General features: G+C 42.2%; 105 protein-coding genes, 4 tRNA genes, 3 rRNA genes, 1 other RNA gene and 2 pseudogenes (2 of these 115 cut by a window edge). 23 read left to right on the forward strand and 92 right to left on the reverse strand.

Annotated features, from left to right (window positions below):
* From ACHLI0_RS04520 to ACHLI0_RS04640, 25 genes are all read right to left on the reverse strand, one after another.
* Window positions 1-610: the beginning of a glycogen/starch synthase gene (locus tag ACHLI0_RS04520; protein ID WP_016267245.1), read on the reverse strand. 1,052 nt of this gene lie to the left of the window's left edge; only the first 610 of its 1,662 coding nucleotides appear in the window; the start codon lies at window positions 608-610; the stop codon falls past the left edge of the window.
* A 205-nt stretch (window positions 611-815) separates the two neighbouring features.
* A complete protein-coding gene (locus ACHLI0_RS04525) occupies window positions 816-1,277 on the reverse strand; it encodes a V-type ATP synthase subunit K (RefSeq protein ID WP_005675599.1) in 462 nt (153 codons plus the stop codon).
* Between the two features lie 52 nt (window positions 1,278-1,329).
* Window positions 1,330-3,153, reverse strand: a complete 1,824-nt coding sequence (locus ACHLI0_RS04530) for a V-type ATP synthase subunit I (protein ID WP_490748551.1) — start codon at window positions 3,151-3,153, stop codon at window positions 1,330-1,332.
* Window positions 3,150-3,755 carry a V-type ATP synthase subunit D gene (locus ACHLI0_RS04535; protein WP_008762992.1) on the reverse strand — a complete coding sequence of 202 codons (606 nt, stop codon included), beginning with the start codon at window positions 3,753-3,755 and terminating at the stop codon, window positions 3,150-3,152. The genes ACHLI0_RS04530 and ACHLI0_RS04535 overlap by 4 nt, the downstream gene beginning before the upstream one ends.
* Window positions 3,756-3,795: 40 nt before the next feature.
* Window positions 3,796-5,121, reverse strand: coding sequence for a V-type ATP synthase subunit B (locus ACHLI0_RS04540; protein ID WP_008762991.1), 1,326 nt, complete (start codon window positions 5,119-5,121; stop codon window positions 3,796-3,798).
* Between the two features lie 33 nt (window positions 5,122-5,154).
* Window positions 5,155-6,912: a V-type ATP synthase subunit A gene (locus tag ACHLI0_RS04545; protein WP_008764971.1), complete on the reverse strand. Its 1,758-nt coding sequence runs from the start codon at window positions 6,910-6,912 to the stop codon at window positions 5,155-5,157.
* 17 nt (window positions 6,913-6,929) lie between these two features.
* On the reverse strand, window positions 6,930-7,772 hold the full coding sequence (locus ACHLI0_RS04550) for a DUF2764 domain-containing protein (protein WP_490748552.1): 843 nt from the start codon (window positions 7,770-7,772) through the stop codon (window positions 6,930-6,932).
* An 11-nt stretch (window positions 7,773-7,783) separates the two neighbouring features.
* Window positions 7,784-8,374 (reverse strand): hypothetical protein, encoded by a 591-nt coding sequence (locus ACHLI0_RS04555; protein ID WP_008762988.1) that lies wholly within the window; start codon window positions 8,372-8,374, stop codon window positions 7,784-7,786.
* A gap of 227 nt (window positions 8,375-8,601) precedes the next feature.
* On the reverse strand, window positions 8,602-9,048 hold the full coding sequence (locus ACHLI0_RS04560) for a hypothetical protein (RefSeq protein WP_008764969.1): 447 nt from the start codon (window positions 9,046-9,048) through the stop codon (window positions 8,602-8,604).
* Window positions 9,049-9,065: 17 nt separating this feature from the next.
* A complete protein-coding gene (locus ACHLI0_RS04565; RefSeq protein WP_008764968.1) occupies window positions 9,066-9,866 on the reverse strand; it encodes a hypothetical protein in 801 nt (266 codons plus the stop codon).
* Between the two features lie 13 nt (window positions 9,867-9,879).
* A complete protein-coding gene (locus ACHLI0_RS04570; RefSeq protein WP_008764967.1) occupies window positions 9,880-10,251 on the reverse strand; it encodes a GntR family transcriptional regulator in 372 nt (123 codons plus the stop codon).
* A gap of 15 nt (window positions 10,252-10,266) precedes the next feature.
* Window positions 10,267-11,082, reverse strand: coding sequence for a hypothetical protein (locus ACHLI0_RS04575; RefSeq protein ID WP_008764966.1), 816 nt, complete (start codon window positions 11,080-11,082; stop codon window positions 10,267-10,269).
* Between the two features lie 3 nt (window positions 11,083-11,085).
* Entirely contained in the window at window positions 11,086-11,934 is an 849-nt protein-coding gene (locus ACHLI0_RS04580; RefSeq protein ID WP_008764965.1) for an ABC transporter ATP-binding protein, read from the reverse strand.
* Window positions 11,935-12,153: 219 nt separating this feature from the next.
* Window positions 12,154-12,264 (reverse strand): 5S ribosomal RNA (gene rrf, locus ACHLI0_RS04585).
* 117 nt (window positions 12,265-12,381) lie between these two features.
* A 23S ribosomal RNA gene (locus tag ACHLI0_RS04590) occupies window positions 12,382-15,260 on the reverse strand.
* A 166-nt stretch (window positions 15,261-15,426) separates the two neighbouring features.
* A tRNA-Ala gene (locus ACHLI0_RS04595) sits at window positions 15,427-15,503 on the reverse strand.
* A gap of 54 nt (window positions 15,504-15,557) precedes the next feature.
* Window positions 15,558-15,631: transfer RNA gene (locus tag ACHLI0_RS04600), tRNA-Ile, on the reverse strand.
* Window positions 15,632-15,862: 231 nt separating this feature from the next.
* Window positions 15,863-17,391, reverse strand: a 16S ribosomal RNA gene (locus ACHLI0_RS04605).
* Together the 16S, 23S and 5S rRNA genes with 2 tRNA genes alongside form the textbook arrangement of a ribosomal RNA operon.
* Before the next feature lie 1,033 nt (window positions 17,392-18,424).
* Window positions 18,425-19,639 carry a clostripain-related cysteine peptidase gene (locus ACHLI0_RS04610; RefSeq protein ID WP_490748553.1) on the reverse strand — a complete coding sequence of 405 codons (1,215 nt, stop codon included), beginning with the start codon at window positions 19,637-19,639 and terminating at the stop codon, window positions 18,425-18,427.
* A gap of 84 nt (window positions 19,640-19,723) precedes the next feature.
* Window positions 19,724-20,125, reverse strand: coding sequence for a hypothetical protein (locus tag ACHLI0_RS04615; RefSeq protein WP_008762460.1), 402 nt, complete (start codon window positions 20,123-20,125; stop codon window positions 19,724-19,726).
* A 76-nt stretch (window positions 20,126-20,201) separates the two neighbouring features.
* Window positions 20,202-20,783, reverse strand: coding sequence for a murein L,D-transpeptidase catalytic domain-containing protein (locus ACHLI0_RS04620; protein WP_490748554.1), 582 nt, complete (start codon window positions 20,781-20,783; stop codon window positions 20,202-20,204).
* 134 nt (window positions 20,784-20,917) lie between these two features.
* Window positions 20,918-21,778: a sigma-70 family RNA polymerase sigma factor gene (locus ACHLI0_RS04625; protein WP_008766632.1), complete on the reverse strand. Its 861-nt coding sequence runs from the start codon at window positions 21,776-21,778 to the stop codon at window positions 20,918-20,920.
* A 182-nt stretch (window positions 21,779-21,960) separates the two neighbouring features.
* Entirely contained in the window at window positions 21,961-23,499 is a 1,539-nt protein-coding gene (locus tag ACHLI0_RS04630) for a trypsin-like peptidase domain-containing protein (RefSeq protein WP_008762458.1), read from the reverse strand.
* Between the two features lie 219 nt (window positions 23,500-23,718).
* Window positions 23,719-24,870: a dipeptide epimerase gene (locus ACHLI0_RS04635; RefSeq protein ID WP_490748555.1), complete on the reverse strand. Its 1,152-nt coding sequence runs from the start codon at window positions 24,868-24,870 to the stop codon at window positions 23,719-23,721.
* Between the two features lie 39 nt (window positions 24,871-24,909).
* Window positions 24,910-25,896, reverse strand: coding sequence for a C40 family peptidase (locus tag ACHLI0_RS04640; RefSeq protein ID WP_195365089.1), 987 nt, complete (start codon window positions 25,894-25,896; stop codon window positions 24,910-24,912).
* Window positions 25,897-25,994: 98 nt separating this feature from the next.
* Here ACHLI0_RS04640 and rnpB point away from each other — a divergent pair.
* Both rnpB and ACHLI0_RS04650 read left to right on the forward strand, forming a co-directional pair.
* Window positions 25,995-26,356: RNase P RNA component class A (gene rnpB / locus ACHLI0_RS04645), an RNA gene on the forward strand.
* 36 nt (window positions 26,357-26,392) lie between these two features.
* Window positions 26,393-27,712, forward strand: a complete 1,320-nt coding sequence (locus tag ACHLI0_RS04650; protein WP_048694157.1) for a YihY/virulence factor BrkB family protein — start codon at window positions 26,393-26,395, stop codon at window positions 27,710-27,712.
* A gap of 235 nt (window positions 27,713-27,947) precedes the next feature.
* Here ACHLI0_RS04650 and ACHLI0_RS04655 read toward each other — a convergent pair whose 3' ends face one another.
* Both ACHLI0_RS04655 and ACHLI0_RS04660 read right to left on the reverse strand, forming a co-directional pair.
* On the reverse strand, window positions 27,948-28,484 hold the full coding sequence (locus tag ACHLI0_RS04655) for a nitroreductase family protein (protein WP_490748556.1): 537 nt from the start codon (window positions 28,482-28,484) through the stop codon (window positions 27,948-27,950).
* 18 nt (window positions 28,485-28,502) lie between these two features.
* Window positions 28,503-29,105 carry a riboflavin synthase gene (locus ACHLI0_RS04660; RefSeq protein WP_008766638.1) on the reverse strand — a complete coding sequence of 201 codons (603 nt, stop codon included), beginning with the start codon at window positions 29,103-29,105 and terminating at the stop codon, window positions 28,503-28,505.
* A gap of 216 nt (window positions 29,106-29,321) precedes the next feature.
* On the opposite strand from ACHLI0_RS04660, the gene ACHLI0_RS04665 reads away from it, so the two are divergent.
* Together ACHLI0_RS04665 and ACHLI0_RS04670 are read left to right on the forward strand one after the other, a co-directional pair.
* Window positions 29,322-30,323 carry a sensor histidine kinase gene (locus tag ACHLI0_RS04665; protein WP_490748557.1) on the forward strand — a complete coding sequence of 334 codons (1,002 nt, stop codon included), beginning with the start codon at window positions 29,322-29,324 and terminating at the stop codon, window positions 30,321-30,323.
* A complete protein-coding gene (locus ACHLI0_RS04670) occupies window positions 30,320-31,006 on the forward strand; it encodes a LytR/AlgR family response regulator transcription factor (RefSeq protein WP_008762451.1) in 687 nt (228 codons plus the stop codon). The genes ACHLI0_RS04665 and ACHLI0_RS04670 overlap by 4 nt, the downstream gene beginning before the upstream one ends.
* Before the next feature lie 396 nt (window positions 31,007-31,402).
* Here ACHLI0_RS04670 and phoU read toward each other — a convergent pair whose 3' ends face one another.
* From phoU to pstC, 4 genes are read right to left on the reverse strand one after another with little or no spacing between them, the layout of a single operon-like run.
* Window positions 31,403-32,092, reverse strand: a complete 690-nt coding sequence (gene phoU, locus ACHLI0_RS04675; RefSeq protein ID WP_008762450.1) for a phosphate signaling complex protein PhoU — start codon at window positions 32,090-32,092, stop codon at window positions 31,403-31,405.
* A 58-nt stretch (window positions 32,093-32,150) separates the two neighbouring features.
* Window positions 32,151-32,909, reverse strand: a complete 759-nt coding sequence (pstB, locus tag ACHLI0_RS04680) for a phosphate ABC transporter ATP-binding protein PstB (protein ID WP_490748558.1) — start codon at window positions 32,907-32,909, stop codon at window positions 32,151-32,153.
* A gap of 7 nt (window positions 32,910-32,916) precedes the next feature.
* Complete coding sequence (pstA, locus tag ACHLI0_RS04685; RefSeq protein ID WP_490748559.1) at window positions 32,917-33,792, reverse strand: phosphate ABC transporter permease PstA; 876 nt, start codon at window positions 33,790-33,792, stop codon at window positions 32,917-32,919.
* A 1-nt stretch (window position 33,793) separates the two neighbouring features.
* A complete protein-coding gene (gene pstC / locus ACHLI0_RS04690; RefSeq protein ID WP_490748560.1) occupies window positions 33,794-34,990 on the reverse strand; it encodes a phosphate ABC transporter permease subunit PstC in 1,197 nt (398 codons plus the stop codon).
* A gap of 176 nt (window positions 34,991-35,166) precedes the next feature.
* Here pstC and ACHLI0_RS04695 point away from each other — a divergent pair, with 176 nt between their 5' ends.
* The 4 genes from ACHLI0_RS04695 to ACHLI0_RS04710 all read left to right on the forward strand — a co-directional run bounded on the left by ACHLI0_RS04695 (window position 35,167) and on the right by ACHLI0_RS04710 (window position 40,083).
* Entirely contained in the window at window positions 35,167-35,979 is an 813-nt protein-coding gene (locus ACHLI0_RS04695; RefSeq protein WP_490748561.1) for a PstS family phosphate ABC transporter substrate-binding protein, read from the forward strand.
* A 51-nt stretch (window positions 35,980-36,030) separates the two neighbouring features.
* Window positions 36,031-37,770: a glutamine--tRNA ligase/YqeY domain fusion protein gene (locus ACHLI0_RS04700; RefSeq protein WP_490748562.1), complete on the forward strand. Its 1,740-nt coding sequence runs from the start codon at window positions 36,031-36,033 to the stop codon at window positions 37,768-37,770.
* Between the two features lie 204 nt (window positions 37,771-37,974).
* Entirely contained in the window at window positions 37,975-39,411 is a 1,437-nt protein-coding gene (locus ACHLI0_RS04705; RefSeq protein WP_008764957.1) for a tetratricopeptide repeat protein, read from the forward strand.
* A 30-nt stretch (window positions 39,412-39,441) separates the two neighbouring features.
* Entirely contained in the window at window positions 39,442-40,083 is a 642-nt protein-coding gene (locus ACHLI0_RS04710) for a DedA family protein (protein WP_008764956.1), read from the forward strand.
* A 108-nt stretch (window positions 40,084-40,191) separates the two neighbouring features.
* Here ACHLI0_RS04710 and ACHLI0_RS04715 read toward each other — a convergent pair whose 3' ends face one another.
* Together ACHLI0_RS04715 and tpx are read right to left on the reverse strand one after the other, a co-directional pair.
* Window positions 40,192-41,076: a DUF3078 domain-containing protein gene (locus ACHLI0_RS04715; protein WP_008762443.1), complete on the reverse strand. Its 885-nt coding sequence runs from the start codon at window positions 41,074-41,076 to the stop codon at window positions 40,192-40,194.
* A 138-nt stretch (window positions 41,077-41,214) separates the two neighbouring features.
* On the reverse strand, window positions 41,215-41,718 hold the full coding sequence (tpx, locus tag ACHLI0_RS04720; protein WP_008762442.1) for a thiol peroxidase: 504 nt from the start codon (window positions 41,716-41,718) through the stop codon (window positions 41,215-41,217).
* A 137-nt stretch (window positions 41,719-41,855) separates the two neighbouring features.
* Between tpx and ACHLI0_RS04725 the strand changes: the two genes are divergently transcribed.
* The 4 genes from ACHLI0_RS04725 (at window position 41,856) to ACHLI0_RS04740 (ending at window position 44,670) form a co-directional block, all read left to right on the forward strand.
* Window positions 41,856-42,419: an HdeD family acid-resistance protein gene (locus ACHLI0_RS04725; RefSeq protein WP_055222015.1), complete on the forward strand. Its 564-nt coding sequence runs from the start codon at window positions 41,856-41,858 to the stop codon at window positions 42,417-42,419.
* Between the two features lie 83 nt (window positions 42,420-42,502).
* Complete coding sequence (locus ACHLI0_RS04730; protein ID WP_008762440.1) at window positions 42,503-42,982, forward strand: DUF4494 domain-containing protein; 480 nt, start codon at window positions 42,503-42,505, stop codon at window positions 42,980-42,982.
* Between the two features lie 6 nt (window positions 42,983-42,988).
* Window positions 42,989-43,657, forward strand: coding sequence for a YggS family pyridoxal phosphate-dependent enzyme (locus ACHLI0_RS04735; protein ID WP_022470897.1), 669 nt, complete (start codon window positions 42,989-42,991; stop codon window positions 43,655-43,657).
* 32 nt (window positions 43,658-43,689) lie between these two features.
* Window positions 43,690-44,670, forward strand: a complete 981-nt coding sequence (locus tag ACHLI0_RS04740; RefSeq protein ID WP_048694137.1) for a dihydroorotate dehydrogenase-like protein — start codon at window positions 43,690-43,692, stop codon at window positions 44,668-44,670.
* Window positions 44,671-44,776: 106 nt separating this feature from the next.
* Here the strand turns inward: ACHLI0_RS04740 and ACHLI0_RS04745 are convergent, their stop codons facing one another.
* Window positions 44,777-46,102: a PhoH family protein gene (locus tag ACHLI0_RS04745; protein ID WP_008764954.1), complete on the reverse strand. Its 1,326-nt coding sequence runs from the start codon at window positions 46,100-46,102 to the stop codon at window positions 44,777-44,779.
* Between the two features lie 131 nt (window positions 46,103-46,233).
* On the opposite strand from ACHLI0_RS04745, the gene ACHLI0_RS04750 reads away from it, so the two are divergent.
* A complete protein-coding gene (locus tag ACHLI0_RS04750; RefSeq protein WP_195577657.1) occupies window positions 46,234-47,709 on the forward strand; it encodes a bifunctional folylpolyglutamate synthase/dihydrofolate synthase in 1,476 nt (491 codons plus the stop codon).
* Here the strand turns inward: ACHLI0_RS04750 and ACHLI0_RS04755 are convergent.
* From ACHLI0_RS04755 to dnaN, 24 genes are all read right to left on the reverse strand, one after another.
* Window positions 47,677-48,051, reverse strand: a complete 375-nt coding sequence (locus ACHLI0_RS04755) for a RidA family protein (protein WP_048694130.1) — start codon at window positions 48,049-48,051, stop codon at window positions 47,677-47,679. The genes ACHLI0_RS04750 and ACHLI0_RS04755 overlap by 33 nt on opposite strands.
* Before the next feature lie 103 nt (window positions 48,052-48,154).
* Complete coding sequence (locus ACHLI0_RS04760) at window positions 48,155-48,628, reverse strand: DUF805 domain-containing protein (protein WP_008762435.1); 474 nt, start codon at window positions 48,626-48,628, stop codon at window positions 48,155-48,157.
* A 982-nt stretch (window positions 48,629-49,610) separates the two neighbouring features.
* Window positions 49,611-50,159, reverse strand: a complete 549-nt coding sequence (rfbC, locus tag ACHLI0_RS04765) for a dTDP-4-dehydrorhamnose 3,5-epimerase (RefSeq protein ID WP_113748380.1) — start codon at window positions 50,157-50,159, stop codon at window positions 49,611-49,613.
* An 89-nt stretch (window positions 50,160-50,248) separates the two neighbouring features.
* The gene (locus ACHLI0_RS04770) at window positions 50,249-51,340 is read right to left on the reverse strand and encodes an MraY family glycosyltransferase (RefSeq protein WP_373252523.1); all 1,092 of its coding nucleotides are present in this window, start codon (window positions 51,338-51,340) and stop codon (window positions 50,249-50,251) included.
* A 28-nt stretch (window positions 51,341-51,368) separates the two neighbouring features.
* The gene (locus ACHLI0_RS04775) at window positions 51,369-52,178 is read right to left on the reverse strand and encodes a glycosyltransferase (protein WP_117978585.1); all 810 of its coding nucleotides are present in this window, start codon (window positions 52,176-52,178) and stop codon (window positions 51,369-51,371) included.
* Between the two features lie 161 nt (window positions 52,179-52,339).
* On the reverse strand, window positions 52,340-52,933 hold the full coding sequence (locus tag ACHLI0_RS04780) for an LbetaH domain-containing protein (RefSeq protein ID WP_117978586.1): 594 nt from the start codon (window positions 52,931-52,933) through the stop codon (window positions 52,340-52,342).
* Window positions 52,934-52,956: 23 nt separating this feature from the next.
* Window positions 52,957-53,928, reverse strand: coding sequence for a glycosyltransferase family 2 protein (locus ACHLI0_RS04785; protein WP_490748563.1), 972 nt, complete (start codon window positions 53,926-53,928; stop codon window positions 52,957-52,959).
* A gap of 4 nt (window positions 53,929-53,932) precedes the next feature.
* A complete protein-coding gene (locus ACHLI0_RS04790) occupies window positions 53,933-55,165 on the reverse strand; it encodes a hypothetical protein (RefSeq protein WP_490748564.1) in 1,233 nt (410 codons plus the stop codon).
* Window positions 55,166-55,169: 4 nt separating this feature from the next.
* A complete protein-coding gene (locus tag ACHLI0_RS04795) occupies window positions 55,170-56,165 on the reverse strand; it encodes a glycosyltransferase family 2 protein (protein WP_113748375.1) in 996 nt (331 codons plus the stop codon).
* A 6-nt stretch (window positions 56,166-56,171) separates the two neighbouring features.
* Window positions 56,172-56,903, reverse strand: coding sequence for a glycosyltransferase family 25 protein (locus tag ACHLI0_RS04800; protein WP_113748374.1), 732 nt, complete (start codon window positions 56,901-56,903; stop codon window positions 56,172-56,174).
* A gap of 9 nt (window positions 56,904-56,912) precedes the next feature.
* On the reverse strand, window positions 56,913-57,881 hold the full coding sequence (locus tag ACHLI0_RS04805) for a polysaccharide pyruvyl transferase family protein (protein ID WP_229036438.1): 969 nt from the start codon (window positions 57,879-57,881) through the stop codon (window positions 56,913-56,915).
* Window positions 57,881-59,032 carry a CapA family protein gene (locus ACHLI0_RS04810; RefSeq protein WP_113748373.1) on the reverse strand — a complete coding sequence of 384 codons (1,152 nt, stop codon included), beginning with the start codon at window positions 59,030-59,032 and terminating at the stop codon, window positions 57,881-57,883. Before ACHLI0_RS04810 ends, ACHLI0_RS04805 begins: the two co-directional genes overlap by 1 nt.
* Window positions 59,029-60,288, reverse strand: a complete 1,260-nt coding sequence (locus ACHLI0_RS04815; protein ID WP_113748372.1) for a hypothetical protein — start codon at window positions 60,286-60,288, stop codon at window positions 59,029-59,031. The genes ACHLI0_RS04810 and ACHLI0_RS04815 overlap by 4 nt, the downstream gene beginning before the upstream one ends.
* Complete coding sequence (locus tag ACHLI0_RS04820) at window positions 60,278-61,846, reverse strand: lipopolysaccharide biosynthesis protein (protein WP_490748565.1); 1,569 nt, start codon at window positions 61,844-61,846, stop codon at window positions 60,278-60,280. Before ACHLI0_RS04820 ends, ACHLI0_RS04815 begins: the two co-directional genes overlap by 11 nt.
* Window positions 61,847-61,851: 5 nt before the next feature.
* On the reverse strand, window positions 61,852-62,940 hold the full coding sequence (locus tag ACHLI0_RS04825; RefSeq protein ID WP_113748371.1) for a chain-length determining protein: 1,089 nt from the start codon (window positions 62,938-62,940) through the stop codon (window positions 61,852-61,854).
* A gap of 4 nt (window positions 62,941-62,944) precedes the next feature.
* Window positions 62,945-65,356 (reverse strand): SLBB domain-containing protein, encoded by a 2,412-nt coding sequence (locus tag ACHLI0_RS04830; protein WP_490748566.1) that lies wholly within the window; start codon window positions 65,354-65,356, stop codon window positions 62,945-62,947.
* 15 nt (window positions 65,357-65,371) lie between these two features.
* Window positions 65,372-65,740: a UpxZ family transcription anti-terminator antagonist gene (locus tag ACHLI0_RS04835; RefSeq protein ID WP_054960696.1), complete on the reverse strand. Its 369-nt coding sequence runs from the start codon at window positions 65,738-65,740 to the stop codon at window positions 65,372-65,374.
* Window positions 65,741-65,785: 45 nt separating this feature from the next.
* Complete coding sequence (locus ACHLI0_RS04840) at window positions 65,786-66,358, reverse strand: UpxY family transcription antiterminator (protein WP_225720939.1); 573 nt, start codon at window positions 66,356-66,358, stop codon at window positions 65,786-65,788.
* A 553-nt stretch (window positions 66,359-66,911) separates the two neighbouring features.
* On the reverse strand, window positions 66,912-68,618 hold the full coding sequence (locus tag ACHLI0_RS04845) for a trypsin-like peptidase domain-containing protein (RefSeq protein WP_490748567.1): 1,707 nt from the start codon (window positions 68,616-68,618) through the stop codon (window positions 66,912-66,914).
* Window position 68,619: 1 nt separating this feature from the next.
* A complete protein-coding gene (rlmB, locus tag ACHLI0_RS04850) occupies window positions 68,620-69,363 on the reverse strand; it encodes a 23S rRNA (guanosine(2251)-2'-O)-methyltransferase RlmB (protein ID WP_008762416.1) in 744 nt (247 codons plus the stop codon).
* A gap of 33 nt (window positions 69,364-69,396) precedes the next feature.
* The gene (recN, locus tag ACHLI0_RS04855) at window positions 69,397-71,064 is read right to left on the reverse strand and encodes a DNA repair protein RecN (protein ID WP_195365130.1); all 1,668 of its coding nucleotides are present in this window, start codon (window positions 71,062-71,064) and stop codon (window positions 69,397-69,399) included.
* Window positions 71,065-71,101: 37 nt separating this feature from the next.
* Complete coding sequence (gene coaBC, locus ACHLI0_RS04860; protein ID WP_055220916.1) at window positions 71,102-72,304, reverse strand: bifunctional phosphopantothenoylcysteine decarboxylase/phosphopantothenate--cysteine ligase CoaBC; 1,203 nt, start codon at window positions 72,302-72,304, stop codon at window positions 71,102-71,104.
* The gene (locus tag ACHLI0_RS04865) at window positions 72,304-73,083 is read right to left on the reverse strand and encodes a 3'-5' exonuclease (RefSeq protein WP_008762413.1); all 780 of its coding nucleotides are present in this window, start codon (window positions 73,081-73,083) and stop codon (window positions 72,304-72,306) included. Before ACHLI0_RS04865 ends, coaBC begins: the two co-directional genes overlap by 1 nt.
* A 133-nt stretch (window positions 73,084-73,216) precedes the next feature.
* Window positions 73,217-74,341, reverse strand: coding sequence for a DNA polymerase III subunit beta (gene dnaN / locus ACHLI0_RS04870; protein WP_008762412.1), 1,125 nt, complete (start codon window positions 74,339-74,341; stop codon window positions 73,217-73,219).
* Window positions 74,342-74,493: 152 nt separating this feature from the next.
* Here dnaN and ACHLI0_RS04875 point away from each other — a divergent pair, with 152 nt between their 5' ends.
* Window positions 74,494-74,868, forward strand: a complete 375-nt coding sequence (locus tag ACHLI0_RS04875; RefSeq protein WP_008764919.1) for a DUF3127 domain-containing protein — start codon at window positions 74,494-74,496, stop codon at window positions 74,866-74,868.
* A 666-nt stretch (window positions 74,869-75,534) separates the two neighbouring features.
* Here the strand turns inward: ACHLI0_RS04875 and ACHLI0_RS04880 are convergent.
* The 5 genes from ACHLI0_RS04880 to ACHLI0_RS04900 all read right to left on the reverse strand — a co-directional run bounded on the left by ACHLI0_RS04880 (window position 75,535) and on the right by ACHLI0_RS04900 (window position 80,767).
* The gene (locus tag ACHLI0_RS04880; protein ID WP_011107741.1) at window positions 75,535-77,112 is read right to left on the reverse strand and encodes a DUF3352 domain-containing protein; all 1,578 of its coding nucleotides are present in this window, start codon (window positions 77,110-77,112) and stop codon (window positions 75,535-75,537) included.
* Between the two features lie 83 nt (window positions 77,113-77,195).
* Window positions 77,196-77,954: an MBL fold metallo-hydrolase gene (locus ACHLI0_RS04885; protein ID WP_011107742.1), complete on the reverse strand. Its 759-nt coding sequence runs from the start codon at window positions 77,952-77,954 to the stop codon at window positions 77,196-77,198.
* A complete protein-coding gene (gene murB / locus ACHLI0_RS04890) occupies window positions 77,951-78,946 on the reverse strand; it encodes a UDP-N-acetylmuramate dehydrogenase (protein ID WP_008762408.1) in 996 nt (331 codons plus the stop codon). The genes ACHLI0_RS04885 and murB overlap by 4 nt, the downstream gene beginning before the upstream one ends.
* A 19-nt stretch (window positions 78,947-78,965) precedes the next feature.
* Window positions 78,966-79,814, reverse strand: coding sequence for a DUF4348 domain-containing protein (locus ACHLI0_RS04895; protein ID WP_008762407.1), 849 nt, complete (start codon window positions 79,812-79,814; stop codon window positions 78,966-78,968).
* Window positions 79,811-80,767 (reverse strand): NAD-dependent epimerase/dehydratase family protein, encoded by a 957-nt coding sequence (locus ACHLI0_RS04900; RefSeq protein WP_008762406.1) that lies wholly within the window; start codon window positions 80,765-80,767, stop codon window positions 79,811-79,813. The genes ACHLI0_RS04895 and ACHLI0_RS04900 overlap by 4 nt, the downstream gene beginning before the upstream one ends.
* Before the next feature lie 137 nt (window positions 80,768-80,904).
* Between ACHLI0_RS04900 and kbl the strand changes: the two genes are divergently transcribed.
* On the forward strand, window positions 80,905-82,092 hold the full coding sequence (gene kbl / locus ACHLI0_RS04905) for a glycine C-acetyltransferase (RefSeq protein WP_490748568.1): 1,188 nt from the start codon (window positions 80,905-80,907) through the stop codon (window positions 82,090-82,092).
* 128 nt (window positions 82,093-82,220) lie between these two features.
* Window positions 82,221-82,628, forward strand: coding sequence for a DUF2721 domain-containing protein (locus ACHLI0_RS04910; RefSeq protein WP_008762404.1), 408 nt, complete (start codon window positions 82,221-82,223; stop codon window positions 82,626-82,628).
* Between the two features lie 98 nt (window positions 82,629-82,726).
* Here the strand turns inward: ACHLI0_RS04910 and ACHLI0_RS04915 are convergent, their stop codons facing one another.
* From ACHLI0_RS04915 to purU, 9 genes are all read right to left on the reverse strand, one after another.
* Entirely contained in the window at window positions 82,727-83,206 is a 480-nt protein-coding gene (locus ACHLI0_RS04915; protein WP_008762403.1) for a ferritin, read from the reverse strand.
* 121 nt (window positions 83,207-83,327) lie between these two features.
* Window positions 83,328-84,488: a diaminopimelate decarboxylase gene (lysA, locus tag ACHLI0_RS04920; RefSeq protein ID WP_008762402.1), complete on the reverse strand. Its 1,161-nt coding sequence runs from the start codon at window positions 84,486-84,488 to the stop codon at window positions 83,328-83,330.
* 78 nt (window positions 84,489-84,566) lie between these two features.
* Entirely contained in the window at window positions 84,567-85,886 is a 1,320-nt protein-coding gene (locus ACHLI0_RS04925) for an aspartate kinase (RefSeq protein ID WP_008764912.1), read from the reverse strand.
* A gap of 13 nt (window positions 85,887-85,899) precedes the next feature.
* Window positions 85,900-86,625, reverse strand: coding sequence for a cell division ATP-binding protein FtsE (locus ACHLI0_RS04930; protein WP_008762400.1), 726 nt, complete (start codon window positions 86,623-86,625; stop codon window positions 85,900-85,902).
* Window positions 86,610-87,221 carry a bifunctional phosphoribosyl-AMP cyclohydrolase/phosphoribosyl-ATP diphosphatase HisIE gene (gene hisIE / locus ACHLI0_RS04935; RefSeq protein ID WP_008762399.1) on the reverse strand — a complete coding sequence of 204 codons (612 nt, stop codon included), beginning with the start codon at window positions 87,219-87,221 and terminating at the stop codon, window positions 86,610-86,612. The genes ACHLI0_RS04930 and hisIE overlap by 16 nt, the downstream gene beginning before the upstream one ends.
* A 62-nt stretch (window positions 87,222-87,283) precedes the next feature.
* Complete coding sequence (hisF, locus tag ACHLI0_RS04940; RefSeq protein ID WP_008762398.1) at window positions 87,284-88,039, reverse strand: imidazole glycerol phosphate synthase subunit HisF; 756 nt, start codon at window positions 88,037-88,039, stop codon at window positions 87,284-87,286.
* Between the two features lie 107 nt (window positions 88,040-88,146).
* On the reverse strand, window positions 88,147-88,866 hold the full coding sequence (gene hisA / locus ACHLI0_RS04945; protein WP_055299432.1) for a 1-(5-phosphoribosyl)-5-[(5-phosphoribosylamino)methylideneamino]imidazole-4-carboxamide isomerase: 720 nt from the start codon (window positions 88,864-88,866) through the stop codon (window positions 88,147-88,149).
* Window positions 88,867-89,037: 171 nt separating this feature from the next.
* Window positions 89,038-89,628, reverse strand: a complete 591-nt coding sequence (hisH, locus tag ACHLI0_RS04950) for an imidazole glycerol phosphate synthase subunit HisH (RefSeq protein ID WP_016267206.1) — start codon at window positions 89,626-89,628, stop codon at window positions 89,038-89,040.
* Entirely contained in the window at window positions 89,628-90,485 is an 858-nt protein-coding gene (purU, locus tag ACHLI0_RS04955; protein WP_008762395.1) for a formyltetrahydrofolate deformylase, read from the reverse strand. The genes hisH and purU overlap by 1 nt, the downstream gene beginning before the upstream one ends.
* A 443-nt stretch (window positions 90,486-90,928) precedes the next feature.
* On the opposite strand from purU, the gene ACHLI0_RS04960 reads away from it, so the two are divergent.
* From ACHLI0_RS04960 to ACHLI0_RS04975, 4 genes are all read left to right on the forward strand, one after another.
* Window positions 90,929-91,002: transfer RNA gene (locus tag ACHLI0_RS04960), tRNA-Asp, on the forward strand.
* A 54-nt stretch (window positions 91,003-91,056) separates the two neighbouring features.
* Window positions 91,057-91,130, forward strand: a tRNA-Asp gene (locus ACHLI0_RS04965).
* Between the two features lie 260 nt (window positions 91,131-91,390).
* Window positions 91,391-91,984 carry a type 1 glutamine amidotransferase family protein gene (locus tag ACHLI0_RS04970; protein ID WP_270300949.1) on the forward strand — a complete coding sequence of 198 codons (594 nt, stop codon included), beginning with the start codon at window positions 91,391-91,393 and terminating at the stop codon, window positions 91,982-91,984.
* Between the two features lie 72 nt (window positions 91,985-92,056).
* The gene (locus ACHLI0_RS04975) at window positions 92,057-92,515 is read left to right on the forward strand and encodes a hypothetical protein (RefSeq protein WP_151210452.1); all 459 of its coding nucleotides are present in this window, start codon (window positions 92,057-92,059) and stop codon (window positions 92,513-92,515) included.
* A gap of 145 nt (window positions 92,516-92,660) precedes the next feature.
* On the opposite strand, the gene ACHLI0_RS04980 is transcribed toward ACHLI0_RS04975, so the two are convergent.
* From ACHLI0_RS04980 to ACHLI0_RS05035, 12 genes and pseudogenes are all read right to left on the reverse strand, one after another.
* Complete coding sequence (locus ACHLI0_RS04980) at window positions 92,661-93,080, reverse strand: pyridoxamine 5'-phosphate oxidase family protein (RefSeq protein ID WP_048697730.1); 420 nt, start codon at window positions 93,078-93,080, stop codon at window positions 92,661-92,663.
* 93 nt (window positions 93,081-93,173) lie between these two features.
* Complete coding sequence (locus ACHLI0_RS04985; protein ID WP_008764904.1) at window positions 93,174-94,052, reverse strand: helix-turn-helix domain-containing protein; 879 nt, start codon at window positions 94,050-94,052, stop codon at window positions 93,174-93,176.
* A 123-nt stretch (window positions 94,053-94,175) separates the two neighbouring features.
* Window positions 94,176-94,724, reverse strand: coding sequence for a Crp/Fnr family transcriptional regulator (locus ACHLI0_RS04990; RefSeq protein WP_008764903.1), 549 nt, complete (start codon window positions 94,722-94,724; stop codon window positions 94,176-94,178).
* A gap of 37 nt (window positions 94,725-94,761) precedes the next feature.
* Window positions 94,762-96,126 (reverse strand): MATE family efflux transporter, encoded by a 1,365-nt coding sequence (locus tag ACHLI0_RS04995; protein WP_062694849.1) that lies wholly within the window; start codon window positions 96,124-96,126, stop codon window positions 94,762-94,764.
* 230 nt (window positions 96,127-96,356) lie between these two features.
* On the reverse strand, window positions 96,357-96,683 hold the full coding sequence (locus ACHLI0_RS05000) for a DMT family transporter (protein WP_008764901.1): 327 nt from the start codon (window positions 96,681-96,683) through the stop codon (window positions 96,357-96,359).
* A gap of 91 nt (window positions 96,684-96,774) precedes the next feature.
* Window positions 96,775-97,338 carry a Crp/Fnr family transcriptional regulator gene (locus ACHLI0_RS05005; RefSeq protein WP_008764900.1) on the reverse strand — a complete coding sequence of 188 codons (564 nt, stop codon included), beginning with the start codon at window positions 97,336-97,338 and terminating at the stop codon, window positions 96,775-96,777.
* Window positions 97,339-97,346: 8 nt separating this feature from the next.
* Window positions 97,347-97,808: a DUF2867 domain-containing protein gene (locus ACHLI0_RS05010; RefSeq protein ID WP_008764899.1), complete on the reverse strand. Its 462-nt coding sequence runs from the start codon at window positions 97,806-97,808 to the stop codon at window positions 97,347-97,349.
* A 211-nt stretch (window positions 97,809-98,019) separates the two neighbouring features.
* Window positions 98,020-99,153: an OmpA family protein gene (locus ACHLI0_RS05015; protein ID WP_172461650.1), complete on the reverse strand. Its 1,134-nt coding sequence runs from the start codon at window positions 99,151-99,153 to the stop codon at window positions 98,020-98,022.
* A gap of 815 nt (window positions 99,154-99,968) precedes the next feature.
* Window positions 99,969-100,316 (reverse strand): annotated as a pseudogene (locus tag ACHLI0_RS05020) (AAA family ATPase); the annotation flags it as partial.
* 605 nt (window positions 100,317-100,921) lie between these two features.
* Window positions 100,922-102,127, reverse strand: a pseudogene (locus ACHLI0_RS05025) (cupin domain-containing carboxymuconolactone decarboxylase family protein).
* A gap of 131 nt (window positions 102,128-102,258) precedes the next feature.
* Complete coding sequence (locus tag ACHLI0_RS05030; RefSeq protein WP_490748569.1) at window positions 102,259-102,654, reverse strand: putative quinol monooxygenase; 396 nt, start codon at window positions 102,652-102,654, stop codon at window positions 102,259-102,261.
* Window positions 102,655-102,663: 9 nt separating this feature from the next.
* On the reverse strand, window positions 102,664-103,707 hold the full coding sequence (locus tag ACHLI0_RS05035; RefSeq protein ID WP_490748570.1) for a cyclophilin-like fold protein: 1,044 nt from the start codon (window positions 103,705-103,707) through the stop codon (window positions 102,664-102,666).
* 175 nt (window positions 103,708-103,882) lie between these two features.
* Between ACHLI0_RS05035 and ACHLI0_RS05040 the strand changes: the two genes are divergently transcribed.
* Window positions 103,883-104,800, forward strand: coding sequence for a helix-turn-helix domain-containing protein (locus ACHLI0_RS05040; RefSeq protein ID WP_490748571.1), 918 nt, complete (start codon window positions 103,883-103,885; stop codon window positions 104,798-104,800).
* Here the strand turns inward: ACHLI0_RS05040 and ACHLI0_RS05045 are convergent.
* The 6 genes from ACHLI0_RS05045 to ACHLI0_RS05070 form a co-directional block, all read right to left on the reverse strand.
* On the reverse strand, window positions 104,780-105,727 hold the full coding sequence (locus ACHLI0_RS05045) for an EamA family transporter (RefSeq protein WP_490748572.1): 948 nt from the start codon (window positions 105,725-105,727) through the stop codon (window positions 104,780-104,782). The two genes, ACHLI0_RS05040 and ACHLI0_RS05045, sit on opposite strands and share 21 nt — an antisense overlap.
* Before the next feature lie 70 nt (window positions 105,728-105,797).
* Window positions 105,798-106,955: a MalY/PatB family protein gene (locus ACHLI0_RS05050; protein ID WP_490748573.1), complete on the reverse strand. Its 1,158-nt coding sequence runs from the start codon at window positions 106,953-106,955 to the stop codon at window positions 105,798-105,800.
* Between the two features lie 5 nt (window positions 106,956-106,960).
* Window positions 106,961-107,824 (reverse strand): DUF3737 family protein, encoded by an 864-nt coding sequence (locus ACHLI0_RS05055; RefSeq protein WP_016267191.1) that lies wholly within the window; start codon window positions 107,822-107,824, stop codon window positions 106,961-106,963.
* Between the two features lie 49 nt (window positions 107,825-107,873).
* Entirely contained in the window at window positions 107,874-108,905 is a 1,032-nt protein-coding gene (locus ACHLI0_RS05060; protein ID WP_490748574.1) for an alpha/beta hydrolase, read from the reverse strand.
* 130 nt (window positions 108,906-109,035) lie between these two features.
* A complete protein-coding gene (locus ACHLI0_RS05065) occupies window positions 109,036-110,241 on the reverse strand; it encodes an MFS transporter (protein ID WP_490748575.1) in 1,206 nt (401 codons plus the stop codon).
* A gap of 14 nt (window positions 110,242-110,255) precedes the next feature.
* A complete protein-coding gene (locus tag ACHLI0_RS05070) occupies window positions 110,256-110,951 on the reverse strand; it encodes a flavodoxin family protein (RefSeq protein WP_490748576.1) in 696 nt (231 codons plus the stop codon).
* A gap of 422 nt (window positions 110,952-111,373) precedes the next feature.
* Here ACHLI0_RS05070 and ACHLI0_RS05075 point away from each other — a divergent pair, with 422 nt between their 5' ends.
* Window positions 111,374-113,131, forward strand: coding sequence for a 1-deoxy-D-xylulose-5-phosphate synthase (locus ACHLI0_RS05075; RefSeq protein WP_490748577.1), 1,758 nt, complete (start codon window positions 111,374-111,376; stop codon window positions 113,129-113,131).
* Window positions 113,132-113,217: 86 nt separating this feature from the next.
* Here ACHLI0_RS05075 and ACHLI0_RS05080 read toward each other — a convergent pair whose 3' ends face one another.
* Window positions 113,218-114,108, reverse strand: coding sequence for a helix-turn-helix domain-containing protein (locus ACHLI0_RS05080; protein ID WP_008764885.1), 891 nt, complete (start codon window positions 114,106-114,108; stop codon window positions 113,218-113,220).
* Window positions 114,109-114,264: 156 nt separating this feature from the next.
* Between ACHLI0_RS05080 and ACHLI0_RS05085 the strand changes: the two genes are divergently transcribed.
* Window positions 114,265-114,936 (forward strand): YczE/YyaS/YitT family protein, encoded by a 672-nt coding sequence (locus ACHLI0_RS05085; RefSeq protein WP_413549793.1) that lies wholly within the window; start codon window positions 114,265-114,267, stop codon window positions 114,934-114,936.
* Between the two features lie 7 nt (window positions 114,937-114,943).
* On the opposite strand, the gene ACHLI0_RS05090 is transcribed toward ACHLI0_RS05085, so the two are convergent.
* Window positions 114,944-115,343: the 3' portion of a TetR/AcrR family transcriptional regulator gene (locus tag ACHLI0_RS05090; RefSeq protein WP_054959585.1), read on the reverse strand. The gene runs 224 nt beyond the window's last position; only the last 400 of its 624 coding nucleotides appear in the window; its start codon lies beyond the right edge, outside the window; the stop codon is at window positions 114,944-114,946.

The following is a 115,343-nucleotide window of genomic DNA, read 5'->3' on the forward strand; positions in this document are numbered from 1 at the left end:
CATACAGCGGCTTATGATTGCCGGCTATCGAACGTCCGATGGAAGTAGCGTGGGTTGTAAAAATAGTAGCAACTTCGGGGACAGCTTCCTGTACATAAAGTGCTCCCATTCCGGTCATCCATTCATGTGCCTGATATACCACCTTATCCGTTTCTGTCAGGTTGTAGCGGTAGAAACTTTCTACTACTCTTCCAGCAGCGTACGAAAACATAGAAGCCTCGTCGTAATCGCCATAAGCGTGCAACGAGTCTACTTGAAAACGATTCCACATTTCTGTGTATATATCGTTCTTCTTTTCAAAAAAAGGTTGGAAATCAACAAGAATGACAATGGGTTCACCGGGTATATTCCATCGTCCTATACGGACGGAAAGATGATCGTTTTCAAGTGCATGCGTTTTCCAGGCAGCGCACAGATTATCCGACTCGATGAATAGAGGGTTCTCTTTTCCTTGCCACACATCAGGACCTATGAAAAAAATTCTGTCGCGGAATTTTTCCTGCAATGTATTCGCCCGTGTCGACAATACGGTGTATATCCCTCCCACTTTATTACATACTTCCCAGCTGGACTCGAAGATATAATCGGGGGTTAATAAATCTTTTACCATATAATATATTAAAACTCTTTTTAGTATGCGAGTGCAAAAGTACGCATTATTCTTTGAAAAATAATACTTTATGCGAAAAATATGAGTTAATAAGAGGAAAGAAAGGTTAGCCCGCCATGAAAAAAGAATATCCCCTTGCGAACGCAAAGCTGCATTCACAAGGGGATTGAAAGATCTTTATTAAAAAATTTTTTCCTTGAAAAATTTACGCAAGTGCACTACCGATCAAGAAAGTGGCAGCCAAAGCAACGATAGCGTAAAGTTCCGGGAATACGGCAAGAATCAATGTATTACTAAACACGTTGTGTCCCTGGCCGATAGCAGCGATACCGTTTGCACAAACCTGTCCCTGACGGATAGCCGAGAACAAGGCTACCAATCCCAAAGCGATACCTGCACCGAGAACTGCCGATGCCTGGATAGCAGTGATTTCAGGAGTTAGGATACCGAAGATAGTCTGGAACATAAAGTAACCGGCAAAACCGTACAGACCCTGTGTACCCGGAAGCGCAGTCAATACCAGGAAGTTACCGAATGCACTATCATTCTTTTTCAATGCGCCGATAGCAGCGTTACCTGCAATAGTTACTCCGTAAGCACTACCAATGCCTGACAAACCAACCATAACTGCGATGCCAATGTAGGCAATAAACAAATTCATTTCCATAATCTTATTCTATTTTTATTGTTTAATTCTTAGTTTATTATTTCTCAATGTTTTATTCTAAATTTCTAAAAGGCTTGTACTCCTTGCCGCCTCCTTCATAACCGGAGTTCTTGAAGAACTCTACAAATGTCAGACGCATCGGGTGAACCATTGCACCGAGCACATTCATAAAGATATTGATTGCATGACCGATCACAAAGATCAGCACCATTACGATAGGACCGGCAATCACGTTATCCGGACTCATACCTACTGCCAGACTGTTGAACACTCCCGCCAGAATACCTCCGGAAAGTCCGAGGGCAAACAGACGAACGTAGGACAAAACATCTCCCAGCAGACCGGTAGCCATGTTATATGAATCCCACAAACCAAGTCCGATATTCATGAATATGTTCTTTCCCGGACTGTTATAGAGGAATATCATCGCACCGGAGATACCCAGAATAACCAGATGCACTGTACCTCCCATCGGCAGTACGTTCGGCAATAAAGCCGAAACAGCCATTGAAACCAACAGGATAATCCATCCGATCGTTGCCACTGCATATTTGAAACCAAACTGAATCGTCTGATTCACTGCTTTTAGCACCATACCGAACAAAATCTGAATAGCACCCAAAATCAATGATAACTGGAACATATCGTTGTTATCCATCAGCACCGCGTGTTTCAGACGTTGCACGATAGGCCAGTCCAGATCATAGATATTCGCTCCGAAAAATGTACCCGTCAGCAAACCGCAGAAGAAAGTTGAAACAGCCAATACTTGTATCAGCGAAAGGATCGACTTCATCGACGGAGTCACCTTCTTTGCCAGTAAGCGATATGCCGTAGCTCCGAGGAACAGGAAGAGTCCATATCCGGAATCTCCCAGACAGAGTCCGAAAAAGATCATAAAGAACGGGGCAAAGAACGGTGTCAGGTCCAGTTCATTATACTTCGGAAGCATATACAGTTTACAGATCGGTTCAAACCAGGCAAAGAATCCCTTATTATTCAATCGGATAGGGACATTATCACCCGGCATCGGATCGGTAATCTCATAATATACATGTGCGTCATTCAAATAGGCTTCTATCTCCACCTTACTATAGGCAGGAGCCCATCCTTCAATCAACATCAGTTTATCACCGGCAGCCTGTTCAGAACTCAATACTACTTTCGAGAATTCAATCTGTCCCTGCAACTCCTTCAAAGCGACCTTCAAGGAAGGTACATCCGTTTCAGAAAGTGCTACCAGTTTCTTTTCGTTCTCTTCGATAGCCTGCTCCGTTGTATTATACAACGTTTCGAGATGTGCCAGCGAATAGGCGGGAAGTTTCGCCTGCTCAACGTCCAGATCCACTTCCTGACCGGCTTTGGTGACGGTCACAAAGAATACTTTGGAAGAAATACGATTAATGATCATCGCATTGTATTCCGTCTCCCATTCTTGCTGGTAGTTTCCTTCCGAACAGCTATAGAAACCGATTACATAGCCGGCATCTCTCAATTTCCGGACACTTGCCGGATCGAAATTGCCCCATGCCTGCAATGCTTCCTTTTCTTTGGCATAGCCCTGCAATTGCTGAGACAATTTGCCGTGTTCAGTCTGCAAGGTATCTACTTCGTCCAATACCTGCAAACCACGAGCAGCTGTCCCTCCTTCCGTTGCGATCACAGCATCTTTCTCATGCTTCTGATTCTGAAGCAGTTTCAGAGTAGCTGTCAGGCGGTTGGAAAGACGGATATTCTCTTGCAGTTCCGTATTGTCGGCAGCACCTTGCTGTTTCTCCACGATGTGGACTACACCAAGTTCGCGCAGGCTGTTCAGGAATTCTTCGTATTCCTTATGATAAACCAGGAATGTGAGTTTCTTCATTTTTGTAATCATGCCTCTTCCTCCTTCCTTTTTTCCTGATGGGACTTCATGATCTTTTGCGATGATTTCGACAAGTTCTCTTCATCTTCCATAAATCTCTTGATCTTTCGCAATGCATCCTGATAGCCCGGTATCTGTACCTTCTCAAAAAGATTCACTTTCTGAGTGGTCTTTTTCCTCGCATGTTCTAGCAGATTCAGCTTGGCGAGCATAAACTCACGTTCAATTGCCGTATGCGCAAGTTCCTCCAGCAAATGGATACCGTCGGCATACCATTTGGGAGCGTTAAACATACTGTACGGACGTATCTCGAAATCGATATTTTCGAGAAGCGGTACACGTACACCCGCAATCTTTTTCACGCCAAGATGAACGTCATTCACCTTTATCAATGAAGCGTCAAACTCATTCCAAAGGGCGAACATGGCTTCATAGGCTTGAATTTGTTGTTCGAGCCTATCCTCCAGATCGGCAGCTTCCGTTTTACAGCGCTTCACTTCCATGCGGAGGGCGCTTTCCTTATTCTTGATGATAGGAAGCGTACGCACCCGCACTTTCAGTTGCTTTTCGAGCTGCTGAAGAGAGGTTTTGTTATATTGAAACTTTATAGCCACGTTGTTTTTGCTAATTATTGGTTATAAATTTAGTTGCTGATTATTCTCCTTTCGGCCAGTACTGGTCAACAAGCTCCTTCTTGATATTTACTTCTTCCGGACGGAAGTATTCGCCGAACAAGCCCCAGGCCACATCCAGCATTTCAGTAGTATCAAGGTTAACATCAATAGCCAGCAACTGGTTAGAATAGTCCTTCGCAAAAGCCAACGTACGTTCGTCGTAATTTGTCAGGTCGAAACCGTTTTCCATCTTAGTCTTCGCATTTGCAGCATCGGCATACAGACGTACAGCGGCATTCATCACCTGCGGATGGTCTTTACGTGTCTTCTTACCGGTTACCAGCTGTTTCAGACGAGACAATGAACGGAACGGGTCAACAATAACCTTACCGATATCACTGTCACGACGCAAGAACAACTGTCCTTCTGTGATATAACCCGTATTATCAGGCACAGCATGTGTGATATCTCCACCGGACAACGTTGTCACCGCAATAATCGTAATAGAGCCACCGGAAGGGAACTGCACCGCCTTTTCGTAAATCTTCGCCAAATCCGAATAGAGCGAACCCGGCATAGAGTCTTTGGACGGAATCTGATCCATACGGTTGGATACGATAGCCAACGCATCGGCGTAGCTGGTCATATCGGTCAACAGTACCAATACTTTCTCGTTATTGTTTACGGCGAAGTATTCGGCAGCAGTCAGTGCCATATCCGGAATCAGCAGACGTTCTACCGGAGGATTTTCCGTCGTATTCATGAAGCTCACAATACGGTCGAGAGCACCAGCGTTGGAGAATACATTCTTAAAGTAGAGGTAGTCATCGTTCGTCATACCCATACCGCCCAGAATGATCTTATCTGTTTCAGCACGCAATGCCACGTTTGCCATCACCTGATTGAAAGGCTGGTCGGGGTCGGCGAAGAACGGAATCTTCTGACCGGATACCAGTGTGTTATTCAAGTCGATACCGGCAATACCCGTTGCAATCAGTTCCGACGGCTGTTTACGGCGCACCGGATTCACTGACGGACCACCGATTTCCACTTCCTGTCCTTCAATTTCCGGACCTCCGTCAATCGGATCACCGAAAGCATTGAAGAAACGTCCTGCCAACTGCTCACTCACTTTCAACGTAGGCGATTTGCCGAGGAACACCACTTCGGCGTTGGTAGGAATACCTTCCGTACCTTCAAATACCTGCAGAGTGACATCGTCACCGGCAATCTTAACCACCTGTGCCAGTTTACCGTTCACAGTGGCAAGCTCGTCATACCCTACTCCTGTCGCTTTCAGCGAACAAGTAGCCTTGGTAATCTGAGTAATCTTGGTATATATCTTTTGAAAAGCTTTTGTTGCCATCTATATATTTACAATTTAGCTATTTACAATTTACTATTTAACGCTTCTTTCGGCAATCAATTCTTTTAATTGCTGCTGGAATCCTTCGTACTGCTCAGATTTGAACTTCGAGTAGTTCATCTGCTTGCATACATTGATCATCCTTTTGAAGTAATCCATTACTTCATTGAAATTGTCAAATTCAAATTCTGTATGGCAGATGTCGATTATCATATTCAGAATTGCTTCCTGACGTTCCATCGGAGTCACCGAGTCAACCTCATCAAAGGCATCCTGTTGCAGGATTACGAAGTCGATCAATTCGGATTTCCAGAAAATCACGTGGTATTCCACAGGTACACCGTCATCACCCAGAATGTTAATCTGCTCGGCAATTTCCTTACCACGCTGCAAGCGGGTTTTAAGTTCATTCACCTTGCCGATCCATTCGTCATTGATATGTTCCTTGATATATTCTTCAAATTCCGGATATTCGATATATTTGGAATAAGAGTCAATCGGGTTCACGGCCGGATAGCGTTTCTTATCGGCACGATCCTGTTCCAATGCGTAGAAACAGCGGGCTACCTTCTTTGTATTTTCCGTTACAGGCTCTTTCAAGTTACCACCGGCAGGTGACACCGTACCAATGAAAGTAATTGAACCGGTTTCGTCGTTACCCAGTTTCACATAACCTGCACGACCGTAGAAGTTAGAAATAATAGCAGAAATATCCATCGGGAACGCATCCGGTCCGGGCAATTCTTCCATACGGTTGGACATTTCGCGCAACGCCTGCGCCCAACGGGAAGTAGAGTCAGCCATCAGCAATACCTTCAGTCCCATCGAACGGTAATACTCAGCCAAAGACATTGCTGTATATACAGATGCTTCACGGGCGGCTACCGGCATGTTGGAAGTATTTGCAATAATAATGGTACGCTCCATCAATTTGCGTCCTGTATGCGGGTCCACCAATTCCGGGAATTCTGTAAAGATTTCCACTACCTCGTTGGCACGTTCACCACAAGCCGCAATAATTACGATATCCGCTTCCGCCTGTTTGGAGATAGCGTGCTGAAGCACTGTCTTACCTGTACCGAACGGGCCGGGGATAAATCCTGTACCGCCTTCCACAATCGGATTCAGCGTATCGATTACACGTACACCGGTTTCCAGCAATTTGAAAGGACGCGGCTTTTCTTTGTAATTCGTCATAGCCCGTTTTACCGGCCATTTCTGAATCATCGTTACCGGAATGTCATTTCCTTCCTCATCTGTCAGGATCGCAATGGTATCTTCTATTTTATAATCTCCTTCGGGCATAATGGTCTTTACGGTAGCCGTTCCGTTCATAGTAAACGGAGCCATAATTTTCAGCGGCTGGAAGTTTTCGTCCACCTGTCCCAGCCATGCGGAAGCTACGACTTTATCGCCGGCTTTCACCATCGGAACAAAATGCCATATACGTTCTTTATCCAATGGATATGTATATTGTCCTCTTTTCAGGAAAACACCGTCCATCTTGTCAAGGTCGTTTTGCAGACCATCGTAGTTCTTCGATAACATACCCGGACCTAAGGTCACTTCAAGCATGTGTCCTGTAAATTCAGCTTCGGCACCTACCTTCAGTCCACGGGTGCTTTCGAACACCTGGACATATACGTTTGCACCTACCACCTTAATCACCTCCGCCATCAACTTATCGCCACCGGTAGAGATATAACAAATCTCATTCTGAGCTACCGGTCCGTCAACGACGAGGGTCACCATGTTGGCAATAACGCCACTAACAGTTCCTTTTGTTGCCATATATTTTTTAAAATTTATTATCTGAATTCTGCGGGAATCTGTACTTCATTCTTCAGCGATTCAATGATGCTTCGGAACAATTGATTTCCTCTTTCCTTATCCAATGAAATCCAACGCTCAATCATTTCCAGTTTCAGCAAGAAAGCGAAAATACGTTCAACGGTGAAATAGTCGAAGAAAATAGCATCTTCCATCCAGTTCCACCGCAGAGCATCCAGTTTCTTCTCACGTTCCACCAGTTCCGTGATCTCACTGATCTTCACCAACGATTCAAAAACATCCACCTCACCGGACAATCCGAAATCGCGGGCGCTGGATGTACGCAAGGCTTCGCATACTTCCGTGTTTCCTACGATATGGGCAGCAATATCCCATTTGAATTTACGAGCGGTAAATGCAACAAGAATATTATTAATGTTCAGATTGAATTCAAACCAAGAAGAGACGAACTTATTTCCACATTTCATGGCATACTCATAATATAAAGCAGCCAAATGATCTTCCTGCAACACCATGCTTTCGGCAGGCGTATTCAGATAATCGGAAATAAAAACAGACAGATAAGAAGGAAATTCTTTGGGGCTGATTTCCCCGCCTTCTCTCAGAATAGAAATATATTCGGTGAGTTCCGCGGCAGAGTAGTTTCCACGTTTGTCTATTTCCGCCTCTTTGTCTTTGAGGAGTTTCAACACGTTGGCATTATCAAACTTCAGATAGAACAAGTCGATCAACTTTTGGTCTGAAGCAGACAATCCGCTATAGATTTCTGTTTTAAAATCAGCTACTGTATAGCACAGTTTACTGTCCTCCAAAGTGAGTTCCGGCAAACCGGCTACCAAGTAATAGTATTTACTACTCATAGTCGCTCCTTTTAAAATAGCATTTCTACTAACTGAGGACGCAAGAACGCTTTGAAGTAATTCATGAATTCTTCTTCTCCGAAGTTCACCTTATACGAACCGTCCGCCGGAGAAACCGTAAATAAAGTCTTGATACCGTTCACTTGTTCGATCTTCACACCTTTATCCAACAAAGCTTTCGCATGGGCTGCAAAATACTTTTTCAGTGATTCAGCGTCGGCCGTAGAGATGACGATAGGTTCATCTACACTCCATTTGGATGCCAGCGCAACGATAAACGCATTCAGATAATCCTTATCCTGAGCGAAATCCTTCACAGAAGCGGTTATCAACTTGTCAGTGACCATCGTGGCAATCTCAGATTTGAGTGCGTTGACAGCCTGACCGGAAAATAGTTTTAACTCTGATTTTGTATTATCTGCCAGTTCATCAGCAGATTTACGAGAGGCAGCGACAATTGATTCCGCTTCTTTACGAGCATCCTCAATGATCTTCTTTGCTTCATCCTGAGCATTCGCGATAAGTCTCTGCGCTTCTTCGTTTCCTTTTTCCACGCCTTCACGATAAATCTTATCGGTCAACTCTTGAATTTTGTTTTCCATATTAACAGGAGTATTTAGTATTATTACTGTATTAATTATGTTCCTTCAATAGATTCTCGCCAAATTTACAAAAATCAATTTGATAAAAAAGAGAAAGATGCAAAGAAATCGACTCTCTTCTTATAAAATCACACTTTTACACCAATTTTATTCCGCTTTTCTCACGGTAATATTACTAAATGACACCTGTCTTAAAATATTATAACGAATAAAGCACCAACAATGAATTATTTCTGCCTTGATTTGATATATTCTTCTTCTTTTCCTGTAATCATACCAAGCCCGATACCTTTAATTACAGTTTTTCTCCGTTGATAGATACCCAGGTATCTGGATTCAACTTCATACGTAATTTGTGGATAAAAGACAAAGTCCCACAGCCTCTCCCTATAGATCGGTTTTATCGTGTCGGGCATATTCAAAGACTCTTTCCATTCCTTCAGTTGAGCCGGACTACTTTCCGACGAACTACCGGCTGTACCCAATACCAGACAACCCAATAAATAAGTTTTTTCGATCGTTTCTTTATAATTATTCAATCTGTTTTCCGGTATAGTATCCAGCATATTATTACTTATCTCTACTTCCCGGAATCCGTCTAAGTCCGGTTTTGAGTTACAGCCGGACAAACCAACCAACAGACTTAAAACAGCAAAATACTTTATAGTTTTCATTTCCTTTCCGTTTATATTCAACGATTCAATATAATCTCACCCTTCTGTCTCAAAGTAAGCTCAAGTTCCGCATCTTTAGCTAAGGGATTCCAAAAGATACGCTTGCAGTTGATACCTGTCCGATATCTATGCGAATCTTTTCCTGACAGATACAAATTATCAACACTGAATCCGGAAATCTCACTACTCCTGATAGTCCCTAATTCTTCATAATAATTTATTGCCTTCACTTGATTAGCCTTCAAGCTCAGCTTCTTCCCTCTTATATCCAACGAACGAAAACTACAAGATTCTAGTGAGATGTCCTGCCATTCGTCATTAAAGAGATATAAAGAGTCCAAATTCATCTTCTTTACATTAATATTCACCCTACTCACACGATTTTCAATAGAAAGTAATGTCGAATCCGTTTTTAATTCCATATTCAAACCACCTAAAACTAATCTAGCTCCTTTTTCTATCTCTCCAGTTATTTGAGAAAGACCTTTATCGTCCAGATTTATTTCAACCAACAGGCAATCCCCTTCTTGGCTCACATTCAGATATTTGCTCTTCGGATACACCAATATACTCTTATCCGAAAAGGATGAAGCCTGTACATCCAACTTACCCAATACTCCTATATCATCTTTATCAATTTCCCCTAGCTTTTCAACTATCTTCACATGACGAATCCCTGCCATTTCTATTTCAGTACGTTCCCCTTCCATTGATAAACGATGAGCTGTTTTCTCGGCCGCAGGTGTCCTCAGAAGGATAGGTATCAGTAATAAACCCAGTACAAAAAGTCCTATGATTATATATGTTGTGCGTTTCATATCTTATTTATTTTTATTGATTTTGTCTTTGTATAAATTCATAATACATCTTCTCTATTTCTTTGATAGAGATGCCGAGTGTATAAAGTTGTCGGAAAAAGCCATCAACCTCTTCTTTCAGGAACTGTTCTTTTCGCAACGAATGAATCAGTGCCTTTGCTCCGGAAGCTACAAAAAAGCCAATGCCTCGTTTATTGTAAATCACTTCCTGAGACTGAAGATACTCGTACGAGCGCATCACTGTATTTGCATTCACTTCTACAATAGATGCATATTCCCTGACTGAAGAAATACGCCCCTCTTCTTCATATTGTCCCAACAAGATGTCATCACAAATGCGATCGGCTATCTGTAAATATATTGCTCTGCTTTCTTTAAAATTCATACATACCCTCCTTTTTTACATCCGATGAATTACTTCTGACTCTTTTAAGCGGAAATAAGTCAAGACCCAATTTATAATAGTTAATACAGGGAATAGTATATGTCCCCACTTAAAGATAAATGAATTCAAATTTATAATATCACAATCTTTAAATAGATGAACAGCAACTACTCCACTCCAATAATACACAAAGCCAATGACAACCAGGATTATAAGTGTTTTAATAAAAGCATTCCTAGACCAGAAAATACTGCCCAACAAAAATAAAGATTGAATATACAGATTAAGCAAAATCAATAAAGTTCCCTCCGACCAGTTGTGACATAACGAATATTTACCATCTCCCTGATCAACGAAATACTTAAATTGCGTCGCTTCTATAGAAGGGACTTCCGAATATATCATTGCACAAACAAATACACGGGTATAGTCCGCCAATATTATAAAGAAATAGATAAGCAATGGAAGAATAAGTACATAGATCAGCCAATGAAGAAAGTACTTTTCAAAAGTAGTAGCAGGCACCATTAAATTTGTAATACGTCTTGTTTTAGACTTCATTGATTCAAATGCAAACGAAGCACCAAGACATGTAAATCCCCACCAAACCCACATCCAGGTGATCAGAGTAGTTACATGTACATTCGCGTCGTCAAACGAAAAAAGCGGATTATAGCTTTTGTATTCGAAATAGCCGGCCCATATCAATGCGATTGTCAAAACTCCATATATCATTAATGTACGAAGCATATACAACTTCCAATTTTCCGAAACCTCTTTATGGAGTAATTTTCCGAAACGGGAAAAACTAAAAAATGTATCCTTTATCATAATCTATTCATATTGAGCGTGAAACAATTTAGTGATCTTTTGTGGTTGTGCCAGTGTTGCATTAAATAGCAGTTCCAGGTTGATATCCGAATCTTCGCCATACTCATTCAGTAAAAGCAAACTATTCCCCTGCAGAGAAGGGACAGCAAAAAGCGCTTTATCCATCAGGCTACGGTCATCACTTTCCTTGAAGCACAATTTCTCGCAAATACGCACTATTGATTCGTTCAGCAACACCCGGCTTTCATCCATGATCATGACTGAATCCAGCATTTTGTCTATATCACGTATCTGATGAGTTGAAATTACAATAGTTTTATTCTCTGTCATCCCCGATGCCATAAATTTACGGAACTGGCTCTTTCCCGGAATATCCAGTCCATTGGTCGGTTCGTCCATCAGCAGAAGAGAAGTATTGGTAGCCAAAGCAAAACTCATAAACACTTTCTTTTTTTGTCCCATAGAGAGTGCTCCTAAATTCACATCCATATCCATTTCAAAACAATGAAGATACTTGTGCATATCCTCTTTGCTAAAGTTCGGATAAAAAGGAGCATTCAATTCAATATACTTTTTCAATGGAATAGAAGGCAATTCAAATTCCTCCGGAACCAAGAACATATCCTGCAACGTCATTGGCAGACGAGAACGGACATTTATATCATGGAACACTATTTTCCCTTTTTTCGGAGTCAATAACCCGGCTATCAAATAAAGGAGAGTAGATTTCCCCGCCCCATTGCGTCCTAACAGTCCATAAACCCGACCAGCCTCTAAAGAGAAAGAAAAGTCGTGTAATACCATGCGCTTTGATTTGGGATAGATAAAAGACAAATTTTCAGCTTTAATCATAATATTAATTTTTAAGTTCTTATAGTTAATACACGACGTCTAGTGTATTAGTTTAATAGTACACTATAAAAGTATATATTCATTCCGAAATAACAAAAGAAAAAGAATATAAATTTGGCTGAATCATAGAAAATAAGCAGGAGAACCCAAAAATCGGACAAGAAAGTGTATAAACAAGAAATCCCCGCCAGTCAAAGATGACTGGCGGGGACTTTCTAAAAATGGCGGCTACCTACTCTCCCACTGTTACGCAGTACCATCGGCGTGACGAGGCTTAACTTCTCTGTTCGGAATGGGAAGAGGTGGAACCCTCGTGCTATAACCACCTGAATAAATTCAATAAGGTTATGACATGATGAAAAGTAAAACTTAAGTAAGATATCAGAGTCAAATGAATGAACTTACTGATACGCTCGCTAAACGTATATATCGCGATCCGCACCGTCCGAAAGAAAGTGAACGGGCAATTAGTAATGCTCGGCTTTGATGTTACCACCTTTACACCTGCATCCTATCAACGTCATCGTCTTTAACGACCCTAAGAAATCTAATCTTGTGGCTGGCTTCGTACTTAGATGCTTTCAGCACTTATCCAATCCCGACTTAGATACCCAGCAATGCACCTGGCGGCACAACTGGTAAACCAGCGGTCAGTCCAACACGGTCCTCTCGTACTAGTGTCAGAGCCACGCAAATTTCATACGCCCACGATAGATAGAGACCGAACTGTCTCACGACGTTCTGAACCCAGCTCGCGTGCCACTTTAATGGGCGAACAGCCCAACCCTTGGGACCTTCTCCAGCCCCAGGATGTGACGAGCCGACATCGAGGTGCCAAACCCCTCCGTCGATATGAGCTCTTGGGAGGGATCAGCCTGTTATCCCCGGAGTACCTTTTATCCTTTGAGCGATGTCCCTTCCATACGGAAACACCGGATCACTATGCTCTAGTTTCCTACCTGATCGACTTGTAAGTCTCCCAGTCAAGCGCCCTTATGCCATTACACTCTGCGGACGGTTACCAATCGTCCTGAGGGCACCTTTAGAAGCCTCCGTTACTATTTTGGAGGCGACCACCCCAGTCAAACTACCCACCAAACAGTGTCCTCGTACCACGAGTTAGAACTCAAATAATCAAAGGGCCGTATTTCAACAGCGACTCCACAAATACTGGCGTACCTGCTTCGAAGTCTCCGGCCTATCCTACACATCAATTACCCAAATTCAATGTTAAGCTATAGTAAAGGTTCACGGGGTCTTTTCGTCCCATCGCGGGTAATCGGCATCTTCACCGATACTACAATTTCACTGAGCTCACGGTTGAGACAGTGTCCAGATCATTACACCATTCGTGCAGGTCGGAACTTACCCGACAAGGAATTTCGCTACCTTAGGACCGTTATAGTTACGGCCGCCGTTTACTGGGGCTTCAATTCAATGCTTCTCTTGCGATGACATCTCCTCTTAACCTTCCAGCACCGGGCAGGTGTCAGGCTGTATACGTAATCTTTCAATTTGGCACAGCCCTGTGTTTTTGTTAAACAGTTGCCTGGACCTATTCTCTGCGCCCAACTCTCGTTGGGACCCTTTATCCCGAAGTTACAGGGTCAATTTGCCTAGTTCCTTAACCGTGAATCACTCAAGCGCCTTAGTATATTCAACCCGACTACGTGTGTCCGTTTGCGGTACGGGTACCTCAAGGATTAAGTTTAGCGGATTTTCTTGGGAGTATGATTACACGCACTATTGGATTGTTCCGAAGAACGCTCCATACTATCAGGTTCGACTCTTATCCTGGATTTGCCTGGGATAATCAACATCTACACCCTTCAACGGACTATTCCGTCAGTCCGCGGCGCTGTCACTGCTCCGTCTCCACGTCACTCCTTAAGGTAGTACAGGAATATTAACCTGTTCTGCCATCGGCCTCACCGTTCGGCTGAGCCTTAGGACCCGACTAACCCTGATCCGATTAGCGTTGATCAGGAAACCTTAGTCTTTCGGCGAGGGGGTTTCTCACCCCCTTTATCGTTACTTATACCTACATTTGCTTTTCCACACGCTCCAGCAAAGCTCACGCTTCACCTTCGACGCAGAGTGGAATGCTCCCCTACCGATCATTACTGATCCCATAGCTTCGGTAAAACACTTAATGCCCGATTATTATCCACGCCAAACTCCTCGACTAGTGAGCTGTTACGCACTCTTTAAATGAATGGCTGCTTCCAAGCCAACATCCTAGCTGTCTTAGCAATCTGACTTCGTTAGTTCAACTTAGTGTTTATTTGGGGACCTTAGCTGATGGTCTGGATTCTTCTCCTTTAGGACATGGACCTTAGCACCCATGCCCTCACTCCTGTGATAGAACTAATGCGCATTCGGAGTTTATCAAGACTTGATAGGCGGTGAAGCCCTCGCATCTTATCAGTCGCTCTACCTCACATTAGTAACTCACAAGGCTGCACCTAAATGCATTTCGGGGAGTACGAGCTATCTCCAAGTTTGATTAGCCTTTCACCCCCACCCTCAGTTCATCCGGAAGCTTTTCAACGCTTATCGGTTCGGTCCTCCAGTTAGTGTTACCTAACCTTCAACCTGACCAAGGGTAGATCACTTGGTTTCGCGTCTACTCCTTCCGACTCGACGCCCTGTTCAGACTCGCTTTCGCTTCGGCTGCACATCTCAAGATGCTTAACCTTGCCGGAAAAAGTAACTCGTAGGTTCATTATGCAAAAGGCACGCCGTCACTGCTTACGCAGCTCCGACCGCTTGTAGGCGCACGGTTTCAGGGACTATTTCACTCTTCTATTCGAAGTGCTTTTCACCTTTCCTTCACAGTACTGGTTCGCTATCGGTCTCTCGGGAGTATTTAGCCTTACCGGATGGTCCCGGCAGATTCACGCAAGATTTCTCGTGTCCCGCGCTACTCAGGATACCACTACGCTTAATTTGACTTCATGTACCGGACTATCACCGTCTATGGTCCCACTTTCCAGAGGATTCTATTCATCAAATGTCTTGCGATATCGTGGTCCTACAACCCCACACATGCCGTAACATGGGTGGTTTGGGCTATTCCCCGTTCGCTCGCCACTACTAGGGGAATCATTATTATTTTCTTTTCCTACAGGTACTAAGATGTTTCAGTTCCCTGCGTTAGCTTCCATCAAAGATGGATGACATTCCTTCAGAATGCCGGGTTGTCCCATTCGGAAATCTCTGGATCAAAGGTTATTTGCACCTACCCAGAGCTTATCGCAGCTTATCACGTCCTTCATCGCCTCCGAGAGCCAAGGCATCCGCCATGCGCCCTTGCTTACTTTCTTTCAAACTTACTTAATGGATAATGGAGAATGGAAAATGGATAATGCAGAAGCTTTATCAATCGCCATGTACCATATCTATTACGTACGGTTCGATATATACTTTTAGCTCTTTACTAAATTTTACTTTTTGTACATCATGTCAAAGATCGTTTCTCTTTTTCAGAGATGGTGGAGAATAACGGATTCGAACCGTTGACCCTCTGCGTGCAAGGCAGATGCTCTAGCCAGCTGAGCTAATCCCCCAAGAGTAATTGAACATTCCAACACTGTATTGGCAACGACAATTTTTGTTCGGAGTAGTCCCAGGCAGAGTTGAACTGCCGACCTCTACATTATCAGTGTAGCGCTCTAACCAACTGAGCTATAGGACTATGTTCTACGCATTATCGGCTGCTTTCGGCATAATCGATGCAAGCATCGCTTCTGCTCTCTCTTGCTCGATAATTCAACCTTGTCTACCTGATGTTAGACTCGGCTTCTTTCTTTCTCTTGTTTATCTCTATCTATACTTCTATAGATGGTTGATCTATATGTTATAAATAAACAAGTACCAGTAGTACAATAATAGAACCAATGAAATCGTTGCAACGACATCGCTCCAGAAAGGAGGTGTTCCAGCCGCACCTTCCGGTACGGCTACCTTGTTACGACTTAGCCCCAATTACCAGTTTTACCCTAGGACGCTCCTTGCGGTTACGTACTTCAGGTACCCCCGGCTTTCATGGCTTGACGGGCGGTGTGTACAAGGCCCGGGAACGTATTCACCGCGCCATGGCTGATGCGCGATTACTAGCGAATCCAGCTTCACGAAGTCGGGTTGCAGACTTCGATCCGAACTGAGAGAGGCTTTTGGGATTAGCATCCTGTCACCAGGTAGCTGCCTTCTGTACCCCCCATTGTAACACGTGTGTAGCCCCGGACGTAAGGGCCGTGCTGATTTGACGTCATCCCCACCTTCCTCACATCTTACGACGGCAGTCTCTCTAGAGTCCTCAGCATGACCTGTTAGTAACTAAAGATAAGGGTTGCGCTCGTTATGGCACTTAAGCCGACACCTCACGGCACGAGCTGACGACAACCATGCAGCACCTTCACATTTGCCTTGCGGCTAACCTGTTTCCAGATTATTCAAATGCAATTTAAGCCCGGGTAAGGTTCCTCGCGTATCATCGAATTAAACCACATGTTCCTCCGCTTGTGCGGGCCCCCGTCAATTCCTTTGAGTTTCACCGTTGCCGGCGTACTCCCCAGGTGGAATACTTAATGCTTTCGCTTGGCCGCTTACTGTATATCGCAAACAGCGAGTATTCATCGTTTACTGTGTGGACTACCAGGGTATCTAATCCTGTTTGATACCCACACTTTCGAGCATCAGTGTCAGTTGCAGTCCAGTGAGCTGCCTTCGCAATCGGAGTTCTTCGTGATATCTAAGCATTTCACCGCTACACCACGAATTCCGCCCACCTCTACTGTACTCAAGACAGCCAGTATCAACTGCAATTTTACGGTTGAGCCGCAAACTTTCACAACTGACTTAACTGTCCACCTACGCTCCCTTTAAACCCAATAAATCCGGATAACGCTCGGATCCTCCGTATTACCGCGGCTGCTGGCACGGAGTTAGCCGATCCTTATTCATATGGTACATACAAAATTCCACACGTGGAAAACTTTATTCCCATATAAAAGAAGTTTACAACCCATAGGGCAGTCATCCTTCACGCTACTTGGCTGGTTCAGACTCCCGTCCATTGACCAATATTCCTCACTGCTGCCTCCCGTAGGAGTTTGGACCGTGTCTCAGTTCCAATGTGGGGGACCTTCCTCTCAGAACCCCTATCCATCGAAGGTTTGGTGAGCCGTTACCTCACCAACTGCCTAATGGAACGCATCCCCATCGATAACCGAAATTCTTTAATAATCAAACCATGCGGTCTGATTATACTATCGGGTATTAATCTTTCTTTCGAAAGGCTATCCCCGAGTTATCGGCAGGTTGGATACGTGTTACTCACCCGTGCGCCGGTCGCCATCTCCAGTTTGCAAGCAAACTGAAATGCTGCCCCTCGACTTGCATGTGTTAAGCCTGTAGCTAGCGTTCATCCTGAGCCAGGATCAAACTCTTCATTGTAAAAGTTATTTTAATCAGCATTGCTGCTGGTTCTTGCTCTGTTCAGGATGCCGTACAATTTATTGACTTCATTAATACCTTAAGTCTCATGCATATTACTATATATAAGACAAGTATTGACGGTTCTATTTTTTTCTTGTACTACTTGTATTGTTTATCAATATTTCAAAGAACTAACGTGACTTCTGTCGCGCTGCTTTCTTAGCGAAAGCGGATGCAAAGATAAGAACTTTTTCAGATAACCTCCAAACTTTTTTCGAAGTTTTTTTGTTTTTATTTTCTGAAGCCTTAAACTTTAGCAGAATGTCAATTGTTAGGCTGTCCCTCTCTTGGAAAGCGGGTGCAAAAGTACGAGGTTTTGCTATACAATCCAAATATATCTGACTATTTTCTACCACTTTTTTGAAACTTTTCTGTAACCACCTGATTGACAATGATATTGTAGAGTATCTTTTTCTACTGTAATTGTAAAAGCTATTTTCTTTATACATTAATATATATTCACGTGTAAGTAAAGGATTGAATAGATAAAAATCACGACTACATAATTAATATCCATGAACTAGTGAACGTGAATAATACACAAACCTACGAAAGAAAGCCTGCTATTTACAAACGTATGGAATAAAAAGACAATAAAAGGAATGGAAAAATCTGCTTAAGTTTTATTATATCGTAATTCTGTTGAATAAATTGATGCAATGAGGTATATGGATACATAAGTAGTTTACTTATTACGAAACAATACGAACGGATGGAGAAAAGATGCTATCATCATACTTAAATAAGCAGGCAAAGGTTTACAAATGCAGGCGAAACAGTGCGACAAAACAAAGGTTCCACCACCTTTCTTGCCAAGAAAAGCGATGGAAGCTTGTTATCATTTGAATTACTGAATTTTATGAATGGAGTAAATCTTTTGTTATTTCTTTAAAATAGAAATTCCAACTACTGCTACTGTATGTTACAATCGCAGCCTCCGTATCAATACTTGCCAATGCTCTGCAATTAGTGAAAGCTGCATAACCGATAGTTACCATCCGGTTCCATCCCATCCGGCAGCAGTGTACCATGACAAAGTGCGATAGAAAGTATTCATAGTAGAATTACTTTCGCCAGTAGGTATATATGTAGAAAGTCCTTCCGAACCTTCCATAGTAAACATTCTACGAATGATACCGGAATAGTTTTTGAGAGTTGTTTTCCTATATACAACAGCTGCTTCAAAGGCTGTATACCAAGACCGATAATCCGCATTATCCACTCCACCTGTCAAATTTCGGATCAAATTTTCAAAATCATAATTAGCGTCATCGTTAAAATCATAAGCTAATATATCGCTACGGTCTACTTCCCTCTTCTCTTGAATATAATTAGGAATAATTGTCTTGGTTGCCGCTGCCAAATTATCCAAAGCCGCACTCTTTATCACAGAAGTAGCAACTCCTCCCGTCCAATTCTCATTACTAACAGGAGCAACCCCTGTATAAGATTTTTCATAATATCCATAATACGCCTCTGCTATATTTGTCGCCAAATTTGTTTCAGTAAACATTTCCGGTACTACTGCCTTATAAGGTGCCCCCGGCCCCGGAATCTCCGTAGGAGAACCTATAAAATATTCGGCACAGTCACGAAGTTCATAGGCGACTTCCACAGATTGCATATTACATGAGTCAAACAATATGAATTTTAATGGTTTTGGAAAAGCAGAGGACAATGCTTCACGGAAATCCGGTATATTCATCTGAGTCCTACGATAATATCCGATGGAGCGAGAGTTCGCATTATTACTGGCCGGCACCCATGAAGAGCTATGAGACAAGAATACAAAACCATAACTATCTGCAGGGAAATAACTGACCGTTTGGGAAATAACACTGGTCATCACTTCCTTATCCAGCGGATTTTGTTCATCATAAGTAAAAAGAGTATCAGCCACTACTTTACCATTCTTCTGTTTCAATGAAATAAGATGAGGAACGTCATTTACCATCTCACTATAAACAACCAAATTACACTTGGAATAATCAACCTCTTCCATACCCGCCTTCATATCGCTAAAGTTGACTTTAAAAAGGCTCGATAACTCACTAACTCCATTATCCCCTACGATATAGACCAATACCGTACGTCCTACCTGCTCACGTGGTTCAGGTCCTTCAGGACCTTCGTTTTCATTATTCTCACAAGCTGCAAACAGCGCAGCCAAACCCATGAGAAGGGATAATATTTTAATCTTTTTCATTAGATTTCCAATTAGTTACGGCCACAAAGATAAAAAAATAAGAGATGCAAACCTGCATCTCTTATCATATTAACAATTAATCTTTTACTCTTCCGGTTTTATAAAGTGGAATTTATCAGTATCAATCCGTGTTACTGTGGTATTCCTATTCCTTTTATATTTACTCAGAATCTTCGTTGCTTCTTTCTCCAGCTTTTTTCTGTTTTCTGAGAAATAGATCATACAGGTACTATTCTGCTGCAGTCCGTTATCTTCCACATAATTCTTCAGCTGATAGCTATACAGATCACGATGAGTCAGAAAACCTTCCTTGCTAACCTTTGCGCTATCCAATATTTGAATATCCGTAAAATACACGACTGTATCCGTAAAGGAAGCGGCAATTCCGAAGGCATAAACTGTTTTTGAGTGGTCTTTCTTTAAAGAGAAAGCCGAGCACATTGTCAACACAAGTGCCATTGCAAATAGTATTTTTACGTATTTCATATCATAAATTTTTAATTGTGGCAAAGGTAACAAAAAAGAGGAAATATCATCTATTTATCATTAAGATTTAGTATTTCTATTCATATATCCATAGCAACACGGGCTTCTTCTCGGCTTTCAGCAGCGCATCGACCTTCCGCATCACGTCATCACAGATCACAGGACATCCCTGGCTGATCCCCAATGGAAGATGCATGGGGTATATCTCCAAAGTCGGTACCGGAGTGTACGAATGAAGCACAATGTAACGCTTGAAAGCATTGCTGTTAGTCGATTCCAATCCATGCAGTTTATAATGTACATTAATCCCCCATTTACTATACGAACGGATTCCGACCTTATACTTCCCCAAAGAAGAACAATAGCTGCCTTCCACATTACTATATACCGGTTTCTTCGGTGTGCTCTCCTTGCCATATCCATGAGCACACAGACTTGAATATTTGATGGAATCGCCTTTGAAATCCCAGACAAAGAAACGCTTCTTGCCGGAAGGAATGCTGAAATCTACCAGAAAGCAATAATTCGTATTAAACCCTTTCTCTACGCAATAGGTTTTCGCCGCAAGGGCCTTTTCCCGCAAGGGTCGTTCGGCTTTGGCTACAAAGCCAATGCCCAGACCAACAAGTGTGAATAATATCAGAGCAGACTTCTTCATAAAATTGTGCATAGTATAGCATTGACGAATAACGGCTGAATAAAAAGTCGCATAAGTACATTCTTCAGATGATTACTCCAAGAAGTGCAACTTATGCGACCCTAATTTTTTTTTCAGAAACTGATATTCCTCACTTATCCCAAGTAGGATTTGAGCAATTTACTACGATTACTTTGTCTTAGTCTTCTAATTGCTTTTTCTTTAATCTGACGAACGCGCTCACGTGTGAGGCCAAACTTATCGCCGATTTCTTCCAATGTCATTTCTTGTTGTCCGATACCGAAAAACATCTGTATGATTTCTTTTTCGCGTTCGGTTAACGTAGAAAGAGCTCTATCAATTTCCCTCGCAAGAGACTCATTAACCAGAGAGCGGTCCGCCATAGGCGAATCGTCGTTTACCAACACATCCAGCAGGCTGTTGTCTTCTCCTTCCACGAAAGGCGCATCCACCGAAATATGACGGCCGGATACCTTCAGCGTATCAGAGATCTTGTCAACCGGAATTTCCAGTTCATCTGCCAACTCTTCGGGAGATGGACGCCGCTCGTTTTCCTGTTCGAACTTTGAGAAGGCTTTGCTGATCTTATTCAGCGAACCTACCTGATTCAACGGGAGACGAACAATACGCGACTGCTCTGCCAATGCTTGCAGAATAGACTGGCGAATCCACCATACGGCGTAGCTGATAAACTTGAATCCACGTGTTTCATCAAACTTTTCGGCGGCCTTGATCAGTCCTAAATTGCCTTCATTAATCAAGTCAGGCAAACTCAAACCCTGGTTCTGGTACTGCTTGGCCACAGACACGACGAAACGAAGATTGGCACGTGTCAATTTTTCCAATGCTACACGGTCACCCTTACGAATGCGCTGAGCGAGTTCCACTTCTTCCTCGACTGTAATCAGGTCCTCACGGCCGATTTCCTGCAAATACTTGTCAAGAGAAGCGCTCTCTCTGTTAGTGATACTTTTGGTAATCTTTAGTTGTCTCATTCTTTAAAAACAGATTTGGAGTGCAAAGTTACGACAAATAATTTGTTAACATACATATTTAGGCAACTTTTTCACTATATTTTCAACTAATAAAACAAAAAAGAATGCCGACAAGTTGTGTGACGGCATCCTTTTTCTATTTCATTAGCTTATCCTACAATCTTCTTACCTTAATTTATAACTTATTCCTGAGTCAGGTCTACTGCAAAGTATCCGCGCTTGCCGGACGGGAATACGCCGGTCAGGAACAATACCTGATTCGGAGACTTTACAGCGGCTTTCATCACTTCTTCCAGATCGCTTACTTTGCGCATCGGCTGGTCATTAGCTTTCAGGATGATGAAACCTTTGCGAACTCCTGCATCTGACATCTTACCTGAAGAAACGCCTGTCACTTGCAGACCATAGCCGAGGTTTAGCTGTTTCTTCAAGTCATCCGGCAACTCTTTGAATGCAGCACCCAGAATTTCCATGCCTGCTTCCTTCACAATCTTGGTAGTACCCTGTTCGTTCTTCAGCGTCACTTCTACTGACTTTTCTTTCTTGTCACGAACCAGTTTCACAGTTACCTTATCGCCCGGACGGTGTTTAGCCAATGCTTCCTGCAGGTCGGCAAAATTATGTACTTTCTTGTTATCTAAACCGACAATTACGTCATCCACCTTGATATCAGCACCGGCAGCCGAACCGTTATCAACGATTTCACGTACCCATACGCCGTCTACCACGCCAAATTCTTTTGCTTTATCACGCAGTGTAGTACCAGACTTATCGATAGGACTCTGGTCTTCCATGATGCTGCTGCCCAAAGAAGCTCCCTTGATGCCAAGGAGGGCACGCTGTACCGTTCCGTATTGTTTCAGGTCAGCAACTACCTTAGTCATGATGCTGGTAGGAATAGCGAAGCCGTATCCTGCGTATGCTCCCGTAGGTGAAGACAACACGGAGTTGATACCTACCAGTTCGCCTTTCGCATTCACCAGTGCACCACCACTATTCCCTTGGTTGATAGCGGCATCTGTCTGGATGAAAGATTCAATACCACCATTGTATACTCCCAGAGTACGGGCTTTGGCACTTACGATACCTGCTGTCACTGTAGAGTTCAGATTGAAGGGATTTCCTACGGCGAGTACCCACTCTCCTACTTTCAGTGTTTCGGAATCTCCAACCGGAATAGTAGGCAGATCATCATCAGACTCAATCTTGATCAGAGCAAGGTCTGTGCTCGGGTCAGTACCGATCACACGTCCTCTGAACTCACGGTTGTCATTCAGCTTCACACTGATCTCATCGGCACCTTCAATTACGTGATTGTTGGTCACGATATATCCGTCTTTTGAAATGATGACTCCGGAGCCAAAGCCAACGCGAGGCTGGGATTGTACCTGACGCTGCTGTCCGCGTCCGTCTCCAAAGAAGAAGTCAAAAATATCCGGCGCTTGCTGAACGGTTCTTGTTTTAGCTTCCTGAGTAGACTTTATATGTACGACAGCATGAAGCGAATTCTCCGCAGCTTGTGTCAAGTCAACCGGTTGAGCGTTTACCGCGTCAAAAGCAGCCAATTTGACATTGGGATTCTGCTGGAACATCTCATTAAAAGATGTCTCCTTGGCAGCATCATTGGATTGCAACAATTTGTAAGTTGTCAATCCTGCAACTCCTGAGCTAAGAAGAATAATAGCTCCTACTCCCAGAATGTTCTTTGTTGTCTGTTTCATGATTTATAATTCTTTAAAATGTTAATATTCGACATTGTTTTAACTTTTACGACGTTAAAATAATAACAAATATCGTTCACTTATTCTACTTGTCACTCTTTTTTGTCCTCTTTTAACAGAGAATATTTGAGGCTTAACAGCGCTTAACGACAGCAACTGACAAATTTACATTCGTTGTATGTCAGATGGCTTTAACAGTCTGACATTCATTCAGTAAGATCAGATTTTCATGACACCGATTCCGGGTAAGTCATTCAAGGTGATTTTCCCCTTCACCACTTCTACTCCTTTGAAGCGATCGTTGGAGATAAGCAGGTTACCATCGAGGTCGGCAAAATCGACCGCCGGAGAAAATTGCGAGGCGGCAGATATCGCACACGAAGTCTCCGTCATACAGCCCACCATCACGCGCATTCCCAAAGCGTGCGCCAGCGTCACCATCTTCCATGCTTCACGCATACCGGTACATTTCATCAGTTTGATATTGATTCCCGTAAATGCGCCTTTCAAAGCGGCCACATCCTTTAAACGCTGTAACGACTCATCGGCAAACACCGGCAGAGGGCTTTGCTGCGTCACCCAGGCTATGTCATCCAGTTGCTCCTTCGGCATGGGCTGCTCTATCATTACAATCTCCTTCTCTTTCAGCCAATGGATCATATCGAGCGCGTATTGGCGGTCTTTCCATCCCTGGTTGGCATCTATGGCAATCGGAAGGTCTGTCACCGAACGGATCGTCTCTATCATTTCCTTATCGTTGTCTCTTCCCAGCTTTACCTTTAATATATTAAACCGGTCTGCACACTCTTTTGTTTTGACACGAACCACATCGGGCGTATCGATACCGATCGTAAAGGTGGTGGAAGGGGTCTTTTCCTTATTCAATCCCCATATCTTATGCCACGGAGCTCCCAGTAGCTTTCCCACCAAATCATGAAGGGCAATATCTACCGCTGCCTTTGCCGCTGTGTCTTTCGGCGACAGACTGTCAACGTATGACAAAATGTCCTCTAACTGAAAAGGATCACTGAATTGCTCCAGATTTACTTTTTTAAGGAAGTTCATCACCGACTCCACCGTCTCCCCAAGATAAGGGGGCATTGACGCCTCTCCATATCCGGTCACTCCCTCATACTCGATTTCTACCTGCACATCGGGTGTGGTGGTGCGCGAATAAGTGGCTACCGTAAAGACGTGCCTCAACTTTAACTCATAAGGGAAAAAAGTCATTTTCATCTTTCCTCCCATACCCTGTTTGTTTATATGAATGGTGGAAGTTATAGATTCTCCCGCCAATGCCTGACTGACAGCTATTCCGGAGCCTAAAGTTGCAAAGGCGGCCGTTTTCAGGAAATCTCTTCTATTTGGCATTTGTTGAATGGATAATGGATAATTGATAATGGATAATGATTAGTCATATAAATAATAGGGGTTATGGTCGGTGGTATTCATGCCTTTCTCCTTATTTATATAAGGCAGGAAGCGGGTGGCAAAAAGCAGACGGCCGGTGTTGAACTCGTCGTAGTACTCGTCTTCGGGATCAAAGCTGCTGATATGTACGTCTCCCAAGGCATGGATGAAGCGTTTGTTGCCCAGGTAGATGCCGACGTGTGAGATGCCTTCTTTGCGGTCGGCTGTGGCTTTGCGACCGAAAAAGACGAGATCTCCGCGTTGCACGTTGGAGAAATCAGGAGCGATTTCAATGCGTTCGCCTACATAAGCCTGTTGCGACGCATCTCTCGGGATGATTATATCGTGCATAAAAAGCACTGTCCGGACCAGACCGCTGCAATCGACTCCTTTCGAAGAAGTTCCCGCCCACAGATAGGGGATTCCGATCATTGTATAGGCAGTTTGAATAATGCTTTCGACATCCTGTTTCAATGAAGCTCTCCACTTCGTTTCGGGTTGTGAAATATGTTTGGAGATATATGCCTGGCGACCGTCGGGATAAGACACTTTGTAAAAGCGCCCTTTGCTCCCCTCCCACTTCAGACGGTTGCCTGCAACGACATCCGATACGGTCTGAGAGTCATCATCCGGTTTTTCGTACGTAAATCCATAATGGGAAGTCACTACGATCTTCTCAGCACGGTTCCATTCATCGTATTGCTCTTTCGACATCGGAGTAATCACCATCCGGTGTACCCATCCCGTATAGTCATCCGGAGTCTGAATCTCATACCAGCCGGTATATTGTAATACCTTAACCGGCATTCCGAGCAGCGCCTGCGTACTCATCCCGGATGTAAACTTACCTTCATCGCGCATATTACAAACAGAAATGTGCACTACCCCATAAGCCGAATCAGCAGGCATGGGGCGTATTTCCTGAGCTTTCAGACTAACTACCGCTACTACCAGCAAGCAATAGAAAAAAAGGATATTTTTCTTCATTGAATCATGATTTAATGATAGCAAAGGTAGAAATTATTTCTATTTGTGACACTTTCTTTGGCTAAAACAAAATAAATGACGTACTTTTGCAGTCTAAAGCAGTTGGCCGGTCTGTCGCGTGCGCGTTTCGCGCAGGAGGAAAGTCCGGGCAACACAGAGCATCCTACTTCCTAACAGAAAGCTGTCCGCGAGGGTAGAGTAACGTAGAAGAAAATAACCGCCGCTCCTTTCGGGGAGAGGTAAGGGTGAGAAGGTAGGGTAAGAGCCTACCAGTCGTATGGTGACATACGGGCTGTACGTCTTAGGAGTTGTAAGGTCATGTAAACCGGCGTTATGAGAGCTGCTCGCTCCATGTCGGAGGGTAGACCGCTAAAGTGTCGTGGTGACACGCCACTCAGATAAATGACAGGCACCTTATATCTATAAGGTACAGAACTCGGCTTACAGGCTGACTGCTTTTTTTCTTTTTTAAACTGCTTTTTTAAAATTCTGAGCCATGAAGAAGAAAATCACCGATATATGGAAATTCATCACGTATGACATCTGGCGCATCACGGAAGATGAAGTGACTAGAACGAAATTTTCGCTCTACAATATTATCAAAACCATCTATCTCTGCATCAACCGATTTACTAAAGACCGGATGGCAAACAAGGCCTCAGCACTGACATACAGCACACTGCTTGCTATTGTGCCTATACTCGCCATCCTATTCGCCGTGGCCCGCGGATTCGGATTTGATAATTTGATGGAGCACCAGTTTCGGAGCGGCTTCGGGGGAAATATAGAAACGACGGAAGCTATTCTTTCTTTCGTCAACTCCTACCTCTCGCAAACCAAAGGCGGTATTTTCATCGGAGTAGGTCTGGTGATGTTGTTATGGACCGTGATCAATCTGGTGAGCAATATCGAAATCACTTTCAACCGCATTTGGGAAGTTAAGAAGGCGCGTTCCATGTACCGGAAGATTACGGACTATTTCTCCATGTTCCTGCTCATGCCGATTCTGATTGTGGTATCGGGCGGTCTTTCCCTGTTTGTGAGCACCGTGCTGAAGCAGATGGACGATTTCGTTTTATTGGCTCCCGTCATGAAGTTCATGATCCGCCTTATCCCATTTGTATTAACTTGGCTGATGTTTACGGGCTTGTATATCTTCATGCCCAACACGAAAGTGAAATTCAAGCACGCTCTGATTGCAGGTATCCTGGCAGGTTCCGCTTATCAGGCCTTCCAGTTCCTGTATATCAACAGCCAGTTATGGGTATCAAAATACAATGCTATCTACGGTAGCTTCGCCGCCCTCCCCTTGTTTCTGCTCTGGTTGCAAATCTCATGGACCATCTGTCTGTTCGGAGCTGAATTGACGTATGCCGGACAAAATATCCGTAGCTTTAGCTTCGATCAGGATACCCGCAACATCAGCAGACGTTATCGTGACTTTATCTCTATCCTGATCATGTCGCTTATCGCCAAACGTTTCGAAAAGAATGAGCCGCCTTATACAGCAGCAGAGATATCGGAAGAGCATCAAATCCCCATCCGGCTGACTAATCAGGTACTCTATCAATTACAAGAAATAGACTTGATCCACGAGGTAGTGACCGACCAAAAGAGTGAAGATATCGGTTACCAACCCTCTATGGATATTAACCAGCTGAATGTAGCCATCTTGCTCGACCGACTGGATACTTATGGGTCCGAAAACTTCAAGATCGACAAGGATGAGGAGTTTAATGACGAATGGAAAGTACTGACTGAATCCAGAGAAGAATACTATAAGAAGGCAAGTAAAGTACTGCTAAAAGACCTATAAAAACTCCTTTAAACGTCTTTGTTTTTTACCAATCCTCAATTTTGAAAATTGTATTTAGACAACTATCTTATAATCAATAGATTAAAGACTACAACTTTTTCCTTTAAAAGAAACAGGCCGTTGGTTTTAAAGGAAAGCCTCGTTGGTTTTAAAGGAACGACCTCTTCCTTTTAAACCAACGAGGCTTTTTACTGTATATCTACTCCGGCAAGTCCAAGGAGTAATCTTTTTTCAATTAGTATTGATTATAAGAAATGACCTTTTCTTTCGGCTTCCTCATCTTCTTTCGTTTCTCTTTCACCGGATACCCGATTGCAATATCCAGCAATAAACGTTTGGAAGCAGGAATACCTGTCAATTGCTTGATCTCTTTTTCATCAAACCAGCCCAGGATGCAGGAACCCAGTCCTTCATTCTCTGCAGCCAATGTGATATGAGCAGCAGCGATTCCAATATCAATCAGCGGGAAATGCTTGCCTTTTACTTTTCCTCCAAGCAAGGATGTAATATTGGCAGACTCTTCTACAACCAGAATATGTACAGGGGCATCTTTGGCGAACTTATTCATGCCTAGTCCGGCTGCCGCCTTCCCCACTTTTGAAGCCAGCTCATGGTCCGTCACGACCACAAACTTCCATGGCTGCGCATTGCAGGCAGAAGGAGCCAGACGAGCAGCTTCCAGAATGCGCTCCAGCTTCTCCGCTTCTACCGGACGCTTTTTATCATACGCCCGGTCACTCTGACGAGACAGTACCAATTGCAGAAAATCCATCAGACATCTATTTTTTAATTATCTATACTGAATCATCCGGCTGATATACTTACCGATGATATCAAATTCGATATTCACTACGCTACCGATTTCAAATGTATGAAAGTTGGTATATTCGTAAGTATAAGGTATGATAGCTACCTGGAAAGTATCATCCGTCGGATTGCATACCGTCAGACTGACACCATTAACAGTCACCGAACCCTTGTCTACCGTGATATAGCCACGTTTCGCCATTTCCTTATCAAATGCATATTTAAATGTAAAATACCAGCTTCCTTCCGCATCCTTGATTTCCACACAAGTAGCAGTCTGGTCTACGTGTCCCTGCACGATATGTCCGTCCAGTCGGCCATTCATCATCATGCTGCGCTCTACATTCACCTTATCGCCCACTTTCAGCAAACCAAGATTCGAACGGTCCAGCGTTTCTTTCATGGCAGTTACCGTATACGTATCATCGGTCAGACTCACTACCGTCAGGCATACTCCGTTGTGAGAAATACTCTGATCGATCTTCAGCTCATTTACAAACGAACACTTAAATGTAAAGTGTATATTCTCCTGGTCTTTCACCAGTGCTACCAAAGTAGCGTACTCTTCTACGATTCCAGAAAACATAATATGAATTTTAAATTTTGAATTCAACTGAAGAGATACCTCTTCAATACGTCGTCAAAGATACGAATAAGGAAGGAAGTTGGAAAACTTTCTGTTTTTTTTCATATCTTGCAAAGGTTAACTTGTGAATAAATTCCGTCTGTTCGTTCATTTAATTTTTTAAAGAGGAAAAATAAACGGAGTTTTGTGATAGGTTTTACTAAATAAGAAGAAAATATGAAAATCAAAACATCACAAATCAGCATCCGGAAGATAGGACTTATTGTTCCTGTTCTCGCTTATTTCCTTATTAATGGAGTATTTACTATGTTAACGACTCTAAGCGCCAGAATCTTTTCTCTCCAATCATTTGCTAGTTCTGTGGGGCAGACTATCCCTTATCTTTCCATATTCACAGTGACTTGTTCATATCTTAGCTGTCACTTATACACCAAAAAGAAAGCTTGGGGGTATTATGGCTTTATTTTATCTTTCGCCTTCATTAGTCTCTTTTATTATCTGAAAAGTGACAACGATTATGGTATTATGCTATGGGTCATCAGTTATTTCCTGTATTCATCTGTAACAGGTATTCTATTGTATATACTATACGATTGGTTTCAAAAGAAGGAAAAACAGAAAGAATTAAAAAGGCAAAATCTTCAAAGTGAACTGAATCTCCTGAAAAATCAACTGAATCCGCATTTTCTATTCAACACTCTGAATAATATTGATAGTCTGATTTGTTCCTATCCGGAGAAAGCTTCAAAATCACTGGTACAAATGTCGGAAATGATGCGATATATGATCTATGAGACCAATACTCCCGAAGTTGATCTCGCACAAGAGCTTAAATACATCCACAATTACCTTGACCTGCAACAATTACAATATGATAATCCGAATTTGGTATCATATAGGCTGGAAGGATCACCAGATAATATTCGTGTCGCTCCTATGCTGTTCATCGCATTTATTGAAAATGCCTTCAAGCATTGTACGGATAAGAAAGCTCCTGAAGCTATCCGCCTGTTTTTTCAGATTCAGAAATCCGAGATACATTTTGAAATATTCAATATGTTCGATCCGGCAAAGCAAATCAACAAAGATTCCTCCAGCGGTATTGGGTTGAATATTATAAGGCGACGACTGGATATCTTGTATCGGCGCAGATATGATTTGCAAATCAATCAGAAAAACGGTTACTTTGATGTTTCATTAACGATTAAGCTCACATGATCCATTGTATTATAGTAGAAGACGCGCCGCTAGCAGTAGACAAACTAAAGAACTTTATCAGCAAAGTGCCTTTACTGGATTTGGTAGGCACCTTTGATAATGGGCTGGATGCTTTTGATTTCCTTCAATCCAATACGATAGACTTACTGTTCCTTGATATACAGATGGAACAGTTCACCGGTATTCAGTTGCTGAAAGCTCTCCATACGCGCCCGCATATCATCATCACATCCGCTTATGGAGAGTATGCCGTAGAAGGATTCGAATATGACGTCACCGACTATCTACTGAAGCCTTACTCCTTTGAACGCTTTCTAAAAGCAGTGAACAAGGTGCAGACGGAAATGGCATCCAATCCCCCAGCCCAGCCACTTCCCAAAGATTATATTTTTCTTAAAACAGAATACCGGATGGTACGCATCAACCTATGCGACATCTTATATATAGAAGGAAAAGGAGCCTATCTTCATGTGATCACTGACACTACAAGAATCATGACTTTACTCAGTTTCAAAGAGATTGAGTCGCTATTACCTGCCAAGCAGTTTATACGTATTCACAAGTCATATCTGATAGCTATTAATAAAATAGATAACATAGAACGCAATGTCGTAAAAATCGGAAATATGCGCATACCGATTGGGAAAAGTTATATGAAAGACTTTTATCAGCGATTACAATAATGGTTCTTAAACTCGTTCTTCAAATCGGTTCTTTCAAGGCAAAAAAGCAATAGATGTGAAGAAGAATCCCCCTCTCAAACACCGAATAACACGGCTTCGTGACCTTCAATATAAAGCAAAAAAAATGGGGCTTTTCACAAAGCTCCATTTTTCAGTTTTCAATAGGTATTAGTTTTTTTTTAAGGTAAAAAGATTGTTTTCAGGATAACGGTGCAAATATAGTCGCTTTTACTGATACTCTCCAAATTATAAAACATGTCATATAACATCTTTTTGAAATTTCTTTGGATTTATTATCATTTGACGCAAAACCGCCCATAACTTGTCCGTTACAAGGGACAAATATAGGATTATTTTCTAAGTAGCCCTAATTTTTGTTTAAAAACATGCAAAAAATTACGATTTCGGGTAGTTTTCGTCCACTTTTCCGCTATGTTTTAAGACTTTCGCATCAATAAAGAAGACTATTTCTTCGGCTATATTAGTAATATGGTCGCCCGAACGCTCCAGTTTGCGGAACACACCAACCAAGTCAACACATGTATGCGCCGTCTCCGGATGTTCGCGGATGTAATCTGCCAGGATGCCTGTGGCTTCCGCATTGATATCATCCAGCAGGTTATCTTTGCCGAATACCGCTGTCGCCATTTCAATGTTCTCTTCATTCAAGGCACGTTTTGCCAGTTCCAACATGGACAATACCTCCGCCTGCATCTCTCCCAAACGCAGACGAGTCAGCAAATCGGCATCCAGCACCGGTTCTTTACAGCGAATAACGAAACGGGCTATCCCTTCTGCAAAGTCTCCCAGACGTTCCAGATTTGTATTGATTTTCAGCATTGCCAGCACAAATCGGAGATCAATCGCCACCGGATTATACAATGCAATGATATCCTCTATATCACTGTCGATCTTCAGTTCAAAGGCATTCACCCGACGTTCGCGAACCATTACCTGTTGTGCCAGTTCCTTGTCAAGTGTCATGACTGCTTCCCCTGCACGGTCAAGCTGATTGTACACCAGTGTCCACATTTCATCCACTTCTTTCTTCAATAGAATGAGTTCCGATTCTATAAACTTTACCATAGTCTATTTATATATAAATGATTAATATTCTCGTTTTTCACAAACACTCCGGTGGCACTTAGCCGAAACGTCCTGTGATATAATTCTGGGTAGCCTCTTTCTCAGGGTTGGTGAATATCCTTTTCGTATCACCATACTCTACCATCTCTCCCAAATAGAAGAAAGCCGTCTTGTCACTGACACGTGCCGCCTGCTGCATATTGTGAGTTACGATCACGATTGTATAGTCCTTCTTCAGTTCATGAATCAGTTCCTCTACTTTGGCCGTAGAAATAGGATCGAGCGCAGAAGCCGGTTCATCCATCAACAGTACCGAAGGAGATACCGCCATGGCACGGGCAATGCAGAGACGCTGCTGCTGTCCGCCGGATAAAGCATAGGCAGACTCTTTCAGTTTATCTTTCACCTCATCCCAAAGCGCAGCCCCTTTCAGCGTCTCTTCTACCCGCTGGCGGATGAAAGCGTTATCTTTCACTCCATTGACGCGAAGCCCGTAAGCGACATTCTCGAATATGCTTTTCGGGAAAGGGTTAGGGCGCTGGAAAACCATGCCCACATTCTTGCGAAGCTCGTCCACTTCCACCCCTTTGGCATAAATATTATGCCCGTCAATCCGGATTTCACCTTCCAGACGGGTAGCGGGAATCAAGTCGTTCATCCGGTTGAAAAGACGAAGGAAAGTCGATTTGCCACATCCCGACGGTCCGATAAAGGCAACTACAGACTTTTCTTCAATCTCTATGCTGATCCCCTTCAAAGCGTGAAAATCACCATACCAGAAGTTTACATCACGCGCATCTATTTTTTTTGTATCCATATACTTATCAATTCGTTTTTACTCTTTTCTCGAAATATTTTCTCAATGCATTTGCCAGCAGATTAACCAGAAGGATAATCACAATCAGTACCAAAGCCGTACCATAAGCCAACGGCAACTGCGCTTCCATATCCGTTCCGCTGGTCGAAATCACATACAGGTGATACGGCAGCGCCATACACTGGTCTAGAATGCTCGTCGGCAACTGTGGCAGGAAGTAAGTGGCACAGGTAAACAGAATCGGCGCCGTCTCGCCTGAAACACGTCCCAAAGCAAGGATTAATCCCGTAATGATATTCGGCATCCCCATCGGAAGAATCACATGCCAGATCGTCTGCAATCTGGTAGCTCCCAATGCCCGGCTTCCTTCACGCATACTGTCGGGAATCGCTTTCAACGCCTCCTCCGTAGTACGAATAACCAAAGGTACGCAAAGTAAGCCTAACGTCAAAGAACCCGCCAGAATACTGTCACCGAAGCCCATATAATTGACAAACAGCGCCATACCGAACAGACCGAAAACGATAGAAGGAATACCGCTCAGATTGTTCGTCATCACTCGTATAAAACGTACCAGCTTCCCTTTCGGAGCATATTCATTCATATAGATTCCACTCATCACTCCCACCGGGAAAGCGAAAAGCGCACTGCCAACCATCAGATAGAAAGTACCGACAATAGCCGGCCAGATACCTCCGCCGGTCATCCCGTCCGTAGGTGCCGAAGTAATGAACTCCCAACTGATAGCGCCCGCTCCCTTATATATAATGAAACCGAGAATCGCAAACAAAATCAACACTATGCAGAGACTCAACAACCGGAAGATTCCGAAAGCCAGCCTCTGAGAACGGTGTTTCGCTTTATTATTACTTCGTATTTCCATATCACTTGCTACGTTTTATTCCTTTAGAAGAGATATACTCCACGCTAAAGTTGATGATTAATGTTATAAAGAACAGTACGACACCCAACAGGAACAATGCTTCGTAGTGTGGTCCGCCTGCCGGAGCTTCTCCCAGTTCCGCCGCAATCGTTGCCGGAATCGTGCGGAGCGGTTCGAGAATCGTTGTCGGTATCACTGCGGCATTACCCGTTACCATCAATACTGCCATCGTCTCTCCGATAGCACGTCCGATGCCCAGCACCACGCCGGAAGTGATTCCGGAGATCGAATAGGGAATCACGACCTTATATATAGTCTGCCACTGCGAAGCTCCCAGCGCCAGACTTGCTTCCCGCATCGAACGGGGGCAATTGCGCATGGCATCTTCGGTAACCGTTATGATAGTAGGCAGCGCCATGATAGCCAGGATGATACTTCCTGCCAAACCGCTCTCCCCTACCGGCAGATCAAAAAATTTCTGAATCAGCGGAACAATGACGATCAGGCCGAAAAAGCCATAAACCACCGAAGGAATACCACTCAGTAGCTCAATAATCGGTTTCAGCCAGTTACGCACCTTCGGATTGGCGACCTCAGACATATAGATAGATACCGAAAGCCCGAACGGAAGCGCAAAAAGTATAGCGAACAGACTCACCCACAAAGTACCCGCTATCAACGGCAGAAACCCGAATAAGGCGGCAGGAGTAGCTGTAGGGAACCATTCGGCACCCGCAAAGACATCTTTTACCGAAATGGTATTATCCTTGATAAAATGCACCGCATCGGGCTGTACTATAAATTTCTGCGGAACAAAAGCCACGATACCGGGCGTCTTTTCCACCAACTGCGTGATTCTTTCACCGGCATACTCGTAAGCCGGACCCAGTTCTTCCTCCGTATAATACTCCGTGATATCTTCCAAACGAAAAACCCGGATAGGGAGATCCTCCCCACCGAGTTCTTTCCAGTTCGTTATCTCCTCGTCGAAAACGTCCTTTATCTGAGCAGGGCTCAGCGTATTTACCTTATTGCCTTTGTTCAGAGCCAACACGTACCCTTCTTCAATCACCTTGCTATTGAACAGCCCGAAAGCCTCCGTAAACAGGAAAAGCACGATCAGCAGGATTGTAATACTTGTTACGAAACCGCTACAAGTCAGAATTCCTTCTATTATTTTCTCAAAAATATTCTTCATACCTATTGGTTTTCTGATGCAAAGAAAGCAACTCCTTATTAAGGAGGTGTGACTAACGTTTGAAGGAAGTATTTCAATGCTGTTACATTTGTGTTACAAACATTATTTCTCCCTTATCTGAAACAAAAATGTAATATGTGATTGTTTTATTTGCACCAACAATAAAAAGAATAATTATGAAAGTGAGAAGAAATTTATTAATCGCCCTTTCCCTTCTGTCTCTCAGCGCCAACGCACAGCGCATCAAAGGCAGCGACACCGTATTGCCTGTTGCCCAACAAACAGCAGAGCGATTTATGAATCAGCATCCGGATGCGCGGGTCACTGTCACCGGAGGAGGCACCGGGGTCGGCATCTCTGCACTGATGGATAATACGACGGATATTGCCATGGCTTCCCGTCCGATCAAATTCAGCGAAAAGATGAAAACCAAAGAAGCGGGACAAGAGGTGGACGAAGTAATCGTAGCCTACGACGCCCTTGCCGTAGTGGTGCACCCTTCCAATCCGGTGAAACAGCTCACCCGCCAGCAGCTGGAAGACATCTTCCGCGGAAAGATCACCAACTGGAAGCAAGTAGGTGGAGACGACCGCAAAATAGTTGTCTACTCCCGCGAAACCTCTTCGGGAACTTACGAATTCTTCAAGGAAAACGTGCTGAAAAACAAGAACTATATGGCAGGCAGCCTTTCCATGCCCGCCACGGGTGCTATCATCCAGTCCGTCAGCCAGACGAAAGGAGCCATCGGATACGTCGGGCTGGCATACGTATCTCCCCGCACCAAAACGCTTTCCGTTTCGTATGACGGAAGCCACTACACCGCGCCCACAGTAGAGAACGCAACGAACAAGACTTATCCTATTGTGCGCCCCCTTTATTACTATTATAATGTGAAGAACAAAGAGCAGGTAGCTCCTCTGATCAACTTCATTCTTTCGCCCGAAGGACAGGAGATTATAAAAAAGAGTGGTTATATTCCAGTAAAATAAAAAAAATGTCCTACTTTTGTAGCCTATAAATAGAGTTAACATTTTAACGTTATGACAGATATTAAAAACGAAGACACAGGCGATAAGAAAAGCCTGAACTTTATTGAACAGGCAGTAGAGAAGGATTTGAAGGAAGGTAAAAATGGTGGAAAAGTGCAGACCCGCTTCCCGCCCGAGCCGAACGGATACCTTCACATCGGTCATGCCAAAGCTATTTGCCTTGATTTCGGCATCGCTGCCAGACATGGCGGTGTATGTAACCTTCGTTTCGACGACACAAACCCGACCAAAGAGGACGTGGAATACGTAGAAGCCATCAAAGAAGATATTCAATGGCTTGGCTACCAATGGGGAAACGAATACTACGCTTCCGACTATTTTCAGCAATTATGGGACTTCGCCATCCGCCTCATCGAGGAAGGAAAAGCATATATCGACGAGCAAACTGCCGAACAGATTGCCCAGCAAAAAGGTACTCCCACGCAAGCAGGTGTGAACAGCCCGTACCGTGACCGCCCAATCGAAGAAAGCCTGGAACTCTTCAAGAAGATGAACAGCGGTGAGATAGAAGAAGGCGCTATGGTGCTCCGTGCCAAAATCGACATGGCCAATCCTAATATGCACTTCCGCGACCCGATCATCTATCGTGTCGTGAAGCATCCGCACCACCGCACAGGTACTACCTGGAAGGCTTATCCGATGTACGACTTCGCCCACGGACAGAGTGACTTCTTCGAAGGAGTAACCCACTCTCTGTGTACGCTCGAATTTGTGGTACACCGTCCGCTCTATGATCTCTTCATCGACTGGCTGAAAGAAGGTAAGGATCTGAACGACAACCGTCCCCGTCAGACTGAGTTCAACAAGCTGAACCTGAGCTACACGCTGATGAGCAAACGCAACCTGCTGACGCTAGTAAAAGAAGGATTGGTGAACGGATGGGACGATCCCCGTATGCCGACCATCTGCGGCTTCCGCCGTCGTGGTTATTCTCCGGAATCTATTCATAAATTTATCGATAAAATTGGTTATACGACTTACGATGCCCTGAACGATATCGCATTGCTGGAAAGCTCCGTACGTGACGATCTGAACAGCCGTGCTACCCGCGTATCTGCTGTCATCAACCCGGTGAAACTCATCATCACCAACTATCCGGAAGGACAAGTGGAGGAACTGGAAGCTATCAACAATCCGGAAGATCCGGAAGCAGGAAGCCACATGATCGAGTTCAGCCGTGAATTATGGATGGAACGCGAAGACTTTATGGAAGACGCGCCCAAGAAATATTTCCGCATGACTCCGGGACAGGAAGTACGCCTCAAAAACGCTTACATCGTAAAATGTACCGGATGCAAGAAGGATGAGAACGACATAATCACAGAAGTATATTGTGAATATGACGCGAACACCCGCAGCGGTATGCCGGATGCCAACCGCAAGGTGAAAGGTACGCTCCACTGGGTAAGCTGTAACCACTGCCTGCAAGCAGAAGTACGCCTCTACGACCGCCTGTGGAAAGTAGAAAACCCACGCGACGAACTGGCTGCCATCCGTGAAGCCAAGAACTGCGAAGCTCTGGAAGCAATGAAGGAAATCATCAATCCGGATTCTTTGAAAGTTCTGCCGAATTGCTATATCGAGAAGTTTGCGGCAACCTTGCCTGTGCTCTCATACCTGCAATTCCAACGCATCGGTTATTTCAATATCGACAAAGACTCGACTCCGGAGAAACTTGTATTCAACCGCACGGTAGGATTAAAGGATACCTGGGGCAAAATCAATAAATAAAATTCAGCCTTCACAGGCTACTTAAACATAAAAAGACAGTGCCAAAAGCCGAATAAGGAATAAATCTATGATATTATTCAGGCACGGATTACACGGATTGCACGGATTTAAAGAGTTCACGTAACTTACAAGCCGCGTCAATCTGTGTAATCCGTGCCTAAACATCTTTTTAGCGCTGCTTTATTCAAATCAAAATAAATCAGAATGGGGAGAAAAAATTCACCGTCCGCAAATAAAGAACTAAACGAGTTAATCGCTCAATATGAAACGGCAAAAGCAGAAAACCGACAACTCTATCTGGACGGAGACCAACTAGCCGACATTGCTGACCGATATGCTGCCGAACGGAAATTCGACGAAGCGCAAGAGGTCATAACTTACGGCCTCCACCTGCATCCCGACAGCACAGATCTACTGGTAGAGCAGGCCTATCTTTATCTTGATACCGGTAAAATACCTCTGGCGAAAAAAGTTGCAGAAAGCATCACAGATGATTATATTACTGATGTAAAAATGCTGAAAGCGGAACTTCTGCTGAACGAAGGACAACTGGAAGCAGCCCGAAGCACATTAGATACCATAGAAGATACGGATGAACTGGAAACAATTATTAACATCATCTATCTCTATATGGATATGGGATACCCCGAAGCCGCCAAGGAATGGTTGGATAAAGGTACCCCCCGATTCGGTAAAAAAGAAGATTTCATAGCTGTCATGGCAGACTATCTCGCAGGCACCAATGAACTCGAAGCCGCATCGACCTATTACAATCAACTGATTGATATGGATCCCTACAATGCCAGTTACTGGGTGGGACTTGCCAAATGCCGCTTTGCAGCTGAAGACAGTGAAAAAGCAATCGAAGCCTGTGACTTTGCACTGGCTGCCGACGAGACGTTTGGAGAAGCCTACGCTTACCGCGGACATTGCTATTTCTATCTGAACAATTCGGATGCCGCCATTGAGAATTATACAAAGGCGATAGAATACAAAGCCTTTCCTCCCGAAATGGGTTACATGTTTTTGGGGATGGCATATTCCAACAAAGGAGCATGGCAAGAAGCAGACGATTGCTACCAACGTGTCATCGACCGTTTTGTAGCAGACGGAGCCGGCAACTCTCCTCTATTGATAGATACTTATACCAACAAAGCTGTAGCCGCCTCCCAACTAGGCAAGCATGAGGAAGCGCATCTGTTATGTAAAAAAGCCAAAAAGATCCAGCCGGATGATCCCGGTATCCATCTGACAGAAGGTAAACTCTACATGAAGGAAGGTCAGAAAAAAAAGGCAGTCAAGGCTTTTGACAAAGCACTGGTGATGGAACCGAGTGCAGAAATGTGGTATTTGGTAGCTTCGGCCTATTCGGACGCAGAGTACTTATATCAAGCCAAACTCTGTTTTGAAGAGTCATACCGGATTGATCCCAACTATGCAGACGTCACAGAGAAACTGAGTATTCTCAGTCTGATGCATAACGAGATAGACGACTTCTTCAAGTACAACAGTGAAAGTGCCCATCCGATCAGCGAGGACATCATTCTGGATCTGCTATCCAGGCCTAACCAGACGGAGGAAGGCGAACAAATGCTCAAAGAAGTCTGGAAGCGCATGAAGAAAGAGAAAGGAAATAAATAATCATATTAATAAACTTTAGCCCAAAAACACATGGAATCAGTAGCTTTTATCCAGTGGTGTCTCGAACATCTGAATTATTGGACAATCACTTTATTAATGACTATAGAAAGCTCCTTCATCCCTTTCCCATCGGAAGTGATCATCCCACCGGCAGCATACAAAGCAGCTGTCAATGACGAGCTTAATATTTACTTGGTAGTCTTATTTGCCACCATCGGTGCAGATATCGGTGCATTAATCAACTATTATCTGGCCAAATGGCTGGGACGTCCCATCATTTATAAATTTGCCAACAGCCGTATCGGTCATATGTGTCTGATCGACGAAGCCAAAGTACAACATGCCGAATCTTATTTCGACAAGCATGGCGCACTTTCCACCTTCATCGGCCGATTGATTCCGGCAGTTCGCCAGCTGATTTCCATACCGGCAGGACTTGCCCGCATGAAAATGCACACCTTCCTGTTGTATACCACTATCGGAGCCGGATTATGGAATACAATCCTCGCCGTAATCGGGTATTACCTCTCGACAGTGCCCGGCATCGAAAGCGAAGAACAACTGATTGCCAAAGTAACAGAATACAGCCACGAAATCGGCTATTGCTTCATCGCAATCGGAATATTCATCGTGGGCTTCCTGGTTTATAAAGGAATGAAGAGAAATAAATAATAAGTAATAGGTAATAAGTATTAGGTATTAACCGAAGTTGCTGTGTTATTAGCTTATCCGCACGGTTTAATACTTAATACTTATTACCTAATACCTATTACTTATTACTTAAAAATTAAACTGCACTCCTACCCCCAGCACTTCTTTGAATTGCAGGCGTGATCCTTTGCTGCCGTCTTTCTGAACTATTTTGATATCATCGTCATAGACCATATTGGTGGTCAGCGTAGTGGAGAACCATTTGTTGATTGCCATATTAATCTGCACTTCCCAGTTCACATCAATATTCTGAGGTTTATGCAAGTAGTCAGAATACAAGTCCAGACGGGAATATACAGTCATGTTCTTTAAGAATTCATATTTCACCTCTCCTTTCAGATTAGCACCGAAGCTTGACAAAAGATGTTTGCCGGGATCGACGCCAAATGCGCCTTCATCAGACAAACGGTCATTCAGCACAAAGGTGCCGCGCCAGGAGGCAGGAGACAATACAACCGTGAAAATCTTTCCCGGATCATACGTGAATCCCAAACCGGTAGTCAGATATGCCGGAGACATAAATTCGGAGATAGCGACATCCTTATTGACTGAATAATCGTATCCGGGCGAGAATTGTGTCTGGAAAGTGGTAAATGCACTTGCATACCAGTTTTTGGCGATAGAATACCCATAGTTGGTATTCATATATATTTTATCATTGGCCTTTCTCATGCCGTCCTCCCCTGTCTTATTCAAGCCATAAGCCAGTTCAAGACGGTTGTTCCATATATGCTTTCCTTTTTTATAGTTAGCCTGATAAGTACCTTGTAAGTCAAAAGCGACAGAATTGTCACCTCCGGCAGACCAGTTGGTCAAACTAACCTGCGTCAGTTTGAGTCCGGCAAAACCTTCCGTTGTCCAGGGAGAAGTTTGTGTACTATCGGCCGTTTGAGCCGACAAGTGTGCAGCGCCCATACCTAACAGGGCGATGAAGAAAAATCGAATTTTGTCCATGTGGTTAAGGTTTAATGTAAAGTAATAGGTAATAGATATTAAGTAATAAGTAATACTCCGCATAATTAATGCCAATAATGAAATAAGCGACTTCGGCTAATACTTATTACTTAATACCTAATACTTATTCCCTATTACCTATTCTTTAACTGCCGCCAATGCCTTCTCATAGTCAGGTTCCTGAGTAATCTCCGGAACAAGTTCCGTATATGCTACCTTGCCGTCTTTGCCGATTACGACTACTGCACGTGCCAGTAAGCCTGCCAACGGTCCGTCTGCCATACGCAATCCGTAGCTCTCGTCAAAATCAGAGAAACGGAAATCTGACAATGGAATTACGTTTTCAATGCCTTCCGTCGTACAGAAACGTGCGTGGGCAAAAGGAAGGTCTTTGGAGATAGCCAGTACTACCGTATCTTTCAAACCTGCTCCCATTTTATTAAATTTGCGTACCGATGTTGCACAGACACTGGTATCCAGACTTGGAAAAATATTTAGAATCACATTTTTGCCGTTCAGGTCTTTCAGGGAGAAAGAAGACAAATCTGTTTTTACTAACTCAAAGTCAGGAGCGACTTTACCTACTTGTATAAATTCACCGATCAGTTTCACCGGTTGTCCTTTGAAATTTGTTGTTGCCATATTGCATTTACATTTTAAAATTACTTTATAATAAAAACAACTTATCCCCGGAATATGTTCACACGAAAACCTTTTCTAAAATCAATTTGTTATTCCTCCACAAATTCACAGAGTATTCATTTAAAATTAAAGAACGTATGGAAACTGTTTTCAATGAGATCAAACATTCAGTAAAAAACTGGTGGACCTCTCTCCTGTTAGGAATCGTGTATATTATTGTCGCCCTTTGGCTTATGTTCTCACCTCTCAGCAGCTATGTGGCACTTAGCATCGTTTTCAGCATATCGATGCTGATAAGCGGTATCCTCGAAATTATATTCTCCCTCAGCAACCGCAAGGGAGTACCGAGTTGGGGCTGGTATCTGGTAGGAGGAATTATCGACCTTATTTTAGGTATTTACCTGATTGCCTATCCGATGGTCAGCATGGAAGTGATTCCGTTTATCATCGCCTTCTGGCTCATGTTCCGGGGCTTCTCCTCTACCGGCTATTCCATCGACCTCAAACGTTACGGTACCCGTGACTGGGGCTGGTATATGGCCTTCGGTATCCTCGCCATCATCTGTGCTCTCATCATATTGTGGCAACCGGCAGTAGGTGCATTGTACGTGGTCTACATGATTTCCTTTACTTTCTTCATCATCGGACTTTTCCGCGTCATGCTTTCGTTCGAATTGAAGAATCTGCATAAAAGAAAATAAAAATCTTTCGGCAGTTACTTCGTATTTTGTTTATCTTTGTAGGCAATTTACACGAATCAATAAACTAAAAAAGAAGAAAAATTATGGCAATGCATACTTGGTTTGAGTGCAAAATCCGTTACGAGAAAACAATGGAAAACGGAATGCAGAAGAAAGTGACGGAACCTTATCTGGTAGATGCACTCAGCTTTACAGAAGCAGAAGCACGTATTATCGAGGAGATGACTCCATTTATAACAGGAGAATTTACAGTATCGGACATTAAACGTGCCAACTATAGCGAACTTTTCCCCAGCGACGAGGAAAGTGCCGACCGCTGGTTTAAGTGCAAACTTATCTTTATCACCCTTGACGAAAAAAGCGGTGCAGAGAAAAAGACTTCTACCCAAGTGCTAGTTCAGGCTGCCGACTTGCGCGACGCAGTGAAGAAGCTGGATGAAGGCATGAAAGGAACGATGGCCGATTACCAGATCGGTATGGTATCCGAAACCCCGCTGATGGATGTATATCCTTACAGCGCCGGACCGAATGACAAACCGGAGTTTGATCCGTCAAAAGCATAAGTAACCATGAGTATTGCTGACAATCTTAAGCAAGTGCTGGCCGAACTCCCACAAGGAGTCCGGCTGGTTGCTGTCTCAAAATTCCATCCCAATGAAGCGATAGAAGAGGCTTATCAGGCGGGACAGCGTATTTTCGGAGAAAGCAAAGTGCAGGAAATGACAGCTAAATACGAAACGTTGCCGAAAGACATCGAATGGCATTTTATCGGGCACTTGCAGACAAACAAGATCAAATACATGATTCCCTATGTAGCGATGATACATGGAATCGATACGTACAAACTGCTGACGGAAGTCAACAAGCAAGCTGCCAAAGCGGGACGTATCGTGAACTGTCTGTTACAGATTCACGTTGCACAGGAAGAGACCAAATTCGGTTTCAGCCCCGAAGAATGCAAGGATATGCTACATGCCGGCGAATGGAAAGAACTGTCTCACGTACGCATCTGCGGATTGATGGGAATGGCAAGCAACACCGATGATGTTGAACAAATTAACCGGGAATTTTGTTTACTGAATAGGCTCTTTCAGGAAATAAAAGCAAACTGGTTTGCTGAAACCTTTACTTTCCGCGAATTGTCGATGGGTATGTCACATGACTATCACGAAGCGATTGCCGCAGGAAGCACTCTGGTACGGGTAGGAAGCAAGATATTCGGAGAAAGAAACTATTAATCAGTAGCCAACTACTTTAAAAAGATATAATTATGACCGATTTAAAAACTACTTTCGCAGGGCTTTCTCTCAGAAACCCAATCATTATCAGTAGCTCGGGACTGACCAACAGTGCCGGCAAAAATAAGAGACTGGCAGAAGCAGGTGCAGGTGCCATCGTACTGAAATCTCTGTTTGAGGAGCAAATCATGCTGGAAGCGGATCAACTGAAAGATCCCGCTTTTTATCCGGAAGCAAGCGATTATCTGGAAGAATATATCCGTGAACATAAATTAGCTGAATATCTCACCTTAATCAAGGAAAGCAAAAAAGAGTGTAACATCCCCATCATAGCCAGCATCAACTGCTATTCGGATGCGGAATGGATAGACTTTGCCAAACAGATACAGGAAGCCGGTGCCGATGCACTGGAAATCAATATTCTGGCATTGCAATCGGATGTACAATATACGTACGGTTCATTTGAGCAGCGTCATATCGACATCCTGCGTCATATCAAACGGACGGTAAGCATTCCGGTGATTATGAAACTGGGGGACAATCTGACAAATCCCGTAGCTCTGATCGATCAGCTGTACGCTAACGGAGCAGCTGCGGTGGTTCTTTTCAACCGTTTCTACCAGCCGGATATCAATATTGAGAATATGGAACAAATATCCGGTGCAGTATTCAGCACTTCCGCCGATCTTGCCACTCCTCTCCGCTGGATTGGAATCGCATCCTCAGTGGTAGACAAAATCGATTATGCAGCCTCCGGCGGTGTTGCCAGTCCGGAAGCAGTAGTAAAAGCAATCCTTGCCGGAGCTACTGCCGTAGAAGTTTGCAGCGCTGTCTATCAGAACACGAACGCATTCATCGGAGAATCCACCCGCTTCTTATCTGCATGGATGGAACGGAAAGGTTTCGAAAGCATCGCTCAGTTCAAAGGAAAACTGAATATTAAAGACGTTCAAGGCATCAATACGTTCGAACGTACACAATTCCTAAAATATTTCGGTAAGAAAGAAAATTAAGAATGAAGAACTAGAAACAAAGAATAAAAAAGAAGAATGAAGAATCCACCGGCGCATTTATACTACCGGTAATTCTTCATTCTTCTTTTTTTTAGTTCTTTATTATTTATAACAGATTACTGGCCAACTCACTCAACTGACTGCGTTCACCTTTCACCAGATTGACATGTGCAAAGATATTCTGGTCTTTCATACGGTCGATCATATATACAAGACCATTGGACTGACTATCCAGATACGGCTGGTCAATCTGCTGGATATCTCCCGTAAACACCATCTTCGTACCTTCGCCTGCACGGGTAATAATCGTTTTTATTTCATTCGGGGTCAGGTTCTGCGCTTCGTCAATGATACAGTACATTTCACTCAAACTACGTCCGCGGATAAATGCCAGCGCTTCAATCACCAGTTGTTCGCTCTTCTGCATATCTTCGATACGTTTCACTTCGGTCGAGTTAGCGGCAAACTGACGTTTGATCACATTCAGATTGTCAAACAGCGGTTGCATATATGGAGCAACTTTTTCCTGTGCGTCTCCCGGAAGGAAACCGATATCCTTGTTGGACAACGCCACCACCGGACGTGCCAACAATACTTGCTTATAATCAGTCAACTTGCCTAAAGCTGCCGCTAAAGCCAGCAATGTCTTACCCGTTCCTGCTTTTCCTGTCAATGCCACCAGTTTGACATTCGGATCGTTCAGTATCTCGAAAGCAAAACTCTGTTCGGCATTGCGAGGTTCAATGCCATAGTTGCGTCCCTTCGTGACGCGGCAGATGGAATGGGTAAAAGGATTATAGCGTGCCAGTACACTGTTCCGGTCACTCTTCAGAACAAAGCATTCGTTAGGATGAATGACGTCTTTAAAGTCAAATTCACTCAGGTCGATGCCTTCTTTGGAGGAATAGATGCGGTCGATTAATGCCGGATCCACGTTTTCAAAGATCTCATTGGATTTCTCGAATATATCGACATTGGATACTTTATCTGTGATATAGTCTTCGCTGGTAATACCGATGGAACGTGCCTTCATACGCAAGTTCACATCCTTGGTCACTAAGATAGCCGGAGTCTTCGGATATTTGCCCGCCAGATATTCAACGGCTGCCAATATCAGATGATCGGGTTTCTTCACCGGAAAAGATTCATGAACTTTGGGAGCATCCACATTGCCGGGGACAATGAACAGGCGTCCCAATCCTTCTCCCAGACTCACTCCTTTAGAGAAAAGTTCGTCACTTGTCAGCAAATCCAGTTCCCGGACAAACTCACGGGCATTGAAATTAATCTGCTCGTTTCCTTTCTTGAACTTGTCCAGTTCTTCCAGTACGACAAGGGGGAGATAAATATCATTTTCCTGAAAATTCTTCAAACAATTATAGTCGTGAAGAATAACATTTGTGTCAATTACAAAATTTTTCTTAGTTCCCATGATTTCTTAGATTTTAATGTTGATATTTGCAGTCTCATTCATCAATCCTCCGTTTACAGTTGGAATGATGGTTCTAAAGATAAACAATTTTGCGAGCAATAAAGATTGCCCGGAGTTAAATATTATAAAACATGGATTATCAGAACACTTTAAAGTACTTATATGAAAGTGCACCGATGTTTCAGCAAATAGGTGGTAAAGCATATAAGCCAGGTTTAGAGACAACACACAAATTGGACGAACATTTAGGTCATCCGCATCAAGAATTCAGAACGATACATATCGCCGGGACAAATGGAAAAGGTTCCTGTTCGCATACGATCGCTGCCGTGCTACAAGCCGCGGGCTATAAAGTCGGGTTATTCACTTCCCCGCATCTGATTGATTTCCGCGAGCGTATCCGTATCAACGGTGAAATGATTCCCGAAGAGTATGTGGTCAACTTTGTAGAAGACCACCGTTCCTTTTTCGAACCTCTGCACCCTTCTTTCTTCGAACTTACCACGGCAATGGCATTCCGCTATTTTGCCGATCAGAAGGTAGATGTGGCAGTGATCGAGGTAGGCATGGGCGGACGTCTGGATTGTACCAATATCATTACCCCCGATCTGTGTGTTATTACCAATATCGGTTTCGACCATATGCAATATCTGGGCCACACACTGAATAAAATAGCCAAAGAAAAGGCCGGAATTATCAAAGAAGATGTTCCGGTAGTAGTGGGAAAAGTATCTGGAGCGGTGAAAAGAGTATTTACGATGAAAGCCAAGGCAATGAATACCTTCATCACCTTCTCGGAAGAATTAAAGAGTTTCACCCATGTGCAATATTTGTCATATGATAACTTGAAGGAGTCCAGAGCCGATTTGCAGGAATTATTGGAGGAGGAAATAAAGCTTCAGCAGATACAGACGCTTCCAATGAAAATGATGCAATTTGTCTCTCTTATCAACCCGGCTGACGCCATACGTGCGATAGACAGAATCATGGATAAAAGAAAAGACGCAATATCCATTCATAATTCCAGTTTTATGACGGGATTATACTACGAACTGAGCGGTCTCTATCAAACAGAAAATTGTCTCACAATCCTGGCAGCACTGGATATTTTAAAGAACCTGGGATATGAAATCTGTAATAAAGATTACCATACCGGATTCTCTAATGTATGCGAGATGACCGGTCTGATGGGACGCTGGCAGAAACTCCAAAGCTATCCTGACCTCATCTGTGACACAGGCCACAACGTTGATGGCTTTAAAAGTATTCGCAAGCAATTGAAGTATATACACGAAAAGTTGCATCAGGAATTGCATATTGTATTCGGCATGGTCAGCGACAAGGATATCAGCAGTGTTCTGGAACTGTTGCCGAAAGACGCCACCTACTATTTCACCAAAGCGAGCGTGAAACGTGCAATGCCGGAAGATGAGCTGATGAAAATGGCTTTGGAAGCGGGACTGAAAGGCACCTCCTACCCTACCGTAGTGGATGCCGTGCGGGCAGCAAAAGAAAACTGCCCCCCTAAAGACTTCATCTTCGTGGGAGGCAGCAGTTTTATTGTCGCCGATTTGTTAGCGAACCGCGATACACTCAATCTCCACTAACGCATCCTTCGGCAAAGCCTTTACGGCCACAGCCGAACGTGCCGGAAAAGCTCCGTCAAAATACGTAGCATATATGCCGTTCATTCCGGCAAAGAAAGACATATCCTGAAGGAATACAGTCGTTTTTACAATGTTTCCCATTGTCAACCCTGTTTCTTCCAGGATGTGTTTTATATTCTCCAACGACTGGCGTGCCTGTTCTTCAATTCCTTCCGCCATCTTTCCGGTAGCCGCATCGATAGGCAACTGACCCGATACGAATACCATTCCATTGGCTTCTATCGCCTGACTATAAGGACCGATAGCTCCCGGTGCTTTTTCACTGCAAATTACTTTTTTCATATTTATCTTCTTTTTTCTGTTTACCAATCCTCAAAGGTAGTAAAAAAATGCCTCTCGCAAAACGAATTTTGCAAGAGGCAACCATATTTCTGCTTATTAAAGACTATTCGGCTTTTTCTGTTTTTTCTTCTTCGGCAGATGCTTCAGCAGGAGTTTCTCTCGACACATTCACTGTTACATTTACAGAAGTTGGCTGCGGCTGATATGGCATACGGTTCTTCGGATCTTCACCATACTGATTAGGACCTACCGTACCATCGGCAAACAACATGTAGAGACTGAATACCCACCCGATGATAGGAACACAACAAATGAGTATCAACCAACCGGACTTGTTCAAGTCATGCAACCGCTTCACGCCCTGCGCCAAAGAGAACCATATAGAAGCTATTCCCGCTACGATACCAATCAAGATACCAAACAAGGAACCACCTGCGGAACCGGCAGCCGCACCAAGAAACAAAGTAGCTAAACCGAGAGAATAGGCAACACCAAAAACGATACCACCGATAATACCAGACAGGAAATATTCGATTCTACGAATACGACCGTCAAAAGAAAAAGGAGCTTTGAACATAATTTTATTAAGTTTATGTGAATAAATAGTTGATTGTAATCTTGATATGCTAGCAAAGATATAAAATAAATTAAATAAAGAAAGCTTTTATGTCAAAAAATCACCTCTTCTATCAAGAATAGAAAGCAAAAAAGAAACCAGCTAGTTTTTTTGTAGCACATTTTCTTAAACCTATTAACTGTTGATCAATGAAATCTCCTCGCTTGCGAAGCCTGCCACAAAAATATTCCCCCAAAAGCATATTACGCGATATTACAACCTATTTTGAGGATTCCGTTTTCCCTATCCGAGAAATAAATAGCATGTTATAATCTGGTTTACAAAAAGTTGCATGCACTCATCCGCATTCGACACTTCGCTTTATCCTTCTCTCTCAAAAAGACAAAAGGACAAAAAGGCACATGATAGTTTTGAAGATGGCAATGAGGAAAAAGAAGCGGATCAGCAAGGTAAAAAACAGAAAGCAAAGGCCATGTTTTCCTAAAATCATGTACAAATATCTGCCTGATTTCCTGTTGTTATGAGCATAACCAGTTATTATTGTCCTTAATGCTATCTCCCACACTTTATCCTTTAAATAATCCGTATAATATCCAACACTTTATTGGTAAACTACCGGAAGTGTTCATCAACAAAGCAACAATCTAGCTCGCGTAAAATACAATTTCGGCAATCACATAAAAACAGTCAATAAAAAGCAGTCAATAAATTAAAAATCAGCAAAGTAGTTTAAAGAACGCATCATAAGAATTTATAAAAGAGGCCATATGTCCTTTTTGTCATTATGTCACTTTGAAAGCTTACAAAAATCATTGGGAAGTTTGAAGAAATCTTCTTAATGATTGGATTCAAACATTGAGAAGATTCAATACAATCTTCTCAATGTTTTTTCTTTTTATCGGTGCGTTCGTTCAAGAATACGCTCCCAATCGTCGTTTATTTCAATTCTAAGAACTGAATTGCAGGTAATTGGAGTAATATCCTAAAACACATTCTGCCAATCTTTTAACCTTGGATGCTTACTGTCTTTCTCTGAGAGAACCACTTTTTCAGCAGGAATACGCCAATCAATATTCAAATCCGGATCATTCCATGCTATTGCTCCTTCACTTTGAGGAGAATAGAAGTTATCACATTTATATTGGAAAATCACTTCTTCACTTAAAACACTAAATCCATGAGCAAATCCACGAGGTATAAAAAACTGACGATGATTTTCACCTGTTAATTCTACAGATACATATTGCCCAAATGTAAGAGAGCCTTTTCTTATATCAACAGCAACATCTAACACAGCTCCTTTTATAACTCGCACTAATTTACTTTGAGCAAAAGGAGGTTTCTGGAAATGTAGGCCTCTCAATACTCCATAGCTAGACTTACTTTCATTATCTTGAACAAAAGTCGTTTTACAAACCTTTTCCTCAAATTCTCTTTGAGAAAAAGATTCAAAGAAATAACCACGATCGTCTTTAAAAATACGGGGTTCGATAATAACGACTCCTTCTATATTAGTCTTTATAATTTCCATTATTTCTATTCATTTTCGAATTTCTATTTAACAAAATCTTTCGCATCTTCCTATATAAGATAAATTAAAATCAGACAAGAGTTATAAATTTATCGTTTTTTTAATTTTATCCTACTCCACCACAAATTAAGTCCAATCCAAACTATAACATCCCCTAATAGCATAAGTGTGTTGTCAACATAAGGCATTAGCAGTATATTCACCCCACTAAATACACACGATATTAAAAGTATCAAAAGCATAGCCTTACGTACAGTAAAACCCATAGCTAGAAATTGATGATGAATATGGTTCTTATCAGGTTCAAATGGGCTTTTACCATGATAGATACGAACAATAACAACACGAACAACATCAAAAGCAGGTACGATAAGTGTACTGAATGCTATTACAAAAGCTCCTTGAGTAACAGGAACAAATGCTGTATTCTGACTGTATTTAATAGCTAGAAAACTCAGTATATACCCTAATGTTAAGCTTCCTGTATCGCCCATAAATATTTTACGTGCATGCTCAGCACTACCAAAAACATTATAATAAAAAAAAGGAACAAGAACTCCAAAGGTACTAAAAGCGAGCATGCTATATATCCATAATCCTTTCTCCATAAATAAAAATCCAAAAACTAAAAGTGATGCACTACTCAGACCTGAAGCAAGACCATCAATCCCATCAATTAGATTGATAGCATTAGTTATAAAAACGACCGTTATTATAGTAAAAGGAATCCCAAACCATGCTGGAATCATATTAACGCCAAATAGACCGTAGAAATCATTAACCCATAGTCCAACTACCGGAAATAAGCTAGCACAAATAATCTGAATGACAAATTTTTGACGATAACGCACTCCTACTAAGTCATCTGCAATACCTGTGAGATACAAAAGAACCATCCCACAAACTAACACTAAAAATTCTGGTAAAATGTAAGAAGCTGTAAGAACAGATATGCCATACCCTGTTAAAGTTCGAAGAGCAAGAACTGCACTACATGAAAGTAGTATAGTTGGAAAAAAAGAAACACCTCCTAATCGAGGAATAGCCCGCTTATGTACTTTACGTTCATCAGGAATATCAAACAGTTTTTTTCTAAATGATATTAATAATATACGTGGAATAATAAGTCTAGCAATATAAGCTGAAATAGTAAAGGCAATTAGGATAAATATAATATTCATGATTATATGATATATAAAATAATAATCGTTATTTCCCCAGTTTGTTTAATACTCGTTTATTTATAGTTTTTCTTTCAATATCCCATAACCACCCCCATTTGTTGAAATATTTAAACATCGAACACATATGATATCTCAATAATTTTCGGTTTTTATATGATCCTTTAGCATATGCATGATATACTGAAACTTTGGGATAATACATAGTCTGTGCTATTTTTCCAATTCGACGACATAAATCCAAATCCTCTGCATACATAAAATAACGTTCGTCAAAACCGTCAACTTGTTTCAATATAGACATTCGTGCAAACATAAAGCATCCTGAAAGGGAAGGTACTTGCATTTCCTGATTATAATCTGCGAAACGGAGCTCATAACGTATATCTCTTTTTTCCCGGTATTTTTTCCAAAGTCCAAAACGCCTCAATAATAAATCAAATGGAGTAGGTAGTAATTTACACAAATATTGTAACTCTCCATTTGGATAAAGAATTTTTGGCATCACTAAACCTATTTCCTTATTAACATTCATATATGCAACTAATTGTTCAAGTACTCCTTCCCCAAAATAAATATCTGGATTTACTATAACATGATAAATTGCACCTACTTCCATTGCTTCTCGAATTGCTATGTTATGCCCAGCACCATATCCACAATTCATACTGTGAATATAACGAACACGATCTGAAACCCCCTCCAACTCACGCAAACAATCATTTGATGAATTATCTATAATAAAAAGCTTATCTACTGGTCCAGCTAAAACACAGTCTATCACTTTATGTATTTCACTCGTACGATGATGATAAGATACTATTGAAGCAGTAAGCATTATTGAGTAAATTTATTTAGTAATATTTTTCTATTAATTCTATTTGTTTTATCACTTTTGGGAAAAACAATCTTCCCTATAATCAGTTCAATACCATAATGTAAATAATGATAATCGAAATAATGTTTTAGTTAGAAAGAAGTGAAATCATGAACATTTTATTATACGCGTTCCCATGAACAAGTCTGAAAATTATATTGTTTAACAACTCTTGCAGGATTTCCTACAGCAATAGAATAAGGAGGTATTGATTTAGTCACACACGATAAAGCCCCAACAACAGAATGTTTACCAATTGTCACCCCTGGTAATATACAAACAGACTCACCAATCCAAACATTATCTTCAATTCGCACTGGATCAAAAAACAACGTTTGTTTCTCTGGAGATACAGATAAGTCAAACATTTCTCCTTCTCTAAAATTACCATGATTAATATCTGATATAAATACTCTGCTAGCAATCAAAACATGATTACCTATTTCCACCAGTTGACCAGCTGCTATATGAACATTATCATTAATCTGTACCTCTTCTCCTAATTTCAAACAAATCCGCCCTTTATCACAATGTTCGTTACACACCTCTAGTCGACAATTTCTTCCTGATGTAAAATGTTTCCCTAAAGAAATATGCTTTCGATTACGAATATCAAAAGGGAAACGTATGAGACGTGATCCTCTATAAAACAAACGCGTCCGTAAAAGACATATCAACATATATATTTTTTGACTAACACCATATTGTTTAACCATACAGATATATTATAACTTTTCTATTACTTTAATTCAAATAATCTATGCTGTCCCCAAACATAAACCCTCAATAAAGAAAATATATTATATCTCACTAGATATAAAAAAAAACGTTTGCGCATAGGCAATGTTTTCATATATGGATTATGATACCATAAAGGATACTTTTCAATAAATCCAATAAGTTTTTCTTTTATTATACGACCAGACAGTTTGGCTTCTATTGATTTAAAAACACCTGCATATAATAACATACAAATACCACGAAACTCTATTTCATCCCTATACTCATCGTCTATAAAATTTTCAAGAAATCGAAACCCATCTAACATCGGAATAAACATATCTCTATTAATTGAAGTAGAAAGTGAATTAGGTCTATAAAAATAATTATATATTTTTTGGGGTATATAAGACACCTTGTTAGACCTTGCAATCCACACAGGAATAACTGCTGCGTCCTCTCCATGGTAAATGTTAGGTATCAGAAACTGTTGTACTAAATTCCTTTTAACGACCAAACAACACAAAGAAGTAAAAGCCAATGCAACATAACTATTCTTATTGCAATTTTCTAACATTTTATTAACTTCCAATCCATTTCTAACACCACTTTCAAAACATCGAAAAAAATCACAAAACACAATTTCTGCTTTTGTTTTGCATATTTCCTTAAACATTAATTCCAAATAATTCAATTCATACCAATCGTCGCTGTCCATAAAAGCTAAATACTCTCCTTTCGCAACTTTAATACCATTATTACGTGATTCTCCTGGACCAATATTTTTCACATTCTGAATAATATGTATACTAAGTACACTTTGCTTTTGGTATTCTACTAACTGATAATAAGTATCATCAGTCGAACAATCATCAACAAAAATTACTTCAAAATTCGTTAATGTCTGTTTTTCTAAAGAGTGAAGGGCACGCTCCATATATCGCCAAGAATTATAACAAGGGATAACAATTGAAAAGATGGGAGATTTCATATATTTATTTTCTATCTGATGATGACGACAAATTAAAATAGCTAAAAGATAAAAGTAAGGAAGCTGCAAAGGCAAATTTATTTGTACCAATAGTACAACCTTTAAAATCCATAACAAGTAAATAGACAAATATCAAAACATAATAAAAACGAGTATCCTTATCCATCTTCCAAAAGGGTAATAAAATCAATTGATAGAACAATAGACACAAATATCCTCCAATACCCATAAAAAGTGTATGTCGTAGAATTCCTGGATCAACATGCATATAGTATGCTCCATTTTCATAAGAATATCTGCCAGAACCAATTAGAAACTCTACATAATTAAAATCACGATTCCACATTTCCATTAGATGATTAGTTGACGCAGTTTCTATTTGTCCTGATTTACTTTTAGAATAAAGAAATTCAAAAGCATAAGGAAATACTTGTTCTTCTAGAAAAGCATAAAAGTCTGGCAATATAAAACTCAGCATAAATATTGTAGCAAACAATATAATAAGTAACTGAAAAGCAAATTTGATTTTCCGAGAAGTTTTCACTTTTTTAGAAACTATAAAAGCAAATAACCCGATTGCTACTCCAACAAAGCCTGTTCTTCCCGCAAAAAAAATACCCACAAATATTAACAATCCTATAAATACATTTGTTAATGATATTTTTTGACTCAAAAACTCTTTTACATAAATAATAAATCCAATCCCATATACAAGAGATAAATGATATGTCGTAGCTGCCGATAGTGCTTTTCCACGAATCATACTACCAGCCCCTACCACATCATCTGGTTGAAATTTATTAAAATATAGAATTAGCTCGCTTAAGGTGGGGTTTGAAACTACAATACATTGAATAAAGGTTTGAACTACAAAAATCCAAGTAAATACAGAAAGCACCTGCCTATCTGTATACTCTTTATATTTTAAATATGCAAACACCGGAATTGCTGCCAATAAATGAACAACCTGTATTCCTACTACACGAAAAAAAGAAAAATCAAAAGTCAAGAAGAATAATGGATAGACAATACTTAATAATGTTATACCCCACCACCCCAAAAATATATTTTTTATATAGCAGTCTTTAAAAACCGCACTCACATTATGATAATAAACCTTATTAATTATAGCATAGCCATATAACGGGAAAGCTATTAATAAAGAAACTGAAATTCCAGCAATGTAAAAAGCAAAAACATAGCAGAATAACAAAATAAACAAAAGTATATACTTCACAAGATCATCTTTTTATTGATCGTAAAACTTTGCCTAATTGTGCCATAATATTAAAAAGAAACAACATATTCAATGCAGCAAATTGTAAACCCAGTTTCCAATAAACAGATATATGAGTAGATTGCCAAATATGAATATTTGCTTCCGAATAAAGTTTATTCCATTTTTTTTGTTGTTCACCCTTGCTCCCTAGAAGTAAATTAAGTTTAACAGTAAGTTTCATAAAACATAAACTGTCAGCATAGTAATAATACACTTGTTGCTTTTCAAGAAACATTTCAACAGAAGCTAATGCTTCTATCAAATTATTCAATGAAAATTGACTCATACAAGTTATATAAGAGCCTGTATTATAATGAATATAATGATACAACGGTTCTGAAACATAAGCTATCTTATTAGCATGGAAACATAAAGGAATAATTGTACACACATCTTCCCACATATTAACTCCTTCTGGAAAAATGATCTTAGTACGTTCATAGAGAGTCCTAACAATCAACTTATTCCAAGTACTACAATGCAAATTACCTCTCATCATTTCTAATACACATTCTTGAGGTTTTTGTGAGAATAGCTGTTTTCGTATTATAGAATAATTGATATAATCATCGTAATAATCACAAGCTACAATATCTGCACATGTTACAAGAGCTTTTTTCAATAACTTTTCATACATGTCTCTTTCTATCCAATCATCACTATCACAATATATAATATATTGTCCAGACACATACTTTAGTCCTGTATTTCTCGTTGCTGCAATACCCTTATTTTGTTTATGCTCTATTATCTTCACTTTTTCTTTACGAACAGGATATTCTTCTAATACACGTTGCAAAATAATCATGCTTTTATCTGGAGTACAATCATTTACAAAAATAAACTCTATATTCTCAAGCGTTTGCTCCATCAAAGAACGTACACAACGTTCAATATACAACTCAACATTATAAATAGGAATAATTACACTTATCCCTATAGCATTTATCTCTGACATTGTATCTTATGGTTTTTCATATCGTTTCATAAAATATAAAACTTTTAAGAAAAAAGAATGTATATATATTCTCAGTTTTCTTATCCACATCCCTCGACATTGTTTTTTCTCCTCTTGATTAATAGATGTCGGATGCTCTCCACTCCAATCTTGATCCAATAAATGTGGTAAAAAAGCATATATTTTTACACCTTTTTTCCGAATATAAAACCAATCATCGGCTGTTATAAAAGGACGAGACTCTATAATCAAAGAGGCAGCCGCTCTATTTATAGCATAAGCATGAGTAAGAAAAGCATCATATACATTAGCTACACGGTAATGCCCTTTAATCGCCTTTGTACTTAAATACCAATACCATCCAGACAAAAGAACAATACGAGGTTCATTAGTGATTAACAGTTTTTCTAACTCTGGGAGAAGAAAATCAATATTCTGACGAACTATAATATCGTCTTCCAATATCAGTACATATTTTTCCTTTGATTCTAGTAATCGCCTATAACACTTTTGATGACTTAGAGTACAACCAATTTCTCCAGGGCGAACCTCCTTAGCATATCGCAAGCGGAACTTTTCATAATCAAAATTCTCTTCTAGTTGTTCTCTATTCATCCCCTTCCCATTTACAGCTTCTATAAATTCACTTGATAACGAAGGAGGTAGCAAAGCTAACTGCTTCTGCATATAGTTTCTACGTTCTATAGCTTCTTTAAGGTTTATAATATAAGCTTTCATGAAATAAAATTATTTACAAGGGTTTACACTATCCAAATCCTTTAACCATGTATCATAAAAAGAAGAATTTTTTCCATATGAATTATCTAGAAAATAGACTCTCTTATATAATAGCACAGATAATATCATAACATGAAGACGCGTTGTATATATTAAGTGGTAGCAACTAATAAAACGTACCCCAAGTTCTATCATTAAAGGACGAAATTTTTTAAAAGCCATTATATCAACTAAAGAAATTATTAAGCGGTTTGACATTTTATATTCTCTCATTTTCTGCTGTAGAGATATAAGTCTAGTGTACATATTTATTCTTAATGAAGGAGATTCTAAAGAAGGCCAATCTCTAATATCAATCTCATTGGAGATAAAGTTCTCTTTATCTAATTCGCATCCCATTTCTTTATCTAATCGTCTAACATATAAAGTTTTAATTTTCTCATCAACTGACCATTTTTGCAAGTAATCCAAATCAATACAAAAGGCCATATCTGGTAATAACAATATCTTATTCAGAAAATTTTCCCTTAGTATATTGTAGGAAGATAAATCTCTTGCACAAATAACCATTTTCTCATGCATAGCCATCTTACGAGCATCCTCTTTAATCAAAAATATATTCTCATAATGAACAGATTGCGGAAAGATTATTATTCGATTTTCGGGATATCTTTCTATCACTTTCAATCGAAACTCCTGCATATCACGCCATAAGTCTCCAAAATTACCTCCACCATGTAACAAAATAATAGTATCTAAAGATAGTTTTGGAAAAGTACATGTATTACATGACGAATATCCGAGACATTTATAAGGCAGCTTTCTTAAGAAATTCCATTCTCCCTGCCATATTAAAGTATCTCCTATATTAGTATGATAAGGTAAATCCCATAACACATAATCACTATCTATCAATGGGATTAATTGTTTTTCTATTTCAGCACGTAATCTTTCAATTTTTTCTTTCGCTCTCATCATCAATTAAAATTGTATTCTTTTTGTAATGTAATGGTATCCTCTTGATTGTCTATAAATTTTCTAACAATACGTTCATTATCATTCAATAGTTTTCCTCTCAAGATCAAATCTTCTTCTTTGCAGATTAAGTCATAAAGAGAATAAATCCGAGCTATTCGATCTTCCTCAACTATTGATTTACAAATTTCGAAACTGACCTCAACTGTATCTGACTTTTCATAGAAATTCAGATGTAAAATTATGGAATAATCAGCTAAGACCTCAGAGTCATTCTCATGATGAGCTGTTTCTGACCCTGGATATGAGCAAAGATTTCCTAACGAATAAGCAACGAAACGTTTCTTTCCTGTTTTCTTCCCTAAATGAACCACATGAGGATGATTACCAATAATAAAATCTATATCTTGTTTTGATAACCATTTAACCAAAGATAATGTATATGGATCAGGAGTATTATTATATTGTCCTCCAGAATGCATGCACATTATTATATAATCAGCATTTTTCTGCCTACACTTCTGAATATCCTTACGTACCTGTTTTTTATATGATAATGCATGAAAAGAATAACTACTTTTTTCTTTAAATATATCATGAAGTTTATTCATGATTCTGGTTAAGTATTGTTTTTTCCGAGGAATCTCCCTTTCTTGATCTTGAAACAAGTTTACCATATAACGATCTTCACCTAAATACTCACCATTTAATGATGCATTGGTGCCATAAGTATATGATAAAAAAGCAAATCGAAGTCCGCCAATATCTTTTATAAATATCTTTTCCTTATCAGATTTCTGTGCATAAGTTCCAATGTGCTCCAGCCCATACCGATCTAATGTTTTTAAGGTATTCAATAGCCCTATTTTTCCTCTATCCAAACAATGATTATTAGCTGTTGTTAATAGATTGAATCCTGCTTTTTTCAGACTTTCAGCAAGACAGTCAGGAGTGTTAAAACTCCATTTATGACTAGAATATACTAATTCTTCACCAGCTAAAGGTGTCTCCAAATTACCTATTATATAATTTGACAAAGAGAAACTTGATAATATATTTCTAAAAATTGTATCAAATCCATCCGAATGTGAACAGATAGCCTCCTTTTGCTCAGGCTCTATTAAAATATCTCCTGTAAATGTCAAACGTATCATCTCAATATATACAGTTTTATTTTAGAAGCTATTTTTCTACATTTAGCAGCCAGTAATAAAATCTTCTTTGGAATGGTATTATTAATTTTATTAAAATCAAAACCATAAATCCATTCCAAATCACTTCTTTGAGGTATATTATCCTTATTTTCAATAAATCTATCTTGAATATCTTGCCAATAAGGTATACAAATCATTGGATTCATTATTAATCTTTTTTGAATACGAGAACCTATTGTTCCTATTTTATTTTCGACATTTTTAAATCCATATTGAGAAGGAGATTCTCCCTCTGCAATTATTCCAAAAATTGTTCTATAGCATTTTTCACAGTTACAACAATTCTCTCCTCCTGAGCTTTGCCAACAGACTCTTAAAACAATTTTCTTGTGACTTTTTTTTATATAATTACAAATATGAGTAATTTTTTCTTGACGATGAAATTCATATTGATCATGCACTACCTTACAACAGGCATACTCAACATTATTATCAATTGTTGGAGAGCTAGCACACGTTACATCATCATCTTTGGTATAAGAAGAAGCTATATAAACAGTTTTTAGCTTTAAATTAAAAGCTAATGGAGCAGCATGTCCTATCAACCCTATACCATGTTGAAAACCATGCCACCAAGAATCACCAGACTGCACAACCAATAAGTTTAGCATTCCTTCATTTATGAAAGTTCTAAAATTAGTCTTTATATATATTTTTTCTAAACCAAACATCATCGCTGTTTCATCAACGTGTTTCCGCACATTATTCCACCCCAATTGATCATCTATTTTTATATCAGATCCCCATAATGTTAACAAAATAGGACTCTCATCAACATGGGCAATTAAAGAAGCAAAAGCATCTACTCCTCCACTGAAAAAAACAGCAACTTTTCCTGTGGGTTCTTCGTTATTTTCAATAAGACATTTTACCTCAATACTACCTTTAAAATTCATCATTGGATACATATCTATGTATCCTTGTTTAAATCTATTTATACTATTATAAAATGTCCTATCTAACTCTTCTACTTCTAATATAGCATCAGTTAACCATACAATTGGTAATACATTAACAATGAAAGGAATTACAGCAATATTCTTAGGAACTCTTTCTATATTCTCATTATATTCTATTCGAAAAGTGTTCCCTTTTTCAATATTAAAATACTTACAGCAATTACCTTCTATCAAATAACAAATTTCAATGCTATATTGATTTATAATGACAGAATTAATAGAGATTCTATTTTTCATTTCTTTTATTTTTAATACCTAATTTACATATATGGTTAATCATTTGTTTTTTAATCCATATTCTTTCATCTCCGTTCAGTCCTATCCAGTAACTTATTATTACGGTTCCACCTAATGATAAAATAGTTACAAGAATAAAACGAATGAATCCTGCATTTAGTATCACCAAAATTACAAGAGGTATAATACTTGAAAGAGCAGCAACAAGTAAAGAACGCCCTACTACCTCTGTCAAATATTTAAATACCGGAAAATCAATCATTCTTTTTAGTAATATTAATCGAGTAAACAAGGCTATTATATAAATAAAAAACTCTATATAAAATATAACTTGAGGAGCACTTCCTAATTTAAAAAACAAAAAAACAACAGGAAGATTCATCAAAAATAAGAGACTCATAACCATCTGATAGTTTCTAATTTTACCAGTAGCTAAGGCACCATATACAAGAGTTCCAGACAGAATATCACAAAGTGTACAAATCAAAATCAAGCGACAAAACACTATACCATATGTAGGAATATTCTTCAACCATATATTTAAAATAAATTCTGTCTCAAATATAAATGGAAGAGCCAAAAAAAATAATAACAGGAAAGAGAATTTTGAACTTTTTATAATGATCTTTCTCATTTCATCCAAATATTCTTGAGCATATGACTTTACAATTTGCGGATTAACAGCCATCTGAAAATTGGTAACGAAAGATATTATTGCCGTATTCACCTGAACTGCAATTCCTCGTGCAGCATTCAAGGTTGGTCCATAAAATATATTCAATAATATATTAACTCCTTGCGTACGAGCTATCAAAGCAATATTTGCAGATAAATTCCAACCTGCGTAACTTGTTAGTGAATAAAACGTGTTTTTATCAAACACAAAATGATATTTACATTCACTAAATTTGCATTTACAATATATCCTGTAAAATAAAGCTATTACAACAGTTACAGAGAATATGAAAATCGCATATAATTTCAATTTATCATATCCTATCCACATCAACATAAACACAACCAATAACTTCAAGCAAACTTCTATAATACTCATATATGCATAGATATTCATTTGCTCTCTAGCTATAATTATTGCATTATATGGAACCTGGATAACAGAAACAACAAAAGAAAAAATAGAAAATTGATAAACCCATCTAGCTGCATCCATTCGTTCTTGTGGAATATTCATATACGTATTGAGAAACCATATGCCTATTGTCTCTGCCAATAATAGCACAAGTATAGCCACTCCACAATGGATAGACACCGTTAAACTAAATGTATTCTTTAATAGCTGCAGATCTTTTTTTCCAATAGCATAAGATAAAAAGCGCTGTGTGGAAGCAGCCATAGTTCCATTCAAAAAAGAAAACATTGTCACAATCCCCCCCACTACATTATATATACCAAAATCCTCTACTCCAAGTACTTCTAATACAACTCGTGAAGTATATAATGCTACTAACATTGTAAGCAACATTCTTATATACAACATAAAGGTATTTTTAGCTATTTTATGCGTATTTTGAGAAGACACAGACATCTTTGTTTTCACACACATTATCTTTTTAAACTATCAAATATCTTTTTTCCAAATAATCCCCATCCTAGCATAACAAAGATTGATAAAAAAATAAATAACAAGACATACACTTTCATTCCCAATCCTGAAGTTTTTAAAGGAATTACAGCTGGTTCGACCACAGCAAACACAGGTTTTTCTTCTTGAACTTTAGCTCTAGCAACTTGCAATTGATTAGCAACTTGACTATAAACTTGATATGTCAAACTCATTTCATTCTGTAAACGTTCTTGCTCAGCACGTACACTCTGGAGAATAAGATTATCATGTGAATCAACGTATTCCGCATATTCTTTTTGAGCCGTATAATATTCCTGCTTTCTTTCTTCAAACAACTTTTCTAAATAAGCACAATCCTCTTTGGCCTTTGAAGTCCGATAACCAATAATATATTCTTGTAAACTGCGAACGACAGAATCTGCAACAACAGCAGCTACCCTAGGATTCTGTAGCGTAACACTAACATTTGTGATCGCAGTCTTTTTATCAATAGTAGCTCTAATACTCTTCTTCAAAATATCAATTTGGGCTTTTTCTTTCTTTGTTAGTCTAATTACTCCATTCTGCAATTTCTCGTTAGAGTATTCCTTTTTATCTATAAACAATGATTTTACTCCACTTACAGCTAGACTCGGTAGACCTGCAATATAACTCCACCAAGGCGAAGATTCTGTCATTAAATAATTAGATAATGTTTGTGTTTCTCCGCTATCTATTATTCTCATTTTTAATAATTCCAATAAAAAGGGAGTAGATGATACAATATCTGATGATAAAGAAGCATTTAATGCATCAGTACTATTCCCCATACCAGCACCTCCACCTAGAAATGAGGCTGCCAAACTTGTTATTCCACTACTTCCTTTATCGCTCCCCATCTCTGGTGAAAGAGTTACAGCAACTGTATACTGCTTAGGGATACTCAAACCTACAATAATACCAAACACTAAGCCAACAGCAGTAGCTTTATAAAGTTGCTTACGAATAGCCACTATTTTACGAAGAATATATACTAAATCAACTTCTATTCCCTCGATTTTATGATCTACTGACCGACCTTCTGACATAATATTATTTCTTTATAAGATTAGCAATAGAAGCAATCATCATACCCAAAGAACTGAAAGAAGTAGCATAACCTAAAATATTAGCTATGTTCCCTTTCTTCTTAGCCTTACTAGGCACAATAATCTCACATCCCGGCTCAATCTGTTTCTTACCACTACCCTTAACCTTCGTCACCTGACCATTCATGTAAACAATGAATTTCTTACTCTTCCTTGCATTATCAGAATAACCACCGGCCTGATTCAGGTAATAATCCACATTCTTGCCCTTCATATAAGAAACCGTATTCGGAACCATGACAGCACCATTGATAGTTACAGTATTAGTATTCTTAGGTATAAAGACCACATCACCTTCACGTAGGACAAGGTCGGCACTACCCTTAGGATTAGTCAAAGCCTTCTCCAAATCAATACCTACCGTAAAGGTATCCTCAACACCAATACCCAAAGAGTCAATCATGGCCTCACCCAATTGTCTGCTCATCAGGCGAATCACGTCACCCATACGTTTCTTCTCACCCGCACTTGCCACACGGGTCAATTTCGCACCACGAAGATAGGCAAGACTGGTAGGACCACCCGCTTTATTCACCAGATCGGAAAGACGTTCCTCACGGCTGGTCATGGCATAATTTCCTCCAAACAATATTTCACCATCAATGACTACATTCTGTTGCGCCTGATAACCCGGACTGCGACGGACATAAACTTCGTCATAAGGCTGAAGGATAAAACCGGGCTGACCGTCGATGACAAAACCATCCTTTAAAGAGAAGGTATACATCTGACCGATAGTATCATTATCCGCGATACTACGGGGATTCTTGATTCGTCTCGACACATCAATGCGGACAGTAGAGGCGGCTTCTTTCAAGCCACCGGCTTGGATGATCAGATCCTCAAGTGTCATGTTATCAGCATAGGGATAGGAATCCGGTTGGGCGACCTCACCGTGAACTGTGACATTGCCACGGTCTTCCAGATCGTGAATGCTCGGAATGTAGAGGATGTCATTCTTCATCAGGGCGAGGTTCGGGGAAGTACCGTTCATGATAGACCTGATGTCTATCTGAACAACTTCACTGGTCAGGTCCTCACGCTGACGATAAAGGACGGCACGATTCAGGAAAGCGTCACCGGTCAGCCCCTGAGCTTCATGGACAAGTTCGCGGATCGTGTTCAGTTTACCGCTGAGCTGGTAGATACCGGGACGATAGACAGCGCCACGGATTTCCAGTTTGTTTGTGAAGCGGTTAAGGATGGCTTCGGCTGTTACAACGTCACCGTTACGCATTGTGTAGATGCTGTAGTCCATATCCTTGACTGTGTTGACTTCGTATTCCTCACCATTCTGACGGACAACACGTAATGAACGGGTGTAGGCGTCAGCTTCAAAGCCGCCGGCATATTTGATTAAAGTGGCAAGGTTCTCGTCTTTCTTCATTTCGAAACGCATAGGACGTTTTACCTTACCGCTGATCTTTACCAAGACATCATAGGCGGGGACGATAACCACGTCACCTTCCTGTAGGCGGATGTCATCCTGTGTGTTGCCTTTCATAATAAATTCGTAGACGTCGATGGTGGCGATATTCTTTCCGTTGCGTACCAACTGAACGTTTCGGAGGCTGCCGATATCACTCACACCGCCTGCACGGTAAAGCGCGTGGAAGACGGTAGAGAAGGAAGAAAGGGCGTAGGTACCCGGCTGCACGACCTCTCCCATCACGTTGATCTGGATAGTACGGATATTACCCAAAGTCAGACGGATGTCGGAAGTAGGGTCGGTAGTATTGTTCAGACCGTTATAGATCTTATTCAGGGCGCCCTTCAGATAGTCGTTGGCGGCGGAGACTGTCATACCGCTAAGGTTGACAGGGCCGATCTTCTGAATGTTGATGGTGCCTTCAGGAGAGATCTGCTGGCGGATCGTGTTTTGGCTGGCACCCCAGATATCAATGATGACTTCATCACCGGGACCCAGGCGGTAGTTGGCAGGAGTGGCAAGATTGACACTCGGCTCGAACGTCAGGTTGCGGGTATTGAAGATGTTGCGCCCGAAAACCTGGTCCTCACGGGCCAAATCTTCCGTAGTCGGATGATCTTCCAGCATGTCGGAAGTATTCTCCTTAGTCTCTTCACGAAGGCGGGACTCGTTGATATCCGTACCCGTGGATTGGGAGGTGTTTACATTGTTCTGCTGCTCATAGAGCTGCTTCACACGCATAGCCTGTTCCTTGGTCACACCTTTACGCGCAAGCTCGGAAGCAAGCTGTTTCTGTTCCTTGCCTTGCCGGATACCGTCCTTTACATATTCCAGTACCTGTGAGTCACTCATGGACTGGGCCATAAGCGAGCCACTTCCCAGCATAGAACAAAAAAGTAGAATGCTAAAAAGTCGTTGTATTTTCATTGACAAATAAAAAAGTTAGTTGGTTTCACACAGTTCCTGCATACCATGACAGACGGCAGACAACTGTTGTTTAAGAAGAGAAGGGGGAAGAACATCAAGAAGGGTCAGAGAACGCTGCAAGACAGACCGTTTTCTATCCTCGTCTTCCGGATTGGCGTACATCGACACATTATATCCCTGAAGGATGGCCAAACACAGGGTAGCATCCTGTTCCGGTGTCTTCCCCCGTTGTGAATATAAATCGTTTATCTTTTCGTGAATTGATTGTTGTAATGCAGAAAGGTCATCGGCGTATACATACCCATTTTTATCACCGATGTGAAGTAAATGATCTGCCAGATGTTGCAGTTCATCAATATTTTCTTGTAGTAAAAAACTCACCATACCCCTTTTATTCACTTAATGCTTGTTTCACTTATATTTAAACCCTTATTTCTCCAGAGGCTCTACACACCCTACTGGTATATCTACAAAAGCACATCCCAACATAGTAAGCCGGACTGCTACTTTCGATTTTCCATTTACTGTAACCAATTCTCCTTGAAGTCCGGATAATGGCCCTTTGATAACCTTAATCTTGGTTCCTGGTGACAAGGGAGTCGTACTCATATTAATCGCCTCGTCCGAATAGTCTAGCATAAATTTAAAGCGGTGCATCTGTTCATCCGGAATGACAGCAGGAGTACTTTCTCCACGCAATACCATATATCGGCTGATAGAGCCCAATGTCAAAACTTCTTTCTGTTCATACATATCGACATGCACAAATATCATCATCGGAAGAAGAACACGCTCGACTACCTTTCGACGATCACTCCATTGATGCACTTCTTGCTGAACAGGAAGGAAGTTTTCAATACCCATTTTAGATAGTCGCTCACTCGTTTTCTTCTCATGAGAAATACGTACCAAAGCCACTAACCAACGTTTATGGTGCGCTACGCTCCTGCCAGTCACATCTGCCGGCAGAACTTCTTGAATGTCTTTTTTACTAAAAATCATCTATTTACCCCACACTTATTCGTTATTCTTTAACAAACAGAAACGAATAACGGTGCAAAGATGACCATATTTACCAATATACGCAAATAAAAAACAATAATATTTTCGTTAAACGACCATAATTAGAGGGAAATATCTGTTTGTTTCATTTTCAACACCTATTTATTATACCATTTACGAACAATGAAATATTCGACATTTTCATTACCCAGCCCCCAAAAAAGAATTAAAAACTCCACCTCTATCAGAAGATTTTACCATGAAAAGAAAAAAAATAACTATTCTGAGAAAAAAAATAAAGAAAGGATGCAGTATTCTATAAACTGCTGCATTTAACTTATAAACGGGAGAAAAAAAAGAATCAAACCTATATATCATATTAAGACCTGAAACCTGAACTTGACAAGTGGGGAGAAATTAGAGAGAGAGAGTATTTTACAAACGTCCCCAAAAACGAGAACCCCTGCCGACTGTAGAAGCCGGCAGGGGTTTATTTTTACTACTAAGGAGTCCGAAAAGAAAGTAAGACGTTATTCTTTCCAAGCACCTCCGCTTATTTACAATATTTTTTTATAAGTTCATCCACATTCGGATCACCCAGCTCTTTCGCTTTATTGAAGTTTCCGCAAGCTTCGTCCGTCTTCTTCAACTGTATCTGACAAAGGCCCAACAACCGGTATGCTTCCCCATATTTCGGCTCGTCTTTCAGAATTTCATTCAGTATCTTCATGGATTCTTCATAACGTCCTACACGCAGATTAACCACTGCATGTTCTGCCCGATAAGTCAGATCTTTAGGGCTCAATTCAATCGCTTTCACGATATCATCCAATGCACGCTGATATTGGCGGGCTTTCAACGCAGCCTGCTCACGATAATAATAGAAAAGGTCATTGACCTGTCCGTTCACAGCCTTATAATAAGCATCATAATCGAGCATTGCATTTCTTGCCTGATCGTTATTCATATACATCTGTGCACGTTCCAGCAGATAAGGAGCAAAGTTTGCCGTGACAGGCTGCGGACAACGAGCAATGCAACTGTCCATCAATGCCAACACTTCTTTGGCATCTGCCTTCAGCAATTCTTTCGTCTTGGCGGCACTAAAGAATGAGGCTGCCGAAGCCAGATTGCTGGCATTCACCTTCTCATAAGCGGCCAAAGCGCCTGCATAGTCCTGCTGTGCAAAAAGTATATCTCCTTCCAACTGCGTATAAACGGGCAAAGGATCGATAGCCATCGCCTGACGGAGATTCTTCAAAGCCGTATCATACGTCCAGTCTTTATAAGTCGTTTCCGGTTTCGAGAGCTGATAACCGTATATCAGTTTGGCGATATTATAATACACATCATCCTTTTTAGTCGCCACCTTCAAGGCCTGATTAAAGTCGGCTACAGCCTTATCAAAATAAGACTGGTCATCCTTACCTTTCGCTACATAATAATTGGCACGGCGGATATATCCATCGGAACTAGCAGGGAACTGGCGAATGAAATCATCCATCAGCTTCTCATACTCATCAGCTGACATCTGTGTGGAAGCCATAAACAGATACACCAATGCCTGATCCTCCGCTTCGGGCAATCCTTTCCGGATACCGATATTCTTCAGAGCAACGTCTCCCAAAGACAGAGCACTAATCTTCTGCGACATTGCAAAAGCTGCCCCTGCCGCATAACAAGTCGTTACCGTATCCGCACCGGAGGACTTCTGTGAAATACCGAACACCTGGCCTTCCGCATTCATCACCGGGCAACTCACCATCTTGTCTTTCATCTGCATACTCAAGGTATAGTAATGATATTCTCCGGCAATCTTCGATACATCCTTCACTTTACCCGAAACGCAGGCAATGCTCTTCTGTGTAGAATAAGGAAGCATCCATGCGTCAGCGCCTGCAGCCGGAGCAGTAGTCGCCACTACCAGTGACGGCACTTTCTTCTCGGTGATGGCCACACGGAACTTGATCACATCGTACATATCATTTGCTCCCAAAATCAGGCTGACCGGCATTTGCTTGCCTTCGGCTGTGACAATCACCGCACGCTCAGCCCCTTTGAAGAGACTGTAGTCAGAGAGAGCCAGTCCGTCTTCGGATACGAAAAATCCGTTTCCGGTATTCAGCATCTTGTCATTCTTATCATAAGTTATTACTGAGAAAACAGCACGTTTCGCCTTCTCCACCCATTTCGGGGTTTGCGCCAGACCGCTCTGTACCAAGAGGAAAAGCGCTAAAGGTAAGATTAAAAGTTTCTTCATATCAGTCGTTGTTTCTTTGTTTCACAGCTTCATAAATCAAAATACCGGCAGCTACGGAAACATTCAGAGATTCGATAGTTCCCAGCATCGGTATTTTCACCCATTCGTCACAGAGAGCCAGATGATCATATGATACACCGGTGTCCTCCGCTCCCATGATGATACACATCGGTCCCGTATAATCGGCTTTCGTATAGTCATAATCTCCTTTCTCGGTAGCGGCAACGATACGGAAACCGCTGTCCTTGAGATACTGCAAAGTCGCACGCAGATTCTGTTCACGGCAGACAGGCAATGTATGCAACGCACCTGCGGAAGTCTTCATGGCATCGGCATTCACCGATACGCTGCCACGCGCAGGAATAATCACCGCATCCACCGCGGCACATTCGCAGGTACGGGCTATCGCACCAAAGTTACGCACATCCGTTATGCCATCCAACATCACAAAAAACGGATTCTTGCCTTGCTCGAATAAGAAAGGAACGAGGTCTTCCGTCTTCTGATAGGTCACAGAGGAAATGAAGGCAACCACACCCTGATGATTCTTCCGTGTGATGCGGTTGATACGTTCCACCGGCACACGCTGAACAGGAATCAGCAATCCTTTCAATGCTGCGAAAAGCTCTTTGGAAAGATCACTTTGAATGTCTTTCTTAACGAGGATCTTATCAATTTCTTTTCCAGCCTGAATGGCCTCTATGACGGCACGGACGCCGAAAATCATTTCACTTTTATCGGTCATTGTAATTTTGAATTATAAATTTTGAATTATGGATTATGAAGTACGGGCCAACAGGGCCTTCGCATTGCTGAGGGCAGCCTCGGTCAATGTGGCTCCGCTCAGCATGTGAGCGATCTCCTCTACCCGTTCTTCATCGGTGAGACGGCGGATATGGCTGTTCGTTTCCGTATCGCTGTCCTTCTTATATACTTTATAATGAGCGCGCCCGCGAGCTGCGATCTGAGGCAGATGTGTGATACTGATCACCTGACGGTTACAGTCACCCATTTCCTGCATCATATCCGCCATACGGTCGGCTATTTCACCGGAAACTCCGGTATCGATCTCATCAAATACAATCGTAGGCAGTTTCACCGCACCGGCGATCATCGCTTTGATAGAAAGCATCACACGCGCGATTTCACCTCCGGAAGCAACGGAAGATATGCTTTGCAACGTTCCGTTCTTGTTGGCGGAGAACAGGAAGTTGACAGTATCCTCCCCCTGTATGCCCGGTTCTTTCTTCAACCCCATTTCCACTTGGAAGCGGACGTTGGGCATACCCAGCGGGACCAGCCGTTCAGCCAGTTGTTTCTCCACTTCACGGGCAGCGGCCGCACGGGCTTTTGTCAGCACGGCAGCTTGCTTCTTCACCCGTTCGTATTGGGCTTCCTTGCGGGCAGTCAGTTCGGCTATGCGATCATCATAAGAGGTGATCTCGGACAACTTACTGCGATATTGGTCTGCCAAGGCCATCAATTCTTCAAGTGTCTGTACCCGATGCTTCTGTTGCAGGGAGTAAATCAGATTCAGACGATCGTTCACTTCGTCCAGACGGGTAGGATTAAACTCGATGGATTCTCCCTGCGCTGAGACTTCCTGCGAAATATCTTTCAGTTCGATGTAGGCACTTTCCATGCGGTCGCTCAGTTCTCCGGCAGGCTGATACACCTTTTTCAGATTATTCAGCGTATTCAGATTATCTTTCAGGAAAGAAAGCAGTCCGCCTTCGTCCGAGAAAAAAGACTGTTCGATGCGGTAAAGCCCCGCTTTGATCTCCTCGGCATGACTCAGAGTTTCCGCCTCCTGCTCCAGTTCACTCTGCTCCCCTTCCACCAGATGAGCTTCCTCCAGTTGTTCCAGCTGGAAACGAAGATAGTCCTCATCCGTCCGGCTTTGCTCGGCAAGTGCCGTCAGCTCGGACAATTCACGGTCGAGCAGCTTCCATTCATTATACAGTGAATGATATTTCTCCAGCGCATCATCGTTATGAGCCAGAATATCAAGTACATTCAGCTGGAAACCTTCTTTATTGAGCAAAAGATTCTGATGCTGTGAATGTACATCGATCAGTTGTTCGCCCAATTCCTTCACCTGTGCCAGCGAAGCAGGCGTATCATTAATGAATGCGCGGCTTTTGCCGGACGCCTGCACTTCGCGCCGCAGGATACATTCCTCGTCGTCGTATTCCAGTTCGTTCTCTTCAAAAAACGGGCGCATACCGTAAGCCGAGATATCAAAACGTGCTTCGATAATACATTTAGAAGCTCCACGACGAATCGCTTTCACATCGGCACGCTGTCCGAGCAGCAGACCGATGGCTCCCAGAATAATCGATTTTCCGGCCCCCGTCTCACCTGTGATGACCGAGAAGCCTGTTTCAAAACCGATATCCAGTTTTTCTATCAATGCGTAATTCTGAATATAAAGTGAACGTAACACCTTCTGTAAATTAAAAATTAAACCTAAAAAATAAAGATCAGTGAGTCAAGACAGCAACCAGATGGTCGATGATATCTTGCGCTACTTCCTGTTTGGGCTTCAAAGGATAATCCTCGCGACCTTTGCGATCAATAATGCTAATCTTGTTTGTATCGTGACGGAAGCCGGCTCCCGCGTCATTCAGAGAATTGAGGACGATAAAGTCAAAGTTTTTACGTTCGAGCTTTCCTTCGGCATTCTGCTGTTCGTTATTTGTTTCGAGGGCAAAACCCACTAACAGTTGATTGTCTTCTTTGATCTTTCCCAGACTTGCAGCAATGTCCTGCGTAGCCTGAAGATGCAAGGTCAGTTCTTCTTCCTTCTCCCGTTTGATCTTTTTGCCGGCCACCGTTTCCGGGCGGAAATCGGCGACTGCCGCACAAAGAATCCCCACGTCGGAAGTCGGGAAACAGGTTTGCGCTGCCTCATACATTTCCTGAGCAGATTCCACATCTATCCGGTGGATACGCGAATGCTGCGTTTTTAGTTGCACCGGTCCGGCGATCAACGTCACCTCTGCCCCACGACGGGCACATTCTTCCGCCAAAGCAAATCCCATCTTACCGGAAGAATAATTGCCGATAAAACGGACCGGATCGATCTTTTCGTAAGTCGGTCCGGCAGTTATCATAATTTTCCTTCCCTGAAGTTCAGCACTCGCAGAGAAAAACTCGTCCAGTACACGGATAATATTTTCCGGTTCTTCCATACGCCCTTTACCGACCAGATGACTGGCAAGTTCACCCGTTGCGGGCTCAATGATGCGGTTGCCATAGGAACGCAATATATCCAGATTCTTCTGTGTAGAAGGATGTGCATACATATCGAGGTCCATAGCCGGTGCAATGAATACCGGAGCTTTGGCCGAAAGATAAGTGGTTATCAGCATATTATCTGCTATCCCGTTCGCCATCTTTCCGATGGTGGAGGCGGTAGCGGGTGCGATCAGCATGGCATCCGCCCACAGACCCAAGTCCACATGGCTGTTCCACGTACCGTCCCGTTGGGCAAAAAACTCGCTGATGACCGGCTTACTGGTCAAAGCCGAAAGAGTGATGGGAGTAATAAATTCTTTTCCCGCCGGAGTTATGACTACCTGCACTTCCGCTCCTTGCTTTATCAGCCCACGGATAATGTAACAAGCTTTATAAGCAGCGATGCTACCGGTTATTCCAAGAATTATCTTTTTTCCTTTTAGCATTATTTTGTAATCAAATTACTCATTTCACGCAGACGGATCTTAGTCAGCACCGCCTTGGTATTCAACGTGAAATCACTGTTTAAAATCCAGCTGTAGTATCCGGGGTCTTTCTTCAGCACCTCGGCTACAGACATTCCTTTATATTTTCCGAAATTAAATACTTCCACACCATTGTCGTCATACACCATCCGTCCGGCAAAGTCCACATTCTTAGTGAAACTTGAATATTCTGCCAGGAAGGCGATGTCGTTCTGAAGATCCGGATAGCGGTCGAGCTGTGCTTTCAGCACCTCATAAGTGGCACGTGTATCGGCCTCGGCCGTATGGGCGTCTTCCAGACTCTTTTCGCAATAGAACTTATAGGCAGCCGAAAGGGTACGCTGCTCCATCTTGTGGAAAATCACCTGTACATCGACAAACTTGCGCTTCGTCATATCGATATCTACACCGGCACGAAGAAATTCCTCTGCCAATACCGGAATATCGAAGCGGTTAGAGTTGAATCCAGCCAAATCGCAACCTTCAATGTCACGGGCCACATTCTTTGCCACTTCCTTGAAAGTCGGGCAGTCCGCTACATCGGCGTCATAAATGCCATGTACGGCAGAAGAGGCTTCAGGAATATGCATTTCGGGATTGATACGCATGGTTTTCGTTTCCTCATTCCCGTTAGGATATACTTTCAGATAGCAAATTTCAACGATCCGGTCTGTGTTGATATTGGTTCCCGTTGTCTCCAGATCGAAGAACACAATCGGGTTTTTCAAATTTAATTTCATTTCTTTCTTTAATGGATAATGGATAATGGAGAATTGATAATGGATAGGAAACATAAAAAATGGATAATTCCTGACCACTGACAGCGCAGCTCATTATCCATTATCCATTCTCAATTATCCATTAAATAATTAATTAATCGTTCAGCATCATCGGCATCAGCAGCATCAGCAAGTCTTCATTTTCTTCCTGTTCTACCGGCACAATGACTCCGGCACGCGACGGGTCGGCAAGCTCGATTACCACTTCATCGGCCGAAATATTGTTCAGGATATCGATGAGGAAAGTAGACTTGAATCCGATGCTCATAGCGGCACCCGAATATTGGCAAACTTGTGTTTCTTCGGCAGAAGTAGAGAAATCGATGTCCTGTGCGGAAATCACAATCTGATTTTCCTGCATACGCAGCTTGATCAAACTGCTTGCCTGTGAAGAAAAGATAGACACACGGCGCAAAGCTCCGATCAGTTGCTGACGGTCTACAGTCACTTTATGAGGGTTGTTCTGCGGAATTACCGAGTTGTAGTTCGGATAGCGTCCTTCGATCAGACGGCAGACCATGCGGTAGCTTTCCAGCATAAACACAGCGTTGCGTTCGTCAAATTCGATGGTTACTGTTCCCTGTTCTTTCGGAAGCAGGTTTTTCAGCAATGTAGCGGGCTTCTTCGGAAGGATGAACGCGGCACGTTCGTTTCCTTTGGCAGCCAGCGTTTTGCAACGTACCAGCTTATGACCGTCCGATGCCACCATCGTGATGTCTTCTGTTGTAATATCGAAATATATACCGTTCATTACCGGACGGAGTTCGTCGTCGGCAGTTGCGAATACCGAACGGTTGATACCACCCAGCAGTACACCTGCTTCCATCTCCACGCGGACTGCATTTTCGCCCAGCACAGCCGACTGCGGAAATTCGTCAGCATTCTGTCCCATCAGACTATACTTTCCGTTCTGATACTGCACGGTGATTTCATAATTGTCCGTGTTGACGTAGAATGTCAACGGTTGTTCCGGAATTTCTTTCAGTGCATCAAGCAATGTTTTCGCTACTACAGCAAAACGCCCGTTTGTATCGCTTTCATTTACCTCAACGGTTGTCACCATGGTCGTTTCACTGTCAGAAACAGTCACAGACAATGTTCCGTCTTCCAATTCGAAGAGAAAACAATCGAGAATAGGCAGCGCATTCTTTGAGTTAATTACACGACTGATAGCCTGTAAATGGCTGGAAAGAGCAGTACTTGAAACGATAAATTTCATATATTTTCGAGTATTTAAGTTTTGAATTATATATCGCACAAAGTTACGAAAAAAGATTCGTGCTGCCCAAGAAAACGAAAGAAAAAACAAGCATTGTGTGAGGGATATTCCTAAAAAATTGTAACTTCGCCGCAGAATTTAAAATTATCGCAATGGAATTTACAGGAAAAATCATCGCTATCCTCCCTCCGAGAGGTGGAGTTTCAAAGACTAGCGGCAACGAGTGGAAATCACAAGAGTTCGTAATCGAAAACCATGACCAATATCCGCGCAAAATGTGTTTCGACGTATTTGGCGCCGACAAAATCGAACAGTTCAACATTCAGATGGGCGAAGAACTGACCGTATCATTCGACGTTGACGCCCGTCAATGGAACGACCGTTGGTTCAACAGTATCCGTGCATGGAAAGTTGAACGTGTAGGCGCAGGTGCTCCTATGGCTCCGGGTGCTCCCGTTCCTCCCCCGGCTCCGTCTGCTACCCCGGATTTCACGATGGGTGACGCAAAAGACGACCTGCCGTTCTAAGAATTAAAAACAATCTGCATAAAAAACTCCCGATGGAACTATTTCTGCCAGGAGTTTTTTTTATGACTGTCCCCTGCAGTAACCAGACACCGGGCTGAAGTGAATTCACCTCGGGACCAACGCAGATTCAGCAGCGAGCTGAAAAGGATTGAGCAGCGAGGCGAAGAAGATTGGACAGCGAGACGAAAAAAGCCCCATGAAGGTATGCCAAAAGTCAATAGTAACTAAACTCTCCTCCTTCAGGAAGGAGGAGTACCCGTAGGGGGAGGTGGTAGGTGAATACATAATCCTATCATTTACAAAAAAAATAGGAACAAACATTATTTCTCCTACCACCTCGGTCTTCGACCACTCCTCCTTCCCGAAGGAGGAGAATAGAGACAGAATCGACTTTTTAGCCCCCACTTTAGTTCTTTTGACACCCCTTCATGAATTCTCTCAAAGGCATCTTACGGAATGGAATAAAAAGTGAATCAGCGGCGGCAAAATTCTCTATCTTTTTTCTTATTAATTCTATTTCTTTAGAATAGAATTATATACTCTTCTCTACTCTACTGGTTTCCATTCGGTTTTCGCGCCCTGCCAGAAGGCGTTTCAGAGCTTTTAGTTTCGCAAATTAAGAGTTGTTTTTCCCCTCTATTTTTCGCCTGTTTTTTTCATCGAATTCTATTCGGATTTATACTTCAAAACAATGTTGGGATAAACCACCCCGTCCGCACAAGTAAACTGCGCAAAAAGAATGAAATTACGGAAAAATTCGGAGTTGCGGAGAAAGAATTCCGGCACGTAATGAACCTGATGTCCGGACTGTTCGAGTACGTGCCCAAAGTCCGCCATCAACATGAAATGATACGAATCGGACAATCCGTCCGTCCCCGCCCGATAAGCCAAAGCGCCGTCAAGCACTTCGTCATTATCCAGCTGGCGGATATATCGTGACAAACTATCTTCATCGGGGGCAAGCAGTAAACGTCCGCCATAAAATGTAGCGAAAACATGCAAGGACGGCTCTACAAAACTGGTTAGTTGCGTAAACAACGTTGTTTGAGGCAACCTGTACACAGGGTATGCTTTAGAGGGAGTATAACAAAAAGTTATACGTGAATTCCGGCCTGTTCCTTCCTCTGCCGGAGCCGTATTTACCAAAGAGCGCAACATCCTTTCCGCCTCAGCCACATCCATCACCGAGAGACTTAAAACAGCCGCAGGCCCCATCAGAGAGTCTTCCCGCTGGAAAAGACAAGCCACCAAATCCTGCCCCGTATTCTCTGCCAGATAACGTGACAATTCCCGATCCCGATTCAGCACTTCACTCGTTCTGCCTGCCGTCGCATATTCCTGCGTACCGCCATAGGAAAGCAGGGATGCCCAGTCCGTAATGCCCTGTTTACTGAAATAAAAAGCAGTGGAAGGCAGTGTCTCGCCCGGAAATCCTTTGACAGATTCCTGCTGGCGGATTACATTTATAAAGTTAAAACAAGTATCTACATAATGGCTGACTCCGGAGAAATAAATGAAATCATCCTTCAGCTTCATATCAAACTCCGTCCATCCCATCATTCCTGCCAGACGAGTGTAGACGGTAGCAACAGTCGGACTTTTCTTCGGCGCCCGCACTTCTTTAAAAGCAGAGTCGGCAGCCAGCGACTTGCCGGTTTTGCGGATATCTATCACCTCCTCTATCAGCTTTTTCTGACAACTGAGCACCAGAAAGTCTTCCGTCAGATAGCAGGCGAGAAAATCACCGTCCGCCATCGGATAGATAATGATATCTTCACCCTTATAATCGAATGTTTTCGGAGGATAGCCCGACGAAACATATTTCTGCACAAAACGGTCGATCAGCGCACGGTCTCCATTCCCCAACCGGCAGTAAAGCACCTGATTACGATCATTGTCCGGCTCATGGAAACTGATCAGCATCTGATTCATTTGCCTGCTCAGACCGTGAGGAGCATCTTCGAGAAGAGAATAAAGATATTGTTTCAGATAAGAAAAGAGTTTGGAAACATAAAGATACTGGTGATCCCGACTACAGGTCAGCTCATCCACTTCCATTACAAATTCGGCTACATCTTCCGTCGCAAACACTGCTGAAACAGAGGACGGAACCAAGGTATAGAGATCAAAATCCTTCTGATCCTCGGCAGCCGACAACCTAAAAAAAGAGTACAACGCAAAACCTGAGCACAAAAGTACAACAGAAGAAGTGATCGCTATTTTCACTATCGTACGAAGTTTCATAATATTTGCTGTTTATCGGCTAGGGGCAAAAATAATAATTTCTACAAAGAAAACAAAACTTTTGCTAAAAAAATCACCAATAATCAGAAAATGATTTCCATTCCGTCATATGTAAGGTGAATATTTTCAGGAAGCTCCTTCTCTACCTTCTTGTGCAGCCCCATATCATGACTCATGTGGATGAAGTATGTCTCCTTTGCCCGAATACGTTCTGCCACCTTCAATGCCTCCTCCAGATTCTGGTGAGTAGGATGAGGAGCGATACGAAGCGCATTCATAATCAGAACATCTATCCCTTCCAATTGTTCATACGATTCTTCGGGCATGGTCAGCATATCCGTGATATACCCCAGCCTGCCGATACGGTAGCCCAAAATCGGCAGCCGACCGTGCATCACCCGCAAAGGCACCACTTCCGTATGGTGGATGGAAAAGGCGTGCCCGACCTCAATTTCCTGCAAGGGAATATCAGGAACACCGGGATAACGGTGATCGACAAAACAATAAGGCATCCGCAAACGCAATGCGCGTGCCACATATTCTTCGGCATAGATAGGAACCGCCCCGAAGCGGCAAAACGGACGCAAATCATCCAGCCCGCCCACGTGGTCATAATGTTCGTGCGTAATGAGCACACCGTCTATCTTCTCAAAAGGAAGGTGTAACACCTGCGCCCGAAAATCGGGCCCGCAGTCTATAAGTATCCGCGCATCTTCCGTCTCAACGATTGCAGACGCACGCAGACGATTATCCTTCGGATCGGCAGAAGTGCAGACCGGACAGGTGCATCCAATCTGAGGAACTCCCGTCGATGTTCCGCTTCCAAGTATTCTTACTTTCATTTCCCAACCAAATTTACTTCCGGATGAATGTCTATGCCGAATTTCGCACGAACAGAAGCCCGTACCGCATCCGAAAGCGCAAGGATGTCGCTGCCTTTCGCTCCGCCCCGATTAACGAGCACCAAGGCCTGCTTGTCATGCACTGCCGCCGGACCTAATGCTTTTCCTTTCCAGCCACACTGATCAATCATCCATCCTGCCGGAATCTTCACTCGTCCGTCATTCAGTTCGTAGAAGGGGATTCGGGGAAATTCCTGCTGCAAGGCTTCCAGTTTTTCGCGCGGAACGATGGGATTCATAAAGAAACTACCGGCATTTCCCATCACTTTCGGGTCGGGCAATTTGCTTTCACGGATATCGATAATCACTTTCCGGAGTACCGGCAAGGTCAGTTCGGGATACTGTTCGAGTTCCTGACGGATGGTGCCGTAATCTAATGTATAACGTTCTTCCTTGCTGAGCCGGAAGCAGACATAAGTCACAAATACGGATTTATTCTCCGGACGTTTGAAAATGCTGTCGCGGTAGGCATAGCCACATTCATCTACAGCATAAACACGCTCCTCACCGTGAATGTTCACTGTTTCGACAGAGGTGATCAAGTCTTTCACTTCCACACCATAGGCACCGATATTCTGCACGGCACTCGCTCCCACTTCACCGGGAATAAGGGAGAGATTTTCCGTTCCATACCAGCCATGCTCTACACAATATCCTACAAAATCATCCCAAACCACGCCTGCTCCTACCCGCACGGCTACACTCCGTTCATCCTCTTCCGTCACCTCGATCCCTTCGATGCGGGAATGTAAGACCAGCCCTTCATAGTCTTTGACAAAAAGCAGGTTGCTTCCGCCGCCTATATGCAAAAAAGGTGTCGTAAGGGCACCTTGAGCTATCAATGTCTTCAGTTCTTCTACCGAAGCATATTCCTGAAACCGTTCGGCATAGACATCAATGCCGAACGTATTGTGTGATAAAAGAGAATACATATCTTCCGTTTTTTCGTTGTTAAATACTGGTATCTTCAAACTTATACAGTTGCCATTCGCCTGCTTTCCGCCTGAAATATAGAATATTAGAGAAGCCGTTTCCGATTCCCTTCAAGGCGAGAATCTTTGTCGGCGAGTTATCATCATTCCGCTGTCCGTAATTGATATTCGAAAGGCGGTCTGTAGGCAATGCTGGCTTGAAAGCAAACCACTGGTTCAAATCAAGAGAAGTCTCTAGAATAGAGAAGTCATCGTCCGGATCTGAGGTGACAAAAGCCAGAGGCTCCTGCACACGCCGGCTTTGAAAAAGGCTGTCGGCAGCAAAATGACTGAAAAACTCCACAAAGTCTTCATTTTCATTCCGCTCAACAGGGCGCAGATTGATAGCCTCCAGTATCCATGCCCCTTTGATACGCTCAAAATAATACTTTTTCACCATTCGGGTTTTCACGAATATCCATTCCACCTGAACGGAGGTCAGTGAGGTGTCCCCCACCAAATCCATGTCTTCTTCTTTATCAAACAGGAGCGTATAATAATGCTGTTTGGTAAATAAGTCATCATGCTTCCAGTTGCGTTCTTCGATATTGGTTTTCTCATCTCCCTTGTAATAGGGCAACGGAAACTTGACACGCTGACGCTGCAAGGCATCATCGGAAGCAAAATTATAGATAAAATCGTCGAAAGATTCGTCCGCTTCTGTCGGTTTGGGCTCTTCCGGCAATTCCTCCTGATGGATCGAATCGGCTTTGTGCCGGATAGAATCCACCTCTTGAGTGATAGATGCAAAGGGGTCGATGTTCGTTTTCTTGTTTCCACAGGAACCAAGGATAGTGAGCACCAGAACCCCCGCAATTAGTTTTTTCATTTTTTCAGTTTCTCTCTTAGCTTTTCAAGCATATCCACCGTCATGCTTTCCAGATCGTAAGCCGGCTTCCACCCCCACTCCTCGCGGGCGCAAGTGTCATCCAGACTATCGGGCCAGCTGTCCGCTATGCGCTGCTTCAAAGGATCTACATCATAGATCATCTCGAACGCGGGCACATGCTTCTTGATGGCATGGAAAATCGTCTCAGGGTCGAAACTCATAGAGGCGATATTGAAAGCGTTGCGGTGTATCAGCTTGGTCGGATCTGCTTCCATCAGCATGATTGCTGCGTTCAGCGCGTCCGGCATATACATCATATCCATTAAAGTGCCTTCTTTGATAGGGCACACAAATTTTTCTCCTCTTACTGCCGAATAATAAATATCGACAGCATAATCGGTGGTTCCTCCTCCCGGAGGGGTCACGTTCGAAATGATGCCCGGGAAACGGACAGCACGTGTGTCAACACCGTATTTGTTAAAATAGTAGTCACTCAGCAACTCTGTCGTTACCTTGGTGACTCCATACATAGTACGGGGACGCTGGATAGTATCCTGTGGTGTCTGTGTATGAGGCGTGCTTGCACCGAACGATCCGATAGAACTGGGGGTAAATACCGCACATCCCTGCTCACGCGCCACTTCCAAAACATTCCACAGTCCGTCAATACCAATTTTCCAGGCTAGCTTCGGCTTGGACTCAGCCACCACCGATAGCAGTGCAGCCAAATTATATATGGTATCAATGTGGTATTCCTTCACCACCGATTCAATCATTTCACCATTCGTTACATCGACAACTGCCGACGGTCCCGACTCTTTTAACTCTCCTTTGGGCTCTGCACCCTGGATGTAACCTGCTACTACGTTTGTGTTTCCATAACGCCTGCGTAACTCCATCGTCAACTCGGATCCTATTTGTCCGGTGGCTCCAATAATCAAAATGTGTTTCATTTTTCCTTTTAAATAAAAGTGTTAAGCTAAATAGTGCGCAAAGTAAGCACTTTTTTTTCAGATTTAAATCAAAAAGATATTGTTTATTCCAAGAAAAATCGTGTCCTTTGCACCATTAACTTAATCACTCAAACATTATGTACGGTAAAATGAAAGAACACCTCAGCCAGACACTGGCTGAAATTAAGGAAGCCGGACTTTACAAAGAAGAACGACTGATCGAAAGTGCGCAGCAAGCTGCCATCACTGTAAAAGGAAAAGAAGTGCTGAATTTCTGCGCCAACAACTATCTGGGACTGTCTAATCACCCCCGTCTGATTAAAGCTTCTCAAGAAATGATGGACCGCCGTGGATTTGGTATGTCATCTGTCCGCTTCATCTGCGGAACGCAAGATATACACAAGGAACTGGAAGCTGCTATCTCAGATTATTTCCAGACAGAAGACACCATTCTGTATGCAGCCTGTTTCGACGCCAACGGAGGTGTGTTCGAACCGCTTTTCAGCGAAGAGGACGCCATCATCTCGGACTCTCTGAACCATGCTTCTATCATCGACGGTGTACGTCTTTGTAAAGCGAAACGCTATCGCTATGCCAACGCGGATATGAAGGATCTGGAAAGATGTCTGCAAGAAGCTCAGGCACAACGGTTCCGTATCGTTGTTACCGACGGCGTATTCTCTATGGACGGCAATGTAGCGCCTATGGATCAGATCTGTGACCTGGCCGAAAAGTATGATGCACTCGTGATGGTAGACGAATCGCACTCCGCCGGTGTGGTTGGTGCTACGGGCCACGGTGTCAGCGAGCTGTACAAGACTCACGGACGCGTAGACATCTATACAGGAACACTGGGCAAGGCTTTCGGAGGCGCATTGGGAGGATTTACCACCGGCCGCAAGGAGATCATCGACTTACTGCGTCAGCGCAGCCGTCCTTATCTGTTCTCCAACTCGTTGGCTCCGGGTATCATCGGTGCAAGTCTCGAAGTATTCAAGATGCTGAAAGAAAGCAATGCGCTGCATGACAAGCTGGTAGAGAATGTAAACTATTTCCGTGACCAAATGACAGCTGCCGGATTTGACATCAAACCGACACAAAGTGCCATCTGCGCCGTTATGTTGTATGATGCCAAACTATCCCAGATTTATGCCGCACGCATGCAGGAAGAAGGCATTTATGTGACGGGATTCTATTATCCGGTCGTTCCGAAAGAACAGGCACGTATCCGTGTACAAATCTCTGCCGGACACGAGAAAGCACACCTCGACAAATGTATCGCTGCTTTCATTAAGGTTGGCAAAGAATTGGGAGTGCTGAAATAAGTAATAAGTAATAGGTAATAGGTAATAATCGTAGCTGCCGGTAGCTTTACCCGCATGGCATATTACTTATTACCTATTACTTATTACCTATTACCTAATTATTTATTACCTATTACTTATTTTTCAAGATGGAAGAACTTACGCTCACTACTCCTGCTTTGCTTTTTTCGGCTGTTTCGCTGATTTTGCTGGCTTATACCAATCGTTTTTTATCGTATGCGCAGCTGGTGCGGCAGTTGCGGGACCGCTATATGGAAAATCCTACGGATATCACGGTAGCACAAATCGAGAATTTGAGGAAACGGTTGAATCTGACACGCACGATGCAGGGACTGGGGATAGCAAGCCTCTTTTTCTGTGTAGTCAGTATGTTTCTTATTTACATCGGACTGCAGTTGTTATCGGTTTATGTATTCGGACTGGCATTGATACTGTTAATCGCTTCTTTGGGTGTATCCTTCCGCGAAATACAGATTTCTACCCGCTCGCTGGAGATTTATCTGGGAGCTATGGAAAAAGGAAAGATAAAGAAATAGCCCGGCAGGGAAGTTGATAAGTAAGATAAAAAAAGAAGCTGTCTGAATATAAACCCAAACAGCTTCTCTTATATAATTTTCTATTTTTCAGATCATTATCAGCGTTGTCCCAGTTGTGAATCAACAAAGAAAATACCGGTATCACCAGCTTTCTTGATTTTATCCACAATTCCCTGTGCAGTAGCTTCTTCTTCTACCTGTTCGCGGACAAATCCCCACAAGAAATCCTGAGTAGCTTTATCTTTTTCAGCAGCAGCCACATCTACCAGCTTGTCTACCAATGCAGATACATGGCATTCGTGTTTGTAAACGTGTTCAAACACTTCCAGCGGAGTACCCCAGCCATTGGGAACCACATCAATCTTGTCAACTATAGCAGTTCCGCCACGTTTGATGATGTAATCGGCCATTGCATAAGCATGTCCCATTTCTTCCTGAGATTGTTTCTTCATCCAATGTGCAAAGCCACTGAAACCTTCTTTCTCAAAGTAGAAAGACATTGCCAGATACAGGTTAGAAGACCACATTTCAGCAGTGATCTGCTCATTGATTGCTTTCTGTAATTTTTCTGAAATCATAATCGTATATTTTTATTAAGTTGTTAATGTAGTTTTCTTTTGAACTCATTACAAAAATAACAAGATTTCAGTTAAAATTGTTCCAAGCTCCCTGCATTTTTAAACTACATTCACATTTTATTTACACCAGCTCGTCCGAAGTGTATCCTTTCGGCAGTTCACGGCAGTTGTATCCGGATGCCATAATCTCACCGTAGGCACCTGCGGAACGAAGTGCAATCAGGTCCCCCCGCTTCACTTTGTTCAGGTCAATCGCTTTACCGAAAACGTCTGATGATTCACAGATCGGACCTACTACGTCATAAGCCTCTACAGGTTCTTCCGAAGTAATGTTTTCCATCTTGTGGTAAGCCTGATACAAAGCCGGACGAATCAGGTCTGTCATACCTGCATCGAGGATGGCAAATTTCTTCTTCGTTCCCTGCTTTACATACAGCACTTTCGATATCAGAGAGCCGCACTGTCCTACCACCGCACGTCCCAGTTCGAAGTGCAATGTCTGATAAGGACGCAGTTTCAGCTGTCCGGCATAGGTAGCAAAGTAGCTTTTGAAGTCCGGAACGGACTGGCGGTTCGGATGACCGTAGTCAATGCCCAGACCACCACCGACATTGATATGCTCTACCAGAATACGGCGGGCTTCGAGCTTGTCCTGCAATTCATTCACCCGGTTACAAAGAGCGATGAAATCGCCCATATCCAATATCTGTGAACCGATATGGAAGTGCAGACCGATGAATTTTACATTCTTCATTTCCAAAGCCACATCGATCACCCTGTCCATGTCCTGCATACTGATACCGAATTTGTTTTCAGCCAGACCGGTGGTGATATTGGCGTGCGTATGCGCCCCGACATCCGGATTGATACGGAAAGCGACATTAGCGATCTTATTTTGAGCGGCAGCCAGTTCGTTGATGACTTCCAGTTCGGGGATAGACTCTACATTGAAACAGAAGATGCCATATTCCAGTCCGAGGTTGATCTCCCAATCCGCTTTCCCGACTCCGGCAAAAACGATTTTATTGGCAGGGAATCCGGCACGGACAGCGGCACGGATTTCTCCGCCACTCACGCAGTCTGCTCCCATTCCGCTTTCACGGATAATGGTAAGTACTTTCGGATTGGCATTCGCCTTCACGGCATAATGTACGGAATAGCTAGGATATTTGGCAACCTCTTGGTTAATAGCCGACAATGTATCACGCAGCACTTTCGTATCATAATAATAGAAAGGTGTCTGCAAAGTACGGAATTTATCGATTGGAAATATTCCTTTCATAATTCAAGAAACTTGTTTAGTTAGTTAAAAAGAGCGCTTTTATCAGTATCAATAAAAGCGCTCGTATTATTTGTGGAATTATTTGTTGTTGAAAAGCATATCGCTCAGCGACTGCAACGCCGTCTTCTTATCGCAATCCCGGATAAGGAAGGAAATATTGTAGTTACTTCCTCCGAAGGAAATCATTCGCACAGGTATGTCCCGCATCGCATCAAGCGCTTTAGCTTCGAAACCGACATTCTCCCATTCCAGGTCACCTACTACACAGATAATACACATATCCTTGTCAACAGTGACAGTACCGTATTTTTTCAGGTCGTCCAGAATCTCGTTCAGATGCTTGGTGTTGTCTATTGTAACAGATACACCGACCTCTGAAGTACAGATCATGTCAATAGAAGTCTGATAACTTTCAAAGATCTCGAATACTTTACGCAGGAAACCATGAGCAAGCAACATACGGCTTGATTTGATCTTGATAGCTGTAATATTGTTTTTGGCAGCTACGGCTTTAATCTTACCTTTCTCCGTGTCATTAGAAATTAGTGTTCCGGGAGCATCCGGGTCCATTGTATTCAGCAGACGTACAGGTATATTGGCATATTTAGCAGGCTGGATGCAAGTCGGGTGCAGGATTTTTGCACCGAAGTAAGCCAGCTCGGCTGCTTCTTCGAAATGCAGCTGACGAACCGGAGCTGTCTTGTCCACAATGCGCGGGTCGTTATTGTGCATACCGTCGATGTCCGTCCATATCTGGATTTCGGAAGCCTTTACGGCAGCACCGATCAAGGATGCGGTGTAATCGCTGCCACCACGCTGCAGGTTGTCTATCTCACCGTAAGCATTGCGGCAGATGAAACCTTGTGTGATGTAAATCTCCATATCCGGATACAATTCCAGTTGTGTCTGCAGTTTCTCCTTAATATATACGGGGTCCGGTTCCGCGTTCTTGTCAGTACGCATGAATTCCAAAGCCGGAAGCAATACGGACTTCACACCGCATTCCTGCAGGTAGAAGTTGACCATAGCCGTAGAAATAAGCTCTCCCTGTGCCAAAACCACTTTCTCTTCGAACAAAGTGAAAAGGTCTTTAGTATAGGAGCGGATGTAGTCGAAGTGAGACTTGATGACTTCCAGACCTTTCTGTTTATATTCCTGAGTTGCAAAAAGCTCATCAACGTGCTGTTTATATTTTGATTCCAGCTTATTGATAATCTCGTTGGCACCCTCCGGATTCTTCTTATACAGATAGTCCGAAATTTCCACCAATGTATTTGTTGTTCCTGACATTGCAGAAAGGACAACAATCTTCTGTTCACCATCGGTAATCAATTTGGCTACTTCCTTCATCCGCTGAGCAGAACCCACGGAAGTTCCTCCAAACTTTAAAACTTTCATTTTCGTTACTGTTTTAGTTATCTATATTTAAATCTATTTCTATTGTTCTCTGTCTGGGCATGTATTCGTCCGTCACATCCGTTATACGATGTTCGGAACAGCGGTATACACTGCCGGGATATTCTTTCAGCAATTGCAGATTGTGCGTTGTCATCACTACCGACGAACCGGATTCGCAGATGTTGTGCAACAATTCAACGATGGACTTGCCTGTTTCCACATCCAGATTTCCGGTCGGCTCGTCTGCCAGGATAATAGCCGGAGAATTGAGCACGGCACGTGCGATCACGATGCGTTGCTGTTCGCCGCCGGAAAGTTCGTTGGGGAGTTTATAACCTTTGTTGGACATTCCCACGAGGTCGAGCACTTCCTCTATTCTTTCCTGAATTTCCCGTTTGTTCTTCCAGCCGGTGGCACGAAGCACAAATTCCAGATTGTTGTAAACGGTACGGTCCGTCAGCAGCTGAAAGTCCTGAAACACAATTCCCAGCTTTCTTCTCAACTGAGGGATATGCTTGCGTTTGATTGAACGCATATTATAACCCAGCACTTCCGCTTCGCCGTCGATTACGTCCAGTTCGCCGTAAAAGGTTTTGAGCAGGCTCGTTTTCCCCGAACCTACCTTCCCGATCAGATAGACGAACTCTCCTTTGTGCAATTCCAGATTGACATCGCTCAGTACACAGAGTTCCTGTTGATGGATTTCTACGTTTTTATATTGAATTAATGCTTCTTCCATGTACTGCTATGTCTTTCCTGCAATTCGCGTGCAAGGTCTTCGATCCGATAGCCTTTTGAAGTTAATAATACAATCATGTGATAAATCAGGTCGGCTCCTTCATAGATCAGACGTTCGTTTGTTCCATTCGTAGCTTCGATCACTGTTTCGACAGCTTCCTCACCTACTTTCTGAGCGATCTTGTTGATTCCGGATTCGAACAGGCTGGTGGTGTAAGAACCTTGGGGCATTTCTTCGTGACGTTTGTCAATGAAATCCTGCAATGCTTTCAGGAACATAACCGGTTCTTCGTTTTTCTCACCCCAGCAAGTATCTGTGCCTGTATGACAAACAGGACCTGCCGGATCTGCCTGGATCAACAGGGTATCGTTGTCACAATCCGCTTTGATAGATACCACATGAAGGAAGTTGCCGCTTTCTTCTCCTTTCGTCCAAAGACGATTTTTGGTACGGCTGAAGAAAGTTACTTTTCCGGTTTCCACCGTTTTATCGTAGGCCTCCTTGTTCATGAAGCCCAGCATCAAGACTTTGCGTGTCTCGTTGTCCTGTATGATAGCCGGAACAAGTCCGTTCATCTTATCGAAATCCAATTCCATCTTATATTAAGTTCTAATTACTATTTCAATTTACTATACCGTTTGTGTGAGCCCATGCCGCCTCACCCTCTGATGGTTATTCCTTCGCCGCAAAGATACGATTTTAATTCGGGAATTTTAATTTCTCCGAAATGAAAAACGCTGGCAGCCAACGCCGCATCTGCTTTTCCTACTAAAAAAGCATCACGGAAGTGTTCTTTCAGCCCTGCCCCGCCCGAAGCGATCACGGGAATAGAGAGTTGATCGGCCAAGGAAGCAAGCGCTTCGTTCGCATAACCGGTCTTCACCCCATCATGGTTCATGCTCGTAAACAGGATTTCGCCTGCTCCACGCTCCTGAGCCTCTTTGGTCCATGCCAGCAATTCTTTATCGGTTTCGATACGCCCGCCGTTCAGGTAACACTTCCATCCGTTTTCTGTTTGCTTGGCATCTACCGCCAGAACGCAAACCTGAGAACCGAAGTTCTTGGCAATGTCATCAATCAGCTGAGGGTTGCGAATGGCGGAAGAATTGATCGAGATCTTATCCGCTCCGGCATTCAGCAGGCGATCTACATCGCTCAATTCATTGATGCCACCGCCCACGGTAAACGGGATATTGATATTGGCAGCAATCCGCTTTACCAATTCCGTGAAAGTCTTACGTCCTTCATGACTTGCAGTAATATCCAGAAACACAAGTTCATCTGCTCCTTGTTCGCTGTAAGCCCGCCCCAGCTCTACCGGATCACCGGCCTGGCGCAAATTGACAAAGTTCGTTCCTTTTACGGTCTGTCCGTCTTTTATATCCAGACAGGGTATGATTCTTTTTGCTAACACAATTCTATCTTATTTACTATTTGACAATTTAGATTCTACTAATCCGAGAACCTGCTTCCTTATTTTTCATTATAACAGGGTGCTTCCTTTCATTTTAGCACTCCTGATTATAAAAATATACGCAAATCTTTCAATGTTATATGCCCTTCGTACAATGCTTTACCGAAAATGACTCCGGGAACTCCGGCTTCATTCAAGGCGATTATGTCATCCACATTGCTCACTCCGCCACTAGCCATCAGGTAGAGATTCGGAAACTTCTCCAGCATTTCTTTATACAAATCTATAGAAGGACCTTTCAGCATTCCATCACAACTAATATCAGTACAAATAACTTTCTGAATACCTTTATTTATATAGTCTTCGAGAAATGGGAAAAGCTCGCAGGCGCTTTCGTCTTTCCAGCCGTTTACAGCAATCTTATGTTCCTTGACGTCTGCTCCGAGGATTATTTTCTCACTGCCATATACTTCCAGCCAATGGCAGAACAGCTCCGGATCTTTCACGGCAACGCTTCCGCCTGTCACCATCTGAGCACCGCTTTCAAAAGCTATTTTCAAATCTTCGTCACTCTTTACTCCACCGCCAAAATCTACTACTAAAGAGGTACGCGTAGCAATCTGCTCCAATACCCGATGGTTAACTACGTGGTGAGAAGCAGCTCCGTCCAGATCTACCACATGAAGCCTGCGAACCCCGTTCGCTTCAAACTCCTTGGCTACTTCCACCGGATTTTCGTTATATACCTTCTTACTATCGTAATCTCCCTGAGAAAGGCGTACACATTTCCCGTCAATAATATCAATGGCTGGAATAATTTCTATCATCTGTTTATATACAATTTGATCATTTACGATTTACTATTTTAGCTGTTTACTCTATCTTCTTATGCCTGTCCTTTTCTTCTTCTCCGAAAAGCCGGAAATAGTTTATTATAAACGATGACCGAGTTTATTATAAACTATGGTGGAGTTTATTATAAACTGTTGCAACGTTTATTAGAGATCCAGAAAGTTCCTCAGAATCCTTTCACCTGTCTTTCCGCTTTTCTCCGGATGGAACTGGGTGGCATAAAAGTTATCTTTATGCAATGCCGCACTGAACGGATGGATATAATCGGTTTCGGCAGCAGTGAAGTCACAAACCGGCACATAGAAACTGTGTACAAAGTAGACAAACTCTTCTTCGGTGAATCCTTCGAACAATTTACTGTTTGTCTTGCCAATCGTATTCCAGCCCATATGCGGCACTTTATCTTCATGCTTCTGCGGAACAAAACGCTTCACGTCTACATCAAAGATATTCAGGCAGTCCACCTCACCTTCTTCGGAGTGTCGGCACATCAACTGCATACCGAGACAAATTCCGAACACAGGCTGACGCAGATTCTTAATCAGCTCGTCGAGCCCTGTTGCTTTCAGGTGATTCATGGTAGTTCCCGCCTCTCCTACTCCGGGGAAAATCACTTTATCGGCAGATTGAAGTATTTCTTTATCGGCAGTAATCACCGCTTCTACTCCCAACCGCTTCAGAGCATAGTCCACAGAACGGATATTTCCGGCATTGTATTTTACAACTGCTACTTTCATCAGCTAAATATTACTGTTTTATTTTTATAAGCCAAAATCTTACGTTCGATATGCTTTTGTACCGCACGCGAAAGAACAATCTTTTCCAAGTCCTTTCCTTTATTTACAAGATCTTCTATAGAGTCCTTATGTGTAATGCGTACTACATCCTGCTCGATGATCGGACCTGCATCCAGTTCAGTCGTTACATAATGGCTGGTCGCACCGATAATTTTCACTCCACGCTGGAATGCGGCATGATAAGGTTTTGCCCCTACAAATGCCGGTAGGAAGGAATGATGGATGTTGATAATCTTATTCGGGTACGCATTGATCATCTGTTCGGAAATCACCTGCATATAACGTGCCAACACGATGAATGTAATTTTATGTTTGGCAAGCAATTCCATTTCTTTGCGTTCCTGCTCTTCTTTGGTCTCCTTGGTGATGGGGAACAAATAGAAAGGAATACCGAAACGCTCTGCCACGTGCTGCAAGTCCGGATGGTTGCTTATAATAAGAGGTATCTCCACGTTCCACTCTCCTGCCGTGTAGCGAGCCAACATATCGAACAGGCAATGAGACATTTTAGAAACGAATATAGCCATACGCGGTTTCACATCCGAGAAATAAAGACGGAAATCCATTTCATACTTCTGCCCATATAGCGTTCTGAAATAATCTTCAATCTTTTCCTGCGGAACCAGAAAATCTTTCAATTCCCATTCTATACGCATGAAGAAGATGTTCTCCACATGGTCTACATACTGATCCAGATAGATAATATTTCCTTTGTTTACCGTAATAAAGTCTGTCACTTCCGCGAGGATTCCCGGTTTGTCGGGACAGTGCAATAACAGTTTGGCTGTAGTCATCATTCTTTTTACTAATTTACTATTCCGGGCGGAAATTCTTCCACCTATCTAATTTTAGTGCGCAAAAATAACGATTTATTGCAAAACTACGAATTATTCAAGCAGAAAGTTGATATAAAAACGGTGATTTCTTACAGATAGAAAGATATCCAAGACTATTTCCAAAGAAGAAGATGACAAACTTCAGGATAGTGACACTATCGCTTCCGGATAATGACACTATCCCATCGTGATAGTGTCACTATGACGACCGGATAGTGTCACCATCCTGACTGAAGAAAAAACTAATATTTTTTTTCATTATAAAAGTACTCAAAATGAGACACTAAGCTTTTTTCTTGCTTTTTATTGAAAAAAAGTTTCATCAAAACATTTGCAGATTTACAAAAAACAACTACCTTTGCACCCGCAATCGAGAGAGATGCAGATTAACAAAATGAAATTCTGGTTCGGTAGTTCAGTTGGTTAGAATACATGCCTGTCACGCATGGGGTCGCGGGTTCGAGTCCCGTCCGGACCGCTTCTTTTAAGTAAGAAGCAAAGAGAAATAAAATGAGTTAGTCTATTCATATTTGGTGCGTTAGTTCAGTTGGTTAGAATACATGCCTGTCACGCATGGGGTCACGGGTTCGAGTCCCGTACGCACCGCTTCTTAAGAAAGTAAAATAAAAAAGTCTTTGATTACATTGATAATCAAAGACTTTTTTATTTATGCATTACACGAAACCCAAATCTCTAACAGCTGCAGTCTACGACTAAGACTAACGGATATCTTAAACATCCTGTTACCCGCCATCGGACATCAGACCTATCAAGTCATATATAAAAAAGATAATAATTCACTGCATCATCAGTGTTATTCAATTTAAAATAGCACCTTTGCATACATAAAGAAAATAGAATGATATATGAAAGAAGTAATATTTGTACTCTTAAATGAGTTTGCCGACTGGGAAGGCGCGTTTATAGCTGCCTGCCTGAATCAGGGTGTTATGCCCGGAAGTCCTGTTCCTTATAAAGTGAAGACCTTGTCAATAACCAAAGAGCCTGTCTCTTCAATAGGGGGATTCAGAGTATTGCCCGATTATGATTTGAAAGATATGCCGGAAGATTATGCAGGTCTGATATTAATCGGTGGTATGAGCTGGTTTTCACCTGAAGCTGAATTGATAGTCCCGCTGGTAGAAAAAGCTATCAAAGATGAGAAAGTGGTTGGCGGAATATGCAATGCTTCCGTTTTTCTTGGTATACACGGATTCCTCAATGACGTAAAGCATACGAGCAATACAATCGAGTATCTGAAACAATATGTCGGAGAGAAATATACTGGTGATTCGAACTACATCAATAAGCAGGCTGTAAGAGATGGAAAGATCGTAACCGCTAACGGAACCGGACAACTGGAATTTTGCAGGGAAATACTATATGCATTAGAAGCTGATACAGCCGAAGCAATAGAAGAAAGTTATCTGTTTTATAAAAACGGATTTTGTCCGGAGTAATAAAGTGAGGTTAAGTTCAACAACTATCAGACGATTAAAATAAGATATAAAAATAGTCAAACCCCAAAGAATATGGTACACTTGGTATATTGTGATGACAAGAGTAAAGTATTGAACAAAATACTTGATGGCAGTAAAACAATGGTAGTTCGCGGAGCAGCCGGACGGAAAATCCCGCACAGCCGGGTAAACGAAGGCGAAACCCTCTATTTTATGCAGAAAGGTTCTAAAAAAATTTCTGCCAAAGCCACCGTAACTCATGTCGAGAACTATCTGAAACTAACAGAAGAAGAAATCATAGATACCCTTGCTCATAATCAGCCTAAACTCAATCTGACAGACAAGCAGAAAGAACGTTGGCATAAGAAATGCTTAATACTAGTAGAATTTTCCAATGTAGAAAAGATTGAACCTGCATACGATTTTGACCATCAAGGAAATATGGATGACTGGTTGATCATTGACAAAATCGAAGATGTAGTTGTAGGTACAAGTATTCCGTATAATTATGAAAAAAGCAAGTTCAAATAGTACAAATAAGAAATAGTATGTAAGAGTGAAGTGCACCCCAAAAGTTGGATAAAAAACTTTTGGGGTGCACTTCAGAGTTTTGACACAACCTCTCCCTTTCATACCGCTTATCTAAGAAATAGCATATCCTACATGAGAAAAAAATCTATTCAACAGTGAAACTTTCCGACTTAAAGTTACTGTAAAACCTTCCGGAAATCGCTGTAAATTTTAAAACACAATAATCGGGGTCTGTCACTCCTTCGGGATAATACATCGTATCCCCTTCCTGCCATATCATCTCTTTACTGGCAGGATCGGTCAGCACTTCCATAGTACCGCGCAGCATCACCCCTCTAAAGAACCGCGTATCACAAAAGTAAATACAGGCATGATTGTTCTCACGATATTGGGCCACACGCATTGACGAAGTATTTGTAGTCAGATAAATCGTCTTTATCCCTTCCCTCTTTCGGGGTTGCAACATAGCTTTCATATTAGGAAATCCTTCACTGTCTATGGAACCGATAAAGGCCGTTTTCAGCTTATCAATCATGTTCCCTACTGTTTTTTCCGCATCTCTCATCGTTCAATAATTTTAATTGGTTATTATCTGATGCGAAAGTAGGGATATAGAAGACAATCAGTGCAACAGAAAGAAAGGGAGAAATATCACTTTTTACGGTTTATGCGTTCTTCGATAAAGTAATGGCGTTGTTCCAGTATATTGCCGGAAGCTACGGATAAAATAAGAGACAGTTGAGAAATGAAGTTCAAACGCAATATCCGATATAGGGAAATCTGTATAAGTAAGCAGTCTCTTAGCCTCATCCATTACTTTATTCCGGATATATTGCTTCGCACTAATCCCTTTTGTAGAGGTTACAATCTCATTCAGATAATTCGGGGTAATACAAAGTTTATCCGCATAATATTGAACAGAATGCTGCTCTTTCAGATGGCTCTCAACCAACTTCATAAATTTGTCAATATGGATATTACCAACCTCTTTGGATGTAGTTTCTTCTTCCATATTCACTTTCTTATATTCCCGGTCCAACAACATCAGGACTTCATAAAGTAATGCCCTTAATACATACACATCATTCTGTCTGTACGAATCAATCTCCGTTTTAATATTGTGCAATATCTGAAGGATACGCATATAAAGTTCATCCGGCAACTGTAATTTGGATGATGTCTTTCCCGACTGGAAGAATGAAAGATGCTGCACAAAGAGAGAATCCTTAAAAAGAGAAGATAAAAACTCATCTTCAAAGATCAAAGCATAACCATTGACTATGTGGCGGGTATCCCAGTTCCGAATCTCTCCCGGTTTAGAGAAAAACACATCACGGGAAGCCGCCTCGTTAGTCTGATTATCTATCGAAAACTTGCCCTCCCCTTCTGTGACAAACGTGATATCATAGTAAGTCAGCGTGTGGACAGAACTCTGAGAGAGGAACTTCTTTACGTATTTCAGTTCGACGACATCTATCAAAAGTTCACTTCCATACTTATTCTTATAGAAAGTATATCGGGGAATCAGATTTTTCATTTCAATTACAAAAATAATATTCCTTATCAAATGATCCAAAGACTTTCCGGTTTTGAGAAGCACCGGGGTAAGAATAGACTATTCAACAAGGAATATCTTCAAATATAGAGAATGAGACATTTCTTATTTACAGCTTCCGGCCAGATATCCCAGACTTGTCACATCGGCCCCTAAATAATAAGTAATGTACTTCAAAGGGACTCTGTACAGAATATCGGGAATTTCTGATAATAAAGAAAGGTATCTTTCCCTGATCGTCAGTTTACGTGCATTCACACTCATTTCCTCTTTAAGGTAAAACTGATATTCCATCATCTGACGAATCAGATTGGAAAACGTGATGGACGTTGCACACAATTCCTCGATCTCATCTTCGCTGATGTAATAGGCCACACACCTTGTCAGTGTTTTGACAGAATGCTTACTTGTATTGTAGCACAATATAGCGTCACCTTCGGACAGGAATCTGACGGTTTTGTCCTCTCCCTGCTGGGTAGTAAATGTATGCAGGATACCGGAAACGATAATGTACAAGCTCTGCTCGGGCATTGTAGCAGAAGCAATCGTTTCTCCTTTATCCAGATACACTCTTTCCATGCGAGCCAACAGCTCTTTCACTTCCTTTTCTTCAACCTGATACTCAAAACAGAGTTTCTTCAAATAAGCTTCCATACAAATTGATTTTAGTTAATATATCCACTTAAAACACCTAATTCGACATAGCAGGCATCATGGTGCCTTTCAAATAAACTTTCTTCCGGGTATATCTTAAATACCAGATACAGATCAACAATGAAACCACTGTTGAAAGAGGTGGTGCAAAGCCCATGATAAACAAGGAAGAACTGTCTATCTGACTAAACCAGTACGACAACGGAATCCGGAACAGGAAAGTCGCTATCAGACTGTGAATCATCGGGAACAATGAATTTCCCTGTCCGCTGAAGTAAGAGTTTATACAGAACACAAAACTTACAACGATACAGTCGATACTATATCCCCGCAGATACTCCGCCGCCATTGATACCACCGCCGCATCTTTGGTAAAGAACGCGGTAAGCGTTTCCGGCAGGAATTGTGAATACACACAAACCGATACACCGAAAACAAATGCAATTCCTATCCCCGAAGCCAGACAGCGGTTCATCCGTTGTATAAGTCCGGCTCCGTAGTTCTGTGCCGTCATCGTCGCTACTGCCGATGAGATTGCCATCGGAGGCAGCATGGCAAACACTATAATTTTCTCTACGACACCCAAAGAAGCCGATGCGATCACTCCCATCTGATTGACTATAACGGTGATGATCAGAAACGAGATATTGATCAGCGCATCCTGCAACGCAATAGGCGCTCCCAATGTCATGACTTTCTTGGCCAGGTTCCGGTTCAGCCGGATATCTTTCCGGGTAAACTCAAAATGAAATCCGTGCCGATATAAGAACCAAAGAGAGATCATGAAGCTGACTCCCTGCGCCGTTATGGTGGCAACTGCCGCTCCTGTGGCTCCCAAATGGAAATATCCTACCAGTATAAAATCGAGTACAATATTAATCACACACGCCAGCGCTACAAAATAAAGCGGCGTCTTGGAGTCTCCCAACCCGCGCAAAATACCGCATACGACGTTATATCCTACTATAAACAATATCCCGGCCGAACATACAAGGATGTAACTTTTCGTATCCGCCATCGCCTCTATCGGCGTATGCATTAACTCTGCTATCCGACCATGAAAAACCACCATGACCAAAGTAAGCAGCACCCCGATTATTGAAAACAACCATACAGACGAACCGATGGTGAAAGCTACTTTCTTGTCATCCTTTGCTCCGGTAGCGATGGCAATCAAAACGGTTGTTCCTGTCGTAATGCCAAGAATAATCCCCGTGATTGTCTGCATCACCTGACTGCCGATGGCTACAGCCGCCACACTTGCAGAATCATCGTATTGTCCCACCACAAAAAGGTCGGCCCCGCCATAAAGTGCCTGAAGCACATTGGCAATCAGAAAAGGAACCGCAAATTGCAGTAATACTTTCGGAACACTCCCTTGTGTCAAATTTAACTCCTTCATAGTTTTTCAATACTTACTCCTCTTATCTTACTTGTTACAAAATAAAAAAGTGCCGGACAAGCTGAATGATTCACACCATTCATCTTATCCAGCACTATAATTATCTATTATAGCACCCTCCGATGAGGATTTTCTATGCCTGTCCCTATTTTTGGGGTGCAAATATGGGCTTTGTTTTCATAACTACCAAATTATAATCGATAATTATTTTTTTATGATACCATAAGGTATCAATGTGATACCAATTTCAGACCTACAATGGAGCAAATCAATGTGAAGATGAAGAAAATTCTGCCCCAGCTTGCCGGCTCTTTAAAGAAAAAGATACCGATCAGCACCGTACCGGCGGCACCGATACCGGTCCATATAGCATAAGCCGTACCAACGGGCAATGCTTTGGTAACCCTTATCAGAAGGAGCATACTGACACACAGGGATATCAGCAGTCCGAATGACCACATATATTTCTCTGCTCCTACTACTCTGTTTATTTTTCCCAGACAGAAAGTAAAGACCAATTCAAGGCATCCTGCCAAAATCAAAAGAATCCAATTCATAACACTTCTTTTTTTTGATTGCAAAGGTCATGAATTTCCGGCGCCCTTCATTTTACATTTGTAAAAAAGGGATTTTACAAAGTTTAAAAAATCATCTTATCTTCGCACGGATTCTGCTTAGATTGACCTGTGAGATGCCTAAATAGGAAGCTATAATACCCAATGGCACACGTTGAAGTATATCGGGATATTCGGATATCAGTTCCTGATACCTCTCCAATGAAGTTTTGAATTGCCTTGATATAAACAACTTTTCCGATTTGATGCATTCTCTCTCGGAAAACTTCCGTCCCCAGTTGGCTATATGTATATCTTCCAGATAGAGATTGTGCAATTTATCGACACTGAGTTCATACAGGACACTGTCTTCCAAAAGTTCAATATTCTCATATCCTGCCCGATTATCATGAAGAGTTTGCAGAGGGAAGATTGCATCCCCTTCTTTCCCGAACCAGAAGGTAACCTTCTTATCCGACTGATAGGTATAGGCATGCAGCATCCCTTTCTTCATCAGATAGAACTTAGAGTTTTTATGATTTGCCCGGAACAGATGGAAGCCTTTAGGATAGGCTACTTCGGGAGCATCACTCAGTAAAGCCTCCTTTGAGGCATCCGGCAACTTGTAAATAGAGTCTATGATATCATTTATATCCATAAGCTGTTTTATTTCAATCGTTTTGCTACCCTTTTCAGCATAGAACGGATGATGACTTTATGAAAAGGACGAATAAAGAAGAAGTACAACCGGCCCAGTCGGTTATTGAACTTTACAACGGTCGTGATTGTAAACGTCTGCCCGCCGGGCTCCTTCTCTCCACACCATAATGAAGCATGAAACGTCAGGTGTTTATCGGGCATACCGAAAACAACTTCCTGTGCATTCTGCTCACATATCGTATCGGCAAAGCGCATACCAACTTCCAGACCTAACGGTTTGACTATCGCATTCCTTAACTTCATCAACCCATTCACCCAGCCCGGAGAGTGATTAAAAGCCATATCAAAGAACTCGTCGGAAGTGATTGCTTTTTCACTGACTACGTTCCTTGAAAAAGAATCGCAATAATCTGCCGGAAGATAGCCGGCTATCAAACTGTCTTGGGGTATATTCTGCTCTTTCATCATCTTCGGCCATACCTTAATAGTATGGTTTGCCAAAAGTAGTCACTTTAGACAGACAAACAATGACTTTGCCCGATTTTCTGCTATCACCTCCTGTCTGGACGACAGATATTACTATTACTTATTCACAAACAGAAGGGCATAAATGAATATATACAGCAAGGGCTGCCCTTTTACGGAGCAGCCCTCACCATTCTATTTACATCTCTTGTTTTTAGTCTTCAATCGTACATATACTTACACGATTCCAATCCGGTTCGGTAAACATGTCACCTACGCCCTGACCTTCGGCAGTGATACGAGAAGCATTGATCTTGTATTTATTGACCAGAATAGTCTTTACGGCTTCCGCACGTGCAGCGGCAATTCTTGCATTGACTTCAGCACTACCTTCCGGAGAAGCATACCCCTTGATGACTACTTTTGCATCAGCATATTTCTTCAGATAAGAAGCTACGCGTTCCACATTCGGCAACTGTGAAGCATCAACCGATGATTTACCCTGTCTGAAAGTAATGATAGATTCAGGAACACGGGCAGTTTTCACTACAGTCTCCACCGGAACGACCTTGGTACGGCATTCTTCCAGTTCTTGCTGCAATCCGCTGATTTTTTGGTTGGCGCTGTTGAGTTCGCCGTCCTTATTGTTCACTTGTCCGCGGAGAGCATTGATAGAAGCATTCAAATCGTCGATTTCACCCTGATTGTAAACTCTTACTTCGGTGAAGTAACGGTTTCCTGTACTGCTCTTGAAGTGATAAGTCAGTCCGGCAGTCAGTTCAAATGCTGCATTATTGGCATTGAAACGGCTCTTTGCCTGATTAAAGTCCCCTTGCATATCATATACGATGGCAGGTTTCAGTCCCAATGTCCAGGCCTTGCTTTCGCCTAGATTAAAGTTCAGATTCAATCCGAAACGGGTTGACCATGAGTTCTGGTCGCCATCACCATTCACATAATAATGTAACCATCCCGCACCGGCTACTGCCTCCACTTCAAACAAACGAGGAGTGCCGTTGTAACCAGCAAACAGGTTCATCAGATTCACTTTACCCAACAGGCTGACATCTGAGGCATCAAAAGCTGTTTTACTTGGAGTGGTATTGATATACCCCATACCCTGAAATCCTAAACCGAAGACAGGAGTCAACTGTTTGGAAAGACCAACTCCGAAAGCCGGACGTGCATTCTTAAAGAAAGCGCTGTGAGTGAGAGGAGTGATTGCACCTGCATTTACTTCTACAGACCAATTATCTGCAAACTTTGTACCTTCTACAACAGATTGGGCTTTTGCTGTAAATGCGCCCAATACCATAGCTAATAGAATAATAGATTTCTTCATAATCATACGTTTTAAATTGTAATGTTTCATTTGCTAAATCATTAGAAATGTTTTATTTGCTCATGCCTAACTTTTTAGTTCATCATTTATTTCGTTATTCACTTTAAACAACATACAATATGAATTATTAGTTCACGGAGCAAGAGCCGAATTAACATCTATTTTGTTTCTTAGGAATATTAAAAATAGACCTATAGATGAGATAATGAACATCATACAAGCAAATAACACAGAATATGCAGTGAAAGCAGAGGTACAAAGATAAAATCGGCTGCAATTTCCATCAGCAATTATCGAAAGAAAAACAATAAGGGTCATGATGCAGCAATAAGATGCAGTCCAGTCATAATTTCATTCACGAAGAACAGTAGATACGAAAAACGGATTTCATATTAACAGTTTAAACTTATCCATAAAAAAGAGGTTTCTAGCACAAAGTAGCGCTCAAAAAGAGGTTTTACTCCATTCTTTTAAAGAAATGAACGCTCCCTCACCGACCAACGGTCCGTTGGTTTAAAACCAAGGCAGGGTTTCATTTAAAGGGAAGACGCTTACCATTGCTTGTTATAATGCATATAATGATTATTTAGATGCAGAAATATGTCCGAAAGCTGCATATTATTTCATTATTCTATGCACTTTTTTCTCTATTTGATGGAATTTATACTCATCGAGGCCAATGCAATTATTAAAAATGGGACATACGTCATATTTATCCTTCCTCCACCAGCCAGCGACTCAAGTTGCGTTCTTCCTTGCTGAACTCCGCGCCTATTTTCACCATGCGGCATCCATCAGCTCTCCCAACTACATAGTTACAATTCAAGTCCATTTTTCAGTCCTTCAATATCAGAGTAATCCTCAGCATTGAAATTGAAATCAAGATGCAGTACAGTGTGCTCGTTCCATTCAGTTTCATACTGCTCGATGGCTAGTCCTTCAAAAAGTTCTTTCTTTCCACAAAAATACACTTCCAGTGTGGAAAGCAACAAACTTTTGCCAAAACGATGCGGGCGACTCAGGAAATACGGATTGCCCGTGGAGGCTAGTTCGTAGACAAATGCTGTTTTATCAACATATAAATAACCGTCACGACGGAGTCTTTCAAAACTCTGTATTCCGATAGGAAGATTGCGGCGAAGGCCTTTCAAACGGTCAATGATATCCATAATTTCTTCTCTTTAATAAGTGAGTCCTTTGCAAGGATAACAAATCTTACAGTGAATCGATTATCCGACGACCGTTTTATTATCCTGCTCTACGAAGTTCCCGACAAACGGGAGATATGCATAGAAAAATTACTTAAGCATAACATCAGCTATTATTACCATAAGTACGTGGATTTCTGTTCTTCAAGGAAAGAAGATACGAAAAAAGGGAACAAGTTACTACATAAACATAGATCACGTTTATTATAAATTCTGTGACCGTTTATTATAAACGTCCCCTTCGTTTATTATAAACTCAAAAATAAAAAATCATGGGAAATGAATTAAAATTATGCAACAAAAAAGGTTGCAAACTCCATAAAGTTTGCAACCTTTGCTCTATATTTATCCTTCTGATCTCTAGAACGAGCTAAAGAAATATGTTATATTAGTCCTAATATTATACCATTTATCATTCGTTTTACACTCATATTTTATCTATTTTTTCATTCATTATTCATTGGTTTCATACTTTCCCGAACTACAAATATACAACATAAAAAAGCATTTGTCAAGTCCCAAACAGATTTTAACCGCCTGCTTTCCGGGATATATGAACGTCTTTGTTATTTTTCCGGAATCACTTCATTCAGGCAGGCTATGGCGTTGAGAGTACGTGGATAGCCGATGTAAGGCAAAAGCTGCGTCACGACAGCCAGCAAAGTATCTTTATTATTACCTACATTGACATTTCCCTGTATGTGCCCTTTCACCTGTGATTCACAGCCTCCCAAGGAAACAAGGATGGAGAACGTCAGTAGTTCCCGTGTCTTCACGTCCAGTCCACCGCGTGTCTGGTAGTCTCCGAAGCAGTTGGCGGAGAGATAACGCTAGATATGCTTTTGGTTTTCGGGAGCATTTTTATGCATTTGGTCGATCCGTTCGCCGAAAATGGATTTCTGCAACGCCAGTCCTTTGTCGAAACGGGTTTCGGCAGAAACGACCGCTTGTCCCTCTAAAGGAAGACGTACACCGTGGGCAAGCAGCACCTCATTAGTGATGCCGACAAAGTCCATCACTTTAGCCATGCCTGCATAGGCTACTGTTTGGTAAAGGATTTCCTTTATTTCTATCGGAGTAATACCTGCATTGAGAGCACTTTCAAGCATCATCCGGTATTCGGTCTGTGCCTGTGAAGCAATATTGGATGCCAATGTTACCATAAGGCGGGTTTTAGTATCCAGGTTGCCGTATTGCTGCACCTCCTTTGTGAAATTGCCGAATATTGCATCCAGTTCGGGGTCCGTGGCGCTTAGTCCGGTTCCTCCGTTATCTTTCGTAGCTTCGGCATACTGCTGGTCGTCTACCCGTTCCAGCCAAATATTCTTGTTGGTCTGCGGATTGCAACCGATAGCCAGATGCGAAAACCAACTATCGGGGGCGGCACCGTGCCAATGTTCTATGTCCGGTGCTATTTCAACCACATCACCGGGGAGCAGGCGGCGTGCCGCTTTGCCACGTTCCTGATAATATCCCACACCTCCGACAGCAATGAGGATTTGTCCGCCCGTATGGCTGTGCCAGTTATTTCGGCAGCCGGGTTCAAAAGTAACGTTGGACATGGATACATTCAAGTCTTTGTTACCGGTCAGCGGTGCCAGCCAGGATTCTCCTGTAAAATATTGCTTGAATCCCGTATTTTCCTTTCCCAACGGAAATGCGCTGATGTTCTGAGGTACTTCTTCTTTTTTCATACTCTGTGCATTTATAGATTGCATCGGAATTTGCAGAAATCCGATGACTGTTACAAGAATAAAAAATAATTTTCTCATACTGTGACGTCCATGGTTTATTATTTAAGAACTCTCTGATAATGCAAAGTTAGCTGTTCTGATCCAACTCTTTATAATACAAATTACGGATATAAAAACCAAAATTACTGATTTATAGTACTGCCTGTCATTTACTTCATCTTCAGTCCGGGAATGAGTGGCGTAGCATCAATCAGTTCGAGCATCTGCACCATATCAAGTGTACCTTCTTTGTACTTCTTAAAATGAGGTGTGGCAATATGACTCTTATAGGCCGCTTCATCGGCATAGATTTCAAGAATAGTCACGTGGTTGGGGCGTTCTTTCTCCGCTACGGCATACAGTACCAATACGCCCGGTTCCAACCGCATCGAGACTTCGATCTCCTCTTTCAGATAAGTATTGTACTCTTCCAGCCGTTCCGGATCGATTATGATGCGTGACAACCGCACCATATTGTTCTCGGCAGCGGATGGTTCGACCGATCTGATTACGTTTGCCGAAGCGGTTGCTGCAAACAATAGAAAAATAATCAGTAACTTCTTCATTTTGCTAATTTATTGTCGTTCGAATTTCACTGCCACATTGCCCGGAACGTTCAGTGCATCTATTCCGTTACCGTCAATGCGTCCAATCTTTATCAAGTCATTGCTTTGCGACCCGCTTTTACAGAAGATCGCCACATTATTCCACGGCACATAGATTGTAATATCACCGGGGACAGGCACACAGCCACGGGTCACTCCTGCCGTCGTCAGTGCAGGCGACGGATAGAAAATTTTCTCTGTGATATTATTATAATCATTCAGCATCACTTCAAGCGGCAGACGCGAAAGAAAGTCCTGCGCTGCGGCATTGTCTTCCATCGTAGCAGTAATGGTACGGTTACCGACTGTAATCTTCACATTCATAGAAGTAGACGGATGATTGTTTTCCCGACTCGCACCGAGTGTTTCGAGCCATGTCCGTATCCGGTTTCCCATCTGCGAAAGTGTCGAAGAAGTCAGAAGCAGTGTTTCGGTGAAAGTGGCACCGGAGCAAAGTGTCCGGGCCTCGTCAACTGATGCAGAGATGCCGCTGCTGCCACTGCTGGCAAAAAGAGCGATACGCTTACCTGTAAGTTTCGAAGCATGATTATGCAGGAATGTCTGCATCGGTGTGGCCATGCTACCGTACCAAATCGGATAGCCGACAAACACGATATCATAGTTGCCGAAATCTTCAACCGAAGTTTTAATCGCCGGATAATTCCCCTGACGGATAGCAGCCAGTTCTTCCTGTGCACGGTTGAGCATCCCATTATAATCGCTTTCATAAGGTGTTTGCGGTTCCACTTCCAGGATATCGCAATCGAGTGTTTGCTGAATCTGTTGCGCCATACGCTCCGTGCTGCCGGTGCGCGAACAGTAAAGTACCAGATATCGCCCGTTACCGCCCGGAATGGGGTTTGTCGGGTCTGTAGAATCGTCCTCGTCTCCACCGTCGGAATTTCCCGGTTGTCCCGGCTGTTCCGGAAGAATCGGATCAGCGTTTGAGCCGTCGCAAGCCGCCATCGGCATCATCGTCAGCATCATCAATGGAATTAATAGAATCTTTTTCATATTACTATCTCTTTTCAATGTTAAATTACCGGTTACAAAGTTACGGGGAATGGTCCAGCCCGGATGTAGACGATTTACGGATATTTATACCCCAATCATGGATTTTGATGGGAGAGTAAAAATTTTAAAGAGAAAAGAATTATATTTGTAACGCATTAAAAAAACAGATTATGATATGGAAGAGAATACTAAAGAAATGATTGTAATAGACAGCGTTGACCGTTACAACGAAATCTTCGGGCTTGAAACCAGACATCCGTTAGTCAGCATCATCGATCTGGCCAAATCCACTACGTGGCCCACACGTGCGTGGTTTCGTTACGAAGTATATGCACTATACTTGAAAAATGTAAAATGTGGTGATATTAAATACGGCCGCCAATATTACGACTACCAAGACGGAACCATCGTCTGTTTTGCTCCCGGACAAATCACCGACCTGGAAATGCTGCCAAATATTCAACCCAACGCGCATGGTATTCTTTTTCATCCCGACCTTATACGTGGCACTGCACTCGGACAAGAAATAAAGAAATACTCCTTCTTCTCCTACGAAACCAACGAAGCACTCCACATTTCCGAAGAAGAGCGGCAAACAGTGATGGACTGCCTGCAAAAAATCACCATCGAACTGGAACATTCCATCGACAAACACAGCCGCCGACTGATCTGCGCCAACATAGGATTGCTGCTCGACTACTGTATGCGCTTTTACGAACGCCAGTTCGACACACGAAACAGAGTAAACAAAGACATCATTGTCCGCTTCGAACATCTGCTCAACGAATATTTCGAAGGAGATGCCCCGCAAAAACAAGGATTGCCATCGGTCAAGTACTTCGCTGATAAAGTATTCCTTTCCGCTAACTATTTTGGCGATATGGTGCGCAAACAAACCGGTAAAACCGTCTCCGAATATATCCAGGATAAAATGATTGAACTGGCAAAAGAACAACTTATGTCTTCGAACAAGACTATGAGCCAAATTGCTTACGAAATCGGATTCCAGTATCCGCAGCACCTTAGCCGGATGTTCAAACGGATTGTGGGGATGACGCCGAATCAATTCCGCTTAACGGGATATTGCCGTTGATTTCATTTTGTTACGTTTCCGGCTAATCAACATCACCCCCAGCAGAATCACCAGCAAACCGGAAAGCTGAACAAAGGTAACTTGCTCATTTCCTAAAGATACTCCTAAAAGGACTGCTATAAAAGGATTGACATAAGCATGTGTACCCACTTCTGCCGCCGGGCGTACTTTCAAGAGCCAGACATACGCCGAATATGCCAGTAAAGAACCAAAAGAAATCAAATAAAGCAAGGAGAACCAGCTTGTGGCCGAAACTGTACTCAAATCGGCTTCCCGGACATCTCCGTTCACAACAGCACAAATCCAGAACATCACACTGGCAAAAAGCATTTGCCACGCAGAACCTGCAAAAGCATTCACTTCTTCCTCACGGGAAGAACGGTACTTGGCATACAGTGTTCCCAAAGCCCAGGATATACATCCGAAAACAAGGAGCAAGATACCACGCTCACTTTGCGGATGCAACCATTCTGCATTGAGCTGCTCCGCATAAAGCATTACTACTCCGCCGAAGCCAATCCCTCCGCCTGCTATCGTAAGGGGATTGCGGAAATTAGTACGCCACATGGGGACATCCAAAAGTAAAATCCAAAGTGCCGTAGAAGAAGCTATAATAGCAACGAGGCTACTTGTCAGATAGCGCTGTGCCAGCATAACGACAGCCATATCTACAAACAACAGAACAATACCGCTAACGGCAGAACGCTTTACCAGGCTTTTCTTAAAGATTTGTTCTCCCCGTAAATAACAGATTCCAAGAAGTATCAGCCCTGCAGTCGTAAACCGCAGTGCTCCGAGCAGAAAAGGTGAAAAATCTTTCAAAGCCACCCCTATAAAAAAATAGGTGGAGCCCCAGACTACATAAATGAGGAAATAAGCGATGATAACACCCGGCAAATTCCTCTTTGAGGGATTCTGACTTTTCATATCACTTCTTTTTATTTGTATTTACGGGGAGTGAGAAGGGGAACCTATTAATAAACTGACAATTATTTTATTATTTCAACGCCCGCCTCAATCTGTTTAATCCTTCTATCAACCGCTGTCGCGGACACGCGATGTTAATACGGATAAACCTTTCACCAGCCTCTCCATACAGGCTGCCTTCGTTCACCCAAAGTTTTTCTTTTTCCAACAAGGTTTTCACTATCTTATCCGATGAGCAATTCAATACCGAACAATCGACCCAAACCAAGTAGGTACCTTCCAATGGCATCACCGGAAACTCGGGAAAATATTCATCAAAGTATGCCCTCAGATAATTGTAGTTTGCAAACAGGTATTGTTTCAATTCTTCCAGCCATTCTTCCCCGTCGTTATAGGCAGCCATTAATGCTTCCACTCTGAATGGATTCACGTCACAGACTTCATTGATATTGATCGCCTTGTCTATTTTCATTCGTAGATCCGCATCGGCAGAAACAATATTGGCAATCTGAAGTCCCGCCAAATTAAAGGCTTTACTAGGCGAGGTGCAAGTAACGGAATGCATCAAAAACTCTTCTGAGACAGATGCAAAAGGGATATAGGTGTGTCCCGGAAAGACAAGTTCGCAATGAATCTCGTCCGCTACTACCCATATATTATTCCGAAGACAGATTTCTCCCAAGCGAGTCAGTTCCTGCTTTGTCCAGACTCTTCCGGCAGGATTGTGCGGATTGCATAATAGCAGGACTTTTACACTCGAGTCAGCCGCCTTCCGTTCCAAATCGATAAAGTCTATCTGATACGTTCCGTTCATGTAAATCGATGGATTTGCAACAACCTCGCATCCGTTATTGCGGATGGAGGAGAAAAAGCAGTTATAGACAGGTGTCTGCACGATTACTTTATCACCGGGAGTTGTCAGCGCCTTGATGACAGCTGACAGGGCCGGTACTACTCCGGTCGTATAAATAATCCATTCTTTTTCAATCTGCCAGCCATGACGTCCGGCGAACCATCCTGTTATCGCCTCATAGTAAGCATCGGGCACACGCACATATCCGAAGATACCATGTTCCACCCGCCTTTTCAGTGCTTCCACCACAGAGGGAGCTGTACGGAAATCCATATCAGCTACCCACATTGGTAATACATCCGCATCTCCGGCAGAATCCCATTTATAGGAATTTGTACCTCTGCGTGGAACAATTTCATCGAAGTTGTACTTCATATATTTCAATCAAAACAAGTCAGTCCGTCCCAAAGTTTCAATTCGCAGTTTCCCGGAGCTTTGAGGTTCTCGTCAAGGATGATTGTCCCGAAACTTTCGGCAACAATGTTTCCCGTACGGGGATTCTTCACGCTGTGAACCGGGCCTTTAATCGTTGCCTTCACACTACTGTGTTCGAAAGCAAGATCGGCATCATCCGCCATTGTGCAGTTTTCCATTATCAGGTCGTGTGCATAACAAAGTGGCTGCGTGCCCGAGATCTTACAATTCACTAAACGTAAGTTTTTGGAATGCCAGCCCAGATATTCACCATTCAGTTCCGAATCATATACAGTCACATTCTCCGTATTCCAAAATGCATCCTTCGAATGGATTTCAGCATGGCGGATTTCTACGTTCTTGCAATATTGGAAGGAGTAATTGCCATTCAATACAAAATTCTTGATGCGGATGTCTTCTCCATGTATAAAGAGATAGTCTCCTTTATCTATCTTCACATTGTTCAGTTCTACATTCCGGCAATACCAGAGTGTTTCCAAAGCATTGGGCAACTGTACATTTTCGAGTTCGACTCCGTCCATTTCGCGAAACATCTTCGGTGCTTCCACTAATGTATCCTTCATCTTCAGATTTTTGGAATACCAGAGTGCGGCACGTGCTCCTTCGGTAAAAAGGCAATTTTTAACTACAAAACCGTCATTATGCCAAAACGGATATTTTCCCTCGAAACGACAGTTTACCGCTTCTATATCACTGCACTCTTTCAGTGCCGATTCACCGGCATGAATGGTTACTTCTTCCAAATAAAGCCCGTGGGATGCGAACAAAGGACGTTCGCCTTCGTAATGTGTATTTTTAATTTGTTTCATGATTCGATTGTCTTTTATTTAAATAGTTATCTGTTTTTCCTGTTCATACTTATTTCTTCAGATATTCCTTAAAAAAGGATTCCAATTTATCAAATGGTATAAGACCCACACGGTCGTAAAGGTCTACATGACCTGCACCGGGTACAATGTACAGTTCTTTGGGCTCGGCAGCCAGTCGGTAGGCATCTTCACTAAATTCGCGTGAGTGGGCATTTTCTCCGGTTATGAAAAGCATAGGACGGGGCGAAATAGTCTCAATATCTTCGAAAGGATAGAAATTCATGAATTTCACGTTGCTTGAAAGTGTAGGGTGTGTGGTAGTTGTCGGGGCTGCTCCTTCGGGAGTAAACTCTCCCCTCTGAGTGCGGTAGAACTCATAAAATTCGCGTTCTATCGGACCGGAGTTTTCTGTCACTTCGTGTACAGTGCCACCGGTATATTTAGTTTCTCCGCCCAAAAACTCTGCATAGCGCTGTTCTGCTGCCTCAGCCATGATTTGTTTCCGTTGTTCTAAAGTCAGCGCATGTTTCAGTCCGTTGCGGCTGGCTGTACCCATATTGTACATGCTGATGGTTGCAATCGCTTTCAGACGAGGGTCTATCTTGGCCGCACTGATAGCGAAACTTCCGCTGCCACAAATTCCGATTACACCTATATTATTCCGGTCGATGAACGGACGTGTACCCAAAAAATCTACTACGGCACTGAAATCCTCCGCATATACCTCCGGCAAAACAGCATTGCGCGGCTCACCTTCACTTCCACCCCAGAAGGATAAATCAATGGACAGCGTAACGAAACCACGTTCCGCCATTTTAGTAGCATACAGATTCGCACTCTGTTCCTTGACCGCTCCCATCGGGTGTCCGACAATGATGGCAGGATATTTCTCTCCCTCTTTCATGGTCTTCGGCAAAAACAGATTACCGGCTACTTTCATTTTATACTGGTTAGAAAAAGAAACCTTTTCTACCTTTACCCAATCACTTTTATAAAAGTTATCCGCATCAGCCTGTGCGAAAGAAAAACTGGTTCCAAGCATCATAATAAATACAGCGGTTAATAATAATATTCGTTTCATATCTCTTACATTTAATTATTAATGAATTGATTGTCTACTTTCTACATGACAAAAATACGGTGAAATAAAGAGAGTGTTTGTAGATGAATTACTGACATTATTACCCCAATTACGGATTATATATTTTTCATCATTCCGTTGCCATATTCATTTTAACTTGTTTCTGTGAATGAGCTACACGAACTCTCAAATAAACAAACACAATACTGGCAATCAGGAAAAACAATGCACCGAATACAGAATAGCGTGTGCCCATTCCCGTGATGAAAGCTCCGCATACGGCTGTACCGATCGTTGTCCCCAAATTGGCAGAAGTCAGAAACATTCCGTTGGCAAAGTCGGGAGCTTCGGGAGCAGCTTCCGCGATCATATATTGCATATTATTACTTGCTATACCTGCCAATACACCTAAAATAAGGATAATGATTACCATAGCTGTAATCCACTCTCCTGTTATAAAGAGACATATATAGGAAACCAGCAATGCAAAAGGCATGATAATAATTGAACGCCGCGCATTTATCGATAATAGTTTTCCGGCAAGTACATTACCTACAATATTAGCCAGACCATAGACCAATAATACAACACTAATCACACTGTATGATACTTCTGTCACTGTTTTCAGATAGTCCGACATATAACTAAAGAAGCCGAACATAGCTCCATTGATCAAGGTGACGGCAATAATAGAGTTCCACATCACCGTTTTCTTCAATACGCTGAGTTGTGCACCATAAGATACTTTCTCCTTTACCGGCATGGAGGGGATAAACAAAATCGTAGCTATAAAAACCAAGGCATTTACAACTGTGAAAAACAGCATTGCCATAGAGAATGAGACCTCACTAGCTATAAAGCTGGTCACCGGAACACCCAGCACCATACCGGCAGACACACCGACAAAAACCCTTGAAACAGCCTTTGGAGCCTTTTCCTTGCTGACTGATGCCGCCGCTACTGTAAAAGCCATCGAAACATATACCGGATGAAGGAAGGCGGGAAGTATCCGCGCAACCAATAGTACTGTAAAATTGGTAGTGAGCATGGATATAATATTACTCAGTGTAAACAATCCCAATGCCAGCAACATGACTTTCTTCCGGTTTACTCCCGAAAACAATAACGGAGTGACAGGAGCCGATGCAGCTACCACCAGTGCAAAGATACTCACCGTCCAACCTGCCTGCGGCACCGAGACATCAAAAGTTTCGGCTATTAGAGGCAGGATACCCACTACCCCCATTTCGGTATTTATAATACCAAACACACCGACCGTGAGGATAAATACGAGCCAACCGCCCGAATGAAGTTTTGATTGATTCTTTTGTTCCATATTAAATCTGCTATTTACAATTCCAATCCCATTTTATAGACATTTTCAAGATGTACCTTATCTATTTGCCGTGCCAGCTTTTCACATCCGGTACAACCGCCGGCACAATATATTCCGACTTCATTCCAACCCAATGCCTGGCTCAGAAGCTGGAAATACTGCTTGGGTTGGTCAAAGGTGTTCTCATTATCATCACCGGCTGTCATCAGTAATACCGTATCTTTCTGCGGATACTTGTCGTCGGCAGAGATGGCGTAAAGCCTGTCTATAAAAGCTTTTAACTGTGACGTGATTGTCCAGAAATACAAAGGTGAAGCCATGACCACTGTGTCACATTCTGCAAACAAAGGATATATATCCTGCATACCATCCCGAACTGCACATTGATGAGCGAGCCGCTGGCATACGCCGCAACCTCTGCAGCCTTCTATCCGCATACTGCCCAGATATACTTTGGTTACCGAATGTCCCCGTTCCACGAGTCCTTTAATATAAGCATCGGTCAACCGGTCTGTATTACCGAGTTTTGTCCCCGCGCTCATTATAACAAGTACCTTTTTCATATTTCCACAATGTATTTTTTCTATTGTCCTGGGAAACGGACCATCTGCGGGATCTTTATCATTCAGAAACCGATAAATCCCCGCCCCGCCTAACAGTAAACTTCCGGTTGCTATCATCGTACTTTTCAAGAAGCCTTTTCTATCCATATTCTTTATATAATTAGTTCCATATACTCAAGGTGATTCGACAGTACAAAGGTCGGAAGAATTAAGTGAAGGGATTGTAGACAGATTACGGGTATAATTACCCCAATTACAGATTATAGGTTTCCATCTTTCTATCACACAAGAACAGATATTATTATAGCATCCTATTTTGCTATTATATAATGATTACGCGTGCGCGATACCTATTACAACAGTATATTCAGGTAAAAAGAATCAAGCTTGCAAAAGAGCATATGGTTGATATAGAGTAAGTCGTATTTTATGTTTTATCAAGCCCATTTTTAGCAGAACTGTAATATAGGTACAAGAATCCGTAATTCATACACAAACAGATTTCAAATCCGTCAGTATCTTTGCAGTGAAATAAAAATATAGATATAAACATAAAAAAACAAATTGATATGTATTTAGAAAATATTTACTCTCCCGCAGACGTAAAGAAGTTATCGTTTCAGGAACTGAATGATTTAAGTCACGAAATCCGTGCATCCCTCTTACAAAAACTGAGTGCACACGGCGGGCACTTCGGCCCTAACTTCGGAATGGTAGAAGCAACCATTGCCCTGCACTATGTTTTCAATTCGCCGAAAGATAAAATTGTATATGATGTATCACATCAGAGTTATGTACATAAGATGCTGACCGGACGTAAAGATGCTTTTCTCCATCCTGCTGAATATGATCATGTATCCGGCTACTCAGAACCACAGGAAAGTGAACATGATTTCTTTGTGATCGGTCATACTTCTACTTCTGTCAGCTTGGCAAGCGGACTGGCGAAAGGACGTGACCTGACAGGCGGCAACGAAAATATCATCGCTGTAATAGGCGACGGTTCACTAAGCGGAGGCGAAGCCTTCGAGGGACTGGACTACGTAGCAGAGCTCGGTACTAACATGATTATTATCGTCAATGACAATCAGATGTCCATCGCCGAAAATCACGGAGGTTTATACAAGAATCTGAAAGATTTGCGCGACAGTAACGGTCAATGTGAATGCAATTTCTTCAAAGCGATGGGGCTGGACTATATGTACGTGAATGACGGCAACTGTGTGGAAGCACTGATCGAGGCTTTCTCCAAAGTTAAAGATATACAGCATCCGATAGTAGTCCACATCAATACATTAAAAGGCAAAGGTTACGAACCTGCAGAACAGGACAAGGAAACCTATCACTGGCGCACTCCGTTTGATCTAGAAACCGGAGAATCAAAAATGAACGACGACGCAGAAGATTATAGTGAAGTAACCGCTCAATATCTGCTGAAAAAGATGAAAGAAGACAAGCGTGTAGTTACCATTACTTCGGGCACCCCCGCTGTTCTGGGCTTCACTCCCGACCGTCGTCAGGAAGCAGGCAAGCAGTTTGTAGATGTCGGTATTGCCGAAGAGCATGCAGTGGCACTTGCTTCCGGTATCGCAGCCAATGGCGGAAAACCGGTTTACGGAGTGTACAGCACCTTTATACAACGCTCTTACGACCAGCTCTCGCAAGACCTCTGCATCAATAATAATCCGGCTGTTCTGTTGGTATTCTGGGGGACGTTATCCGGTATGAATGATGTAACCCACCTCTGTTTCTTCGATATTCCACTTATCAGCAATATCCCCAATATGGTCTATCTGGCACCAACCTGTAAGGAGGAATATCTCGCCATGCTGGAATGGAGCATCCGCCAAAATGAGCATCCGGTAGCTATCCGTGTACCTGCCACAGATGTAATCAGTTGCGGTGAACCGGTGGAATCCGACTATAGCAATCTCAATCGTTATAAAGTCGCCCACCGCGGCTCCAAAGTGGCAATCCTTGCATTAGGCTCCTTCTTCGGATTAGGGCAATCGGTTCTGTCCCTGCTAAAAGAAAAAGCCAACATTGATGCCACCCTTATCAATCCCCGCTACATCACAGGTGTGGACAGCGAACTGATGGACGAACTGAAAGCCGACCACGAATTAGTGATTACACTGGAAGACGGAGTTCTGGATGGTGGTTTCGGTGAAAAGATTGCCCGTTACTATGGCGCTACAGATATGAAAGTGCTCAACTACGGAGCTAAAAAAGAATTTGTAGACCGTTATGATATACAGGAACTGCTTCGTGCCAACCATCTGACGGATGAACAGATCGTAGAAGATATCCTATCACTCATTGGCTGATAAGTCAAAACCAGTTCATTATATATTTCATGTAGGTTGATGTATCCGTTCGTTATGGGATCACATCAACCTACATTCATTTTCACTTAAATCCATAATCCCTTCCGATAATTGAGAGGAGTCTGCCCCATATTCCTCTTGAAAAACTTACAGAAACCGGCAGCATCACTAAAGCCAAGCCGGGAAGCAATATCCCCTACCGTAGATTTTGTGGAACTCAGCAAGGTACGGGCTTCCATGATCAGTAACTCATTAATAATCGTATTCACACTTTTTCCCGTTCCGGCACGAACGATACGTGCAAGGTACTGCTCACTGATGGCCAACTTATCCGCATAGAAACTAACGAAATGCTCTTCTCTGAAATTTCGGGTAACAAGCGCATGAAATTCCTGTAAAACATGGTCTTTACGACTGACCTCCTTTTTTATGATAGTCTTACGGGAAAGAAAATCGGCTATATCCAAAAACAAGGCATTGCAAGCCGCCTGTATTCGCCGGAAAAGAAACTGATGTTTTATATTCAGCAAACGCATCAACACTTCCAGTTCATTACGAATGATTTGAGCTTCGTATGCGGTCAGCTGTATGGTATATTGCTTATTCTGCCTCATCGTTGCCAACAGAATAGCCGTTATCTGGGTAAGATAAGAGTCATCTGTCCGCATGGACTCGGAAATGGAGAGGGTGATAAACTTAATATCCGGACTTGAATAAAGATGATCGGTGAGATAATTCGCTCCATGAACAAGCAACATATCAGGCTCTATCACAATAAATTCCCCATTCAGCAAAATCTCGGAACGACCTTCAAGAACGAGTATCATATAAAGTTCACGATTAAAGTAACGTTCGTTTTCCGGATAGCTCCTGTCCTTATATTCACTCATAAAGCAGACTACTTCCTCTTTATAATGAGGAATTTCCGGATGTTCCTTTAACAACTGCCTATTATCAAAAATACGAGATTTTACCATTTATACCTCCTTCTTTTCGACGTAAAAATACAATTTGTTTCGGATATGACAAAAACTGTGTGGAATCGGATAACTTATATCAGACGAAAAAACGGGACCTTTGCATATTCTTCTTTATAGAATGAAGAAAAATACGATTATATAAGATAGTAAGATATGGGAATGAAAGACGTTTTTAAAAGGTATTTGGTATTTGTTATCGGATTGTATTTTCTGGCTGCCGGAATAGTGTTGATTGTGCGTTCTGCATTAGGAACCACACCTATATCCAGCGTCAATTATGTGCTAAGCCTGAACAGCCCTTTATCATTAGGAACTTGTACGTTTCTGATCAATATGCTGCTTATTCTGGGACAGTTCTGGGTCATCAGAAAAAATAGGACCCGACAGGACACCATTGAAATACTCCTTCAATTGCCGTTCTCTTTTATCTTTTCAGCATTCATTGATTTTAATATGGCACTCACCAGTAATCTGCATCCCGACAATTACGGGATGTCAATAGCCTTATTACTCACAGGATGCATGATACAATCCATAGGAGTCGTACTCGAACTCAAACCCAAAGTAGCAATGATGAGCGCAGAGGCTTTTGTAAAATACGCCTCCCGCCGTTATAACAAAGAGTTCGGAAAGTTCAAAGTCTGTTTTGATGTTACGCTGGTCACTCTGGCAGTCATACTCTCTCTCCTGCTTTCACAATGCATCGAAGGTGTTCGCGAGGGGTCTCTTATCGCCGCCTGCATCACCGGATATATCGTCAGCTTCCTGAATCAGAAAATAATGACAAGGAAGACTCTCTACAAATTATTACCTGTATTGAAATAAGTTTTCTCTAGCTCACTACCAGCAACGTTTCCATCTGCCTGACGATATAAGGTTTCCACTGAACCAGGATATCCTCAAAAGTATTATCCTTCTCCAAAAAGAAAGAAGCACTGAGATTCTTTGTCAGGAAAGGAACTGTCAATGCACTATAAAAAGTATAGAATACGAATGGCAAAGGAACTGTTTTCAGTCTCCCGTCATTCATTTCTTCCTGTAAAACATCCATGATTTTATGGAGATATTGTTCCAGGCGCAACTCCTTGATAGTATCGCTTAAATGATTCATATCACGATGCATCTCCCTCACCATGAACAATGGCAAACATGGATTTTCCGTGAATACCTTATAATAAGCATCTACAATTTCACCGATACTCTCGGAAACAGGTTTGTCCTGCTGAATGATT

The organism is Bacteroides sp. RCH18 (genome assembly GCF_058231005.1).

What these genes read in the sequence shown, in the direction of transcription:
- ACHLI0_RS04525 (WP_005675599.1), bottom strand. Translation starts at nt 1,277, where the DNA reads ATGGAAATGAATTTGTTTATTGCCTACATTGGCATCGCAGTTATGGTT.
- ACHLI0_RS04530 (WP_490748551.1), bottom strand. Translation starts at nt 3,153, where the DNA reads ATGATTACAAAAATGAAGAAACTCACATTCCTGGTTTATCATAAGGAA.
- ACHLI0_RS04540 (WP_008762991.1), bottom strand. Translation starts at nt 5,121, where the DNA reads ATGGCAACAAAAGCTTTTCAAAAGATATATACCAAGATTACTCAGATT.
- ACHLI0_RS04545 (WP_008764971.1), bottom strand. Translation starts at nt 6,912, where the DNA reads ATGGCAACAAAAGGAACTGTTAGTGGCGTTATTGCCAACATGGTGACC.
- ACHLI0_RS04550 (WP_490748552.1), bottom strand. Translation starts at nt 7,772, where the DNA reads ATGAGTAGTAAATACTATTACTTGGTAGCCGGTTTGCCGGAACTCACT.
- ACHLI0_RS04555 (WP_008762988.1), bottom strand. Translation starts at nt 8,374, where the DNA reads ATGGAAAACAAAATTCAAGAGTTGACCGATAAGATTTATCGTGAAGGC.
- ACHLI0_RS04560 (WP_008764969.1), bottom strand. Translation starts at nt 9,048, where the DNA reads ATGAAAACTATAAAGTATTTTGCTGTTTTAAGTCTGTTGGTTGGTTTG.
- ACHLI0_RS04565 (WP_008764968.1), bottom strand. Translation starts at nt 9,866, where the DNA reads ATGAAACGCACAACATATATAATCATAGGACTTTTTGTACTGGGTTTA.
- ACHLI0_RS04570 (WP_008764967.1), bottom strand. Translation starts at nt 10,251, where the DNA reads ATGAATTTTAAAGAAAGCAGAGCAATATATTTACAGATAGCCGATCGC.
- ACHLI0_RS04575 (WP_008764966.1), bottom strand. Translation starts at nt 11,082, where the DNA reads ATGATAAAGGATACATTTTTTAGTTTTTCCCGTTTCGGAAAATTACTC.
- ACHLI0_RS04580 (WP_008764965.1), bottom strand. Translation starts at nt 11,934, where the DNA reads ATGATTAAAGCTGAAAATTTGTCTTTTATCTATCCCAAATCAAAGCGC.
- ACHLI0_RS04610 (WP_490748553.1), bottom strand. Translation starts at nt 19,639, where the DNA reads ATGAAAAAGATTAAAATATTATCCCTTCTCATGGGTTTGGCTGCGCTG.
- ACHLI0_RS04615 (WP_008762460.1), bottom strand. Translation starts at nt 20,125, where the DNA reads ATGAAATACGTAAAAATACTATTTGCAATGGCACTTGTGTTGACAATG.
- ACHLI0_RS04620 (WP_490748554.1), bottom strand. Translation starts at nt 20,783, where the DNA reads ATGAAGAAGTCTGCTCTGATATTATTCACACTTGTTGGTCTGGGCATT.
- ACHLI0_RS04625 (WP_008766632.1), bottom strand. Translation starts at nt 21,778, where the DNA reads ATGAGACAACTAAAGATTACCAAAAGTATCACTAACAGAGAGAGCGCT.
- ACHLI0_RS04630 (WP_008762458.1), bottom strand. Translation starts at nt 23,499, where the DNA reads ATGAAACAGACAACAAAGAACATTCTGGGAGTAGGAGCTATTATTCTT.
- ACHLI0_RS04635 (WP_490748555.1), bottom strand. Translation starts at nt 24,870, where the DNA reads ATGCCAAATAGAAGAGATTTCCTGAAAACGGCCGCCTTTGCAACTTTA.
- ACHLI0_RS04640 (WP_195365089.1), bottom strand. Translation starts at nt 25,896, where the DNA reads ATGAAGAAAAATATCCTTTTTTTCTATTGCTTGCTGGTAGTAGCGGTA.
- ACHLI0_RS04650 (WP_048694157.1), top strand. Translation starts at nt 26,393, where the DNA reads ATGAAGAAGAAAATCACCGATATATGGAAATTCATCACGTATGACATC.
- ACHLI0_RS04655 (WP_490748556.1), bottom strand. Translation starts at nt 28,484, where the DNA reads ATGGATTTTCTGCAATTGGTACTGTCTCGTCAGAGTGACCGGGCGTAT.
- ACHLI0_RS04660 (WP_008766638.1), bottom strand. Translation starts at nt 29,105, where the DNA reads ATGTTTTCTGGAATCGTAGAAGAGTACGCTACTTTGGTAGCACTGGTG.
- ACHLI0_RS04665 (WP_490748557.1), top strand. Translation starts at nt 29,322, where the DNA reads ATGAAAATCAAAACATCACAAATCAGCATCCGGAAGATAGGACTTATT.
- ACHLI0_RS04670 (WP_008762451.1), top strand. Translation starts at nt 30,320, where the DNA reads ATGATCCATTGTATTATAGTAGAAGACGCGCCGCTAGCAGTAGACAAA.
- phoU (WP_008762450.1), bottom strand. Translation starts at nt 32,092, where the DNA reads ATGGTAAAGTTTATAGAATCGGAACTCATTCTATTGAAGAAAGAAGTG.
- pstB (WP_490748558.1), bottom strand. Translation starts at nt 32,909, where the DNA reads ATGGATACAAAAAAAATAGATGCGCGTGATGTAAACTTCTGGTATGGT.
- pstA (WP_490748559.1), bottom strand. Translation starts at nt 33,792, where the DNA reads ATGGAAATACGAAGTAATAATAAAGCGAAACACCGTTCTCAGAGGCTG.
- pstC (WP_490748560.1), bottom strand. Translation starts at nt 34,990, where the DNA reads ATGAAGAATATTTTTGAGAAAATAATAGAAGGAATTCTGACTTGTAGC.
- ACHLI0_RS04695 (WP_490748561.1), top strand. Translation starts at nt 35,167, where the DNA reads ATGAAAGTGAGAAGAAATTTATTAATCGCCCTTTCCCTTCTGTCTCTC.
- ACHLI0_RS04700 (WP_490748562.1), top strand. Translation starts at nt 36,031, where the DNA reads ATGACAGATATTAAAAACGAAGACACAGGCGATAAGAAAAGCCTGAAC.
- ACHLI0_RS04705 (WP_008764957.1), top strand. Translation starts at nt 37,975, where the DNA reads ATGGGGAGAAAAAATTCACCGTCCGCAAATAAAGAACTAAACGAGTTA.
- ACHLI0_RS04710 (WP_008764956.1), top strand. Translation starts at nt 39,442, where the DNA reads ATGGAATCAGTAGCTTTTATCCAGTGGTGTCTCGAACATCTGAATTAT.
- ACHLI0_RS04715 (WP_008762443.1), bottom strand. Translation starts at nt 41,076, where the DNA reads ATGGACAAAATTCGATTTTTCTTCATCGCCCTGTTAGGTATGGGCGCT.
- tpx (WP_008762442.1), bottom strand. Translation starts at nt 41,718, where the DNA reads ATGGCAACAACAAATTTCAAAGGACAACCGGTGAAACTGATCGGTGAA.
- ACHLI0_RS04725 (WP_055222015.1), top strand. Translation starts at nt 41,856, where the DNA reads ATGGAAACTGTTTTCAATGAGATCAAACATTCAGTAAAAAACTGGTGG.
- ACHLI0_RS04730 (WP_008762440.1), top strand. Translation starts at nt 42,503, where the DNA reads ATGGCAATGCATACTTGGTTTGAGTGCAAAATCCGTTACGAGAAAACA.
- ACHLI0_RS04735 (WP_022470897.1), top strand. Translation starts at nt 42,989, where the DNA reads ATGAGTATTGCTGACAATCTTAAGCAAGTGCTGGCCGAACTCCCACAA.
- ACHLI0_RS04740 (WP_048694137.1), top strand. Translation starts at nt 43,690, where the DNA reads ATGACCGATTTAAAAACTACTTTCGCAGGGCTTTCTCTCAGAAACCCA.
- ACHLI0_RS04745 (WP_008764954.1), bottom strand. Translation starts at nt 46,102, where the DNA reads ATGGGAACTAAGAAAAATTTTGTAATTGACACAAATGTTATTCTTCAC.
- ACHLI0_RS04750 (WP_195577657.1), top strand. Translation starts at nt 46,234, where the DNA reads ATGGATTATCAGAACACTTTAAAGTACTTATATGAAAGTGCACCGATG.
- ACHLI0_RS04755 (WP_048694130.1), bottom strand. Translation starts at nt 48,051, where the DNA reads ATGAAAAAAGTAATTTGCAGTGAAAAAGCACCGGGAGCTATCGGTCCT.
- ACHLI0_RS04760 (WP_008762435.1), bottom strand. Translation starts at nt 48,628, where the DNA reads ATGTTCAAAGCTCCTTTTTCTTTTGACGGTCGTATTCGTAGAATCGAA.
- rfbC (WP_113748380.1), bottom strand. Translation starts at nt 50,159, where the DNA reads ATGGAAATTATAAAGACTAATATAGAAGGAGTCGTTATTATCGAACCC.
- ACHLI0_RS04770 (WP_373252523.1), bottom strand. Translation starts at nt 51,340, where the DNA reads ATGAATATTATATTTATCCTAATTGCCTTTACTATTTCAGCTTATATT.
- ACHLI0_RS04775 (WP_117978585.1), bottom strand. Translation starts at nt 52,178, where the DNA reads ATGCTTACTGCTTCAATAGTATCTTATCATCATCGTACGAGTGAAATA.
- ACHLI0_RS04780 (WP_117978586.1), bottom strand. Translation starts at nt 52,933, where the DNA reads ATGGTTAAACAATATGGTGTTAGTCAAAAAATATATATGTTGATATGT.
- ACHLI0_RS04785 (WP_490748563.1), bottom strand. Translation starts at nt 53,928, where the DNA reads ATGAAATCTCCCATCTTTTCAATTGTTATCCCTTGTTATAATTCTTGG.
- ACHLI0_RS04795 (WP_113748375.1), bottom strand. Translation starts at nt 56,165, where the DNA reads ATGTCAGAGATAAATGCTATAGGGATAAGTGTAATTATTCCTATTTAT.
- ACHLI0_RS04800 (WP_113748374.1), bottom strand. Translation starts at nt 56,903, where the DNA reads ATGAAAGCTTATATTATAAACCTTAAAGAAGCTATAGAACGTAGAAAC.
- ACHLI0_RS04805 (WP_229036438.1), bottom strand. Translation starts at nt 57,881, where the DNA reads ATGATGAGAGCGAAAGAAAAAATTGAAAGATTACGTGCTGAAATAGAA.
- ACHLI0_RS04810 (WP_113748373.1), bottom strand. Translation starts at nt 59,032, where the DNA reads ATGATACGTTTGACATTTACAGGAGATATTTTAATAGAGCCTGAGCAA.
- ACHLI0_RS04815 (WP_113748372.1), bottom strand. Translation starts at nt 60,288, where the DNA reads ATGAAAAATAGAATCTCTATTAATTCTGTCATTATAAATCAATATAGC.
- ACHLI0_RS04825 (WP_113748371.1), bottom strand. Translation starts at nt 62,940, where the DNA reads ATGTCAGAAGGTCGGTCAGTAGATCATAAAATCGAGGGAATAGAAGTT.
- ACHLI0_RS04830 (WP_490748566.1), bottom strand. Translation starts at nt 65,356, where the DNA reads ATGAAAATACAACGACTTTTTAGCATTCTACTTTTTTGTTCTATGCTG.
- ACHLI0_RS04835 (WP_054960696.1), bottom strand. Translation starts at nt 65,740, where the DNA reads ATGGTGAGTTTTTTACTACAAGAAAATATTGATGAACTGCAACATCTG.
- ACHLI0_RS04840 (WP_225720939.1), bottom strand. Translation starts at nt 66,358, where the DNA reads ATGATTTTTAGTAAAAAAGACATTCAAGAAGTTCTGCCGGCAGATGTG.
- ACHLI0_RS04845 (WP_490748567.1), bottom strand. Translation starts at nt 68,618, where the DNA reads ATGAAGAAACTTTTAATCTTACCTTTAGCGCTTTTCCTCTTGGTACAG.
- rlmB (WP_008762416.1), bottom strand. Translation starts at nt 69,363, where the DNA reads ATGACCGATAAAAGTGAAATGATTTTCGGCGTCCGTGCCGTCATAGAG.
- coaBC (WP_055220916.1), bottom strand. Translation starts at nt 72,304, where the DNA reads ATGCTAAAAGGAAAAAAGATAATTCTTGGAATAACCGGTAGCATCGCT.
- ACHLI0_RS04865 (WP_008762413.1), bottom strand. Translation starts at nt 73,083, where the DNA reads ATGAAATTAAATTTGAAAAACCCGATTGTGTTCTTCGATCTGGAGACA.
- dnaN (WP_008762412.1), bottom strand. Translation starts at nt 74,341, where the DNA reads ATGAAATTTATCGTTTCAAGTACTGCTCTTTCCAGCCATTTACAGGCT.
- ACHLI0_RS04875 (WP_008764919.1), top strand. Translation starts at nt 74,494, where the DNA reads ATGGAATTTACAGGAAAAATCATCGCTATCCTCCCTCCGAGAGGTGGA.
- ACHLI0_RS04880 (WP_011107741.1), bottom strand. Translation starts at nt 77,112, where the DNA reads ATGAAACTTCGTACGATAGTGAAAATAGCGATCACTTCTTCTGTTGTA.
- ACHLI0_RS04885 (WP_011107742.1), bottom strand. Translation starts at nt 77,954, where the DNA reads ATGAAAGTAAGAATACTTGGAAGCGGAACATCGACGGGAGTTCCTCAG.
- murB (WP_008762408.1), bottom strand. Translation starts at nt 78,946, where the DNA reads ATGTATTCTCTTTTATCACACAATACGTTCGGCATTGATGTCTATGCC.
- ACHLI0_RS04895 (WP_008762407.1), bottom strand. Translation starts at nt 79,814, where the DNA reads ATGAAAAAACTAATTGCGGGGGTTCTGGTGCTCACTATCCTTGGTTCC.
- ACHLI0_RS04900 (WP_008762406.1), bottom strand. Translation starts at nt 80,767, where the DNA reads ATGAAACACATTTTGATTATTGGAGCCACCGGACAAATAGGATCCGAG.
- kbl (WP_490748568.1), top strand. Translation starts at nt 80,905, where the DNA reads ATGTACGGTAAAATGAAAGAACACCTCAGCCAGACACTGGCTGAAATT.
- ACHLI0_RS04910 (WP_008762404.1), top strand. Translation starts at nt 82,221, where the DNA reads ATGGAAGAACTTACGCTCACTACTCCTGCTTTGCTTTTTTCGGCTGTT.
- ACHLI0_RS04915 (WP_008762403.1), bottom strand. Translation starts at nt 83,206, where the DNA reads ATGATTTCAGAAAAATTACAGAAAGCAATCAATGAGCAGATCACTGCT.
- lysA (WP_008762402.1), bottom strand. Translation starts at nt 84,488, where the DNA reads ATGAAAGGAATATTTCCAATCGATAAATTCCGTACTTTGCAGACACCT.
- ACHLI0_RS04925 (WP_008764912.1), bottom strand. Translation starts at nt 85,886, where the DNA reads ATGAAAGTTTTAAAGTTTGGAGGAACTTCCGTGGGTTCTGCTCAGCGG.
- ACHLI0_RS04930 (WP_008762400.1), bottom strand. Translation starts at nt 86,625, where the DNA reads ATGGAAGAAGCATTAATTCAATATAAAAACGTAGAAATCCATCAACAG.
- hisIE (WP_008762399.1), bottom strand. Translation starts at nt 87,221, where the DNA reads ATGGAATTGGATTTCGATAAGATGAACGGACTTGTTCCGGCTATCATA.
- hisA (WP_055299432.1), bottom strand. Translation starts at nt 88,866, where the DNA reads ATGATAGAAATTATTCCAGCCATTGATATTATTGACGGGAAATGTGTA.
- hisH (WP_016267206.1), bottom strand. Translation starts at nt 89,628, where the DNA reads ATGAAAGTAGCAGTTGTAAAATACAATGCCGGAAATATCCGTTCTGTG.
- purU (WP_008762395.1), bottom strand. Translation starts at nt 90,485, where the DNA reads ATGATGACTACAGCCAAACTGTTATTGCACTGTCCCGACAAACCGGGA.
- ACHLI0_RS04970 (WP_270300949.1), top strand. Translation starts at nt 91,391, where the DNA reads ATGAAAGAAGTAATATTTGTACTCTTAAATGAGTTTGCCGACTGGGAA.
- ACHLI0_RS04975 (WP_151210452.1), top strand. Translation starts at nt 92,057, where the DNA reads ATGGTACACTTGGTATATTGTGATGACAAGAGTAAAGTATTGAACAAA.
- ACHLI0_RS04980 (WP_048697730.1), bottom strand. Translation starts at nt 93,080, where the DNA reads ATGAGAGATGCGGAAAAAACAGTAGGGAACATGATTGATAAGCTGAAA.
- ACHLI0_RS04985 (WP_008764904.1), bottom strand. Translation starts at nt 94,052, where the DNA reads ATGAAAAATCTGATTCCCCGATATACTTTCTATAAGAATAAGTATGGA.
- ACHLI0_RS04990 (WP_008764903.1), bottom strand. Translation starts at nt 94,724, where the DNA reads ATGGAAGCTTATTTGAAGAAACTCTGTTTTGAGTATCAGGTTGAAGAA.
- ACHLI0_RS04995 (WP_062694849.1), bottom strand. Translation starts at nt 96,126, where the DNA reads ATGAAGGAGTTAAATTTGACACAAGGGAGTGTTCCGAAAGTATTACTG.
- ACHLI0_RS05000 (WP_008764901.1), bottom strand. Translation starts at nt 96,683, where the DNA reads ATGAATTGGATTCTTTTGATTTTGGCAGGATGCCTTGAATTGGTCTTT.
- ACHLI0_RS05005 (WP_008764900.1), bottom strand. Translation starts at nt 97,338, where the DNA reads ATGGATATAAATGATATCATAGACTCTATTTACAAGTTGCCGGATGCC.
- ACHLI0_RS05010 (WP_008764899.1), bottom strand. Translation starts at nt 97,808, where the DNA reads ATGATGAAAGAGCAGAATATACCCCAAGACAGTTTGATAGCCGGCTAT.
- ACHLI0_RS05015 (WP_172461650.1), bottom strand. Translation starts at nt 99,153, where the DNA reads ATGATTATGAAGAAATCTATTATTCTATTAGCTATGGTATTGGGCGCA.
- ACHLI0_RS05030 (WP_490748569.1), bottom strand. Translation starts at nt 102,654, where the DNA reads ATGAAGAAGTTACTGATTATTTTTCTATTGTTTGCAGCAACCGCTTCG.
- ACHLI0_RS05035 (WP_490748570.1), bottom strand. Translation starts at nt 103,707, where the DNA reads ATGAAAAAGATTCTATTAATTCCATTGATGATGCTGACGATGATGCCG.
- ACHLI0_RS05040 (WP_490748571.1), top strand. Translation starts at nt 103,883, where the DNA reads ATGGAAGAGAATACTAAAGAAATGATTGTAATAGACAGCGTTGACCGT.
- ACHLI0_RS05045 (WP_490748572.1), bottom strand. Translation starts at nt 105,727, where the DNA reads ATGAAAAGTCAGAATCCCTCAAAGAGGAATTTGCCGGGTGTTATCATC.
- ACHLI0_RS05050 (WP_490748573.1), bottom strand. Translation starts at nt 106,955, where the DNA reads ATGAAGTACAACTTCGATGAAATTGTTCCACGCAGAGGTACAAATTCC.
- ACHLI0_RS05055 (WP_016267191.1), bottom strand. Translation starts at nt 107,824, where the DNA reads ATGAAACAAATTAAAAATACACATTACGAAGGCGAACGTCCTTTGTTC.
- ACHLI0_RS05060 (WP_490748574.1), bottom strand. Translation starts at nt 108,905, where the DNA reads ATGAAACGAATATTATTATTAACCGCTGTATTTATTATGATGCTTGGA.
- ACHLI0_RS05065 (WP_490748575.1), bottom strand. Translation starts at nt 110,241, where the DNA reads ATGGAACAAAAGAATCAATCAAAACTTCATTCGGGCGGTTGGCTCGTA.
- ACHLI0_RS05070 (WP_490748576.1), bottom strand. Translation starts at nt 110,951, where the DNA reads ATGGATAGAAAAGGCTTCTTGAAAAGTACGATGATAGCAACCGGAAGT.
- ACHLI0_RS05075 (WP_490748577.1), top strand. Translation starts at nt 111,374, where the DNA reads ATGTATTTAGAAAATATTTACTCTCCCGCAGACGTAAAGAAGTTATCG.
- ACHLI0_RS05080 (WP_008764885.1), bottom strand. Translation starts at nt 114,108, where the DNA reads ATGGTAAAATCTCGTATTTTTGATAATAGGCAGTTGTTAAAGGAACAT.
- ACHLI0_RS05085 (WP_413549793.1), top strand. Translation starts at nt 114,265, where the DNA reads ATGGGAATGAAAGACGTTTTTAAAAGGTATTTGGTATTTGTTATCGGA.